108 protein-coding genes, 4 tRNA genes and 1 riboswitch (1 of these 113 cut by a window edge) are annotated in these 111,910 nt (G+C 64.8%); of the genes, 57 read left to right on the top strand and 55 right to left on the bottom strand.

The window, feature by feature from the left end:
* The 4 genes from alkB to MY55_RS00530 all read left to right on the top strand — a co-directional run.
* Positions 1–374: the 3' portion of a DNA oxidative demethylase AlkB gene (gene alkB / locus MY55_RS00545; RefSeq protein WP_047238662.1), read on the top strand. It extends 274 nt beyond the left edge of the window; 374 of the gene's 648 nt are visible here — the last part of the coding sequence; its start codon lies off the left edge, out of view; it ends in the stop codon at positions 372–374.
* Positions 374–1,273: a DNA-3-methyladenine glycosylase family protein gene (locus MY55_RS00540; protein WP_047244582.1), complete on the top strand. Its 900-nt coding sequence runs from the start codon at positions 374–376 to the stop codon at positions 1,271–1,273. Before alkB ends, MY55_RS00540 begins: the two co-directional genes overlap by 1 nt.
* An 83-nt stretch (positions 1,274–1,356) precedes the next feature.
* A complete protein-coding gene (locus tag MY55_RS00535; protein ID WP_043574719.1) occupies positions 1,357–2,496 on the top strand; it encodes a patatin-like phospholipase family protein in 1,140 nt (379 codons plus the stop codon).
* A gap of 102 nt (positions 2,497–2,598) precedes the next feature.
* A complete protein-coding gene (locus MY55_RS00530) occupies positions 2,599–3,081 on the top strand; it encodes a disulfide bond formation protein B (RefSeq protein WP_230623353.1) in 483 nt (160 codons plus the stop codon).
* 67 nt (positions 3,082–3,148) lie between these two features.
* Here the strand turns inward: MY55_RS00530 and MY55_RS00525 are convergent, their stop codons facing one another.
* From MY55_RS00525 to MY55_RS00500, 6 genes are all read right to left on the bottom strand, one after another.
* Positions 3,149–4,792: a CHASE2 domain-containing protein gene (locus tag MY55_RS00525; protein ID WP_081284596.1), complete on the bottom strand. Its 1,644-nt coding sequence runs from the start codon at positions 4,790–4,792 to the stop codon at positions 3,149–3,151.
* 61 nt (positions 4,793–4,853) lie between these two features.
* Complete coding sequence (locus MY55_RS00520) at positions 4,854–6,398, bottom strand: FecR domain-containing protein (protein WP_065201833.1); 1,545 nt, start codon at positions 6,396–6,398, stop codon at positions 4,854–4,856.
* A gap of 161 nt (positions 6,399–6,559) precedes the next feature.
* A tRNA-Asp gene (locus tag MY55_RS00515) sits at positions 6,560–6,636 on the bottom strand.
* Positions 6,637–6,646: 10 nt separating this feature from the next.
* Positions 6,647–6,722 (bottom strand) — tRNA-Val (locus tag MY55_RS00510).
* Positions 6,723–6,747: 25 nt separating this feature from the next.
* Positions 6,748–6,824: transfer RNA gene (locus MY55_RS00505), tRNA-Asp, on the bottom strand.
* Between the two features lie 11 nt (positions 6,825–6,835).
* A tRNA-Val gene (locus tag MY55_RS00500) sits at positions 6,836–6,911 on the bottom strand.
* Between the two features lie 213 nt (positions 6,912–7,124).
* Between MY55_RS00500 and MY55_RS00495 the strand changes: the two genes are divergently transcribed.
* Both MY55_RS00495 and tilS read left to right on the top strand, forming a co-directional pair.
* A complete protein-coding gene (locus MY55_RS00495; RefSeq protein WP_043579170.1) occupies positions 7,125–8,090 on the top strand; it encodes an acetyl-CoA carboxylase carboxyltransferase subunit alpha in 966 nt (321 codons plus the stop codon).
* Entirely contained in the window at positions 8,080–9,414 is a 1,335-nt protein-coding gene (gene tilS, locus MY55_RS00490) for a tRNA lysidine(34) synthetase TilS (RefSeq protein WP_047238584.1), read from the top strand. The genes MY55_RS00495 and tilS overlap by 11 nt, the downstream gene beginning before the upstream one ends.
* On the opposite strand, the gene MY55_RS00485 is transcribed toward tilS, so the two are convergent.
* From MY55_RS00485 to MY55_RS00445, 9 genes are all read right to left on the bottom strand, one after another.
* Positions 9,411–10,484 (bottom strand): toxic anion resistance protein, encoded by a 1,074-nt coding sequence (locus tag MY55_RS00485; protein WP_043579172.1) that lies wholly within the window; start codon positions 10,482–10,484, stop codon positions 9,411–9,413. The two genes, tilS and MY55_RS00485, sit on opposite strands and share 4 nt — an antisense overlap.
* Before the next feature lie 7 nt (positions 10,485–10,491).
* Positions 10,492–11,193 carry a hypothetical protein gene (locus MY55_RS00480; protein WP_047244163.1) on the bottom strand — a complete coding sequence of 234 codons (702 nt, stop codon included), beginning with the start codon at positions 11,191–11,193 and terminating at the stop codon, positions 10,492–10,494.
* Between the two features lies 1 nt (position 11,194).
* The gene (locus MY55_RS00475) at positions 11,195–11,785 is read right to left on the bottom strand and encodes a TerD family protein (RefSeq protein WP_080509600.1); all 591 of its coding nucleotides are present in this window, start codon (positions 11,783–11,785) and stop codon (positions 11,195–11,197) included.
* Positions 11,786–11,821: 36 nt separating this feature from the next.
* Positions 11,822–12,571, bottom strand: a complete 750-nt coding sequence (locus tag MY55_RS00470) for a vWA domain-containing protein (protein ID WP_152681630.1) — start codon at positions 12,569–12,571, stop codon at positions 11,822–11,824.
* Positions 12,572–12,782: 211 nt separating this feature from the next.
* Complete coding sequence (locus MY55_RS00465) at positions 12,783–16,142, bottom strand: S41 family peptidase (RefSeq protein WP_081284595.1); 3,360 nt, start codon at positions 16,140–16,142, stop codon at positions 12,783–12,785.
* 144 nt (positions 16,143–16,286) lie between these two features.
* Complete coding sequence (locus MY55_RS00460; protein WP_047258227.1) at positions 16,287–18,635, bottom strand: TonB-dependent receptor; 2,349 nt, start codon at positions 18,633–18,635, stop codon at positions 16,287–16,289.
* Positions 18,636–19,306: 671 nt separating this feature from the next.
* On the bottom strand, positions 19,307–20,032 hold the full coding sequence (locus MY55_RS00455) for a UDP-2,3-diacylglucosamine diphosphatase (protein WP_065201831.1): 726 nt from the start codon (positions 20,030–20,032) through the stop codon (positions 19,307–19,309).
* Positions 20,033–20,101: 69 nt separating this feature from the next.
* The gene (locus MY55_RS00450; RefSeq protein ID WP_047238525.1) at positions 20,102–20,593 is read right to left on the bottom strand and encodes a peptidylprolyl isomerase; all 492 of its coding nucleotides are present in this window, start codon (positions 20,591–20,593) and stop codon (positions 20,102–20,104) included.
* Between the two features lie 36 nt (positions 20,594–20,629).
* The gene (locus tag MY55_RS00445; RefSeq protein WP_065201830.1) at positions 20,630–21,187 is read right to left on the bottom strand and encodes a peptidylprolyl isomerase; all 558 of its coding nucleotides are present in this window, start codon (positions 21,185–21,187) and stop codon (positions 20,630–20,632) included.
* A 277-nt stretch (positions 21,188–21,464) separates the two neighbouring features.
* On the opposite strand from MY55_RS00445, the gene MY55_RS00440 reads away from it, so the two are divergent.
* On the top strand, positions 21,465–22,787 hold the full coding sequence (locus MY55_RS00440) for an OmpP1/FadL family transporter (RefSeq protein WP_047258226.1): 1,323 nt from the start codon (positions 21,465–21,467) through the stop codon (positions 22,785–22,787).
* A 66-nt stretch (positions 22,788–22,853) separates the two neighbouring features.
* On the opposite strand, the gene MY55_RS00435 is transcribed toward MY55_RS00440, so the two are convergent.
* On the bottom strand, positions 22,854–23,414 hold the full coding sequence (locus MY55_RS00435) for a cysteine dioxygenase (RefSeq protein WP_157889248.1): 561 nt from the start codon (positions 23,412–23,414) through the stop codon (positions 22,854–22,856).
* 186 nt (positions 23,415–23,600) lie between these two features.
* Positions 23,601–24,080, bottom strand: a complete 480-nt coding sequence (locus MY55_RS00430; protein ID WP_043579252.1) for an Lrp/AsnC family transcriptional regulator — start codon at positions 24,078–24,080, stop codon at positions 23,601–23,603.
* Positions 24,081–24,210: 130 nt separating this feature from the next.
* On the opposite strand from MY55_RS00430, the gene phhA reads away from it, so the two are divergent.
* Together phhA and MY55_RS00420 are read left to right on the top strand one after the other, a co-directional pair.
* Positions 24,211–25,104, top strand: a complete 894-nt coding sequence (gene phhA, locus MY55_RS00425) for a phenylalanine 4-monooxygenase (protein ID WP_099049584.1) — start codon at positions 24,211–24,213, stop codon at positions 25,102–25,104.
* A gap of 187 nt (positions 25,105–25,291) precedes the next feature.
* Positions 25,292–26,746 (top strand): mannose-1-phosphate guanylyltransferase/mannose-6-phosphate isomerase, encoded by a 1,455-nt coding sequence (locus MY55_RS00420; RefSeq protein ID WP_047258225.1) that lies wholly within the window; start codon positions 25,292–25,294, stop codon positions 26,744–26,746.
* Between the two features lie 12 nt (positions 26,747–26,758).
* Here MY55_RS00420 and pcp read toward each other — a convergent pair whose 3' ends face one another.
* From pcp to pxpB, 6 genes are all read right to left on the bottom strand, one after another.
* A complete protein-coding gene (gene pcp, locus MY55_RS00415; RefSeq protein WP_043579187.1) occupies positions 26,759–27,391 on the bottom strand; it encodes a pyroglutamyl-peptidase I in 633 nt (210 codons plus the stop codon).
* A 10-nt stretch (positions 27,392–27,401) separates the two neighbouring features.
* Positions 27,402–28,358, bottom strand: a complete 957-nt coding sequence (locus MY55_RS00410) for a DUF979 domain-containing protein (RefSeq protein ID WP_043579188.1) — start codon at positions 28,356–28,358, stop codon at positions 27,402–27,404.
* Positions 28,355–29,071, bottom strand: coding sequence for a DUF969 domain-containing protein (locus tag MY55_RS00405; protein WP_043579189.1), 717 nt, complete (start codon positions 29,069–29,071; stop codon positions 28,355–28,357). Before MY55_RS00405 ends, MY55_RS00410 begins: the two co-directional genes overlap by 4 nt.
* A gap of 63 nt (positions 29,072–29,134) precedes the next feature.
* Positions 29,135–29,872, bottom strand: coding sequence for a 5-oxoprolinase subunit PxpA (gene pxpA, locus MY55_RS00400; RefSeq protein ID WP_047244157.1), 738 nt, complete (start codon positions 29,870–29,872; stop codon positions 29,135–29,137).
* Positions 29,862–30,788 carry a 5-oxoprolinase subunit C family protein gene (locus tag MY55_RS00395; RefSeq protein WP_047244156.1) on the bottom strand — a complete coding sequence of 309 codons (927 nt, stop codon included), beginning with the start codon at positions 30,786–30,788 and terminating at the stop codon, positions 29,862–29,864. The genes pxpA and MY55_RS00395 overlap by 11 nt, the downstream gene beginning before the upstream one ends.
* Positions 30,776–31,453, bottom strand: coding sequence for a 5-oxoprolinase subunit PxpB (gene pxpB, locus MY55_RS00390; RefSeq protein WP_043579192.1), 678 nt, complete (start codon positions 31,451–31,453; stop codon positions 30,776–30,778). Before pxpB ends, MY55_RS00395 begins: the two co-directional genes overlap by 13 nt.
* A 147-nt stretch (positions 31,454–31,600) precedes the next feature.
* On the opposite strand from pxpB, the gene MY55_RS00385 reads away from it, so the two are divergent.
* Positions 31,601–32,113, top strand: coding sequence for a winged helix DNA-binding protein (locus MY55_RS00385; RefSeq protein WP_043579193.1), 513 nt, complete (start codon positions 31,601–31,603; stop codon positions 32,111–32,113).
* Between the two features lie 19 nt (positions 32,114–32,132).
* Here MY55_RS00385 and MY55_RS00380 read toward each other — a convergent pair whose 3' ends face one another.
* Positions 32,133–32,966 carry a hypothetical protein gene (locus MY55_RS00380; protein WP_065201829.1) on the bottom strand — a complete coding sequence of 278 codons (834 nt, stop codon included), beginning with the start codon at positions 32,964–32,966 and terminating at the stop codon, positions 32,133–32,135.
* A 121-nt stretch (positions 32,967–33,087) separates the two neighbouring features.
* On the opposite strand from MY55_RS00380, the gene MY55_RS00375 reads away from it, so the two are divergent.
* Entirely contained in the window at positions 33,088–33,876 is a 789-nt protein-coding gene (locus MY55_RS00375) for a substrate-binding periplasmic protein (RefSeq protein ID WP_157889247.1), read from the top strand.
* Between the two features lie 2 nt (positions 33,877–33,878).
* Here MY55_RS00375 and MY55_RS00370 read toward each other — a convergent pair whose 3' ends face one another.
* Entirely contained in the window at positions 33,879–35,057 is a 1,179-nt protein-coding gene (locus tag MY55_RS00370) for a DUF1501 domain-containing protein (RefSeq protein WP_065201827.1), read from the bottom strand.
* An 11-nt stretch (positions 35,058–35,068) separates the two neighbouring features.
* Positions 35,069–36,514: a DUF1800 domain-containing protein gene (locus MY55_RS00365; RefSeq protein WP_080509595.1), complete on the bottom strand. Its 1,446-nt coding sequence runs from the start codon at positions 36,512–36,514 to the stop codon at positions 35,069–35,071.
* A 177-nt stretch (positions 36,515–36,691) separates the two neighbouring features.
* Here MY55_RS00365 and MY55_RS00360 point away from each other — a divergent pair, with 177 nt between their 5' ends.
* The 5 genes from MY55_RS00360 (at position 36,692) to MY55_RS00340 (ending at position 41,637) form a co-directional block, all read left to right on the top strand.
* Positions 36,692–37,369, top strand: a complete 678-nt coding sequence (locus MY55_RS00360) for a hypothetical protein (protein WP_152681629.1) — start codon at positions 36,692–36,694, stop codon at positions 37,367–37,369.
* A gap of 15 nt (positions 37,370–37,384) precedes the next feature.
* Positions 37,385–37,479, top strand: a riboswitch (TPP riboswitch).
* 50 nt (positions 37,480–37,529) lie between these two features.
* Positions 37,530–38,546 carry a thiamine ABC transporter substrate-binding protein gene (locus tag MY55_RS00355; protein ID WP_043579197.1) on the top strand — a complete coding sequence of 339 codons (1,017 nt, stop codon included), beginning with the start codon at positions 37,530–37,532 and terminating at the stop codon, positions 38,544–38,546.
* 58 nt (positions 38,547–38,604) lie between these two features.
* Entirely contained in the window at positions 38,605–39,153 is a 549-nt protein-coding gene (locus MY55_RS00350; RefSeq protein WP_052878075.1) for a GNAT family N-acetyltransferase, read from the top strand.
* Complete coding sequence (locus MY55_RS00345) at positions 39,150–40,715, top strand: ABC transporter permease (protein ID WP_043579198.1); 1,566 nt, start codon at positions 39,150–39,152, stop codon at positions 40,713–40,715. Before MY55_RS00350 ends, MY55_RS00345 begins: the two co-directional genes overlap by 4 nt.
* Positions 40,690–41,637 carry an ABC transporter ATP-binding protein gene (locus MY55_RS00340; RefSeq protein WP_047236534.1) on the top strand — a complete coding sequence of 316 codons (948 nt, stop codon included), beginning with the start codon at positions 40,690–40,692 and terminating at the stop codon, positions 41,635–41,637. The genes MY55_RS00345 and MY55_RS00340 overlap by 26 nt, the downstream gene beginning before the upstream one ends.
* A 1-nt stretch (position 41,638) precedes the next feature.
* On the opposite strand, the gene MY55_RS00335 is transcribed toward MY55_RS00340, so the two are convergent.
* Positions 41,639–42,157 (bottom strand): MarR family winged helix-turn-helix transcriptional regulator, encoded by a 519-nt coding sequence (locus tag MY55_RS00335; protein ID WP_065201826.1) that lies wholly within the window; start codon positions 42,155–42,157, stop codon positions 41,639–41,641.
* 148 nt (positions 42,158–42,305) lie between these two features.
* Between MY55_RS00335 and MY55_RS00330 the strand changes: the two genes are divergently transcribed.
* Positions 42,306–42,719: a VOC family protein gene (locus tag MY55_RS00330; RefSeq protein ID WP_065201825.1), complete on the top strand. Its 414-nt coding sequence runs from the start codon at positions 42,306–42,308 to the stop codon at positions 42,717–42,719.
* A gap of 73 nt (positions 42,720–42,792) precedes the next feature.
* On the opposite strand, the gene MY55_RS00325 is transcribed toward MY55_RS00330, so the two are convergent.
* From MY55_RS00325 to MY55_RS00310, 4 genes are all read right to left on the bottom strand, one after another.
* On the bottom strand, positions 42,793–43,593 hold the full coding sequence (locus MY55_RS00325) for a helix-turn-helix transcriptional regulator (protein WP_052941694.1): 801 nt from the start codon (positions 43,591–43,593) through the stop codon (positions 42,793–42,795).
* Positions 43,594–43,598: 5 nt separating this feature from the next.
* Positions 43,599–44,144: a kinase inhibitor gene (locus tag MY55_RS00320; RefSeq protein WP_043579201.1), complete on the bottom strand. Its 546-nt coding sequence runs from the start codon at positions 44,142–44,144 to the stop codon at positions 43,599–43,601.
* Positions 44,145–44,272: 128 nt separating this feature from the next.
* On the bottom strand, positions 44,273–44,770 hold the full coding sequence (locus MY55_RS00315) for a GNAT family N-acetyltransferase (RefSeq protein WP_043579202.1): 498 nt from the start codon (positions 44,768–44,770) through the stop codon (positions 44,273–44,275).
* Positions 44,771–44,921: 151 nt separating this feature from the next.
* Complete coding sequence (locus tag MY55_RS00310; protein ID WP_043579203.1) at positions 44,922–45,791, bottom strand: serine hydrolase; 870 nt, start codon at positions 45,789–45,791, stop codon at positions 44,922–44,924.
* Between the two features lie 295 nt (positions 45,792–46,086).
* Between MY55_RS00310 and uvrB the strand changes: the two genes are divergently transcribed.
* The gene (gene uvrB / locus MY55_RS00305; protein WP_043579204.1) at positions 46,087–48,099 is read left to right on the top strand and encodes an excinuclease ABC subunit UvrB; all 2,013 of its coding nucleotides are present in this window, start codon (positions 46,087–46,089) and stop codon (positions 48,097–48,099) included.
* A 28-nt stretch (positions 48,100–48,127) separates the two neighbouring features.
* Here uvrB and MY55_RS00300 read toward each other — a convergent pair whose 3' ends face one another.
* Entirely contained in the window at positions 48,128–49,120 is a 993-nt protein-coding gene (locus MY55_RS00300) for a bile acid:sodium symporter family protein (RefSeq protein ID WP_065201824.1), read from the bottom strand.
* 95 nt (positions 49,121–49,215) lie between these two features.
* Here MY55_RS00300 and MY55_RS00295 point away from each other — a divergent pair, with 95 nt between their 5' ends.
* On the top strand, positions 49,216–50,151 hold the full coding sequence (locus MY55_RS00295) for a LysR family transcriptional regulator (protein WP_065201823.1): 936 nt from the start codon (positions 49,216–49,218) through the stop codon (positions 50,149–50,151).
* On the opposite strand, the gene MY55_RS00290 is transcribed toward MY55_RS00295, so the two are convergent.
* The 3 genes from MY55_RS00290 to MY55_RS00280 all read right to left on the bottom strand — a co-directional run bounded on the left by MY55_RS00290 (position 50,123) and on the right by MY55_RS00280 (position 53,686).
* Positions 50,123–50,968, bottom strand: coding sequence for a lipase family protein (locus MY55_RS00290; protein WP_043579207.1), 846 nt, complete (start codon positions 50,966–50,968; stop codon positions 50,123–50,125). The two genes, MY55_RS00295 and MY55_RS00290, sit on opposite strands and share 29 nt — an antisense overlap.
* A 17-nt stretch (positions 50,969–50,985) precedes the next feature.
* Positions 50,986–52,491 carry an alkaline phosphatase family protein gene (locus MY55_RS00285; RefSeq protein WP_052258292.1) on the bottom strand — a complete coding sequence of 502 codons (1,506 nt, stop codon included), beginning with the start codon at positions 52,489–52,491 and terminating at the stop codon, positions 50,986–50,988.
* 283 nt (positions 52,492–52,774) lie between these two features.
* A complete protein-coding gene (locus MY55_RS00280) occupies positions 52,775–53,686 on the bottom strand; it encodes a SphA family protein (RefSeq protein WP_047244150.1) in 912 nt (303 codons plus the stop codon).
* Positions 53,687–54,067: 381 nt separating this feature from the next.
* Here MY55_RS00280 and MY55_RS00275 point away from each other — a divergent pair, with 381 nt between their 5' ends.
* The 26 genes from MY55_RS00275 (at position 54,068) to MY55_RS00150 (ending at position 75,101) form a co-directional block, all read left to right on the top strand.
* A complete protein-coding gene (locus tag MY55_RS00275; protein WP_043579209.1) occupies positions 54,068–54,316 on the top strand; it encodes a hypothetical protein in 249 nt (82 codons plus the stop codon).
* A 69-nt stretch (positions 54,317–54,385) separates the two neighbouring features.
* On the top strand, positions 54,386–54,868 hold the full coding sequence (locus tag MY55_RS00270) for a low molecular weight protein-tyrosine-phosphatase (RefSeq protein ID WP_043579210.1): 483 nt from the start codon (positions 54,386–54,388) through the stop codon (positions 54,866–54,868).
* Between the two features lie 133 nt (positions 54,869–55,001).
* Entirely contained in the window at positions 55,002–55,697 is a 696-nt protein-coding gene (locus MY55_RS00265; protein ID WP_043579211.1) for a chemotaxis protein CheB, read from the top strand.
* A 17-nt stretch (positions 55,698–55,714) separates the two neighbouring features.
* Positions 55,715–57,091, top strand: a complete 1,377-nt coding sequence (locus MY55_RS00260; protein WP_047258223.1) for a sigma-54-dependent transcriptional regulator — start codon at positions 55,715–55,717, stop codon at positions 57,089–57,091.
* A 2-nt stretch (positions 57,092–57,093) separates the two neighbouring features.
* Positions 57,094–57,417 carry a flagellar hook-basal body complex protein FliE gene (gene fliE, locus MY55_RS00255; protein ID WP_043579213.1) on the top strand — a complete coding sequence of 108 codons (324 nt, stop codon included), beginning with the start codon at positions 57,094–57,096 and terminating at the stop codon, positions 57,415–57,417.
* 100 nt (positions 57,418–57,517) lie between these two features.
* Positions 57,518–59,212, top strand: coding sequence for a flagellar basal-body MS-ring/collar protein FliF (gene fliF / locus MY55_RS00250; RefSeq protein WP_244270639.1), 1,695 nt, complete (start codon positions 57,518–57,520; stop codon positions 59,210–59,212).
* On the top strand, positions 59,205–60,203 hold the full coding sequence (fliG, locus tag MY55_RS00245; RefSeq protein ID WP_043579215.1) for a flagellar motor switch protein FliG: 999 nt from the start codon (positions 59,205–59,207) through the stop codon (positions 60,201–60,203). The genes fliF and fliG overlap by 8 nt, the downstream gene beginning before the upstream one ends.
* The gene (locus tag MY55_RS00240; RefSeq protein ID WP_047250134.1) at positions 60,184–61,047 is read left to right on the top strand and encodes a FliH/SctL family protein; all 864 of its coding nucleotides are present in this window, start codon (positions 60,184–60,186) and stop codon (positions 61,045–61,047) included. Before fliG ends, MY55_RS00240 begins: the two co-directional genes overlap by 20 nt.
* Entirely contained in the window at positions 61,028–62,422 is a 1,395-nt protein-coding gene (gene fliI / locus MY55_RS00235; protein WP_043579217.1) for a flagellar protein export ATPase FliI, read from the top strand. Before MY55_RS00240 ends, fliI begins: the two co-directional genes overlap by 20 nt.
* An 11-nt stretch (positions 62,423–62,433) precedes the next feature.
* A complete protein-coding gene (gene fliJ, locus MY55_RS00230; RefSeq protein ID WP_047236522.1) occupies positions 62,434–62,883 on the top strand; it encodes a flagellar export protein FliJ in 450 nt (149 codons plus the stop codon).
* 53 nt (positions 62,884–62,936) lie between these two features.
* The gene (locus tag MY55_RS00225; protein WP_052258294.1) at positions 62,937–63,884 is read left to right on the top strand and encodes a flagellar hook-length control protein FliK; all 948 of its coding nucleotides are present in this window, start codon (positions 62,937–62,939) and stop codon (positions 63,882–63,884) included.
* A 170-nt stretch (positions 63,885–64,054) separates the two neighbouring features.
* Entirely contained in the window at positions 64,055–64,513 is a 459-nt protein-coding gene (locus MY55_RS00220) for a flagellar basal body-associated FliL family protein (RefSeq protein ID WP_230623420.1), read from the top strand.
* A 5-nt stretch (positions 64,514–64,518) separates the two neighbouring features.
* Positions 64,519–65,523: a flagellar motor switch protein FliM gene (fliM, locus tag MY55_RS00215; protein WP_043579220.1), complete on the top strand. Its 1,005-nt coding sequence runs from the start codon at positions 64,519–64,521 to the stop codon at positions 65,521–65,523.
* Positions 65,520–65,963 (top strand): flagellar motor switch protein FliN, encoded by a 444-nt coding sequence (gene fliN / locus MY55_RS00210; protein WP_043579221.1) that lies wholly within the window; start codon positions 65,520–65,522, stop codon positions 65,961–65,963. The genes fliM and fliN overlap by 4 nt, the downstream gene beginning before the upstream one ends.
* Positions 65,964–66,019: 56 nt before the next feature.
* Positions 66,020–66,436, top strand: coding sequence for a flagellar biosynthetic protein FliO (fliO, locus tag MY55_RS00205; RefSeq protein ID WP_099049590.1), 417 nt, complete (start codon positions 66,020–66,022; stop codon positions 66,434–66,436).
* Positions 66,433–67,185: a flagellar type III secretion system pore protein FliP gene (gene fliP, locus MY55_RS00200; RefSeq protein ID WP_043579222.1), complete on the top strand. Its 753-nt coding sequence runs from the start codon at positions 66,433–66,435 to the stop codon at positions 67,183–67,185. Before fliO ends, fliP begins: the two co-directional genes overlap by 4 nt.
* Positions 67,186–67,190: 5 nt before the next feature.
* Entirely contained in the window at positions 67,191–67,685 is a 495-nt protein-coding gene (locus tag MY55_RS00195; protein ID WP_065201900.1) for a GNAT family N-acetyltransferase, read from the top strand.
* Positions 67,682–67,951 carry a flagellar biosynthesis protein FliQ gene (gene fliQ / locus MY55_RS00190; RefSeq protein ID WP_043579223.1) on the top strand — a complete coding sequence of 90 codons (270 nt, stop codon included), beginning with the start codon at positions 67,682–67,684 and terminating at the stop codon, positions 67,949–67,951. The genes MY55_RS00195 and fliQ overlap by 4 nt, the downstream gene beginning before the upstream one ends.
* Complete coding sequence (fliR, locus tag MY55_RS00185; protein WP_043579224.1) at positions 67,951–68,727, top strand: flagellar biosynthetic protein FliR; 777 nt, start codon at positions 67,951–67,953, stop codon at positions 68,725–68,727. Before fliQ ends, fliR begins: the two co-directional genes overlap by 1 nt.
* Positions 68,728–68,824: 97 nt before the next feature.
* On the top strand, positions 68,825–69,550 hold the full coding sequence (locus MY55_RS00180; protein ID WP_043579225.1) for a YebC/PmpR family DNA-binding transcriptional regulator: 726 nt from the start codon (positions 68,825–68,827) through the stop codon (positions 69,548–69,550).
* Positions 69,551–69,714: 164 nt separating this feature from the next.
* Entirely contained in the window at positions 69,715–71,007 is a 1,293-nt protein-coding gene (locus MY55_RS00175; RefSeq protein WP_065201821.1) for an aminopeptidase P N-terminal domain-containing protein, read from the top strand.
* A gap of 5 nt (positions 71,008–71,012) precedes the next feature.
* Positions 71,013–72,182: an FAD-dependent oxidoreductase gene (locus MY55_RS00170; protein WP_065201820.1), complete on the top strand. Its 1,170-nt coding sequence runs from the start codon at positions 71,013–71,015 to the stop codon at positions 72,180–72,182.
* Positions 72,183–72,186: 4 nt separating this feature from the next.
* Positions 72,187–73,335: a UbiH/UbiF family hydroxylase gene (locus tag MY55_RS00165; RefSeq protein ID WP_065201819.1), complete on the top strand. Its 1,149-nt coding sequence runs from the start codon at positions 72,187–72,189 to the stop codon at positions 73,333–73,335.
* Positions 73,336–73,352: 17 nt separating this feature from the next.
* Positions 73,353–74,087 (top strand): DsbC family protein, encoded by a 735-nt coding sequence (locus MY55_RS00160; protein WP_043579229.1) that lies wholly within the window; start codon positions 73,353–73,355, stop codon positions 74,085–74,087.
* Positions 74,088–74,155: 68 nt separating this feature from the next.
* Complete coding sequence (locus MY55_RS00155; RefSeq protein ID WP_146008342.1) at positions 74,156–74,740, top strand: hypothetical protein; 585 nt, start codon at positions 74,156–74,158, stop codon at positions 74,738–74,740.
* Between the two features lie 100 nt (positions 74,741–74,840).
* Positions 74,841–75,101, top strand: coding sequence for an acyl-CoA-binding protein (locus tag MY55_RS00150; protein ID WP_043579231.1), 261 nt, complete (start codon positions 74,841–74,843; stop codon positions 75,099–75,101).
* A gap of 67 nt (positions 75,102–75,168) precedes the next feature.
* Here MY55_RS00150 and MY55_RS00145 read toward each other — a convergent pair whose 3' ends face one another.
* From MY55_RS00145 to nhaR, 7 genes are all read right to left on the bottom strand, one after another.
* Positions 75,169–75,603 (bottom strand): type IV pilin protein, encoded by a 435-nt coding sequence (locus MY55_RS00145; protein WP_047237301.1) that lies wholly within the window; start codon positions 75,601–75,603, stop codon positions 75,169–75,171.
* 22 nt (positions 75,604–75,625) lie between these two features.
* Complete coding sequence (locus MY55_RS00140; protein WP_065201818.1) at positions 75,626–78,913, bottom strand: pilus assembly protein; 3,288 nt, start codon at positions 78,911–78,913, stop codon at positions 75,626–75,628.
* A gap of 2 nt (positions 78,914–78,915) precedes the next feature.
* Positions 78,916–79,467 carry a pilus assembly PilX family protein gene (locus MY55_RS00135; protein WP_043579232.1) on the bottom strand — a complete coding sequence of 184 codons (552 nt, stop codon included), beginning with the start codon at positions 79,465–79,467 and terminating at the stop codon, positions 78,916–78,918.
* Complete coding sequence (locus tag MY55_RS00130) at positions 79,464–80,147, bottom strand: PilW family protein (RefSeq protein ID WP_043579233.1); 684 nt, start codon at positions 80,145–80,147, stop codon at positions 79,464–79,466. The genes MY55_RS00135 and MY55_RS00130 overlap by 4 nt, the downstream gene beginning before the upstream one ends.
* The gene (pilV, locus tag MY55_RS00125; RefSeq protein WP_065201817.1) at positions 80,144–80,692 is read right to left on the bottom strand and encodes a type IV pilus modification protein PilV; all 549 of its coding nucleotides are present in this window, start codon (positions 80,690–80,692) and stop codon (positions 80,144–80,146) included. The genes MY55_RS00130 and pilV overlap by 4 nt, the downstream gene beginning before the upstream one ends.
* On the bottom strand, positions 80,683–81,264 hold the full coding sequence (locus tag MY55_RS00120) for a GspH/FimT family pseudopilin (protein WP_081284610.1): 582 nt from the start codon (positions 81,262–81,264) through the stop codon (positions 80,683–80,685). The genes pilV and MY55_RS00120 overlap by 10 nt, the downstream gene beginning before the upstream one ends.
* 110 nt (positions 81,265–81,374) lie before the next feature.
* Entirely contained in the window at positions 81,375–82,256 is an 882-nt protein-coding gene (gene nhaR, locus MY55_RS00115; RefSeq protein ID WP_065201815.1) for a transcriptional activator NhaR, read from the bottom strand.
* A 132-nt stretch (positions 82,257–82,388) separates the two neighbouring features.
* On the opposite strand from nhaR, the gene htpX reads away from it, so the two are divergent.
* The 5 genes from htpX to MY55_RS00090 all read left to right on the top strand — a co-directional run bounded on the left by htpX (position 82,389) and on the right by MY55_RS00090 (position 88,096).
* Entirely contained in the window at positions 82,389–83,270 is an 882-nt protein-coding gene (gene htpX, locus MY55_RS00110) for a protease HtpX (RefSeq protein ID WP_043579236.1), read from the top strand.
* A 57-nt stretch (positions 83,271–83,327) separates the two neighbouring features.
* Positions 83,328–84,320, top strand: a complete 993-nt coding sequence (locus tag MY55_RS00105) for a TerC family protein (protein WP_230623421.1) — start codon at positions 83,328–83,330, stop codon at positions 84,318–84,320.
* Between the two features lie 150 nt (positions 84,321–84,470).
* Positions 84,471–85,184: a response regulator gene (locus tag MY55_RS00100; RefSeq protein ID WP_043579237.1), complete on the top strand. Its 714-nt coding sequence runs from the start codon at positions 84,471–84,473 to the stop codon at positions 85,182–85,184.
* Positions 85,181–86,644, top strand: a complete 1,464-nt coding sequence (locus MY55_RS00095) for an ATP-binding protein (RefSeq protein WP_043579238.1) — start codon at positions 85,181–85,183, stop codon at positions 86,642–86,644. The genes MY55_RS00100 and MY55_RS00095 overlap by 4 nt, the downstream gene beginning before the upstream one ends.
* A gap of 363 nt (positions 86,645–87,007) precedes the next feature.
* Complete coding sequence (locus MY55_RS00090) at positions 87,008–88,096, top strand: porin (protein ID WP_047237305.1); 1,089 nt, start codon at positions 87,008–87,010, stop codon at positions 88,094–88,096.
* 134 nt (positions 88,097–88,230) lie between these two features.
* Here the strand turns inward: MY55_RS00090 and MY55_RS00085 are convergent, their stop codons facing one another.
* From MY55_RS00085 to MY55_RS23210, 6 genes are all read right to left on the bottom strand, one after another.
* Entirely contained in the window at positions 88,231–89,829 is a 1,599-nt protein-coding gene (locus MY55_RS00085; protein WP_047258655.1) for a flavin monoamine oxidase family protein, read from the bottom strand.
* Between the two features lie 28 nt (positions 89,830–89,857).
* Positions 89,858–91,765 (bottom strand): thiamine pyrophosphate-binding protein, encoded by a 1,908-nt coding sequence (locus tag MY55_RS00080; protein WP_244270638.1) that lies wholly within the window; start codon positions 91,763–91,765, stop codon positions 89,858–89,860.
* 346 nt (positions 91,766–92,111) lie between these two features.
* Positions 92,112–94,853, bottom strand: a complete 2,742-nt coding sequence (gene mgtA, locus MY55_RS00075; protein ID WP_052258299.1) for a magnesium-translocating P-type ATPase — start codon at positions 94,851–94,853, stop codon at positions 92,112–92,114.
* 236 nt (positions 94,854–95,089) lie between these two features.
* The gene (locus MY55_RS00070) at positions 95,090–95,434 is read right to left on the bottom strand and encodes a hypothetical protein (RefSeq protein ID WP_047237294.1); all 345 of its coding nucleotides are present in this window, start codon (positions 95,432–95,434) and stop codon (positions 95,090–95,092) included.
* Positions 95,435–95,691: 257 nt separating this feature from the next.
* On the bottom strand, positions 95,692–96,069 hold the full coding sequence (locus MY55_RS00065; protein WP_052878140.1) for a hypothetical protein: 378 nt from the start codon (positions 96,067–96,069) through the stop codon (positions 95,692–95,694).
* A 367-nt stretch (positions 96,070–96,436) separates the two neighbouring features.
* Positions 96,437–96,742 (bottom strand): hypothetical protein, encoded by a 306-nt coding sequence (locus MY55_RS23210; protein WP_146008341.1) that lies wholly within the window; start codon positions 96,740–96,742, stop codon positions 96,437–96,439.
* Positions 96,743–97,155: 413 nt separating this feature from the next.
* Here MY55_RS23210 and MY55_RS00060 point away from each other — a divergent pair, with 413 nt between their 5' ends.
* The 5 genes from MY55_RS00060 to MY55_RS24555 all read left to right on the top strand — a co-directional run bounded on the left by MY55_RS00060 (position 97,156) and on the right by MY55_RS24555 (position 102,078).
* A complete protein-coding gene (locus MY55_RS00060; RefSeq protein ID WP_157889246.1) occupies positions 97,156–97,419 on the top strand; it encodes a hypothetical protein in 264 nt (87 codons plus the stop codon).
* A 208-nt stretch (positions 97,420–97,627) separates the two neighbouring features.
* The gene (locus MY55_RS00055) at positions 97,628–98,284 is read left to right on the top strand and encodes a heteromeric transposase endonuclease subunit TnsA (RefSeq protein ID WP_046157801.1); all 657 of its coding nucleotides are present in this window, start codon (positions 97,628–97,630) and stop codon (positions 98,282–98,284) included.
* Positions 98,281–100,158, top strand: a complete 1,878-nt coding sequence (locus MY55_RS00050; RefSeq protein ID WP_065201812.1) for a Mu transposase C-terminal domain-containing protein — start codon at positions 98,281–98,283, stop codon at positions 100,156–100,158. The genes MY55_RS00055 and MY55_RS00050 overlap by 4 nt, the downstream gene beginning before the upstream one ends.
* Positions 100,155–101,042, top strand: coding sequence for a TniB family NTP-binding protein (locus tag MY55_RS00045; protein ID WP_046157799.1), 888 nt, complete (start codon positions 100,155–100,157; stop codon positions 101,040–101,042). Before MY55_RS00050 ends, MY55_RS00045 begins: the two co-directional genes overlap by 4 nt.
* Before the next feature lies 1 nt (position 101,043).
* Positions 101,044–102,078 carry a TniQ family protein gene (locus tag MY55_RS24555; protein ID WP_081284591.1) on the top strand — a complete coding sequence of 345 codons (1,035 nt, stop codon included), beginning with the start codon at positions 101,044–101,046 and terminating at the stop codon, positions 102,076–102,078.
* A 19-nt stretch (positions 102,079–102,097) separates the two neighbouring features.
* On the opposite strand, the gene MY55_RS22385 is transcribed toward MY55_RS24555, so the two are convergent.
* From MY55_RS22385 to MY55_RS00015, 7 genes are all read right to left on the bottom strand, one after another.
* On the bottom strand, positions 102,098–102,958 hold the full coding sequence (locus MY55_RS22385) for a DNA adenine methylase (protein WP_081284590.1): 861 nt from the start codon (positions 102,956–102,958) through the stop codon (positions 102,098–102,100).
* A gap of 42 nt (positions 102,959–103,000) precedes the next feature.
* The gene (locus MY55_RS23205; RefSeq protein WP_157889245.1) at positions 103,001–104,458 is read right to left on the bottom strand and encodes a hypothetical protein; all 1,458 of its coding nucleotides are present in this window, start codon (positions 104,456–104,458) and stop codon (positions 103,001–103,003) included.
* 97 nt (positions 104,459–104,555) lie between these two features.
* Positions 104,556–106,271, bottom strand: a complete 1,716-nt coding sequence (locus MY55_RS00035; protein WP_065201899.1) for a hypothetical protein — start codon at positions 106,269–106,271, stop codon at positions 104,556–104,558.
* Between the two features lie 81 nt (positions 106,272–106,352).
* Positions 106,353–107,300, bottom strand: a complete 948-nt coding sequence (gene lipA, locus MY55_RS00030) for a lipoyl synthase (protein ID WP_043579243.1) — start codon at positions 107,298–107,300, stop codon at positions 106,353–106,355.
* Entirely contained in the window at positions 107,297–107,920 is a 624-nt protein-coding gene (gene lipB / locus MY55_RS00025) for a lipoyl(octanoyl) transferase LipB (RefSeq protein WP_043579244.1), read from the bottom strand. Before lipB ends, lipA begins: the two co-directional genes overlap by 4 nt.
* A gap of 13 nt (positions 107,921–107,933) precedes the next feature.
* Positions 107,934–108,203, bottom strand: a complete 270-nt coding sequence (locus MY55_RS00020) for a YbeD family protein (RefSeq protein ID WP_043579269.1) — start codon at positions 108,201–108,203, stop codon at positions 107,934–107,936.
* 77 nt (positions 108,204–108,280) lie between these two features.
* The gene (locus tag MY55_RS00015; RefSeq protein WP_047244537.1) at positions 108,281–109,426 is read right to left on the bottom strand and encodes a D-alanyl-D-alanine carboxypeptidase family protein; all 1,146 of its coding nucleotides are present in this window, start codon (positions 109,424–109,426) and stop codon (positions 108,281–108,283) included.
* A 199-nt stretch (positions 109,427–109,625) separates the two neighbouring features.
* On the opposite strand from MY55_RS00015, the gene ilvA reads away from it, so the two are divergent.
* Positions 109,626–111,155: a threonine ammonia-lyase, biosynthetic gene (gene ilvA, locus MY55_RS00010; protein WP_047244536.1), complete on the top strand. Its 1,530-nt coding sequence runs from the start codon at positions 109,626–109,628 to the stop codon at positions 111,153–111,155.
* A gap of 44 nt (positions 111,156–111,199) precedes the next feature.
* Positions 111,200–111,847 carry an HAD family hydrolase gene (locus MY55_RS00005; protein WP_065201811.1) on the top strand — a complete coding sequence of 216 codons (648 nt, stop codon included), beginning with the start codon at positions 111,200–111,202 and terminating at the stop codon, positions 111,845–111,847.
* Positions 111,848–111,910: the final 63 nt, after the last annotated feature.

The following is a 111,910-nucleotide window of genomic DNA, read 5'->3' as shown; positions in this document are numbered from 1 at the left end:
CTCGGATGCCGGCGCGTCTGCTGCGGCTGGCGGGCGACGCCGCCGCGGCCGCCGGCTTCCCCGGTTTCGCGCCGGATGCCTGCCTGATCAACTGCTATCAGCCCGGCGCCCGCATGGGCCTGCATCAGGACAAGGACGAGCGCGATTTCTCCGCGCCCATCGTCTCGGTGTCGCTGGGCCTGCCGGCGGTATTCCTGCTGGGCGGCCTGCGCCGCGCCGACCGCGCGTTGAAGATCGCGCTGGAGCATGGCGACGTGCTGGTGTGGGGCGGGGAGGACCGCATGCGCTTTCACGGCGTGCAGCCGGTCAAGCCCGGCGTTCATCCGCTATTGGGCGCGCGCCGCCTCAACCTGACTTTTCGCAAGGCGCGCTGATGCCGCTGCTCCACTGTTCTATCCCCCTGCCGCCGCACTTCCGTCCGCAAGACATCCTGGCTTTTCACCGCCGCGACGGCGAGCGGCTGGCCGAGCAGGTGGATGGCGACGGTCTGCGCAAGGGGCTGTCATGGCGCGGCGCGCCGGCTTGCCTGGCTTTGCGCTTTGCCGGCGGCGAAGCCCGGCTGGAATTGGCGCTGGACGGCGATGGCGATGGCGGCGACGCGCGGCTGCTGGAGCAGACCGGGCGGCGCATGCTGGGCTTGGCGCAGCCGGTGGAGGCGTTCGAGCGGCGCTACCGCGACCATCCGCAACTGGGCCGGCTGATCGCCGCGCGCCCCGGCATGCGGGTGCCGCAGACCGCGACGCCGTTCGAGGCGCTGGCCTGGGCGATCACCGGCCAGCAGATCAGCGTGCAGGCCGCGGTGAGCATACGGCGGCGCCTGCTGCAGCTGTGCGGCCGCCGCCATTCCTCCGGTCTGCTGTGCCATCCGGATGCCGCCGCGCTGGCGGCGCTGGATGCCGACCAGCTGGGGTTGGCCGGGTTTTCCCGCGCCAAAAGCCGCGCCTTGCTGGCGCTGAGCCAGGGCGCGGCGGCGGGGGAGCTGCCGCTGGACGATTGGCTGGCCGACATGCCGGCCGCGGACATTTCGGCGCGCCTGCTGGCGGTGCCGGGCATCGGGCCGTGGACGGTCAGCTACGCGCTGCTGCGCGGCTACGGCTGGCTGGATGGCTCGCTGCACGGCGACGTGGCGGTGCGGCGCGCGCTGCAGATGGTGCTGGCGACGCCCGACAAGGTGTCGGCGCCGGACGCGCAGCGCTGGCTGGAAGGCTTCGCGCCGTGGCGGGCGCTGGTGGCGGCGCACCTGTGGGCGCTGTTGCAGGCTGGCGGATTCTGATTCCGCCGCGGCGAGGCTTGCTGCTGCGCTGCGTTATTGACTATCTCTAATAGAACAAATAAGCCGTTCGCAAAGGGACAGTCATGCGCAGGCCGGGCAGAATCGGTTTGGTATTGTCGGGCGGGGGCGCCCGCGCGGCCTACCAGGTGGGGGTGCTGCTGGGCATCGCCAAGCTGCTGCCGGATCCGGCGCAGAATCCCTTTCCCATCATCTGCGGCACTTCGGCGGGCGCCATCAATGCGGTGGCGCTGGCTTCCGGGGCCGCCAACTACCAGCTGGCGGTGGCGACGCTGGCCAAAGTATGGAAGCAGCTGCACATCCAGGATGTGTACGATGTCAGCACCAGCTATTTCCTGAAAACCTTTCTGCATTTCGGCGTGTCGCTGCTCAGCGCCGGCCATGTCTGGCGCAATCCGCAAAGCTTTCTCGACAACGCGCCGCTGCGCGACACCCTGGGCCGGGCGATGCCATTCGACGCCATCGGCGGCGCCATAGACAGCGGCGCGCTGCAGGCGCTGGCCTTGACGGCATCCTGCTACACCACCGGCATGTCGGTGACGTTTTTCCAAGGCCAGGACAAGCTGGAAGAGTGGACGCGCTACCAGCGCTTGGGAATACGCGAGCGGATCGGGCTGGATCATTTGATGGCCACCGCGGCCATTCCGCTGATCTTCCCCTCGGTGCGCATCGGCGAGAAATTCTACTGCGACGGCGCGGTGCGCCAGCTATCGCCGCTGTCGCCCGCCTTGCATCTGGGCGCGGAAAAGCTGTTTGTGGTGGGCCTGGCCAGCCAGCGGCCCGATACCATAGAGCGGCGCAGCAGTGGTGCTTATCCGATGCCGGCGCAAATCTTCGGCCACCTGCTCAACAGCGTGTTCATCGACAGCATGGCGGTGGACATGGAGCGGCTCAGCCGCATCAACCACACGGTTTCGCTGCTGCAAAGCAGTGAGGAGCTGGCGAGCCGCACGCAATTGAAGAAAGTGGAGATTTTCCAGCTCAATCCCAGCAAGTCGCTGGAAGGCATCGTCTTTCGCCACACCCACCTGTTTCCGCCGTTTTTGCGTTTCATCATGAAGGGCACCGGGGCCACCCGGCAGCGCGGCACGGCGCTGGCCACCTATCTGCTGTTCGAGCCCGAGTATTGCCGGGAACTGATCGCGCTAGGCTACCGTGACACGCTGCAGCAGAAGGAGGAAATCCGCAATTTTCTGGAACTGTAGATTTCCGGAACTTTGCGCCGGCGCCCAAATCTCAGCTTTTCCGTTTACACTGCGTTAACGCAGTGGACATACCAAGAAAGGTTGAGGGGGATGGCTTTGAATATGACGAACAGGCAGGGCTTTCTGCTGGTGGCGGCGGCGTGCGCCGGCGCGATGGCGTTTGCCCTGTATGCGCAATATCAGCTGGGCGAGGAGCCGTGCCCGCTGTGCATCCTGCAGCGGATAGGGGTGATGGCGGCGGGCGCGATCGCGCTGCTGGCGGCGCTGCATAATCCAGGTCGCGCCGGCGCCAAGGTGTGGGGCGGGCTGACGGTGCTGGCGGCGCTGGCCGGCAGCGGCGTGTCGCTGCGCCAGCTGTGGCTGCAGAGCCTGCCGGCGGACCAGGTGCCGCAATGCGGCCCGGGTCTGGAATTCCTGATGGAGTCCTTCCCCTTGTGGCAGGTGCTGTCCAAGGTGCTGAAGGGCAGCGGCGAGTGCGCGACCATCCAGGGCACCTTCCTCGGCATGAGCATGCCGTTCTGGGTGGCGGTGTTCTTCGCCGGGGTGATCGTCTGGACGCTGTGGCTGGTGTTCCGCCGCCGCTGAGCCAGGCGCGCGGAAGCGCGATGCCGCCCATCCTGCGCGGGGAGGGCGGCATTTTCTTTTCCCGTGCCTAGGGAGCCGAGGCTTGCGGCGCGGCTGGGCCGGATTCGGCCTGGCAGACCCGGTTGCGGCCTTCGCTCTTGGCCAGGTACAGCGCCTGGTCGGCGTCCTCGAACAGGCTGCGCGGCGTGTCGTCGGCTGGCGGACGCGCGGCCACGCCTATGCTGCAGGTGACTTTGCCCAGCGGGCTGGCGGCATGAGGCAGTTGCAGGTCTTCCAGATAGCGGCGAAAGCGCTCGGCGGCGGCCAGCGCCTGCTCCGGCCGGCGGTTTGCCAGCAGGATGCCGAACTCCTCTCCGCCCAGCCGCGCCACGGTTTCGTCCTTGCGGCGGAAGCATTTGCGCAGCGCGCCGGCGGTGCGCTGCAACACCTCGTCGCCGGCGTAATGGCCGTAGTGATCGTTGTAGCCCTTGAAATTGTCCAGATCGACGATCAGCAGCGCCAGCGGGCGGCGTTGGCGCTGATGGGCGGCCAGCGTCGCGGCGAAGGCTTCGTCGAAATGGCGGCGGTTGTGGAGTCCGGTCAGGCCGTCGGTCATCGCCAGCGTGTGCAGGCGGGACAGGCTGGCGACGAAGCGCAGCATGCCGGCCAGCAGCAACAGCAGCGCCGTCACGCCGCCGCCGATCCAGAGGCGGCCCAGGTACAGCGCGACGGCGGAAGCCAGCAGCATGGCCAGCGCCGTCAGCGCGTAATGGGCCAGCAGCCGCCGCGGCGAGCGCTGGCGCGATAGCCGCCAGTCGGCCAACAGCAGGATCAGCCCGGCGAGCAAGCCTTTCCAGACGGTGTCCAGTTGGGTGATCTGCAGGTTTTCCAGCAGGGCGTGCACCATGAAGGCATTGATCTCCACGCCGGACAGCCCGCGGTTGTTGGCCGATATCGGTGTCGGGTGGCTGTCGCCCAGGCCGGTGGCGGTGGCGCCGATCAGCACGATGCGGCTGGCGAAGCTGGCCGGCGGCAAGCGATTCAGCGCGTCCGAGTAGGACACCGTCTGATACGGGCGGTTGCCGGAGGAGAAGGGCACCATCACCGCCTGCGCCCGGTGCCAGGCGGCGGCGCCGGCGGGCGCGGCGGCAGGTGTTGCCGGTTTTCCGCCGCTGGCCAGCTGGCACAACGCGCTGGCGAAACTGAGATAACGCGGCCCGCCCAGGCCGGCCTGCAGGTAGACGCGGCGGATGATGCCGTCGTCGTCCTGTTCGTAATCGGTGTGGCCCAGCCCGGCCATCGCCTGGCTCAGCAGCGGCAGCGGGCGGGTCTCCACCAGTCGCCGGCCCTGCATTTCCGGGAATACCGGGCCGATGACCTTGCCGTTGCGGCGGATGGCCGCCGCCAGATGCTGGTCGGCCTCCGGCTGGGCCGAGGGTTCGACGATGGCGATGTCCAGTCCCACGGCCTTGGCTTGCGACAGCTTGTCCAGCAATTGGGCGTGATAGGCGCGCGGCCATGGCCAGCGGCCGAGTTCGGCCAGGCTTTTCTCGTCTACGGCGATGACGGTGATGGCGGCGTGGTCGTCATGGGCGAGGCGGCTGCGGCTGAGGCCATCATACAGCCACAGGTCCAGCCGGTTCAGCAATTGGCTGCCTGTCAGCAGCAAACCCAGGATGGCCAGCAGCAAGGGTGTCAGCCGGCCAGGCCTGGGAGGGGATGGGGCGTGCATTAACTTTTCCGGATTCAGACCCACGCTCGGGGAGTGGACATGGCGGAGGGCGGCGCCGCCCTCATGGCAGGTCGAGCGACGGGTATTTCTCTTCGGCGTGGTAGCCGGTGTTGTCGTCAATATGGATGGTGACGGCAAAACGGCCGCGCGGCAAGTCGCGCAGCGGCCAGAGCGGCTGATCCGAAGTTTGCTGGAACGCCGGCGCGGCGGCTTGGCCCGCGGCGGGGATCAACGACAGGGTATAGCGCAGGCCGGGCAGCGGATAGCGGCGGGTGGCGAGAGCCGGGGCGCGCAGATCCGGCAGGCCCAGCCAGCCGGTCACGTCCAGGATCTGGGCATCGCCATAGGGGCCCAAGGCGCCGTCGGCGGCGATGGAGGCCATGCGCCAGTGCCAGGCGCCCGCGGCCGGCAGTTCCAGGCTTTTCTGCGGCTCGTCCACGCGGCCGTTGAACAGCAATTGCTGGAAGCCGGCGTCGCGCGCCACTTGCAGCCAAGCCGGCTGGGTTGCGCTGGCGCTGCTGCGCAGCGTCATCGTGTGGCCGCGCTGCTGCTGCGGGCCCTGGCTTGCGACTATCAGCGGCGGCAGCGGATAGGCGCGCAGCGCGAAGTCGCGCTGGCTGTCGAAGCCCTGCAGGCCGACGGCGTTGACCGCGCGGATGGTCAGGCGATAAGCGCCGTTTTGCGGCAAGGCGGGATAAAAGCGCGGCGCCGCGCTGTCGCGTTCCTGTAGCAGGCGCGGTTGATCGCCTTGCTGGTGGATGGACAGGTGGTAGCCGTCCTCTCCGGGTGCCGCCTGCCATTGCAGCGGCGGGGGATTGAATGCGGAGCTTGGCGGCAGGCCTGTCAGCGGCGGAGCCGGCGGCAGCGCGACCGGCTGGCCGTCGCCGGATTTGCCGCGGCTGCCGAAGCCGGCGGGCACGTCGACCTCGCCTTGCCGGGCATTGACGTTTACCGTGCCGCGCAGCACTTCGGCGGCGGTGTCGTCGTCGCTTTGGCTGCGCACGCGGAATTCAGTGCCGCGCACGGTGGTGACGGCCGACGGCGTCTGGATGCGATAGCGGCTGGGCATCAGGATATTGGGGATCACCGAGCTGCCGGTGCTGCCATTTTCCAGCTTGTTTTGCGACTGGATGGCGCCGGTGCTGGGGTAGTAGGCCTGGCTTTCCAGCGTCAGCGTGGTGTTGGCGTTGAGCACCAGCATGGAGCCGTCCTGGAATTTCAGCCGCAGCATGGCGTCGTCGCCGGTTGAGAAGCGGGTGCCGCCGGGGTAGTGTTGCCCGCGCACCAGGCTGAGAGTGGCGCCGTTGCGGCCCTGGGCGCCCACCTTGCCGGACATGTCGTCCAGCACCGCGTCGGCGACATCCTGCTTCACCCAGGCGTAGGGAATGTTGAGCAGGCTGCCGGGCGGCAGCTTGTAGGGATTGGCGATATGGTTTTGCGCTTGCAGCTTCGGAACGTAGCTGGGTGAGACCAGGTGCTGGGATGCGACCGACCAGAGGGTATCGCCAGCCTGCACCCGGTATTGCCAGATGGCGGTGTCGGCGGTCGTGCTGGCGATGGCGGGCGGACAGGCCAGGCATGCCGCCAGCAAGATTGCCTTGTTCATTCTATAATCTCTTGATGTTAAATGTATAAAGTTTGCCAGTATTACCGCGGCGGGCGCGTTTGGCAACCCCGCCTTGGGATTTATTTGACATATCGGGCGGGCGAGAGGCGGGGCGAGGCGAGAATGCAAAAAAGCAGCCCTAAGGCTGCTTTTGTGACTATTGGCGGAGTGGACGGGACTCGAACCCGCGACCCCCGGCGTGACAGGCCGGTATTCTAACCAACTGAACTACCACTCCAACCGCAAACTGGTGGGCGTTGACGGAGTCGAACCGCCGACATTCTGCTTGTAAGGCAGACGCTCTACCAACTGAGCTAAACGCCCGTAAACGGGTACTGCTTTGTATTGTTGGCGGAGTGGACGGGACTCGAACCCGCGACCCCCGGCGTGACAGGCCGGTATTCTAACCAACTGAACTACCACTCCAACCGTAAAACTGGTGGGCGTTGACGGAGTCGAACCGCCGACATTCTGCTTGTAAGGCAGACGCTCTACCAACTGAGCTAAACGCCCTGAATTCGTTTCGCTGCTTGCGTTTCAGCGAGGAGGCGAATTAAAGCACAGGGTTTAAGCTTGCGCAAGGGCCTTGCCGTAGTTTTTTTAACAAAGCCGCCCGTTTTGAATATTTGCTCCATTTTTCTGTCGTTTTGCCAGCGTAACGGGTGACGGCGACTTTACGCCTCATGTATCATGCCGCGATTAGGTTTTGACCGGATGATGTGAAGAATGAAGCCGACCTTTCTCGATTTTGAGCAGCCGATCGCCGAGCTTGAGAACAAAATAGAAGAACTGCGTTTTGTTCAGGATGACTCGGTGCTGGACATATCCGAGGAAATCGCCCGCCTGCAGAAGAAGAGCCTGGAGCTCACCAAGACGCTGTATGCCAAGCTGACCCCGTCGCAGATCGCGATGGTGGCGCGCCACCCGCAGCGTCCTTATACCCTGGACTACATCCAGGCCATCTTTACCGACTTTGAAGAGCTGCATGGCGACCGCGCTTTCGCCGACGACGCCGCCATCGTGGGCGGCCTGGCCCGCTTCAATGGCCAATCGGTGATGGTGATCGGCCAGCAGAAGGGCCGCGATACCAAGGAAAAGATCCGCCGCAATTTCGGCATGCCGCACCCGGAAGGCTATCGCAAGGCGCTGCGCCTGATGAAGCTGGCCGAGAAGTTCGGCATCCCGGTGCTGACTTTCGTCGACACCACCGGCGCCTGGCCCGGCATTGGCGCCGAGGAGCGCGGCCAGTCCGAGGCCATCGGCCGCAATCTATATGAGATGACCCGCTTGCGCGTGCCCATCATCGTCACGGTGATAGGCGAGGGCGGTTCCGGCGGCGCGCTGGCGATCGCGGTGGGCGACCACGTCAACATGCTGCAGTACGCCACCTATTCGGTGATTTCGCCGGAAGGCTGCGCCTCCATTCTGTGGAAGACCGCAGAGCGCGCGTCCGACGCCGCCGAGGCGCTGGGCATCACCGCGCCGCGCCTGAAAACCCTGGGTCTGATCGACCGGGTGGTCAACGAGCCGGTGGGCGGCGCCCACCGCGACCACGCGCAAATGATGACTACCATCAAGCGCGTGCTGCAGGACGAATTGAAGGAAGTGCAGTCCAAGCCGCTGGAAGAATTGCTGAAACAGCGCTTCGACCGCCTGATGAGCTATGGCCGCTTCAAGGAAGATGCCGCCTGATCTGATCGGGCGCCTCATCAAGCATTGGCCGGACGAATTGTCCGGCCAATGTTCTTTTGAGGTGGGCCTCTCCGGCGGCCTGGACTCGGTGGCGCTGCTGTCGCTGCTGTGCGGGGTACGCGAGGAGATGCCGGGCCTGCGGTTGTCGGCGGTGCATGTCCACCATGGACTGAGCCCCAATGCCGACGCCTGGGCGCGGCATTGCGAGCAGTTGTGCGCAGCGTTGCAAGTGCCATTGCGCGTCGCGCGCGTGGCGGTGACGGCGGCGGGCGGCGACAGCCTGGAAGCGGCGGCGCGCGATGCGCGCTACGCGGCCTATCGGGAGTCGGCCGCCGGGGTGGTGGTGTTGGCGCACCATCTGGATGATCAGGCGGAGACGGTGCTGCTGCAACTGTTGCGCGGCGGCGGGGCGAAGGCGCTGGCGGCGATGCCGGCGCTGCGGCCGCTGGCGGGCGGCAAGCTGCTATGGCGGCCGTTGCTGGCGCTGACGCGCGCCGAACTGGAAGCCCATGTTCGCCGGCAAAGCCTGGCCTGGGTGGAAGACGAAAGCAACCAGGACACCCGTTACCGCCGCAATCTGTTGCGGCTGGAAGTGCTGCCGCGCATCGAGCGCGGCGTTCCGCATTACCGCCGCCATCTGGCGCGCGCCGCCGCGCTGCAGGCCGACGCCGCCGCCATCTTGCAGGAAGTGGCCGACGCCGATCTGCGCGCCTGCCGCTGCGAGGCGGGTTTGAGCCTCCCAGCGTTGGCGGCGCTGTCGGGGCCGCGCCAGCGCCAATCGGTGCTGGCCTGGATCGAAAGCCTGGGCTGGAGTGCGCCGGAGCCGGGCGCCTTGCTGGAGTTTTTGCGGCAGGCGCATCATGCGGCCGGCTCTCCGCAACTGGCGCTGCCTGCCGGCCATCTGTTGCGTTTTGCCGATACCCTGCAGGCCTGGCCGAAAGTTCAGCTCAGTCACGGGTCAGAAGTGTTGCCAGATTGCCGCGGCGGACGGGCGCTGAGCCTGCCCGCCTGGGGCGGCGAGTTGAGCTGGGAGTGGCGCGAACGCGGCCTGCCAGACGCGGCGCTGGCCGGTTTGTGGCTGGCATTGCGCCGCGGCGGCGAGAAGTTGCCGGCCCAGGTCGGCCGGCGCGAAGTGAAAGACCTGCTGCGCGAAGCGGGCCTGCCGCCGCTGCTGCGCCAGCGCTGGCCGCTGCTGTATGGCGCCGACGGCCAATTGCTGGCACTGCCCGGCATCGCGATTTCCTTCGTCCATTCGACAGGGCCGGGCTGGTGGCCGCGCTGGACGCCGGTCCGCGCCGGCCATGGCGACCCGGCCAGGGCTTAGCTGCCGAGCTGACGCAGCGACTGCTTCAGTTCCTGCTCCATCCGCGCCAGTTCCTCCATGGTTTGCAGACGCTGGCGGTCGCGCTGTTCCGCCAACTGAATCTTTTGCTGGATCATCGCCACCGTCTTGTCCTGCACGTGGCGCAGCGTGGCGACATCCACCGCTTGGCGCTGCAGTGCCTTCTCCGCGCCCAGCACATTGTCGTGGATCTGGTCAGCGGCGCGCTTCATCGACGCCTGGATCTGATCTTTGACCCGGTTGCTGATCTCGATATTGGCCTTCTGGCGCAGGCTGAGCAAACCCATGCCGATCTCGGCGCTCCAGGCGGGGATCGCGTTTTCCAGCAGCGCGCGGAAATCGTCGTGGATGCCGCGGTTGGCGTCCTCCAGCCCCTTGATCTGCATCGCGCGCAGCTTGGACTGGTGGATCTGCAGCGCGATCGCCTCGACGCGGCGGCCCAGCCGGTCCACCCGCTGGCGCTGCTCGGCCATCGGCATCGGCTCGGCGGGGTTCATCGCCGCCAGCTTGGCGGCTTCTTCGTCGCGCACGGCTTCCAGCGCCGGCAGCAGCTGCTCCAGCGCCTGCATGTCGTTGAGGTTGGCGGCATAAGCGCCGTTCAGCCACCGGTTGTCGCCTTCCAGCACCTGCAGCCGCTGGCGCAAATCGGCGCAAATCTTGTCTATCTGGCCCTTGGCGCTGTCGAAGGCCTGCGCCAGGTCCACTTTCGCCAGCTTGAAGGCGCGGCGCACCTTGTCCACCAGGCCGCTCAGGCCGTCCGGGCTGCCGAGCTGGTCGAATTGCACCGAACTCATCAGCCGCAGCACGTCGTTCATGCCGCGGCCGAAGGCGCCGGTGTCGCCGGCGCGGGTCTTGGCCAGCAACTGGTCGGACAAGCCCAGCAGCTGGCGGGTCTGGCTGCCGCCTATCTCTTCGAGCTTGTCGCTGGCGAGCTGGCGCAGCTGACTGATGAGGATGGGGTCGGGCGCGCTTGCGGCTGCGGTGGTGGCGGGGACGGCGCTCTGGGTGGCCGCCGCGGCCGGGCGATCGAACAGGTTTTGGTATTGGGGCATCGGGGTCTCACAAACGTTGCTGGATGTCTATCACCAGCAGGGACAGGAAGTTGGCGCGCCAGTCTTCGATGTCCTGTAATTGGCGTTGCAGTTGTTCTATCAATTGCCGGCTGGACGCGGCCTGCATGGCAAGGATATGGGCCTGGGTGCCGATGCGCTGCCGCAGTTCGGCGTCGGGCGGCAGCAGCGCGCCGGCGTCGGTTTGCAGCGTCGCCGAAAGCCGCTCCAGGTAGCCGGTCTGCCTTTGCAGCTCGTCCATGTCCTTGCTGATGAACACGTCCGGCTTCATTTCGCTGCGCAGAAAACCCTGCAACTGGTCTATCAGTTGGTGGCCGCGCGTCTTGTCCGCCGCCGGCTGGCCCCAGGGCAGGCGCCAGCGCGGCCGCATCAGTTGCTGCAGCTCCCGGGCCTGCCGCTGCGCCTGGCGGAACTGCTGGTCGAGCCGGGTTTCGCGCAGCTTCAGCGATTGCACGAGGTCTATCACCCGGTGGGCCAGGCCTTCGTTCTGCCGCAGCAATTCGTCGTAGCGGCGCTGCAACCCGGTCGGCGTGGCGATACTGGCCGGCGCGGCCGGCGGGCGGGCATCGGCCGCGCCGGGCGCGCCAGGCATGCGGTCGAACAGGGCGCGCGGGTCCGGCCGCGCCGCTTCGGGCGCGGCGGCTTGCGCTCGCGGCGGCTGGGCGTCGAACAGGCCGCGGTAGTCGGACATGTCAGCCCTGGTAGCCGAACAGGTGGAAGAAGTCCGGCAGCTCTTTGCCCGGGTAGCCCTGATTGACGTTTTCCACGCTCCAGGCCTGGCCTTGCTTGCGGATGCTGGCGAACAGGCAGCCGGTGGAGCCGGCGTCCAGCGCGGCCAGGTCGACCTGGCACAGCAATTCGTCGGTTTGCTGGTTGTAGACGCGCATGCTGGCGTCGGCCACTTCGGCGAAGGTCTGGCCGCGGGCGGTCGCCTTGTCTATGGTGGCGACCAGCGCCACCACGTCGCAGTTGGCCGGCAAGGCGTGCAGACGGATCAGGATGGCCTCGTCCGGGCCTTTGGCGTCGCCGGAGCGGGAGTCGCCCAGCAGGTGTTCCATCGACGGGGTTTTTTGCTGGCCCCAGTAGCAGATGTGGCCGACATCAGCGATGGCGCCCATCGGGCCGCCGCCCTGGCTGTTGAGCGGGAAAGCGCTGGTGTCGAGGTCGTAGCTGCCCTTGGCGCTGTGTTGCGGCGGCGACCAGGACAGTTCCAGGCGGATTTCATTCAGCGGCGCGCTGTTCTTGATCAGCGGCAGGCTGCCGCCTTTTTGCATCGGTAACATGGAAAGTCTTTCTGAAGGAGATCGGGAGCGGGACGGTCAGGCGCGGTATTCGGCCGGCAACTGGGCGTGCCAGCGCTTGAATTCCTGGTCGAATATGCGCTCGTAAAGCTGCTGGGTTTTCAGCGCGGCGAGGTCGGTCAAGCGGTGGAAGGTGCAGCCTTCCACCGCTTCGGCGGCTTCGCGCATCCGCTCGAACTGGACTTTTTTGTCGGAATTGGCGCCGATCAGCACGACGAAGGTGCCCATTTCGGCCAGCTGGCGCAGCTGCGACAGGAAATACTGGTGGGAGCCCATGTCCTCGCCGTCGGAGACGAAGAGCGCGAGGTAAGCCTCCTTGCGCGGCGGCGGCGTTTTCTTGCCGAAGCCGAACAGGCCCTTGATCAGCCCGCCCAGCTTGCTGGCCATGCCCTCGCTTTCCAGCAGCGCCTGCAGCGCGCGGCCGTAATCGGTGCTGCCCCACAGGATGGGCTGGGCGCGGCGGAGGAATTCCTGGCGGAGGTTGCCGGCATGGTCCAGCGAGTAGTCGCCGGTATCCAGCGCGCGGTCGGAGAAGCCGATGATCTGGATGTTGCGGTCGGGGTCGATCTCGCCGGCTATCGCCAGTGCGGCGGTGAAGAAGGGGTCCACCACGTAGCCGCCGCCGGGCAGCGGGCTGGTGAATTCGTCGCGGAAGGAGCCGCTGACATCGGCGAACAGCTTGACGTTGATCTTGAAGGCGGGCGGGATGTCTTGTTTTTGCAAGACCAGACGCACCTTTTCCTGCTCTTTGACCATGGGCAGACTCATGTTTGCGCTCCTGTTATTGTCATTTGGCGAAGGTGTGGAACGACATTCCATTTTTGTGCCGGTAAGTATATAGATTTGCCCTTTTGAGGCCAATGTACTGGTATTTTTTGCCAAATGCGCGCTTGGCATCGCGGATGCGAAAACGCGCCGGCGGGCCGGCGCGTTGGCGAGGGAGAAAGGCGGCGCGGCCTGGCAGGCCGCCGCCCGGGCGTCAGAAGCCCTGGTAGCGCGAGCCCTGGGCGCCGCCGGCGGGCGCCTGGGGGCGGCCGGCCGGTTGGGATGGCAGGCCCTGCTTCAGGTAGCGGATGGCGGCCTCAAGCTGGGCGTCCTGGCCCTGGAAGCTGGCCCAGGGCGGATTGTCCACTTCGATGTCCGGCGTCACGCCGCGGCCTTCCACCACCCAGCGGCTGCCGCCGGCGTCGGTCACGAACTGCGGCGAGCTGGCGGCGCGGGCGATGCCCTTGTCCCGGCTCCAGTTGTCGTCGCTCAGCCACATGCCGGCGCCGGCGGTGCGTTCGCCTATCAGGGTGGCGATGCCGAGCCGCTGCAGGCCCAGCGCGAAGGTTTCGCCGTCGGAGTAAGTGTCGCCGTCCACCAGCGCCACCACCCGGCCGCGGAAGGCGTGCGGCGGATTGGGGCTGGCCAGGGTCTGATTGCCGTCCTGCCACCATACCCAGACGCGGCGCAGCAGCTTTTCCAGCAGCCACTGGTCGATATTGCCGCCGTTGTTGTGGCGCAGGTCCAGGATCAGGCCCTCGCGCTCGAACACCGGGTAGTATTCGCGCGCCCAGCGCGCCGCGTCCTCCTTGCCCATCGCCTGCAGGTGCAGGTAGCCGACGCGGCCGCCGGTTTCCCGCTCCACCCGCGCTTTGCGCTGGCTCTCCCAGCCCAGATAGCGCAGATCGCGGTCGCGGCCGAGGCTGACCGGCGTGACGATGACGTCGCGCGGCTTGCCGTCGCCGCGCTGGATGCCGAGCAGCACCTGCTTGCCGACCTGGCCGCGCAGCGCGCTGGCGAGCGCGTATTCGCTCTTCAGCGGCTGGCCGTTGATTTGGCGGATGAGGTCGCCGACGCGGATGCCGGCCTCCGGCTGCGCCAGCGGCGAGCGCTCTTCCAGCAGTTCCGGGTCGCCGTTCCAGATGGCGGCCACCTGCAGGCCGCCGGGCGCGCGGCGGAAGTCGGTGGCCAGCTGGCCGACCTCGGGCTCGCCGCCGCCGCCAGCTTCGCGCAGGCCGACCTGGCTGTGCTGGATGCCGACTTGGGCGATCATCTGGGCGAGGACGTCATTCAGCTCCTGGCGGCTGGTGATCTTGTCCAGCAGCGGTTCGAAGCGGCGGCGCGCCGCCTGCCAGTCCACCGCCCGGATGGTGGCGGCATGCACTTTGTCGCGGTGCATGCGCCAGGTGTCGTTGAAGATCTGCCGCCATTCGGCGCGCGGGTCCAGCGGCAGCGACCACGCGCGCAGGCTGACGGTGTACTTGTCCAGCTCCTTGGGCGCCTGGGCGGCGGCCGGCAGCACCAGCAGGCTGGGTTGCTTGTTGACCTCCTTCACCAGCAGCAGTTGCTTGCGGTCGGCGGACAGGCGGAATTCGCGCACCCCTTCGCTGAAGGTTTCCGGCTTGGGCGGGGTCGGGTTGGGCGCCTCTATCGCCAGCGTGGCTAGTTGCTTGACCTCCGCTTCCGGCGTGTCGGCACGGGTGAAATAGAGCCGCTTGGCGTCCACTTGCAGATTGTCGTAATTGCCCGGTTCCAGCGGCACCTCGTACAGCCGCTGGCCGAGGCCCGGATCTATCTTCACCGGTTTGGCGGCGGCGTCTTTGTCCTTGCCCTTGGCCTCGTCCTGCTCCTTGTCGTCGCCGTCGGCCGCGCGCTTGCCGGCCAGCTCGTCTTTGGGGAGGAAGGGCCAGCGGGCGGAGGCGTCCAGCATCAGGCCGTAGATCTTGGTTTGCCGGTTGAAGTAGGGGCCGGGGTCGCGCTGGCCCCAGGGGCTGGAAACCTGGGAGTCCAGATTGCGGTCGCTGAGGAAGTACAGCGTTTTGCCGTCCGGCGCGAACGCCGGGCTGCGGGCGTGGTAGCGGTCACTGGACAGCGGTTGGCCGCGGCCTTCCTGGCTGTCGTACAGCCACAGCTGGCTGAACTCGTTGGCGGCGTCGGCGCGGTAGGCCAGGTAGCGGCTGTCGGGCGACCATTTGAAATCGCTGAGCTCGCCTTGCTCCAGCTGGCGGATCAGCTTCTTGTCCCGGCTGCCCAGGTTGAGCAGCCACAGCCGCCTGCGGCCGTCGGCATAGGCCAGCTTGCGGCCGTCGGGGGAGGGGGTGGGCTGGTAGATCGGCGAGTCGCTGCCGCGGGTCAATTGCTCGGCGGCATCGCCGCCGCGGGCGGAGACGCGCCAGAATTCCTGCTCGCCGTCCTTGTCGCTGACCAGCAGCAGCGATTTGCCGTCGGCGCTGAAGGCCAGTTCGCGCGCGCGCTGGCCGCTGTCGGCGAGCGCGTCGACGCGGCGGCCGGCGCCGACCGGGAAGATGGAGACATAGCCGCGCGCCTGCACCGCCACCCGGTCGCCGTTGGGCGACAGCGCCAGCGCGGATAGGTAGTTGACCGGGTTGTTGATCATCTTGGCGCGCAGCTGGTCGAAATCGGAATTCAGCGCGATCGACAGAGTCTGGTCCTGGCCGCTGCGCGGATCGAGCACATGGATCTGGCCGGCGCGGGTGAAGACGATGCGGCTGCCGGCGGCGGTGCGGGCCAGGCTGGCGCCGCGCACTTCGAAGTCCTGGTAATGGGTGAGCGGCTGGCTGTCGGCCAGCGCGCCGTCGGCGTCCAGGCGGGCGCGCCACAGATTGAGCCGGCCGCCCTTGTCGCTGATGAAATAGGCCTGGCCGTCATCGCACATCGGCTGGCGGCTGGTGCCGGGGTGGCCGGGGAAGGCCGGCTTGGCCTCGCGGCCGGGCTGCCAGCTCCACAGCTGTTGGCGCTTGCCGCCGACATAGCCGACGACGTTGTCCGATGGCTGCGGCTCGCGGGCGAACAGCGTCGGCAGGCCCTGGGCGTCCAGGCAGGCTTCGGCGGCTTCGGCCAGCGGCAGCGGCGTGCGTTCGCCGCTGTCCGGGTGGATCAGGTAGAGCCGGGTGTCGGGTTTGCCGCTGTAGCGGCTGCTGGAGACCAGCACCCGGCCGTCACGGCTCCAGCCTTCCACCTTGACGCCGCGGTCGCCGTCTATGGTCAGCCGTTTGGTGGCGCCGCCTTGCGCCGGCATCACGTATACCTCGGGCGCGCCGTCGTAGCGGCCGACGAAGGCCAGCCAGCGGCCATCGGCCGACAGGGCGGGGCTGTAGGCGTCGGCCGGGCGGCTGGTCAGGCGCCGCGCCATGCCGCCGCTGTACGGCACGCTCCACAAGTCGCCTTCGGCGACGAACACGATGCTGTCCGGACCAGCCGCGGCCTGGCGGTAATAACCGAGCGCCCGGCTATCCACGGCCTCCGGGCCGGAAGGGAGGGCGGCCAGGGCCGGCAAGGCGAAGGGAAAGGCAAGGGCCAGGATGGCGGGGCGCGCGGGGAAACGGCTGGGCAAGAGGCTCTCCAAATCATGATGAACGGGTAATGTTCGATGATGAGGGAAAGTTCTGGTGATGACAACGGCGTTTGGACGGCATGAAAACCCGGCGGGGCCGGGTTCTGCGCAATGGCCGGGACGGCAGTCCCGGCCGGTGGGGGCTTACAGGTCGACCGACAGCGAGACGGCCACGCTGCGCGGCGCGCCCAGGTAGTAGCGAACGCCGCCGCCGTCGCTGGCGTTGGCCTTCATGCCGGACGGAATGCGGTAGCTGGTGTTGAAGACGTTGCCGACGTTCAGCTTCAGCGTCGGATTCTTGAGCATGGAGGTATTGCCGAAGCGGTAGCCGGCATCCAGGTCCACCAGCGTGTATTCCGGCACCGCCTCGTCGTTGACCAGGGTGGCGTACTGCTTGCCGGTGTGCTTGACGTCGGAGCGGACATACCAGGCGCCCGGCGAGTATTGCAGCGACAGGGCCGCCATCCATTGCGGGGTCATCGGGAAGTCCTTGCCCTGGGTGGCGAGCACGGTGTTTTTCTGCCAGTTGATGTCGTTCTTCATCTCGCTGTGGTTGGTGGTGAACGAGGCGTAGGCGCTCCATCCCTTCACCGGCACCGTGCCCAGCTCGATTTCAGCGCCCCAGGTGTGGACGCTGCCGGCGTTGACGTTGACCGACTTCAGCGTCACCGGGTCGTAGCTATTGGCCTGGCGGTTGCTGTAGTCGACATTGAACAGCGAGCCGCTCAGCGTCACGTAGTCCGACTGCAGGCGGTAGCCCAGGTCGGTGTTGATCGCGGTTTCCGGCACGATCTCGTTCACCAGCTGCACCTGGCCGTTGACCACCTGCACATTGCCGTTGGTGCTGCTGTACACGTAGTTGGGCGGCGCGCGGTAGTTCTTGGTGACGTTGACGAATACCTGCTGCTTGGGCGTCAGGTAATAGCGCGCGCCGAGGCTGGGCAGGGTTTCGCGGTAGGTGCGGTTGATGTTGTAGTTGTACGCCGCCGGACAGTTGGCGGTGGCGCCGCAGCCTTCGTTGGCGTAGTTGGTGAAATCGCGGTTGATCGATGGCGCGCGCACGCCGGCGGTGATGCCCAGCTTGTCTTCCAGGAAGTTGAACGTGCCCATCGCGAACAGCTGGCTGGCGGTGCTGATGGTGTCCCAATCGCGATACTGGTAGCGGCTGCCGTCCGGACGGGTGATGTAGTTGGAGTTCAGCCAGACGCTGCTGGAAGTGCCGTCGTTGTTGACCGGCACGCCGGGGCTGGTCTGCACGTGTTCGGCGCGCTCATACCACAGGCCGGCCTGCAGCAAGTGGTTGCCCAGGCTTTGCTCCATGGTGACCGTCACGCCGGGCCGGCGGGTGCGGGTGACCGAGCTGGAGGCGATCAGAATCTTGTCCAGGGTGTCGCCGTCGCCGTTCAGGTCTTTGGAGGCGGTGTTGCTGTGGGTGGCGGGGTTGAGGAAGCCGCTTTCCGACAGCAGTTGCTGCTGGCTGCCGCCGGTGCCGTAGCCATACCAGTAGTAGGGCTCGATCTTGACGCGGGTGTCGGGACCCAGCTTGAGCACGGCGTCCACTTTGGCGATCACGTTTTGAAACGGGCTCATCGCCAGCTGGTAGTAAGCCGGGCTGGGGCCGGACTCGATCTGGGCCGTGCCGTTTTTCGGCGGCAGGTGGCCGGGGGCGAAGCTGGTCGAATAGTCGTAGTTGTAGCCGTACTTCTGCAGCTCGGCCAACGTCGGGCTGTAGATGGCGTTGGCGAGCTGGCGGTTGTACAGGATGGAGGCGTTGATATAGCTGCCGGAGTCGAAATCGTAGCGGAAGCCGGTGTCGACGTGGTCGCGGGTGACGTCGCCCGAGCCTTTCCATTTGTCCGACTCGGTATGCGAATAGCTGATGAAGGCGCGCGCCTTGTTGTCGGCGAACAGGCCGGTGTCGCCGCGCAGATAGGTGCGGTGCAGATGGTTGTTGCCCATGGTCTGCGACATGCGGAAGCGGCGGGTCTTTTCCGGATCGCAGGTGACGAAGCCCAGGTTGCCGCCGCTGGCGCCGATATGCGGGGAGTCGGTATCGCTGGAGCCTTGGGTGACGAAGGCCTGGCACAGGTTTTCATTGTCGATGAATTCCTGCGGATAGACGGCGTAGCTGCCCGAATCGTTGACCGGCACGCCGTTGATGGTGATGCCCAGCTGGTCGGAGTTGAAGCCGCGTATCGTCAACGCGCCGCCGAACAAGCCGGAAGCGTCCTGGCTGGAGGCGTTGACGCCGGGCAGCATATTGATGCCCTGGTAGATGTTGGACGTCGGGCTTTGCTTTTCCAGCGAGGCCTTGCTGACGTCGCTGCGGGCACGCACGCCTTCCTGCTGCTGCAGCAGGCCGACGCCGAGCTTGTCGCCGACGCCGGTGATGGTGACGGTTTCCAGCTGGGCGCTGTCGGCCAGGGCGGCCGGACTGCCCAGCGCGGCCAGGACGGCCAGCGTCACGGGACGCAGGTAATTTGATGGTTTCATTCTATTTCCTTGTTATACGAGCCAAATATATTGTTTTAATGCCATTGTTGTTTGCCGGGCGCAGCCGATGTCCTGCCTGATGGGTAGGGCAGACTAACGTTCAAGCAAACGGATACTGTCGATCCGGGAGGCGGCGTGGACCGGGGAGGAGCCATGAAGGAGTCGGCAAGGCAAAGTGAGCACCTGGAATGGAAAAGCGGCCACGATTGTGGATTGTTTTCCGAAGAGCGGCTTGTGCGGCGGCGCGAACATATTTTGCCTTGAAAATATCCTGGAAGCGGCAAATCTAGTCGAGCGTCATTTCATTTTCAAGAAACCAACATTGCAAAAAGAATAAACAAATATGTCTTTAAATAAAGAGTTGCTCAATAAAGGCGTGGATTTGTGAATGAATTGACTGAAATTAATATTTCAATATAAATTTCGCAGCGCAATATTCTTTATATTCATCAGGCATTTAAATTGAAGGCGGACGCGCTCGGGGCGGGAGGGCGGAGGGCTGAGCACGGCGTCGGCGCTGGCGCCGGATCGCGCAGGAAAATGCGCGGCGCGAGTGTGGCAATGTCGCCATTCGCGGAGGGCCGGGAGGGGGGCGGGAGGTGCAGGGGATGGAGGCCGCCGCGGGCGTCGCGGACAGGCCTGCCGGGAGGGGCGGGGAAAGCGTGGAGGCTTCAGCGCCCCAGCGGCAGCGCGCGGATGCCGGCGTCGTCCAGCAGCAGGTAGCCGCCGCGCCCGCCATGCCAGTCCTGGATCACCCAGCGGCTGGCGCCGCGCTCGCCCGCCTGATGGCGGTGCCGGGCCGGGCGATGGGTGTGGCCATGGATCAGCGTCGGCCAGTCGTGGGCGGCCAGCAGCGCCTGCACCGCGGCTTCGGTGACGTCGGAAATGGCGGCGAGGCCGGTTTGCTGCTTGTTCATCTCGCTTTGCGCGCGGGCGTGGCGGGCGATGGCGTGGCGTTCCGCCAGCGGTTTGGCCAGCATCGCCTGCTGCCATTGCGGGCTGCGGCTCAGCGCGCGGAATTGCTGGTAGGCGGCGTCGTCGGTGCACAGCGCGTCGCCATGGCACAGCAGGATGCGCTGGCCGTGGACGTCTGTCAGCGTCGGATCATCCAGCAGCTTTGCGCCGCTGCGCGCTTCGAAGCCGGCGCCCAGCAGGAAGTCGCGGTTGCCGCGCATCACGTAGAGCGGCGTCGCGGCGGCGAATTCGCGCATCGCGGCCAGCGGCGCTTCCAGATAGCTGGAGTCGTCGTCGTCGCCCACCCAGTATTCGAACAGGTCGCCCAGGATGTAGAGCGCGTCTATCCGGCCCCGCCATTGCTGCAGCGTGTCCAGGAACAGCTGGTTGAGCGCGGGGGTATCGTCGGCGAGGTGCAGGTCGGAAATGAAGTGGGTGGCCATGGCAGCGGATCGGTATCGGGCAATGAAAAGCCGGGGCGGCGCCCCGGCTGGTGTTTCAGGCTGGGCGGATCAGATGATTTCCGCCTTTTCCAGCACGACCGCGTCCAGCGGCACGTCCTGATGCATGCCGCTGCGGCCGGTGCGCACGGTCTTGATGCGATCGACGATGTCCTGGCCGGCCACGACCTGGCCGAACACGGCGTAGCCCCAGCCCTGGGTGCTTTCCGACTTGAAATCGAGGAAATCGTTGTCGGAGACGTTGATGAAGAACTGGGCCGAAGCGGAGTGCGGGTCAGAAGTGCGGGCCATCGCCACGGTGTAGGTCTTGTTCGACAGGCCGTTGTTGGCCTCGTTCTGGATCGGGTCCTGGGTCGGCTTTTGCTTCATCTGGGCGTCGAAACCGCCGCCCTGGATCATGAAGCCGTTGATCACGCGGTGGAAGATGGTGCCGTCGTAGTGGCCGCTTTTCACGTATTGCTCGAAGTTGGCCGCGGTTTGCGGGGCTTTTTCGTGGAACAGTTCCAGCGTGATTTCGCCGAAGTTGGTCGTCAGTTTGATCATGAGGCTTTCCTTTGCGCTGAGGCCGGTTGCGCGGCCTTAGGGTTTGATGGTGACTTTCTGGATGACGATGGGTTCGAACGGGACGTCATCCATGCCGTTCATGCTGCCGGTGCGGGTCTTGGCGATGCGGTTCACCACATTCATGCCTTTGCTCACCTTGCCGAATACGGCGTAGCCGGCGCCTTGCGGATTGGGGGAAGTGTAATTGAGGGCGTCGTTGTCGCGCACATTGATGAAGAATTGCGCGGTGGCGGAGTTCGGATCGTTGGTGCGCGCCATCGCAATGGTGCCGACATTGTTTTTCAGGCCGTTGCCCGCTTCGTTGACGATGGGCGCGCGGGTGGGTTTCTGGTTCAGCTTGGCGTCGAAGCCGCCGCCCTGGATCATGAAGCCGTCGATCACGCGGTGGAAGACTGTGCCGTTATAGTGGCCGGCCTTGGCGTAGGCGACGAAATTGGCCACGGTCTTCGGCGCCTTGGCCGAATCCAGCGTGATTTCGATATTGCCCTTGTTGGTGACCATCTCCACCACCGGGGCGGCGAAGGCCAGCGCGGGCAGGGCGGCCAGGGCCAGGCTGCAGAACAGTTTCTTCATGATAGCGATGCGTGCCGACAGGGAAGTTGGGGCTGTGATTCTAGCACAGGCGCGGAGGAGGATCGCCAGCCGGCTGTTTGGCGGCGGCGGCGTCTGTTCATACAAGTTCAGGAAGATGTGTTTTTCTCTTGCGATGGGGCGGATTCGAGTTTAGACTCCACGCCCTAAAAAAGATGCAAGCGCTATCTATTTATCATGCGCCTGCTGATTGGATAAGCCCGGGCCGGCACGGCATGGCCACGCGGCGCAAGAAGAACACTTCAGGAACATGAACACAATGCAATCTGCTGTTTCGCCTCGCTCGGCGCGTCTGCTTTCCCTCATCGTCGCCGGCCTGTTCGCCGCTCCCGCGGTCCAGGCCGCCGGCTTTCAACTGACGGAGCAAAGCGTGGCCGGCATGGGCCGCGCCCACGCCGGCGCCGGCATGGCCGGCGACGATCTGTCCGCGGTGTTTTACAACCCGGCCGGCATGACCCTGCTGCAAGGCACCCGGGCGCAGGGCGGCTTCACCTATGCGGAAGTCGATGCGCCGTTTGAGGGCAGCAATACCGTCAGCGGTTCGCCGGACCCGCGGCTGAATCGAACCAGCCAAGCCTCGGACAATGGCCGCGCTCCGGGCGTCGCCATCCCCAATGCCTATTTCACGCATCAGATCAATGATCAGTTGTACGCCGGCGTGGGCCTGACCACCCCGTTCGGTTTGGGCGCGCGCTACAACGACAACTGGGCAGGGCGCGACAGCGGCATCTCCAGCTCCATCATGACGCTGGACATAAATCCCTCGCTGGCCTACAAGCTGGACGAGCGCTGGAGCTTCGGCGCCGGCGTGTCGGCCCAGTACGCGAAGGCTCATCTGAAGAAGGGCGCCTTCCTGCCCGGGGCCACCGGCGAGATCAAGGCCGACAGCTGGGGATTCGGCTACAACCTGGGCGTGATGTATAGCTACAGCGCCGATACCCGCATCGGACTGTCCTACCGTTCCAAGATCGACCACAAGGCCAAGGGCGACTACATCAATTCCGGCTTCGTCGATCTGGCGCCGACCATGCCGCTGTCGCGTCTGAATGGCACCTACGCCGGCTCGGCCGACGTCACCACGCCGGAGTCGCTGCTGCTGAGCGGCTACAGCAAGCTGAACAGCAAGTTCGCCGTCGGCGCCACCGCGCGCTGGACGCGCTGGAGCCGTTTCGACCAGTTGGTGATCAAGGGCAGCCCGCAGTTCGGCGGCATCGATACCACCACCCGCATCGACAACCACTGGAAGAACAGCTGGATGTTCTCGGTGGGTGGCGACTACTTCTTCAACGACGCGCTGACCCTGCGCAGCGGCCTGGGCTATGAAACCACTCCGGTGCCCAACGCCGAGCACCGCAATCCGCTGATTCCGGACGCCGACCGCATCTGGCTGAGCCTGGGCGCCGGCTACAAGATCAGCAAGCAGGCCACGGTGGATGTCAGCTACGCGTATCTGCGTGCGGTGGGCGATCGCAAGATCGACAACGTCTCCAAGAGCCCGTTCGGCACCCAAAGCCACCTGCAAGGCCAATACGGCTCCATTACCGGCCACCTGCTGGGCGTGCAGGCGCAATACCGCTTCTGATGGCTTGAACGCGAAGGAAGAAAGCGCGGCGCGATGCCGCGCTTTTTTTTTTCGCGCAGGGCGGGGTTAGATCTGGTATTCGAGACAGTCGTCCGGCAAGCGGGCGCGGCCATGCTGCGGCTCCAGGCCGAGCAGCCGCATTTGCCGGAGCGGCGGCGAGTACAGATGCAGGGTGACCAGATCGCCATCTTGTTGATTGGCTATCTGGTGGATGTCCTGATCGCCGTTGATCACCAGGCTGCCGGCGGCCAGTTCGCGGGTTTCGCGCGAAGCCAGCAGGCCGGCCGGCGTTTCTTCGAACACGGTTTCGGTGGCCACGCCCTGAAGCACCCGCACGCCGCACAGGCTGCCCCGGTGGTTGTGGATCTGGCTGCGTTGGCCGCTGCGCCAGCACAGCAGCAGCAGTTCGCAGAAATCATCGGCATAGATGCGGTTGCGGCGATATTGGCTGTCGCCGAATAGCCAGAACGGCGCGAAGTCGGCGCGGCCGAGGCGCAGCGAGCGGTGGAAGCCGCGAATGTCTTCCAGGCTCAGGCGGGCCTGAAACTGTTCCAGCCGCTTGAGCGCGGCCAGTAGCCCGGGACTGATCTCGGCTGGGATCGGGGCGCGGGCATTCGGCGTTTCCATCGATTTCTCCTTGCTATCCATATGGTAGCGACGCATTGGGCGGCTTTTTTGCAGGCGATATGATGATGGAATTTCTGGTGGTTCGGCTATGCGTATTTGCGCATAAGGAAATTCCGCCAGCTGGATAGTCCCGGCCGCACGGTTGCGGTATAGCCTTGCGGTCGGGCGGCGTGGATGGCAGAAATGTCAGGGCAGCGACGCCAGCGGCAGCTTCATGGTTTGCTTGATGGCGTTGAGCACGATGGTGGATTTGACACTGCGCACCAGCGACAGCTGCATCAGCTTGTTCATCACGAAGGCCGACAGCGACGGCAGGTCGGGCACCACGATGCGCAGCAGGTAGTCGGCTTCGCCTGCCGCGGCGTAGCATTCCAGCACTTCCGGCAGCGCGTGGATGGATTGGGCGAAATCCAGCAGCGCCGCTTCGTTGTGCCGCTCCAGGCTGACGTTGGCGAAGGCCATCACCGACAGGCCCACTTGCTCCGGGTCCAGCGCCACCTGGTAGCCCTGGATGATGCCGTTTTGCTCCATGCGCTGGATGCGGCGGCCGATTTGCGAGGCGGACAGCGGAATGTCCTGCGCCAGCCGCTGGTGGGTGGCGCGGGCGTCCAGCTGCAATTGCTGCAGGATCTCCAGATCAAAGCGGTCCAGCTCTATTTTGCGCATTTTGTGCACCATATGACATTTGATGCGGCAAGTATGCAAAATTTACTGGATTTCAGCAAATTATGCGGTCTTCCCGCATCTGTGAAGGGCTAAACTAGAGTAAATGACCCAATCCTCCAGGAGTGCCGAAATGAACGACCGCGCCGACTTCGTCGTGCCCGACATCACCACCCGCAAGAATGTCGGACTCAGCCACGACGCCAACGATTACACGCTGCCGCAGCCGCTGGACCGTTACAGCGCGGAAGATCACGCCACCTGGGCCACCTTGTACCAGCGCCAGTGCGCGCTGTTGCCCGGCCGCGCCTGCGATGAATTCCTGCAAGGGCTGGAGCAGCTGGGCGTGGACGCCGACCGGGTGCCGGACTTCGACAAGCTCAATCGCCAGCTGATGGCCGCCACCGGCTGGAAGATCGTCGCGGTGCCGGGCCTGATTCCCGACGACGTGTTCTTCGAACACCTCGCCAACCGCCGCTTCCCGGTGACCTGGTGGCTGCGCGAGCCGCATCAGCTGGACTACCTGCAGGAGCCGGACGTGTTCCACGACCTGTTCGGCCACGTGCCGCTGCTGATCAATCCGGTGTTCGCCGACTACCTGGAGGCATACGGCAAGGGCGGCATGAAGGCCAAGGAACTGGGCGCGTTGCCGATGCTGGCGCGGCTGTACTGGTACACGGTGGAGTTCGGCCTGATCGATACGCCGCAGGGCATGCGCATCTACGGCGCCGGCATCCTGTCCAGCAAGTCGGAGTCCATCTACTGCCTGGACAGCCCCAGTCCCAACCGGGTGGGCTTCGACCTGATGCGCATCATGAATACGCGCTACCGCATCGATACCTTCCAGAAGACCTACTTCGTCATCGACAGCTTCAAGCAATTGTTCGACGCCACCGCTCCCGATTTCACGCCGCTGTACCAGCGCCTGTCGGCGGCGCAGCCGTGGGGCGCGGGCGACATCGCGCCGGACGACCGGGTGCTCAATCGCGGCGACCAGCAAGGCTGGGCGGACAGCGACGACGTCTGAACCGGGAGGTTTGCATGCCGGCAGGCCCGCTTCGCGCGGGCCTTTTTCATGGACAGCGGCTGCCGCGACAGCAGATGGTGGGGTCAACGGCGCGGGCATGGCTATCGTTAGATCTGACAAACTGGATACACTGGAGCAGGCTTCGCCGCCGCCCGCGGCGCCTGACAGGAGGGATGAGACAGCGGCCATGCAAACGAGAGAATTGATTCCCTGTATCATCGCCGGCGGCGCCGGCGCCCGGCTGTGGCCGGTTTCGCGCCAGGCGCTGCCCAAGCCGTTCATCCGCATGGCGGATGGCCAAAGCCTGCTGCAGAAAGCCTTCCTGCGGGCATCGCGCTTGGATGGCGTGAGGCGGGTGATGGTGGTCGCCAATCGGCAGCTGCTGTTCCATGTGCTGGAGGAATGCGGCGCGGTCAATGCGGCGAGGCTGGAGCTGGAGATCCTGCTGGAGCCGGAGGGCCGCAACACGGCGCCGGCCATCGCCGCGGCGGCGCTGGACGCGCTGGCCCGCCGCGACGGGGCGCGCCCCATACTGCTGGTGCTGCCGGCCGACCACCTGATGGCGGACGAGAGCGCTTTCGCCGAAGCGGCGGTCCGCGCTCGCGGCCTGGCCGAGCTGGGCCGCATCGCCGTTTTCGGCCTGAAGCCGGTCCGGCCCGAGACTGGCTTCGGCTATATCGAACCGGGGGAGGCGATTGGACGGCTGGGCTATCGAGTGGCGCGCTTCGTCGAGAAGCCGGACGCGGCCAGCGCCGAACGCTATCTGGCCGATGGCCGCTTTTTGTGGAATGGCGGCATGTTCTGTTTCGACGCCGAAACCCTGCGCGGCGAGCTGGCCAGTCATGCGCCCGCTGTGCTCGCCGGCGTGGCCGCATGCCTGGAGGCCAGCCCGGAGCTGCGCGGCCCGGGCCGCCGGCAGCGGGAGCTGGATCCGCGCAGTTTCGGCCGCTGCCCGGACATCTCCATCGACTACGCGGTGATGGAAAAGTCGGACGCGGCGGCGGTGGTGCCGTGCGAGCTGGGCTGGAGCGATATCGGCAGTTGGGAAAGCCTGGCGGCCGAGTACCCGCATGATGAAAACGGCAACGCCAGCCATGGCGAAGCGCTGCTGCGCGACACCCGCAACACCTTCGTGCAAAGCGGCGGCCGTCTGGTGGCCACGCTGGGGGTGGACAACCTGCTGGTGATCGACACGCCGGACGCCTTGCTGGTGGCCGACCGCCGCCGCAGCCAGGAGGTGAAGGACATCGCCGCCGAACTGAAACGGCGCGGCCATCCGGCCTATCTGTCGCACCGCACCACGCCGCGTCCCTGGGGCCATTACACGGTGCTGGAGGAGGGCGGCAACTACAAGATCAAGCGCATCGTGGTGAAGCCGGGCGCGTCGCTGTCGCTGCAGATGCACCGCCACCGCAGCGAGCACTGGATCGTGGTGAGCGGCGCCGCTCTGGTGGTCAACGGCGCCGAGGAGCGCCGGATCGAGGCCAACCAGTCCACCTTCATTCCCGCCGGCGAAAAGCACCGGCTCGCCAATCCCGGCCGGATCGAGCTGGTGATGATAGAGGTGCAGAGCGGCGATTATCTGGGCGAAGACGACATCGTGCGCTTCTCCGACCACTATGGGCGCGACGTCGTCGGCTGAGCGGCGCCGCGGCTAGTGGGTGGCGCCGCCCGCCAGCGCCAGGTCATGGCGATGCGCCAGCGCCAGCTCCACCGCCAGCCTGAGCGCCGCGACGCAATCGTCCAGCGCCATGCTGGGCGCGCCGGGATGGCCTGCCGCCTGCTCCGGGAGATAGGGAATATGGATGAAGCCGGCGCGCGGCACGCGCCGGTGCAGCAGTCCGTACATCACATGGTTGCAGACGAAGGTGCCGGCGGTTTGCGACACCGAGGCCGGGATGCCTTGCGCGCGCAGGCCGGCGACGATGGCCTTGATCGGCAGCGTGGCGAAATAGGCGGCCGGGCCGTCGGCGGCGATCGGCTGGTCTATCGGCTGCCGGCCGGCGTTGTCGGCGATGCGGGCGTCGTCGACATTGATGGCCACCCGTTCGACGGTGATGTCGGGGCGGCCGCCGGCCTGGCCGACGGCGATGGCCAGCTCCGGCCGCAGCTCGGCCAGATGGCTGTCCAGCGCGGCGAGCGCTGCGCCGAACACGCAGGGCAGCCGGCGCGCGAAAACGCGGGCGCCGCCCAGCTCCGCGCCATCCAGCCGGCGCACCGCCTCCCACGACGGATTGACGGTTTCGCCGCCGAAGGGCTCGAAGCCGGTCAGCAATACGGTTTGCATGTTTTTCTCCTCAGCGGAACATCAGCCAGTTCATCAGCGCGGCGTTGACCGCCAGCAGCGCCAGCGCGGTCGGCACCTGGGCCTTGATCACCGCGTTCTTGTCGTCCAGCTCCAGCAGGGCGGCGGGAACGATGTTGAAATTGGCGGCCATCGGCGTCATCAGCGTGCCGCAGTAGCCGGAGAACATGCCTATCGCCGCCATCACCGCCGCGTCGCCGTGGTGCATGCCGACCAGAAACGGTATGCCGATGCCGGCGGTCATCACCGGGAAGGCGGCGAAGGCGTTGCCCATGATCATCGTGAACAGCGCCATGCCCAGCACATAAGCCAGCACCGCCACCCAGCGCGTGTCCAGCGACAGGTAGGCGGTGGCCACATGCGCCACCGCCTTGCCGGCGCCGGCGTCGGCGAACAGCAGGCCCAGCACCGCCAGCATCTGCGGCAGCAGCACCGCCCAGCCCATGCAGTCCAGCAGGCGGCGGGTTTCGCGGATGCTCTGCGCCGGCCGCTCACGCGTCAGCCCGCAGGCGGCGATGAAGGAAACGAGGCAGGCCACGCCCAGCGCCAGCAGCGTGACATTCTTGGGGTCGAACAGCGGCGCGCCCGCCAGTTTCACGTCCTTGGCCGCCAGGCTGAGCGCCACGGTCAGCAGCGGCACCAGCAGCGAGGGCAGAAACACCTTGCCGCCCAGCCGACGCAGGCTGTCCTGCAGCCGCGCGGCCGACAGCGCGATGTGATGGCCGCTGCCGAGGCGGCCCAGGCCGGCCAGCAGCACCATGGCCAGCACGATGGCGCCGGACAGCTGCGCCGGCAGCCAGTCGCCGGCCAGGAACAGCATGCCGAACAGGCCCCAGAACGCCGCGCTGCCGTAGCGGCGCGGATGGCCGGGGTCGGCCAGCGCGCCGGCCGCCACCAAGAGCAGGACCGCGCCGGCCAGCCAGTACAGGTACTCGACATGCAGGATCATGCGCGCTTCTCCGACAGATGGGCGGCCGGGGCGGCTTGCCGCAGCAGCTGGCGTTCCAGCCGCATCAGGCGGACGGCGTGGATGATGAAGGCGAACAGCGCGGTGGGAATGCCCCACAGCGCGATGTGCAGCGGTTCGCTGGGGATCTGGTTTTCCTGCAGGAAGGTATGCATCAGCATCACCGCTCCGAAGGCGACGAAGATGTCCTCGCCGAAGAACAGGCCGACATTGTCGGTGGCGGCGCACATGGCGCGCAGCTTCTGCCGTTGCTCGGGCGTCGGCTCGCCGTGGCGTTGCTCCCAGGCGCCTTCGGTCATCGGCGCCAGGATGGGCCGCACCATCTGCGGATGGCCGCCCAAGCCGGTCAGGCCCAGCGCGGCCGACAATTCCCGCACCAGCAGGTAGACGATCAGCAGGCGGCCGACGGTGGCGTTGCGGATGCGCCGTATCCAGGCGCGGGCCTGGTCGCGCAAGCCGTGGCGCTCCATCAGCCCCACCACCGGCAGCACCAGCAGCAGGATCAAGGTGATGTTGCGGGTTTTCATGAAGCCCTGGCCGAGCTTGGCCAGGATGGCCAGCGCCGGCATGCCGGCGGCCAGGCCGGTGACGACGCCGGCGGCGCATACCGCCAGCAGCGGATTGAAGCGCAGCAGGAAGCCTGCGATGACCACCGCTATGCCTAGCAGCGGCCACAGATTGACAGCTGGGTCCATGGTTTCTCCTTGGGTGGGGCCGCGCTGCGGTCTGGCCGCCGCCTGGCGCGGTGTCGGGGTGGCTCAGTCGGCGGCGATGCGGATGCCCAGGGCTTCCAGGTGGCCGCGCAGCCTGGCGGCGAAGGCCGCCGCATGGGGGCCGTCGCCGTGCAGGCAGATGGAATCGGCGCGCAGCGGCACGCTTTCGCCGCTGACGGCGATCACGCGCTGGCGCAGCGCCATGTCGCTGACTTGGGCCAGCACCGCTTCGGCGCTGTCCAGCAGCGCGCCGGGCGCGCCGCGCGGCACCAGGCTGCCGTCGGCGCGATAGCCGCGGTCGGCGAAAACCTCCCGCCGCGTGTCCAGGCCCTCGGCGCGGCAGGCGGCGAGAAAGCCGCTGCCAGCCAGGCCGATCACCCGCAGCCTGGGATTGAAGTCGCGGATCGCGCGCGCCAGCGCCGCCGCCAGCGCCGGGTCGCGCGCGGCCTGGTTGTACAACGCGCCATGCGGCTTGACGTGGCGCATCTCGCCGCCTTCGGCGCGGACGATGGCGTCCAGCGCGCCCAGCTGATACAGCACGCCGGCGCGCACCGCGTCCGGCGGCAGCTGCATCTCGCGGCGGCCGAAATTTTCCCGGTCGGGAAAGCTGGGATGGGCGCCGATGGCGACGCCGCGCCGCAGCGCCATGCGCACCACTTGCAGCATGGTGTCCGCGCTGCCGGCATGCCAGCCGCAGGCGATGTTGGCGGAGCTGACGTGTTCCAGCAGCGCGGCGTCGTCGCCGCAGTCCTCGCCCAGGTCGGCGTTGAGGTCAATTTGCATTCAGCAGCCTTTCGATCCGGTGTTGATAGCGTTGCTGCAGCCGCAGCGCCTGGCGGGCGCCGTCGGGGTCGGTCGGGATGAAGTGCAGCTGGCTGCCCAGGCGCGCCTGGCCCAGCTGCCACAAGTCGGCCTCTATCACCATGCCCAGCCGCGGATAGCCGCCGGTGGCCTGGGCATCGGCCATCAGCACGATGGGCTGGCCGTCCGGCGGCAGCTGGATCAGGCCGGGCAGCACGCCGTGGGACAGCATATCCACCGTCTCGCCGCCTGTCAGCGCGGGGCCGGCCAGCCGGTAGCCCATGCGGTTGCTGTTGGGCGTCAATTGCCAGGGTTCGCGCCAGAAACGCTCTTGCGCCTGTTTCGACAGCCGCTTGAGTTCCGGCCCGGGGCAGACGCGGATCTGGCTGCCGGGGCGGGGCAGCCAGACGCCCAGCCGCGGCGCCGGCGGCCGCGCGGGCCCCAGCGCCAGGCGGTCGCCGTCGCGCAGCGCCCGCCCGTCCAGGCCGCCGAAGCCGGCCAGCAGATCGGTGCTGGCGGATCCCATCACGGCCGGCGCCTGGATGCCGCCGTCCAGCGCCAGGTAAGCGCGCATGCCGAAGCGCGGCGCCTGCAGCTGCAGCATTTGCCCGGCGCGGAAGGCAACGCGCCAGCCCGGCCACACCGGCTCGCCATCCAGCAGCGCCTGGCAATCGGCGCCGGCCAGCGCCAACTGGCCGGCGCGCAAGAAGCGGAAGCAGGCCGGCGGCAGCGTGATTTCCAGCGCGGCGGCGTCGGCGGGGTTGCCGACCAGGCGGTTGGCGATGCCCAGCGCCAGGCCGTCCATGGCGCCGGCGCGGCATACGCCCAGATGGCGCGCGCCGAAGCGGCCCAGATCCTGCACCGTGGTTTGCGGTCCGGCCTTGATCACTTCCAGCATGGCGATTCCTTGCTGGCGACGAAGCGGACGATGTCCCCCGGCTGCAGCAGGCAGGCGGGTTCGCGCGCCGGGTCGAACAAGCGGGCCGGACTGCGGCCTATGATCTGCCAGCCGCCGGGAGAGGCCGACGGATAGATGCCGGTCTGGCAGCCGCCTATCGCCACCGCGCCCGCCGGCACCGCGATGCGCGGCGTGGCGCGGCGCGGGGTGGCCAGCCGCGGATCCAGGCCGCCAAGGTAGGCGAAGCCGGGCTGAAAGCCCAGGAAATACACGGTGTAATCGCTCGCGCCATGCCGTTCCACCACCTGGCGCGGACTGAGGCCGCAATGCCGCGCCACGTGGTCCAGGTCCGGGCCGTATTCGCCGCCGTAGCAAACCGGAATCTCCACTCGCCGCTGCGGGATGTCGGCTTGTTCCGCCTGCTGCCACAGCTTGCGCAGCCGGGCCGGCAAGGCCGCGGCCAGCGCCGGATCGTCGCTCAGTTCCAGGGTGAGATTGTTCATGCCGGGCACGATTTCTCGGATGCCGTCGCCGGCTTGCAGCTGTCGGGCCAGCCACCAGATGCGGCGCTGGCAGTCCAGCGTGGCGGGCGGCGGCATTTCCAGCGTCAGGGCCTGGCTGCCCAGCCAATGGATCGCGGGCGAGGTGAGGGGGGCGGAAGGCATCGGGTTTTGACGAAATGCGATTTGAGAATATGATTATGATTATGGGTTAATTGAATGTAATGATGCAATGTTAATAATTTCTCGTCAATTTATGAGAATGAAAGGATGGGAAGGCCTTGAATTTCGAGAGAACGGAGAAGAACGTCCATGACGAATGATTTGCCGAAGATCGTGTCTTCGCAGCATCTGGTGTCGGAGCGCAGCCCCGAGTTGTCGGAGTTCGAATTCAGCCTGACGGTGGTGAACAATGCCTTTCACCGCTGGATGGTGCGCTGCATGGCCGCCGCCGGAGAAAAGGACATGACGCCCACCGAGGTGCTGCTGGTGCATCATGTCAACCACCGCGGCCGGCAGAAGAAACTGGCCGACATCTGCTTCGTGCTGAATATGGAGGACACCCACGTGGTGGCCTACGCGCTGAAGAAGCTGGTGAAGATGGGCTATGTGCGCAGCGAGAAAAGCGGCAAGGAAGTGTTGTTCTCCACCACCGAGAATGGCCGGGCATTGTGCGAGCGTTACCGCCAGGTGCGCGAGCAGTGCCTGCTGCCGACGCTGAGCGACGGCGGCATCGCCAATCCGGCCATAGGCGAGGTGGCCCAACTGATGAGGGCGCTGGCCGGCGTTTACGACCAGGCCGCGCGCGCCGGGGCCTCGTTCTGAATGCCGGCCGGGCGGCGGCTCAGATCACCGCCCACAAACCGATGATGGCCGCCAGCACCAGCACGCCGGTCAGGATCTGCGAGGTGCTTCTTTCTTTCTGCAGCGCGCGCTTGAGGCTGTCGTGCGCGCCCTCCAGCTGGTCTATCCTTTGCTGCAGCGAGGCGCGGGCCTCATCCTGGCCCGCCAGCCGCTTCAGCATGTCCTCGCCGCCGAATTCCTTGATGACATCCTTGTTCCACACCCCCAGCAGCTTGTTCACCTTGTCCTTGAAATACAGCGCGGTGCGCTGGGTCGGATCCTGCCACTCGAACTGGAAGCCTTGGCCGGCGAAAAAGGCGTGGCGTTGCAGCCTTTCTTCTTCGGTGCTGCTTTGCCCGGTATTGACCAGGCCCGGGGTGATCGCATAGTCGGGGCAGACGCCCTTGGCCCAGACGATCACGCTGGCGAACAAAAAGGCGTCCAGTCCGCTGCCCATCAGCGCAGGGCTGCAACTGACGCCGCTTTTGGGGCCGAAGGTGACGGACTTGCTCGGGCGGTCCACCCGCACCCAGGCGACGTTGTACACGGCGTGGAAGCGGCTGTCGTCGCCTTCCAGCATTTGCCAGTGCTGGTTGCTGTCGGCGCGGGCGTAGCCGCGGAATTGCAGGCGGAAGTAGTCGGACTGCGAAGTCATGGCGCGGCTGCGCTGCAAGATGCCGTAGATCGGCGCGCCCTCGATATTGAGGGTGAGGATGGTTTCGCCCAGCGGGATGGCCAGATTGGCCAGATTGAGTTCGTTTTCCGGCGGCGGCAGCGGAATGTCTTCCGTCGCCGCCTGGGGGTGGTCGGTGCTTTTGGTATTGTTCGAAGTCATGTGGCAGTGATTCTGTCGCTGGTGGTGGTTCGACTGCGCCCGCCGGACGCCATCGGCATGGGGATTCTATCCTAACATTGTAGGGGAGCGCGCTTGCGCTTGCCGAGGACGGGAGGTGACGGTGCGGTTCATCGGGAATTTCGTTCTCCTGGCGTGCTGGATTTTGCCGGCGATGGCTGGCGGGGTGTGCGGCAAGCCGATTCAGGTGGGGTGGGAGGAGCGGCCGCCCTATCATTACCAGGGACGGGATGGCCGGCCCGCAGGCTACTCGGTGGAACTGCTGAACCAAGCCGCCGCGCGCCTTGGCTGCCGCCTGGCTTATCGTCAAATGCCCTGGTCGCGCAATCTGCAGGAGTTGCGGCTGGGCACGGTGGATGTCGCGATGCAGGCGTTGAAAACGCCGGAGCGGGAGGCGTACGCCTGTTTTGTGCCGGGCTACAGCTCAGCGCAGGTGCGGCTGTGGGTGCGCGCCGATCGCGCTGCGCGCTGGCCGGTTGCCCAGCTGCAGGACTTGGGCAAGCTGGGCCTGGTCAGGCTGGGCGTGACGCATGGCGACAGTTACGGCGACGCATGGGACCGCTGGCTGAAAGCGCCTCCGGCCACGGTGAGGGTGGACGCCGGGGAAACGCTGGCCGGCAGCTTGCGCAAGCTGCAGCTGGGGCGGATAGACCTGCTGCTGGCGACCATGGACACGCTGCCGAATGAGCTGGCCCGCTTGCCGCAACAGCCGGCCATCGTGGCCCTGCCGCCGGCATGGCGCGCGGGCGGCGCCTTTTATGTTTTCAGCAAACGCAGCGTGCCCGCCGAGCTGTGCCGGGCTTTTGCCGGCGCGCTGCGCGACATGAAGCGCGACGGCGTGGTGGACCGGCTCTACCGCAGCCGCTTCAACATCGCTTATCCCGACCCCTAGCCTCAAACCCGCAGCAGCGGCAGCGGCGCGAAGCGGCCGCCCAGCACATTGCGGCTGTCCTTGCCCCACCAGCTGTCGATCGCGGTGGCGTAGACCTGGCGGAAATCTATCGCATGCGGCAGATTGCCGTCGCTGACGCCGGCCAGTTGCGGCGTTTGGCCGTACAGTCCGCCTTTGACGCGGCCGCCGGCGGCGAAGTGGACGCTGGCGGTGCCGTGGTCGGTGCCGCGGTTGGCGTTCTCGCGCGGACGCCGGCCGAATTCGGCGTAGGTCAGCACCAGCGTGTCGTCCCAGCGGCCCAGCCGCGTCATTTCGCCGCGCAGCTGTGCCAGCCCGTCGGCCAGCTCGGCCAGCAGCCGCGCTTGCGCCGGCTGCTGGTTGCCGTGGGTGTCGAAGCCGGTGAGCGTGATGCGGGCGACGGCGATGTCGACGCCGCGCGCCAGCGTGTCGGTCAGCGTGCGCACCGCGACGCCGAAGCCGCCGTTGGGCTTGGGGCCGGCGGTGGGCGATTCGCTGGGCGCGGTGCGCGGCAGCGGCGCCAGGCTGGCGGCGGCCTGGCGGATGTCGCCTTCCACTTTCAAAATATGCTCCAGCGCCGAGCCGGCGTGGCCGGGCTGCTGGTCGGCCACCAGCTTGGCTTGGCGCGCGAAGTCCTGCGGATTGGCCAGCACCACCGCGCGCGCGCCACCGTCCAGCGGGCCCAGCACCTGGCTGGACAGCACCACGCCGTCGGCGGCGAAGTGCTTCGGCGTCGGCTGCTCGCGGAACAGCCGGGTCAGCCAGCCCTCGCTCAGGTATTGCTGGCTGGCCGAGGCGGTGTCCCAGATCTCGATCGAGCGGAAGTGCGACAGATTGGGCTCGGGATAGCCGACGCCCTGCAGCAGCGCCAGCTGCTGGTCCCGCCACAGCGGCATCAGCGGCGACAACGCCGGATTCAGGCTGATGGCCTCATCCAGTTGCAGCACCTGCTCGCGGGCGATGGCGATGCCGGGGCGCAGCCGGTAATAATCTGCGCTGGCGTAGGGGACGACGGTGTTGAGGCCGTCGTTGCCGCCTTTCAATTCAACCAGCACCAGCAGGCGTTTGTAGCCGGCCGGGGCCAGCGCCCAGGACAGGTTGGGCAGCACGCTCAGCATCAGGCCGGCGCCGGCCGCTTTCAGGAATTCGCGTCGTTTGAACATGGCGGTCTCCTTCACTCCACCTGGTAGGCCGGGTCCAGCAGCAACTGGGCGATGGCCTTGGCGCCGCTTTCTCCCTGCGGCAGCGGATTGGCCGGCGGCACCGCCAGCAACAGGCGCGCGGCGTCAGCCGCGCTGCGGGCGTCGTAGATGGCGGCCCATTCGTCGGGTTGCAGCTTCATCGATGCGACACCCTTGGCGACGAAGCGGTTGATGCGCGCCTCGCGGCCGGCCATCTCGTTCAGGCTGCCATCGGCCTGAGCGAAGGTGTCGCGCGCCGGCGCGGCGTCGTGGGCGATGCGGTCGAGGAACTGCTTGCGGGTGAGCAGGGTGGCGCTGTTGATCCAGGCTTCGCCGCCGGGCCAGCCCTTGACGTTGGGCGGCGCGAACACGTCCTGGCCCAGCTGGCGGTTCAGGCCGGCGATCACGCGCCAGTCGGGCGGCGTCAGGTCGAAGGTCACCAGCGTGCCTACGGTCAGCTCCACCGGCGATTTCACCAGTTGGCCCTGGCTGTGCCAGAACTGCGGCGTCAGCAGCAGCGCGCGCATCAAGGGCTTCAACTGGTAGTGGCCGCGGCGGAAGTCGGCGGCCAGCTTGTTGATGCTGGCCGCGTCCGGCGTCGGCGACACGAAATTGCGCCACAATTTGGTGGTGATGAATACCGAGGTTTGCGGCTGCTGCAGCAACAGGTCGATCACGTCGTCGCCGTCGAAATTGCCGCGCTGGCCGAAGATGGTCTTCTCGCCGGCGTCGCGCAGCCGCGGCCGGACGATGAACTGGTCGTCGTGGTCCAGGCCCCAGCCGGTGAAGGCGCGCGCCGCCTCGCGGATATCCTGTTCGCTGTAGTGGCCTTCGCCCAGCGTGAACAGCTCCATCACCTCGCGGGCGAAGTTCTCGTTCGGTTGTTCCTTGCGGTTATTGGCGGTGTCGAGGTAGCGCATCATCGCCGGGTCGCGCGCCACCGCGTGCAAGAGTTGGCCGAAATCGCCCAGCGCGTAGTGGCGCAGCAGCAAATTCTGCTGGTACATCATCTGCGGCGAACGCACCTTGTCCAGCGCCGACACGAAGTGATTGTGCCAGAACAGGGTCATCTTTTCGGTCAGCGGCGACGGCGTGGCGAGCATCTCGGCCAGCCACCAGCTGCGCAGCTCCACCGCGTGCTGGTTGCGCTCTTGCTGCAGCGCTTTTTTCTGTTCCTCGGTCAGGCCAGGCTGGCCGGGGCGCTCGAAGGGGTCGTTGGCCCAGCCGGGCGGCGGCGTGGCCGGCTGGGTGCGGACGCCGGCCAGGATCTTGTCCACCGCGGCTTCGCGGCTGAGCGGCGCGTAAGCGGCGATCTGCGCCGGATTGGCGCCGAAGCCGGTGCGCAGCAGCAGATGGCGCGCGCCGTCGACGCCGATGTCGGCCAGCGCGCAAAGCGGCAGGCTGAACAGCACGGATGAGAGGATTATTTTTTTGAGCATGGTCGCAGGTTCCCGATGCAGGGTAGCCATGCCAGCTTAGCCGCCTATTTTTAGCAAGGTATGTCGGCTCGGGGGAAACTGTGAGGGAATGTTTATGGCATGCGCTGTGGCGGCTGCCTGAGGGCGGACAGGCCATGCCCGGTGTGCGATGATTGGCCATTTTACCGTGAGGTGGCTATGGCGGAAGCTGCGCCGCAGGCGCCGTGGTGGCGAAGAGCCTGTTCAAACGTCTTGTTCCTGCTTTTTTTCTTCTCCCTTCTGGCGCTGATTTTCTTCCTGACATGGCTGTTTTTTTTCCCGCTGCGGGCATTGGGGGATTGGCTATTCATCCCTTTGCCCCGCGGTCAGTATCTGCACCTGGAGACAAATCAAGTTCTGAACCAGCCGGGTTTCGTGCTGCCGCTGCTGTTTTGGGTGTTGGCTTTGCTGGGCGCGCTTTCCGGTTGGCGCGATGGGTTTCGTAAATTGCCCAAGCGGGACAAGGCCAAGCGGCGACAAAAATTGGCGCAGTTGAATCAGCGGTGTTGCCGTTTGCTGGCGATATGCGCAGGGCTGAGCGTGTTGCTGTCTTTGCCCGCCATGCGCAGCTATACAGTCGTGGCTGGGGATGGCATCCATGATATGGATTTCTATCGTCGGCACGAGACGGTGTATCCATTTTCGCAGCTTGAATGCATTAGAAGGTCGGTGGTGCGCGGGGCTATTTTTTACGATTTCTACTTTGATCGAAAAGAGGATGACTCGTTTACAGCGGCCGGACTCAATCCGCAAGCGTTGGCCTGGGTCGAATGCCAAACCGGGAAAAGCTTCCAGAGCTGGATGGGGGCTTGCGGCGGATGGCGGCGGGGCCGATAGGCCGCTATACTAGCGCCCTGTCACCGGGGGTGCCCGCCATGCGGGCTGAGAGACACCCTGAGAACCTGATCTGGATCATGCCAGCGGAGGGAGCGTGATGAGCGGAACATGATCCGCCCTGCCTGCTTGCTCCGTGGCCGCACCGCACGGAGAGATGTCCATGAAGTTGCTTCCCACCCTTGTCGCCGCCGCTCTGAGTCTGGCCGGCCTGTCCGCCCAGGCGGCCGAACTGCGCGTGCTCGCCCATAGCTCGTTCAGCGTCGACAAGCCGCTGCTGGCGGCGTTCGAAAAGCAATACGGCGCCAAGGTGTCCATCATCAAGGCCGGCGACGCCGGAGAGATGACCAACAAGCTGATCCTGACCAAGGCGAATCCGATCGCCGACGTGGTGTTCGGCCTGGACAACAGTCTGATCGGCAAGGCCGAGCAGGCCGGCGCGCTGGCCCCGTTGCCGGCCGAGCTGGCCCGCGGCGGCAAGGTAAGCCTGCCCGGCGCCGCCGCCATCGACTACGGCTACGTGACGTTGAATTACGACAAGGCCTGGTTCGCCAAGAACAAGCTGCCGCTGCCCAAAACCCTGAACGACCTGGCCCTGCCGGCCTACAAGAACCTGCTGGCGGTGGAAAACCCGGCCACTTCCAGCCCCGGCCTAGCCTTCCTGGCCGCCACCATCCACGCGCTGGGCGAGGAAAAGGCCTTCGCGTTGTGGGGCAAGCTGCGCGACAACGGCGTGAAGGTGAGCAAGGGCTGGACCGAAGCCTATTACACCGACTTCTCCAAGAACGGCGGCGGCCGCCCCATCGTGGTCAGCTACGCCACCAGTCCGGCGGCCGAAGTGTTCTACAGCAAGGAAAAGCTGAGCGACGCGCCCACCGCCAACCTGCTGTTGCCGGGCACGGTGTTCCGCCAGGTGGAGGGCGCGGCGCTGGTCAAGGGCGGCAAGGAGCCCAAGCTCGCCCAGCAGTTCATCGCCTTCCTGCGTTCCGACGCGGTGCAGAAGGATATCCCGACGCGGATGTGGATGTACCCGGCGATGGACGGCGTCGCGCTGGACCCAGTGTACAAGCACGCCGAGCAGCCCGCCGCGCACGATACCCCCGACAGCGCGACGCTGGCCGCCAAGCAGCGGGCCTGGGTCGGCCGCTGGGCGCGGGTGGTGCTGAAGTCTGGCGTCTGAATGGCGCCGACATTAGGCCATAATGTCCAGATCCCATGACCAAACGGCAACACAAGTGATGATCGCAGACATAAGCTCCTCCCGCCTGATCCTGCGCCATATGAGCGCGGATTTCCTGCAGGCCTGCCTGCGCGGCGACATCGACGACGCCGCCGCGTTGCTGGGCAGCCGCCCAGACGCCGGCTGGCTGGCGGAGGCGCAACTGATGGCGATGCGGCTGGACGATATGGCCGAAGACGCCGCCTACGCGCCGTGGTCGGTGCGGGCGATGCTGCGCCGCGACGATCTGGCCATGATCGGCCACATCAATTTCCACACCCGGCCGGGCCATCCGTATTTGCAGGGCCACGGCGACGTCGAGCTAGGCTATGCGGTTTATCCGGCGTTCCGCCGCCAGGGCTACGCCCGCGAGGCGCTGCTGGCGATGGCCGGCTGGGCGGCCGGACAGGGCGCCGGGAGAATGGTGCTGTCGATCGAACCCGGCAACCTGCCGTCGCAAGCGCTGGCGGCGCAGCTGGGCTTCGCCAAGGTGGCCCAGGCGCGCGACGAGGATGGTTGCGAAGATGTGCTGACGGCCGACTGGCCGTTGTCTGGAGCGAATGTTTGACGCAGTCGGGTGTCCGGCGGCTGGCGCTGGCCAGCCTGCCCGTGTTGTTTTTGAGCGCGCTGGCGCTGGCGCCGTTGGCGCGGCTGGTGGCCGAAGGCGGCCTGCAGTTCAGTCCGGGCCTGCTGGCCGATTCTTATCTGCGCTGGCGGCTGCTGTGGTCATTGCTGCAGGCGGCGGCCAGCTGCCTGCTGTGCCTGGCGCTGGGCGCGCCGCTGGCCTGGCTGCTGGCGCGCTACCATTTCCCCGGCCGCGGCCTGCTGCTCAGGCTGCTGATGCTGCCCTTCGTGATGCCCACCCTGGTGGCGGCGATGGGGGTGCTGGCCTTGTTCGGGCCGCAGGGGGCGACCGGACTCCATCTGCAGGACACGCCGTGGCTGCTGCTGTACGGCAATCTGTTCTTCAATCTGCCGCTGGTGGTGCGCGCCGCCTGCGACGGCTTTTCCCAGGTGCCGGCCAGCCGGCTGGCCGCCGCCCGCACGCTGGGCGCCACCCCGTGGCGGGCGTTCTGGCGCGTGGAGTGGCCGGCGGCGCTGCCCTGGATCCTCTCCAGCCTGTGCCTGGTCTTCCTGTATTGCTTCTCCGGCTTCGGCCTGGCGCTGATCCTGGGCGGCCAGCGCTACGCCACGCTGGAAGTCGAAATCTACAGCCTGGTGGCTTATGAGTTGAACCTGGCCGACGCCGGCGCGCTGGCGCTATTGGTGTTGCTGGTGTGCGGCGCCGTCGCCGCCGTCTATGCCGCGCTTATGCGCCGGCTGGCGACGGCGGCCAAGGTCGAGCCGCTGCCGCTGCGGCCGGCGCGCGGCTGGCGGGCGCGGCTGGCCTTGCTGGCCGGTTTGCTGACGTTGCTGCTGTTCGCCGGCCTGCCCTTGCTGGCGGTGCTGTGGCGCGGCCTGGCCGGCGGCGGCGGCTGGCTGGCGCTGTGGGACGAGGATGTCCGGCTGGCCTTGTTCAACAGCGCCCGCTTCACCGCGCTGACGGTGCTGGCCGCCGGCGCGCTGGGCCTGTGCCACGCGCTGGCCGCCGGCCGCAGCCTGGCGTTGCGGGCGCTGATCTTCCTGCCTTTCGTCGCGTCGCCGGTTTGCGTCGCTTTCGGCCTGTTGCTGCTGTATCCGCAGTGGAGCGCAGCGCTGGCCTTGCTGCTGGCGGCCTACGCGCTGCTGGCCTATCCCTTTGTCGCCAAGGCCTTGCTGACGGCGCGCGACGGCCAGCCGCCGCATTGGGAGCAGGCGGCGCGCAGCCTGGGCGCCGGCCCGTGGCGGACATTCCGGCGCCTGCAGTGGCCGCTGCTGCAGCCGGCCTTGCGGCGCGGCCTGGCTTTCGCCGCCGCCACCGCGGTGGGCGAATTCGCGGTCACGCTGTTTTTGTCGCGGCCGGAATGGCTGACGCTGACCACGCTGATCTACCAGCGGCTGGGGCGGCCCGGCGCCGCCAATATGGACGCGGCGATGAAGCTGTCCTGCCTGCTGATGCTGCTGGCGCTGCTGGCGTTCTGGATCATCGAAACCGCCGGCGGCGCCGGCTCATGGGAGGACCGTCGTGCTGACGCTGCGAAACCTGAATAAGCGCTTCGGCGCGCGCGTGGTGGCCGACGCGGTCTCGCTGACCGTCGCCGCCGGCGAGACGCTGGCCTTGTTGGGGCCGTCCGGCTGCGGCAAAAGCACATTGCTGAAGATGATCGCGGGCCTGGAGCGGCCGGACGGCGGCGGCATCCATTTTGACGGCGAGGATCTGTGCCGCCAGCCGCCGGAACGGCGCGGCTTCGCGCTGATGTTCCAGGATTTCGCGCTGTTTCCGCATCTGGACGCGCTGGGGAACGTGATGTTCGGCCTGATCGAGCAAGGCTGCGCCAAGCGGGACGCCGCGGCGCAGGCGCGGGAGATGCTGGCGCGGGTGGGGCTGGCCGAGCATGGCGGCCGCAAGGTATGGACGCTGTCCGGCGGGGAGCAACAGCGGGTGGCGCTGGCGCGGGCGCTGGCGACCCGGCCCAGGCTGCTGTTGCTGGACGAGCCCTTTTCCAGCCTGGACGCCGATCTGCGCCGCCAGTTGCTGCAAACGTTCCGCGCGCTGCTGCGCGAAGCCGGCATCCCGGCCATCATCGTCACCCACGACAGGGACGAGGCCTTCGCGCTGGCTGACCGGGTGGCGGTGCTGAAGGCGGGCCGGCTGTTGCAATGCGACACGCCGGCCCGGCTATTGGCGGCGCCGGCGGACGCCTGGCTGGCGCGTTTCATCGGCTACGACAACGTGCTGGCGGATGCCGCTGTGCCGCCGGGCGCGCTGCTGCTGGGGGACGATCAGCCGCCGGCGCGCATCGTCGAACTGATCTGGCTGCCCGATGGCGCGCGCGTCAAGGTGGTGGCGGCGGCGGGCGAGCTGGTGTTGAATCTGTCGGGACGCGAGGCCGCGCGCTGGCAGGCTTCGCTGTTCGTCGGCGGCGAGATCGGCGTCGGCGTGGCCGAGGCCGGGCTGCTGCGCTTTAACTGATTCAGCTCAGTCCGGCCTGCTGCATCTTGCTCAGCAGGCGCAGCAGCTGGCTTTTCTCTTCGGCGCTCAAGGCGTCGGTCACGCGGGCGCAGGCGCGCCAGAACCCGGGCAGCGCTTCGGCCAGCAGCGTCCTGGCCGCTTCGGTCAGGCGCAGTTGCAGGCTGCGGCGGTCGCTCGGGTGCGGCGCGCGCGCGACCCAGTCCCTTTTTTCCAGCCAATCCAGCAAGCCGGTGGCCGAGGCGCGGGTGATGCCGCAGTAGTCGGCGATGCTGGACGGCGTCGGCGGCGCTTCGCCGAACAAGCCTTGCTCATGTAGCCGGAACAACAGCAGCACCTGCAGCTTGTTTTCCGACAGGCCGTGCCTGGACAGGCTGGCGTTGACCAGTTGCAAGGCATCGTCGCCCAGCCACAGCAGCAGCAGGCCGGCGGCGGCGGCGTCGCGGTCGGTGTCCTGGCTGGCCGTTTCCCGCATCAGTTGCAAGTGGGGGGCGTGATGGGCGGTGGAGTCTGCGGCGTTCATCGCGTGGCGGCGGAGAAGAAAATAGACGGCCGATGCTAGCGTAAAAGCGGCAGCGCGTCGATTTCGCCATTAAATTAGGTTGACTAACTATATGCTTAGCGTATTATTTGGATGGAGTGCCGACATGACATCACACAAGGAGAAAATCATGGCCATTCAAGTATGCGAACTGCACCACGTGGGTTTCGCGGTGCCCAAGCGCCAGGTGGACGCGATGCGGGATTTCTACCAGCAGGTATTCGGCCTGCGTGCCGATCCGTCGCGCTGGAATATCCCGGACGTGCCTGGCTGCTTTCTGGATGTGGAGGACGCGCGGCAACTGCACGTGCTGGGCAGCGACGGCGTGTCGCGCTATGCGCAGGGGCCGGAGCGCGATCCGGTGTCCAATCACGTCGCCTTCACCGTGGCCAGCCTGGAGGCGGCGGCCGAGGAGTTGCGTTCCCGCGGCGTGGATTTTTTCAGCCAGCGCAGCGTGGTGGCGGACCGGCTGACGCAGTTGTTCCTGCGCGATCCGGCGGGCAATCTGCTGGAATTGCGGCAGGCGGCGCCGGCCGCGGATTGACGGCGCGGCGGGGAGGGGCCATCGCGGCTTGCGGCAACGGCTCTTTATCCTGCGGCGGGTCGTTGAGCGTCGGCTACAGCGTCCGCCGCAGTTCGCTTGGCGACAGGCCGTAGCGCTGGCGAAAGCGCGCGGCGAAGCGCGACGGCGACGCGTAGCCGCTGGCGGCGGCGATGTCGGCGATGGGCTTGGCGCCGGTTTGCAGGTTTTGCAGGGCCTGGCCCATGCGCACGTCTTCTAGCAGGCGCTGGAAGCCGCTGTCTTCTTCCGCCAGCCGGCGGCGCAGGGTGGAGGCGCCCAGATTCAGCCTCCGCGCCGCCGTTTCCACGCTCCATGGCGCGGCGGGATCCAGCATCAGCAACTGGCGGATCCGCTGCGCCACCGGCGCGGCCGGCGCTTGCAGCAGCGGCCCGGCCTGGCCGGCCAGCGCCAGGGCCAGCAGCACGCCTTCGGCATGGTGCTCGCGCATTTCCGGCGGCGTATCGCCGCGCAGGCTGTCCATCAGCAGCTGCCAGGCGCGGTGGCCCGGTTCGCCGATGTCGAGGCATAGTTCGTTGCCGGCCCGTTGCCGCAGCAGCAGCGAGCCGTGGCGCTCGCAAAAGCGCGCCAGCAGCGCCGGCGGCAGGCTGACCACATCCGCCAGATAGCCGGCGGGGCCGGGAAGGTTGGCGATGTCCAGTTCGCTGCCGGCCGGCAGCAATACCAGCTGCGCGGGTCCGGCCGACATTTCCCGTTCGCCCAGCCAGATGCGCTTGAGGCCGTGGCGCACCCGGCACAGGGCCGGCAGGAATACCGGCACCCGGCGGATGCGCTGCGGCAGGCGGGCGCGGACTTCGCCGGCTTCGATGCGGCATTCGCGCAGCGCGAGGTCGCTCACGCGGGTCAGCGGCCGTAGGTGGCGGTGAGGCTGGCCTTGGCCAGCGCGTTGGCGTTCAGCATGAAGCCCACCAGCGCGCCGCTGGCGTTGGCGTCAACCGGCAGCTTGTCGGTTTTGAGCGCCCAGACGGTGAATTGGTAGCGGTGCGGCTTGTCGCCAACCGGCGGGCAGGCGCCGCCGAAGCGCGATTCGCCGAAGTCGGTGCGGCCCTGCACCGCGCCCGCCGGCAGTTGGCCGCCGGCGCTGCCTGCGCCTTCCGGCAGCGCATGCACGTTGGCCGGCAGGTTCACCACCGTCCAGTGCCACCAGCCGCTGCCGGTGGGCGCGTCCGGATCGTAAACGGTGACGGCGAAGCTCTTGGTGCCGGCCGGCGCGCCGCGCCAGGACAGCTGCGGCGAGACATTGCCGCCTTCGCAGCCGAAGCCTTGGTAGACCTGGCGCGCCGTCAGCGGCTTGCCGTCGGCGATGGTTTCGCTGCTGAGCTGGAAGCCGGCGGCGTGGGCGGCCAGCGGCAGGGCGAGCAGGCTGGCGATCAACAAGGTGTTGCGCATATCGGTTTTCCTGTGGGTGACATGGCGGATGATAGGCGGCGGCGTTCGTTGCCGCTGTGCCGAAACGCTCGCCGGCGGCGCCGCCGCGCTCGCGTTTGAGCGATGGCGGCTAGACCGTCGGGTCCGGCTCAGGCGTTCACGGCGCTTTCGTCCAAGGCGAAAGCGCGCAGGTCGTCGCCGGCCAACCGGTAGCGCACCCACTCGGCTTGCGGCTTGGCGCCGATGGACTGATAGAAGTCTATCGCCGGCTGGTTCCAGTCCTGCACCACCCATTCGAGGCGGCCGCAGTCGTTTTCGCAGGCCAGTTGCGCCAGGCGGCGCAGCAGCGCCTTGCCGGCGCCGGCGCCCCGCACTTGCGGCGTGACATACAAGTCTTCCAGGTAGATGCCGTTTTTGCCCAGCCAGGTGGAGTAGCTGAAGAAGTACACGGCGAAGCCGGCCAGCCGGCCGTCGACATGGCACAGCAGGGCCTGCGCTTTGGCACCGGGGCCGAACAAGGTCGCCTCGATGTCGGCGGCGCTGGATTCCACTTCGTGTTCGGCGCGTTCGTAAATGGCCAGCTCGGTGATGAAGCGGTGGATGGCGGCCGCGTCCTGCGGCTGAGCGGTATGAATCTGGATGGTCATGCGTTTCCTCGGGTGCGCGGGCCCTGGCCGGCTGCGGCGGGCGATGCCGGATATGATCGCATGCCGGCGCTGGGATGAAAACGGCATGCCGGTCCTGCGTGGACAGGAAAAAGGGCCGGCGAACCGGCCCCGGGGCGTCGCGCGGCGGGGTTCAGCCCGCCAGCCAGCTGCCCGGATGGGCTTCCAGCCAGGTCTTGATGTTTTTGGCGTCGTTGACGCGGGCGGAGCTGGCGCCGGCGTCCAGCAGCACGATGACCAGCGGCTGCGAGCCGACCACCGCCTGCAGCACCATGCAGCGGCCCGCTTCCTGGATATAGCCGGTCTTCTGCACCGCGATGTCCCAGTCGCCCTCGCGCACCAGCGCGTTGCTGTTCTTGTATTGCAGCACGCGGTTGCGCGCCGACAGGATCTGGTGTCTTTCGGTGGTGGTGAACTCCCGGATCAGCGGGTATTTCTGCGCCGCCATCACCATCTTGGCCAGGTCGGCGGCGGTGGAGGTATTGCGCACGTCCAGGCCGGTGGGGTCGTGGAAGATGGTTTCCGTCATGCCCAGGCTGCGAGCCTTGTGGTTCATCCGCTGGACGAAGGCGGCGCTGCCGCCGGGGAGGGCGGTGCGGGCCAGCGTCGCGGCGGCGCGGTTTTCCGACGACATCAGCGCCAGCAGCAGCATTTCCCGGCGGCTGAGGGTGGTGCCCACCGCCAGCCTGGAGGTAGTGTGCTTCAGACGGTCGATCTCGGCGTCGGACACCGTCACCTCGTCATCGAGAGACACCCCGGAATCCAGCAATACCATCGCCGTCATCAGCTTGGTGATGGAGGCGATGGGCATGCGCTGGTGGGTGTTCTTTTCGTAGAGGGTTTCGCCGGTGCTGCCGTTGAGCACCAGCACTGAGTGGGAATTGAGCCTGGGGGCGGTGTAGCCGGACATTTCGCTGGCTACCATCACGCCCTGGGGCGAAGCCGCCAACACCGGCGCGGCCAGGGCCGCCGATATCAGCAAGCTTGCGATTTTCTTGATCATGCGTCACTCCGCAGTACGCTTGAGGTGTGAGGAAAAAGGATGCTATCCATCCGGCATTTGCGGCTAACTGCAGTCAACATGCGGTCATCATGGATGATGCGGCGGGATAGCTCCTGCTTGTATTCTAAACAATGTTCCGCCGCCGCGCGGCACGAAAAAGACGTTTTCGGGCGGCTGAAACAGCCAAGGGGGCGCGTCGCCGCGCCGGCGGATGTCCGCCTGGCGCACGCCGGGGGTGAGATTGGCCGGCAATAGGCGTAAAATCAACGGTTTCGCCACTTCCCGCGCGCCTGCCATGCTGCTCAACTTTCCCGATAGCCCGTTTCAGCTGAACCAGCCGTTCCCGCCGGCCGGCGACCAGCCCGCCGCCATCGAGCAACTGGTGGAAGGCCTGTCCGACGGCCTGTCCTACCAGACGCTGCTGGGCGTGACCGGCTCCGGCAAGACCTACACCATGGCCAACGTCATCGCCCAGACCGGGCGGCCGGCCATCATCATGGCGCACAACAAGACGCTGGCGGCGCAGCTGTACAGCGAAATGCGCGAGTTCTTCCCGCATAACGCGGTGGAGTATTTCGTTTCCTATTACGACTACTACCAGCCGGAAGCCTACGTTCCCAGCCGCGACCTGTTCATCGAGAAAGACTCCAGCATCAACGAGCACATCGAGCAGATGCGCCTGTCGGCGACCAAGTCCATTCTGGAGCGGCCGGACTGCATCATCGTGGCCACGGTGTCGGCGATCTACGGCATCGGCGATCCGTCCGACTACCACCAGATGATCCTGCATCTGAAGGAAGGCGAAACCACGCCGCAGCGCGAGATCATCAGCCGCCTCACCACCATGCAGTACAGCCGCAACGACCTGGACTTCGGCCGCGGCACCTTCCGCGTGCGCGGCGACGTGATCGACATCTACCCGGCGGAAAGCAGCGACACCGCGCTGCGCGTCAGCCTGTTCGACGACGAAGTGGAAACGCTGACCCTGTTCGATCCCTTGACCGGCACGACGAAACAGCGCGTCGGCCGCTTCACCGTATTCCCGTCCAGCCACTACGTGACGCCGCGCGACACCGTGCTGCGCGCCTGCGAGCAGATCAAGGACGAGCTGCGCCACCGCATCGAGTGGTATCAGAAAGAGGGCAAGCTGGTGGAGGCGCAGCGCATCGAGCAGCGCACCCGCTTCGACCTGGAAATGCTGTACGAGATGGGCTTCTGCAAGGGCATCGAAAACTATTCGCGCCATTTCTCCGGCCGCGGACCCGGCGATCCGCCGCCGACCTTGATCGACTACCTGCCCAAAAACGCGCTGATGTTCATCGACGAGAGCCATGTCACCGTGCCGCAGGTGGGCGCGATGTACAAGGGCGACGCCGCGCGCAAGGCGAATCTGGTGGAGTACGGCTTCCGCCTGCCGTCCGCCGCCGACAACCGGCCGCTGAAATTCCACGAGTTCGAGCAACTGATGCCGCAGACCGTGTTCGTCTCCGCCACGCCGGCGGTGTACGAAAAGGACCATGCCGGCCAGGTGGTGGAGCAGGTGGTGCGGCCGACCGGCCTGGTGGACCCGCAGATCGAAATCCGTCCGGTGGCCACCCAGGTGGACGACCTGCTGTCGGAAATCCGCGACCGCATGGCGCGCGGCGAGCGCGTGCTGGTCACCACGCTGACCAAGCGCATGGCCGAACAACTGGCCGACTACTACACCGAGCACGGCATCAAGGTGCGCTATCTGCACAGCGACATCGACACGGTCGAGCGGGTGGAGATCATCCGCGACCTGCGCCTGGGCATGTTCGACGTGCTGATCGGCATCAACCTGCTGCGCGAAGGCCTGGATATTCCCGAAGTGAGCCTGGTGGCGATTCTGGACGCCGATAAAGAGGGCTTCCTGCGCAGCGAGCGCAGCCTGATCCAGACCATAGGCCGCGCCGCGCGGAACCTGAATGGCAGGGCATTGCTGTACGCGGATCGCATCACCGATTCGATGAAAAAGGCGATGGACGAGACCGAGCGCCGCCGCGCCAAGCAGATGGCGTTCAACGCCGAGCACGGCATCGTGCCGCGTGGCGTGGAGAAGAAGATCAAGGACATCATCGACGGCGTCTACAGCGTCGAGGCCGAGCGCAAGAAGCTGGTGGATGAGGCGGCGGTGGCGATGATGGACGAGAAGACGCTGGCCAAGGAAATCAAGCGGCTGGAAAAGGACATGATGGAAGCGGCGCGCAACCTGGAGTTCGAACGCGCGGCGCGCATCCGCGACGAACTGAAGCAGCTGAAGGAAAAGGCCTGGCTCAGCGATCTGTAGCCCGGCCCGTTTCCATTCGCATCCCCGCTCAAGCCAGCGGGGATTTTTCTTGCATGCGGCCGGTGTGCTGGCGCTGCTGGCGGAAGCGCTGCGCCAGCAGCGCGCACACCATCAGCTGGATCTGGTGGAACAGCATCAGCGGCAGCACGATGGCGCCGATGGCGTGGCCGGTGAACAGCACCTTGGCCATCGGCACGCCGCTGGCCAGGCTTTTCTTCGAGCCGCAGAACAAGATGGTGATTTGATCCTCGCGATTGAAGCCCAGCTTGCGGCCCGCCAGCGTGGTGAGGCCCAGCAACAGGCCCAGCAGAATGACGTTGACCAGCAGCAGTCCGGCCAGCGCGGCCGGCGGCGTCTGCCGCCACAGGCCGCCTATCACCGCCGCGCTGAAGGCGGTGTAGACCACCAGCAGGATGGAGCCTTGGTCCACGTACTTCAGCATGGCCTTGTGGCGATCCACCCAGCGGCCTATCCAGCGCCGCGCGATCTGGCCGGCGATGAAGGGCAGCAGCAGCTGGTAGACGATGTCCAGCGCCGATCCCATGCCTTGTCCCACGCCGCCATGGCTGACCACCAGCCAGCCCACCAGCAGCGGCGTGATGAAAATCCCCAGCAGGTTGGACGCGGTGGCGCTGCAGATGGCCGCCGGCACATTGCCCTGCGCCATCGAGGTGAAGGCGATCGACGACTGCACCGTGGACGGCAGCATGCACAGATACAGCACGCCCAGATACAGCTCGGGCGTGACCAGCGGCGTCAGCACCGGCTTGAGCAGCAGTCCCAGGATGGGGAACAGCGCGAAGGTGCAGGCCAGCACGGTCAGGTGCAGCCGCCAGTGGCCGATGCCGGCCAGCACCGCCTCGCGCGACAGTTTGGCGCCATGCAGGAAGAACAGCAGGCCTATCGCCAGATTGGTGATCAGGTTGAAGGCCTGCGCGGCGGCGCCGGAGCAGGGCAGCAGGCTGGCCAGCGCGACGGTGGAGAGCAGGGCCAGGGTGAAGGAGTCCAGCAGTTTTGGCATGTCGGCGATTCTTGTGAGGCGTGGATGCGCCTATTGAATCGCAGTCATATTCAGAATACAAATGTATTTATTTGATCAATTGATGAGTATTTTTTATGAATGTCAGTCTGCGTCAATTGCGGGTATTCCGCGCGGTGGCCGAACAAGCCAGTTTCAGCCGGGCCGGCGACCAGTTGGGCTTGACCCAGCCGGCGGTAAGCCGCGCGGTGAGGGAACTGGAGCAGGCGCTTGAGTTGCGCCTGCTCGACCGCACCACCCGCGAAGTGGTGCTGACCGACGCCGGCCAGCGGCTATTGCCCAAGCTGGCGCGCGTGCTGGACGAACTGGACGAGGTGCTGCTGGCTGCGCGCAAGGAGGGCGGCCAGGCGATGGGCAGCGTGCATGTGGCCAGCAGCCCGACGCTGTCGGCCAGCCTGATGCCGGCCATCATCGCCGCCTGCCGGCAGCGCTATCCGCTGTTGCGGCTGCATCTGCAGGACCAGGTGCAGCGCCTCAACGTGGCGGCGGTGCGCGGCGGCGAGGCGGACTTCGGCCTGGTGGTGGAGCCCGAGCCCGGCGATGACCTGTGGCAGGAGGAAGTGCTGGTGGATGATTTCTGGCTGGTGTGCCGCGGCGATCATCCGCTGGCGGCCGGCGCCTGGGTGTCGTGGCGCCAGCTGGACGGCGAGCCGCTGGTATTGCTGGACGACAGCTCCGGCAGCCGGCCGCTGATAGACCAGCTGCTGCTGCGGCACGGGCTGGATTGCCCGGTGGCGCAGCAACTGGGGCATTCCCATTCGGTGTTCCGCATGGCGGCCGCCGGCATCGGCGTCAGCATCACCCCCGGCCTCGCCATGCCCTTGCCGGCGGGCTGCGGCCTGGTGGCGCGGCCGCTGCTGCCGCGCGCCAGCCGCCGCATCGTGCTGATCCGCCGCCGCAACCGCACCTTGTCGCCGGCGGCGGAAAGCCTGTGGCGGCTGGTGCTGGAAATGCGCCAGCCGTTGCAACGGCTGGCGGAGGAGATCATGGAAAGAGCGCTGTCAGGTAATTGATCGGCGCGTGGTCGGCCAGATCGCGCAGCGGCACCGAGTCTATCTTCCAGGCGCGCTGCAGCAGGTATTCCTCGCGCGCGGCGGCCTGGTCGGCGGCGATATCGAAGCCGGGCGCGTCGTGAATGCCGCCATCCTTGTCGATATAGCGCTCGCCGGGCAGGTGGACGTAAAGCGGGAAGTCGGGCGTTTCCGGCGGCACCCTGGCGACTAGGTCGCAGCAGTCGACATAGCGGCAGATGGCCTGGCCGGCGCAGGCGGCGGCGAAGTCCTGATCGCCCACCCGCGGCGAGCCGATGGTGATCAGTTCGGCCTGGCGATGCGCCGAGGCGAACAGGGTGGCGATGGCGGCGCCCAGGCTGTGGCCGGCCAGGATCAGTTGCGGGGTGGCATGGTTGTCCCACCAGCTGGAAAAGGCCGGCAGCAGCTGGCCGGCGGCGGCGGCGAAGCCCAGATGCACCCTGCCGCCCTGGCTCCAGGGCGTCAGCGATGCCCGCAGGTCGGTGGCGATGTCGGTGATCTGGCTGACTTCGGTGCCGCGGAACGCCACTATCGTCAATGTGGATGGCAGCACCGCGGCGAAGCCGTGCGAGTGGCTGTTGTCGACGCTGAAGGTTTGCGCCAACTGCAGCCCGGCGAGCGACAGCGCCGATGCCAGGCGGTGGCGCTCCGCGTCGCCGTCTTCGAAGCGGATGTAGGCCAGGCGCGCGCATTCGGCCGCCAGTTGCGGGTGGCTGTAGCTGCGGTCGAACTGGAACAGCGTGTCGCTCAGCCCCGGGTTCAGCAGCGCGGCGCTGCTGGCGTCGTAGCGTGGGTTCATGGCGGGTCTCCTTGTCGTCAGTTGCGCGCCTTCCAGGCGCTGATGGCGTCGTGGGCGGCTTGCAGGAAAGCCTTGGCCTTGTCCGGGTCGCCCTGGATGGCGTTGAAGCTGTCCTTGATGGCTTGCTGCTGTTCCGGCGGCGCCACGCTCAGCTGGCGGGCCAGCGCGATTTGGGCGAAGCCGCGCAGCGACGGGGGCGGCGCGCCGCCGGACAGGGTGGCGGCCGCGCCGACCGGACCCGCCGCCGGGGCGGGCAGGGTTTGCGGGGCGTTCTGGCGGCTGGCGGACTGGATCAAGGGCGCGAGGCTGTTGGCGTCGCGGTCGCGATGGGTCAGCGGCCCGCCTAGCTCGAACAGCTCGCACACGGTTTTGACGATGGAGCTGTGATCGTACTGGCGATGGTCGATCAGGTTTTCGCCCACCCAGGGCGAGGCGACGATGCACGGCACCCGCAGGCCCAGCCGGTCGAAGGCGAAGTTGTGCGCATTGTGCTCGCTGCCGGGCTGGGTATCGCCGGGCGGCGTGGCGGCGGGCGGGAAAACATGGTCGAAGAATCCGCCGTGCTCGTCGAACAGCACCAGCAGCATGCTGTTGGTCCAGATGCGCGAGGCCCGCAGCGTTTCGTAGACGGTTTTGACCAGCGCTTCGCCTGCCCTGGCGTCGTTCAGCGGGTGCATGCTGTTGCCGTCCAGATAGTGGTTGTGGACGTCGTAGCGCGGCTCGATGAACAGGTAGGCGGCGTTGAAGTCGTCCGCGTTGATCAGTTCGCCGAAATCGTCGAGGTCGCGGAAATGGCCGTTCAGCGCCGCGTGGGTCATGCCTCGCAGCGAAAACGCCTGGGGAAAGGAGTCGCCCTCTATGATTTTCCAGTCGAGGCCGTGATGGTCCAGCCGGTCGAAAAGCGTGCCGTTGGGCAGGGCGAAGCCGGCCACATAGTAATCGGCGATCTGGCCATCGCTGGGGCTGTCGTCCAGGCCGGCGGATGAAGCGGCGTGCGCGAAATAGCGGTTTGGCCAGGTGGGGCCTGGCAGCGACGAGAACCAGCCATCGCACAGCACGAAGGCCTTCGCCAGCGCGTTCAGCACCGGCAGTTGCTCGGGGGTGAGGCTTTGCATGGCCAGGCCGGGGGCGTTGGCGCCGCCGGCGGCGTAATTGGCGACGAAGCCGCTGTTGGCCTGGCCGGCCGCCGGCACCGGATAGGCCGCGCCGGTCAGCCGGCCATGGGCGTCGGTATTCTGCCGCCAGGCGTCTACGCCGCATAGGCAAGTCAGCGTGTTCTGAAACTCATGGCCGGGGTCGGTGCTCAGCTGGAACGGGGCGTTGCCGGCCGCCGCGGCATAGGGATGGGTTTCGCCGTGGTCGGAGAAAACGTTGACTGGCGGCGGGGTCGGAACGCCTTGCGCGCGGGTGGCGCGCCCGGTTTTGGCGTCGGCGCCGGTGATGTTGGAAAAACCCAGCAGATGATCGAAGGAGCGGTTTTCCAGCATCAGGACGATGATGTGCTGGATGGGGGAGTCGGACATGATGGCCTCCTGATGCGCGCGCGGGCCGGCGCGGCGAGATCCCCTTGGATTTGCGGATGATGGCGCGGCGGCCTTTCTTCGGGAAGGCTCGGACGTGCGGATAAGCTCAGTGATAGCGCATGGCGGGACGATAGTTCGCTGCCGGCTTTCCTGCCTTGGTTTTGTCGAAGCGCGGCAAGCCGCGCCGGATATGGCGGCCGTCGCAATCAGGTCTAATATTTTGCCGTATTTGCGCTTAGCCGGCTTGTTGCGGATTTTGTCTGCTGCACGCGCCGGCTCCAGGCTATTGGAAGGGAAAGCTCAGCCGCAGGTTGAACGAGTTGCCGCCGACGTCGCTGCGGGTGTGGAAGCCGTAGGTGTAGACGCCCATCAGCTTCAAGCTGCCGAACTGATAGCCGAGCAAGGGGCCGATGCCGTAGTTGCTGGCGCGGCAGCCGCCGGTTTGCGCGCAGGCCGCCGCGCCGCTGCCGGAGTCGTCGCCCAGCTGGTTTTCCTGGTAGCCTCCCAGGCCGACGGTCCATTTGCCTATGGTTTTGGCCGCGGTATAGTCTATGGCCAATTGCGGGCCGGAGCGGTAATGGGTGTCGGTATTCTGGAAATTGTACGAATAGGTGGCGTCCATGGTCAGGTTCCAGCCGGCGCGCAGCCAACTGACGGCCAGGCTGGGCTGGAGCGACCAGAAGCCGTTGGCCGATCCCAGGAAGGTGCCACCGGGCAGGCGGCCCGGCGACGAGCTGCCGGTGGGAAGGTAAACCGCCAGCCCGGTTTTGAGGTGGAAGTTTTCCGGCAGCGTCCAGGATAGCTGGCCGGGGATCAAGATGGTGTTGAAGGCGCCCCAGCGGCCATTCGACGGGATGCCGTTACCCTTCAGCGTGGTGTAGTCGATGGGTTGGGCGATGGCCACCGCGTAGTCGGCGCCCCATATCTTGATGCCGGTCGACCATAGCACCTCGGGCAGCTCGATCAGCGCATCCACCTTCAGGCCGGTCTTGTTGCCGTTATGGTCGAACTTGTCCACCGAAGTCCAGTAGTTGTTCAGCACGCCATACAGCCCTTCGGGCGGCAGCGCGCCGGCGGCGAGGCCGATGTTGACGCCGCGCAGATGCGGGTCCCACAGTTCTTGTCCATGCGCTCCGAAGTGAGGCAGCAGCGCCGCGACGGCGGCAGCCCGAGCGATCAGTCTGGATGGTTTCATCTTGTCCGCTTTCTGTCCTGTCGGGCGCTGCGGTTGGCGATGCGCGGGAGATTTGGGCCCGCGGCTGGCAGTTGGCAGGGTGAGTATAGATCGCGTATTCCAAAAGCGTATGCTGATGAGGTTTTTGATGATCGGCTTGTGCCCCTTAGTCTTCGCGCTGGCGGAGCGGCGCCGCATCCGGCGGGAGTCGGTGCCTGGCGGCTAAGCGGCGAAATGTGCCCCAGGCGGTCGGATGATGTCCCGCTGGCATCGTTTGCGGATAAAATCCGCCGCTAATGATTTGCCGTTCGGCCTTGCCGGGCAGGCGGGCGCTTGCCGCGGCATGACCGTCGATGGGCGTGTGAAGATTTCAGTTCAGGAATGCAGTCAAGGAGACGCGAAGTGGAGCAGCAGTTACAGGCTTATCAGGTGGGCGGCAACGATATCGTCGCGGCTTACTCGCAGGAGGGCGCGCTGGCCGTGCTGGAGGAACTGGCAGGCGAGACCGGACTCGCCTTGGAAGATGTCAGTCCGATCGAGGAAGCGGAACTGGATGTGCCGGTGGAAGATGAAGACGGCGCAGCCTGCCCGACCATCCGCCAGATGCTGGCGGAGTTGAGCGAACCGGCTTATCTGTTTGGCTGGGATTGAGCTCGCAGGGAGTGGGTGGACGCTGGCGGCGCTGTAGTTTTGGCTGGACTTTTTGACGAGGTATCGTGGATGTTGGAAGAACAAGCCGTCTCGATTTTATTTGTCTGCCACGGCAATATCTGCCGTTCCCCCACCGCCGAAGCCATTATGCGGCGCTTATCGGAGCGGGCCGGGCTGGCTGAAGCGATCCGGGTGGACTCAGCCGGCACGCATGGTTACCACGCGGGGGAGGCACCGGACGCGCGCAGCGTTCAGGCAGCGGCGCGGCGCGGGTATGATTTGTCCGGCTTGCGGGCCCGCCAAGTGGTGGACGCCGATTTTTCCGGCTTTGATCTGATCCTGGCGGCGGATGCCAGCAATCTGGCGGATTTGCGTCGGCGCTGTCCCAAGACTTTGCAGAACCGCTTGCACCTGATGCTTGAGCCGCTGGGCGGCGAGATGGAGGTGCCCGACCCCTATTACGGCGGCGGCAAAGGCTTTGAAACGGTGCTGGATTTGTTGGAGCAGGCATGCGCCGGCTGGCTGAGCCGATTGCGCCCGGCGGGGGGCTGACAGGATGGCGGGCTGACCTGGCAGGGCAAGTCCTGCTAAGCTATCTAAACAAACCCTATCAGGCCCGAGTAAGGTCCGGCGAGGCGCAACGGCGTCCGCCGGCGCGGGCGGACCATGTCAGCAAGGTAAATCCATGGCCCTGACTTCGCGCGAAAGAGCGAGCAAAACCCCGCTGGAGATAGTTCCCAGCCATAGCGCGGATGTCATTCTGCCGCGCCAGCCGGGCAAGACGCCGCTGGCTAGCCAAACCGTGATCGTCATCGGATCGTCCACCGGCGGAACTGAGGCGCTGCGCACGCTGCTGACCGCGCTGCCGGCCAATATGCCGCCCATTCTGATCGCGCAGCACATGCCGGAAATGTTCACCCAATCCTTCGCGCAGCGGCTGGATTCGCTGTGCCGGCTGCGGGTGAAGGAGGCGGAGGACAATGAAAGGCTGCAGGCCGGCATGGTGTACATCGCGCCAGGCCATTCCCATTTGCTGATCAAGAACGCGCCGACCATAGGCTACAGCACGTCGCTGAACAATGGTCCGGCGGTAAACCGCCACCGGCCCTCGGTGGATGTGCTGTTCCGCTCCGCGGCCAATCTGGTTGGCAAGAACTGCATCGGCGTCATCCTGACCGGCATGGGCCGCGACGGCGCCAGCGGCATGCTGGAGCTGAAGCAGGCCGGCGCCTGGAACATCGCCCAGGACGAAGCCAGCTGCGTGGTGTTCGGAATGCCCAAGGAGGCGATCGCGCTGGGCGCCGCGCACGAGGTGCTGGGGCTGACCGGCATCGCTCAAAGATTGGTGACGCTGGCGCATCAGCGCCAGCCTTCCGCATAAACTAAGCATTGGATTCCATGAAGTTTCTACCGATTCTGGTGGTCGAGGACGACGCAGACCTGCGCGAAGCCATCGTAGACACCTTGTCCCTGTCCGGTTACCCCACGCTGGAGGCCGGCGACGGCACCCAGGCCCTGCAAAGGCTGAGGCAGGAGCCGGTGGGTCTGATCATTTCCGATGCCCAGATGGCGCCGATGGACGGTTACACGCTGTTCGAGGAAGTGAAGAAGCATTACCCGGGCGTGCCGTTCATCCTGATGACCGCCTACGGCGTGATCGAGCGCGCGATCGAGCTGCTGCGCGCCGGCGCCACTCATTACCTGCTCAAGCCGTTCGAGCCGCCCAGCCTGCTGGCCGAGGTGGAAAAGCATATATTGACGATGGCCGGGGACGAAGGCGGCGAGGTGGTGGCGGAATCGGCGGCGATGCGGCAGCTGTTCGCCCTGGCCGGGCGGGTGGCGCAAAGCGACGCCAGCGTGATGGTCAGCGGTCCCAGCGGCACCGGCAAGGAAGTGCTGGCGCGTTACATCCATCGCCACTCCCGCCGAAAAGACGGTCCTTTCGTGGCGGTGAACTGCGCGGCGATACCGGACAATCTGCTGGAGTCGACGCTGTTCGGCCACGAGCGCGGCGCCTTCACCGGCGCGGCCCAGGCGCTGCCCGGCAAGTTCGAGCAGGCGCAGGGCGGCACCATCTTGCTGGACGAAGTGACGGAGATGCCGCTGACGCTGCAGGCCAAGCTGCTGCGCGTGCTGCAGGAGCGAGAGGTGGAGCGCATCGGCAGCACCCGCACCATCAAGCTGGACATCCGGGTGCTGGCCACCTCCAACCGCGATTTGCAGGCCGAGGTGGAGTCCGGGAAATTCCGCGAGGACCTGTTTTTCCGGCTGAACGTCTTTCCCTTGCGCATCCCGGCGCTGGCCGACCGGCCGGACGATATCCTGCCCTTGGCACGATTCCTGCTTAAAAAACATATGGAGGCCGCCGGGCGCGCGTCCCTGGTGTTTTCCAGGGATGCGGAACGTCATTTGACGGCCTATAGTTGGGAGGGTAACATCCGCGAACTGGATAATGTCGTACAGCGGGCGGTGATTCTTGCCGCCGGGGCGGAAATTTCTGCCGCCGATCTGCTGCTGGGCGATATCGCAGGCGTGGGGCAGTTTACCCGGGCAGTGTCTGAATCAGACAGTTCGGTGTCGGATGAAACCGACATGAAAACCCTTGAAAAACGCCATATTCTGGAAACATTGGCAGCCGTCGGCGGCGTGAAGAAGCTGGCGGCCGAAAAACTGGGCATCAGCGAGCGCACTTTGCGCTACAAGCTGCAGCGATACCGTGATGAAGACGCTGCGGATTCTGGCCTGGATGTTTCGGAGGGAAATGGCACGGAGTAGCCATGTCAGTCAATAATATCGACCAATTGCTGGGCGAGCTGAGAAGCGCGGCGGCCCTGGCCGCCGGCAAGCAGGCCCCCGCAGCGCAGCAAACGTCGCAGGTCGACTTTTCCGATGTGCTCAAGTCCACCATTGAGCAGGTGAATTCGGCGCAGCAGACTTCGGAGGAGATGCAAAAGCAGTTCCAGTTGGGTGACAACAAGGAGGTGAACCTGCAGGATGTCATGGTGTCCTTGCAGAAAGCCAGCTTGTCGTTCCAGACCATGGTTCAGGCGCGCAACAAACTGGTGAGCGCCTATCAGGAAATCATGAATACCCAAGTCTAGCGCTGTCGGATTCACAGACGGGCAGCGGTGGACCTAAACCAAAAACCACCGTATGGCTGATCTGGCAGAAGAAAACGCAACGCCTGTTTGGCGGGCTCGATTGAATGAAGCGGGCGATCGCTTCAAGACCCTCCCGAACAACAAAAAAATCCTGTTTCTGACCGCGATCGCGGCCATCTTCGCCGTGGTCGTCGGCGCCGTGGCGCTCAATCGCACCCCTTCCTATAAAGTGTTGTTCTCCAATCTGGCCGACCGCGACGGCGGCCAGGTGACGGCTGCGCTACAGCAGATGAACATCCCCTATCAGCTCACCGACGGCGGCGTGATCTCGGTGCCGTCCGACAAGGTGTACGACGTGCGCCTGAAGCTGGCGGCCCAGGGCCTGCCCAAGGCCAGCGGCATCGGCTTCGAGCTGATGGATAATCAAAAATTCGGCATCAGCCAGTTCGCCGAGCAGGTCAATTACCAGCGCTCCATCGAGGGCGAGCTCGCGCGCACCATAGAATCGGTATCTTCGGTGCAGAGCGCCCGCGTGCACATCGCCACCCCGAAGCAAAGCGTGTTTGTGCGCGACCAGCAGGCGCCCACCGCCTCGGTGATGCTGCAGCTGTATCCGGGCCGGATGCTGGACGGCGGCCAGGTGGCAGGCATCCTGCACCTGGTGTCGAGCTCTGTGCCGAATCTGCCGGTGAAGAACGTCACCATCGTCGACCAGGACGGCAATCTGCTGTCCAAGCAGCTTGGGCCGGACGAGAACTCCGGGCTGGACCAGCGCCAGTTGGGCTTCGTGCGCCAGATCGAAGACGGCTACGTCAAGCGGATCGAGGACATCCTGGAGCCCATCTTCGGCCACGGCAACGCCCGAGCCCAGGTGACGGCCAATGTCGACTTCTCTGAGACCGAGCAGACCTCCGAAACCTATCGCCCCAACTCCAGCCCGAATCCGTCGGCCACCCGCAGCCAGCAGATCAGCGAGAAGCTGGCCAACGGCGCGGCCCAGCCCACCGGCGTGCCGGGCGCGCTGTCCAATCAGCCGCCGTCAGCGGCGTCGGCGCCGATCACGCTGCCGCCGGGCGCCGCGCCAGGCACCGCCAATCTGTCCGGGCAAACCATCAGCCAGAACGGCACGCTGCAGCGCGACATCACCACCAATTACGAGGTGGACAAAACCATTCAGCACACCAAAGTGCCGACCGGCGTGGTGAAGCGGCTGTCGGCGGCGGTAGTGGTCAACTACCGGCGCATGCCCGACAAGAACGGCGAGATGAAGCCGACGCCGCTGTCGGCGCAGGAAGTGCAGCAGATCAACAATCTGGTCAAAGAGGCGATGGGGTACAACGCGCCGCGCGGCGACACGCTGAACGTGGTGAACGCCGCCTTCGCCGATAATGCCCAGCCGGTGACCATGCAAGACCGGGTGGTCGACTACGTGAGCGACAACGGCACCAGCCTGGTCAAGTACGGCTTGCTGGCCATCGCTGTGCTGTATCTGCTGTTCGGCGTGGTGCGCCCGATCATGCGCGACCTGGTCAAGCCGGCGGCCGCGCCCGATCCGGGCGGCGCCGAAGGCGCGGCGGGCGCGGCCGCGGGCGGCAGGTTGCTGGGCGTGGCGGCGGAAGAGGGCGAGATGGGCGCGGCGTTGGCCGCGGGCGGCGCCGGCGGCTCGTCCGACGATCCGCGCGAGGTGCAGAAGCGCCAGTACAGTAGTAATCTGGAAGCAGTGCGCGAACTGGTGAAATCCGACCCGCGCATGGCTGCCCAGATCATCAAGGAATGGATAAGCGCCGATGAGTGAAAACGGAGTGCGCAAGAGCGCGGTGCTGCTGTTCAGCCTCGGCCAGAACGAGGCGGTCGAGGTGTTCAAATACCTCGGCCCCAAGGAAGTGCAGAAGATTTCCCTGGCCATGGCGGCGATCAACAACCTCAGCTACGAGCAGATCGACGACGTGGTGGCCGACTTCCGCAAGGAGTGCAATGCCCGGGCCAGCATCGGCGCGTCCGACGAATACCTGCGCAATGTGCTGATCGAGGCGCTGGGGCCGGACAAGGCGGCCAACCTGCTGGACAAGATCATGCAGGGCAACGACCACAGCGGCATCGAAAGCCTGAAGTGGATGGATCCGTCCTCCGCCGCCGACCTGATCCGCCACGAGCACCCGCAGATCATCGCCACCATCCTGGTGCACCTGGAGCCGGACCTGTCCAGTTCCATCCTGTCCTTCTTCCCCGAGCGGATGCGCAACGAGGTGCTGATCCGCACCGCCACGCTGGAAGGCGTGCAGCCGCAGGCGCTGCGCGAACTGAACGACGTGCTGACCCAGCTGCTGTCGGGCTCCGACCGCATCAAGAAGAGCGCTTCCGGCGGCGTCGGCCTCACCGCGGAAATCCTCAACTTCATGGGTGGCAACGTCGAGGCGTCGGCGCTCAGCTTCATCCGCGAGTACGACCCGGAGCTGGCGCAGCGGATCCAGGACAAGATGTTCGTGTTCGAGAACATCCTCGATATCGACGACCGTTCGATCCAGACCATTCTGCGCGAAGTGCAGTCCGATTCGCTGGTCATCGCGCTGAAGGGCACCAGCACCGAATTGAAGGAAAAAATCTTCCGCAACATGTCGCAGCGCGCGGCGGAAATGCTGCGCGACGATCTGGAATCCAAAGGGCCGGTCAAGCTGTCCGAAGTGGAAGCCGAGCAGAAGGAAATCCTCAAGGTGGTGCGCAAGCTCGCCGACGACGGCCAGATCGTGCTAGGCAGCAAGGGCGGAGATGAAGGCCTCATCGAGTAATAATCCCATCATTCCCGGCGAGGAGCTGGAGGGCTGGACCAGCTGGAGCCCCGAGTCGCTCGACGGCTTCACCCGGGCATTGACCCCGGCGCAACTGGTGTCGATGAGCCAGATGCGCCGTCCCGGCGCCAGTCTGGCCGAAAAAATAGCGCAGGCGGAAGCGGAACCGGCTTCCGAAGTGTCCGCGCCTCAGCCTGAAGCGCCGGAGGCCGACCTTCCTCCCGAAGAGGAGGAGGTGTCCGGCATCGGCTATCCCACCGCCGCCGAACTGGAAGCCATTCATCAGGAAGCCTGGCAGGCCGGCCATGACGCCGGGCTGGATGCCGGCCGCGCCGAAGGTTTCGAGCAGGGCCTGCAGGCCGGCCGCGAGCAGGGCATGGCCGATGTGCGCGCCGAGCAGCTGCCGCGGATGGAAGATGCCTGGCAGGGGCTGTGCCGGATGGGCGGAGCGTTCGCCGACGAGCTGGCGCGGGTGGAGCGCGAGCTGGCGGACGATGTGCTGCAGCTGGCATGGCAGCTGGCGCAAAAGCTGCTGCAGCAGAAGCTGCGGCAGGATGATCAGGCGCTGCTCCCTTTGCTGCAGGCCGCGCTGGCGGAGCTACCGTCCACGCTGGGCAACGCCCGGTTGCGGGTCAATCCGGCCGACCTTTCCGCCGCCAGGGAGTTTCTGCGGCAGGAGACGCCGGAAACCGTTTGGCAATGGATAGAAGACCCGGCCATGGCCCGCGGCGGCTGCGTCATCGACACCGCTTCGGCCAGGCTGGACATGACGCTGCCCACGCGGCTGGCGGCGATGAGCCGCGCGCTGGGGCTGGAGGCGGATGATGGGCAACGGCCTGCTTGAGCGCCAGCGCGGCTGGCTGGCGGCCTGCGCCGAATCGGCCGCCGCCGCCGATCTGTGGCAACCCTGCGGCAGGCTGGTGCGCGTGACCGGCATGGTGATGGAGGCGGTGGGCATCAAGCTGCCGGTGGGCAGCGCCTGCCAGGTGGCGCTGCCGGACCATGGCGCGGTGGAGGCCGAGGTGGTTGGCTTCTCCGGCGACAAGGTATTCCTGATGCCGCTCACCAATGTCCACGGCCTGCAGCCGGGCACGCCGGTGACGCCGGTGCCGGCTTTTCGTCCGCCCAGCTATGGCCGCGACGCCGCGCCCGCGCATGCGAACGGACCCGTTGGCCGCCAAGTGCCGGTGGGCGCCAGCCTGCTCGGCCGGGTGCTGGATTCGCTGGGCCGTCCGCTGGACGGCCTGGGGCCGGTCCATCCCGATGCCTGGTTTCCCCTTTACAGCCAACCGATCAACCCGCTCGAGCGCACGCCGGTGCACGACGTGCTGGATGTGGGCGTGCGCGCGATCAACGGCCTGCTGACGGTGGGGCGCGGCCAGCGCCTGGGCCTGTTCGCCGGCTCCGGCGTCGGCAAGTCGGTGCTGCTGGGCATGATGGCGCGCTTCACCAAGGCCGATGTGGTAGTGGTGGGGTTGATAGGCGAGCGGGGCCGCGAGGTGAAGGACTTCATCGAAAACATTCTGGGCGAGGAAGGCCGCGCGCGCTCGGTGGTGGTGGCCGCGCCGGCCGACATGCCGCCCTTGATGCGTCTGCACGGCGCCGCCTACGCCACCGCGCTGGCCGAATATTTCCGCGCCCAGGGCAAGGATGTGCTGTTGCTGATGGATTCGGTCACCCGCTATGCGATGGCGCAACGCGAGATCGCGCTCGCCATCGGCGAGCCGCCGGTGACCAAGGGTTACCCGCCCTCGGTGTTCGCGCGCCTGCCGCAATTGATCGAGCGCGCCGGCAATGGCGAGGAGGGCGGCGGCTCCATCACCGGCTTCTACACCGTGCTGTCGGAGGGCGACGACCAGCAGGACCCGATCGCCGATTCGGCGCGGGCCATTCTGGACGGCCACTTCGTGCTGTCGCGCGATCTGGCCGAGTCCGGCCATTATCCGGCTATCGATATCGAACAATCGATCAGCCGGGTGATGGTGGACGTGGTGCCGCAGTCGCAGATGGACCTGGCGCGCCATTTCAAGCAGCTTTATTCCCGTTACCAGCGCAATCGCGACCTGATCAGCGTCGGCGCGTATGTCGCCGGCTCAGATCCGGTGCTGGACGACGCGATGCGCCGCCAGCTTCCCATGGTCAGCTTCCTGACCCAGCCCATGCACGAATCGCACGACTACGCGTCCTGCTGCGCGCAGTTGGCTAACGTGCTGGCCTGAGGAGCGGCGGCGTGTCCGGCAAATACCAGCTGCTGATCCACCTGGCCGAAGAGCGCCAGCAGGCGGCGGCGGAGCGGATGAGCCTGGCGCAGAACCGGCTGAGCGAAGCGCGGGCGCGGCTGGAGCAATTGGACGCCTTTCGCGAGGAATACCGCCATCGGCTGGTGGGCGGCGGCGGCAAGGGCATGTCCATCGTCCAGTATCAGGATTTCCATCGTTTCCTTTCCCGCCTGGATGAGGCGATGATCCAGCAGCAGCAGGATCTGGACCGCTGCACTCAGCGCTTCGTGATGGAGCGCCAGGCCTGGCAGATGGAGTACAAGAAGCTCAAGGCTTACGAAAAGCTGTTGCAACGCGAGCAAGAGCGCGAGGCGCGGGAGGAGGCCCGGCGCCAGCAGAAGCAGACCGATGAATTCGCCACCCGGCAGTTCTGGGACCGGACCCACGGCGAAGACGCCTGAGTTGGCACGCTACTTGCTTTTCTAGCGTCGTTACACTCAGCCGAGACCCCATCATGACCATCACGGTAAACACGCCAGTGACCAATGCCGCCTCCGCGGCCACTTCCGCTCCCGGCGGCGCGGCGCCCGGCGCGGCAGGCAACGGCGCGGCCAGCGATCTGTTCGCCAGCCTGCTGGGCATCCAGATGAGCGCGATGGGCTCGACGCTGCCCGGCATCAGCGACCAAGGCGACGCCAAGCCCGCCAGCGACAAGCCGGCGGCCAAGGACGAGTCGGACGGCGGCGATGTGCCGGCCGCCGCGGCGATGCCGCTGCTCGCCGCGCTGCAGGCCAGCCTGCAGGCGCAGCCGCAGCCGGTGGATAGCAAGGCCGCCAATCAGGATCTGCTGGCGCAGCAAGCGGCCAGCAAGCCCGATTTGACGGCCTTGCTGCAGGCGAAGCCGGCATTCAATTGGCAAGGCAACCAGCAAAAATTGCCGGCCGCCGACGCGGATGCGGCGCAATTCTTGCCGCTGCAGCAATTGCAGCCGCAACAGCAGTTGCAAAACGTCCAGGCGCAGACCAATGCCAATATGCCGGTGCTGACCCTGCCGCAAACGCTGAACGACCCGGCCTGGGGCAAGGCGCTGGGCGAGCAGATGCTGAGCATGGTCAACATGAAGGCCGACAAGGCGCAAATCCAGCTGAATCCGCCGCAGATGGGGCCGATTGAAATCACCCTGAAAATGAACGGCAACGACCAGGCGCAGGTATTGTTCACCGCGGCGGTGCCGGCGACGCGCGAGGCGCTGGAAAACAATATGCACCAGCTGCGCTCGATGATGTCGTCCAGCGGCATCCAGCTGACCGATTCCCAGGTGTCCAGCGGGCAATCCGGCCAGCAGCAACAGGCTTACCAGCAGAAAAAAGGCCGCTCCGAACCCGTGGTTGGCGAGGTGGAAGGCGTGGATGCCTTGAGCGCGATCAAGGCCGCGCGCGGCATACTCAGCATTTTTGCCTGACCCGATTTGAGATTGACCCTGTTCAGCCGGCCGAGAAAACTGGAAAATATGGTGAGGAAATCGTTTAAGATTTCACTAGGCACTCCATAAAGAACAGGTCATAACTTATGTCGGATGATAAAAAGGCGGAAAAAGCGGAAAAAAAACCAGGCGGGGGCGGCAACAAACTGATGCTGATAGTCATCGTGTTGTTGATCCTGGTTTTGGCCGCAGTAGGTGGCTTGGCTGCCTATATGTTCACCAATATGGGCAAGGCGCCGGCGGGAGCGCAGGCCGAGCAGGTCAAGGAAAAACCGAAGAAGAAGCATGACGGCCCGCCCATTTTCGAGAAAATGGATACCTTCGTGGTGAATCTGGCCGGCAACGACGGCAGCCTGCTGCAGGTCGACATGCAGGCCGAGCTTGGCGACGAGGAAGCCAAGAAGAAATTCGCCGACTATGGCCCCAAGATCCGCAGCGCCGTCATCCTGCTGCTGTCGTCCAAGAGCGCGGCCGAGGTCAGCACCGCCGAAGGCAAGGTCAAGCTGAAGGCCCAGGTCAAGCAGATCATCAACGAGTCCATGGACGCGGGCGACGAGCCGGTCGTGGACAGCGTGCTCTTCACTTCCTTCATCATTCAGAAGCAATAAGCGCCATGGGCGACGATATCCTGTCCCAGGAAGAGGTAGACGCGCTATTACGGGGCGTCTCCGGGGAGGACGAAGATGATGATGGCAGTCAGGATGCGCAGGGCGTCCGCGGTTATGATATCGGCCGGCAGGAACGCATCGTCCGCGGCCGGATGCCGACCCTCGAAATCATCAACGAGCGTTTCGCGCGCAATCTGCGCATCGGCCTGTTCAACTTCCTGCGCCGCAACGCCGAAATCTCGGTGGGGCCGGTGCGGGTGCAGAAATACAGCGAATTCATCCGCAACCTGGTGGTTCCGACCAACCTCAACCTGGTGCATGTCAAGCCGCTGCGCGGCACCGGCCTGCTGATCTTCGATCCCGATCTGGTTTTTCTGATCGTGGATAATCTGTTCGGCAGCGATGGCCGCTATCATGTGCGGGTGGAGGGGCGCGATTTCACGCCCACCGAGCAGCGCATCATCCACCGTCTGCTGGAGGTGGTGTTCACCGAATGCCAGAAGGCCTGGGAGCCGGTGTATCCGATCGAGTTCGTCTACCTGCGCTCGGAGATGAACACCCAGTTCGCCAACATCGCCACCCCGACCGAAGTGGTGGTGGCGATGACTTTCCACATCGAGCTGGGCGCGGGCGGCGGCGATTTCCACATCTGCCTGCCGTATTCGATGGTGGAGCCGATCCGCGACCTGCTGTCCAGCACCATGCAGGCCGACCGCACCGAAGTGGACAACCGCTGGGTCAACCTGATGACCCACCAGGTGCAGGCGGCCGAAGTGGAGCTGGTGGCCAGCCTGGCGCACACCAAGGTGACGCTGGGGCAGATACTGAATTTGAAGAACGGCGATGTGGTGATGATAGAAATCCCCGAACTGGTGGAGGCCGACGTGTCGGGGATTCCGGTGTTCGAGGCCAGCTATGGCACGGTGCAGGGCCGTTACGCGTTGAAAGTGGAAAAGATACTGGCAGGCGCCAATGAGTTCATGGAGTCGCCGGGGGATAAAGAGCAATGAGCGAAGAAGAACAGCAAGCCGGCGCGGCCGGCGCCGAAGAAGAAGTGTCGATGGACGACTGGGCGGCCGCGATGGCCGAGCAGGAGGTGGCCGAAAGCGCCGCGCCCGCCGCCGACGAGGCGGTGCCGGCGCAGAACCTGTTTCAGGAGATAGGCGCGGGCGCCATCTCCGGCGGGCCGCCCAATCTGGACATGATCCTGGACATCCCGGTGCAGCTGACCGTGGAGTTGGGGCGGACCAAGATCGCCATCCGCAACCTGCTGCAGCTGGCGCAGGGCTCGGTGGTGGAACTGGACGGCATGGCCGGCGAGCCGATGGATGTGCTGGTCAACGGCTGCCTGATCGCCCAGGGCGAGGTGGTGGTGGTCAACGACAAGTTCGGCATCCGCCTGACCGACATCATCACCCCGGCCGAGCGCATTCGCCGTTTGCAGAAATAATGGACATGGCAAAAACATCGAAAGTGCGCCTGGCGCTGCGGGGCGCATTTTGCTTTATGGCGGCGGCCCCCGCGCTGGCCGCGCCGCAGCTGGCTCCGGCCGCGGCGGCGGCCCCGTCGCCGCTGGCCAGCCTGGTGCAGGTGATACTGGGCCTGGCGGTGGTGCTGGGCGCCATCGTCGGCGTCGCCTGGCTGTTCCGCCGGCTGTCCGGCGGCATGATGGGTGCCGCCGGGCGCTTGCGCGTGGTGGGCGGCGCCATGGTGGGGCAGAAGGAGCGGGTGGTCATCGTCGAACTGGAAGGCGAATGGTTGGTGCTGGGCGTGACCGCCAGCCAGGTGAACCTGCTGAGCAAGATGCCGCGGCCGGAAGGCGCGGACCAGGCCCCGCCTGAGCCCGCCGAACCATTCGCCCGCTGGCTGAAGGCGGCGCTGGACAAGAGCCGCCCGCCCAAGGGGCCGCAGGACAAGCAATGAAAAAGAATATCGTGATCGCCCTGCTGTCCGGCGGGGCCTTGCTGCTGCCCCTGCTTGCCGACGCGGCGGGCGGCTTGCCGCTGATGACCAGCACTCCGGGACCGGGCGGCGGGCAGAACTATTCGCTCAGCCTGCAGATGCTGCTGTTCATGACCTCGCTGACTTTCATCCCGGCCATGCTGCTGATGATGACGGCGTTTACCCGCATCGTGATCGTGCTGTCGCTGCTCAGGCAGGCGCTGGGCACCACCCAGTCGCCGCCTAACCAGGTGATAGTCGGCTTGGCGCTGTTTTTGACCCTGTTCGTGATGGGGCCCACGTTCGATCAGGTGTACAGCAAGGCCTGGGTGCCGTTTTCCGACGACAAGATCAACATCACCCAGGCGCTGGACGAGGCCAGCAAGCCGATGAAGGCCTTCATGCTGCGCCAGACCCGCGAGAAAGACCTGGCCTTCTTCATCGAGATTTCGCAGTCGGCCAAGCCGCAGACCAAGGAAGACGTGTCGATGAAGACGCTGATTCCCGCCTTCGCCATCAGCGAACTGAAAACCGCGTTCCAGATCGGCTTCATGGTGTTCATCCCCTTCATGATCATCGACCTGGTGGTGGCCAGCATTCTGATGGCGATGGGCATGATGATGGTGTCGCCGGTGACCATTTCGCTGCCGTTCAAGATGATGCTGTTCGTGCTGGTGGATGGCTGGACGCTGCTGATGGGCTCGCTGGTGCAGAGCTTCTACACCGGATGACGGCGATGCGGCTGGAGGATTTGTCTGCGGCGGATCTGCCCGCCTGCCACGCCTTGTTCCAGGCCAGCGTGCAGGCGCTGGCTGGCGGCGTCTACACCGCCGAGCAATGCCAGGCCTGGGCGCCGGAGCGGGCGTGGGATGCGGAGATCGACCCGCACTGGCGCGCCAGGCTCGCAGCGTCCTGGGGCTGCAAGGCGATGGCCGGCGACGGCCGCCTGGCCGGTTTCGCCTGGCTCAAGCGCGGCGGCGAGTTCGACATGCTGTTCGTCGCTCCCTGGGCCGGACGGCAGGGGCTGGCGGGGCGGATGCTGGGCGAGCTGGAAGCGCGTGCTGCGCGGGAGGGCGTATCGGCGCTGCACGCCTGGGCCAGCCATGCGGCGCGGCCGGTGTTCGAGCGGGCGGGATATCTTTTGCTGCGCGCCAACCGCCTGCAGCGCAACGGCGTGGCGCTGGATAATTGGCTGCTGGCCAAGGGCGGCTGGCGGGAGGAGGAGGCATGAGTCCGGAACTCATCATCAGCATCGTGCAGAACGCGCTGTACATCCTGATCATCGTGTCGGCGCCGGTGCTGCTGACCTCGCTGCTGGTGGGCTTGCTGGTCAGCATCCTGCAGGCGGCCACCCAGATCAACGAAATGACGCTCACCTTCATTCCCAAGCTGCTGGCGATGTTCCTGGTGCTGGTGCTGGCGGGGCCGTGGATGCTCAATACGCTGATCGAATACACCACGCGCCTGTTTCAGAGCATACCCAACGTGATCGGCTGATGCTGACGATAAGCGACGTACAGATCAATGCGCTGGTCGGGGCCTTCGTCTGGCCCTTCGCCCGCATCGTCGGGCTGTTCCTGGCCGAACCCATCTTCGCCTACCGCGGCGTGCCGCGCAGCTTCAAGGCGGGCTTCGCGCTGTTTCTCACCGTGATGCTGGCGCCGCTGCTGCCGCCGCTGCCGGCGGTGCCGCTGATTTCGGCGGGCGGGGTCGCCATATTGCTGCAGCAGCTGCTGATAGGCCTGGCGATGGGCTTCGTGATGCGCATCGTGATCACCGCGGTGGAGTTGACCGGCTTCATCATCGGCGCGCAGACCGGCCTGGGCTTCGCGATGTTCTTCGACCCGATCCACGCCGCCCAGGTGCCGGTGCTGTCGCAGATGCTGTCGCTGTTCACCTTTTTCCTGTTCCTGTCCTTCGACGGCCACCACGTGGTGCTGTACACGCTGGTGGAAAGCTTCCGGGTGCTGCCGATAGGCATGCCGATGCCGGAGCAGGGCATCAAGGCGCTGGCCTTGTGGGGCCGCCATCTGGTGGAATGGGGCGTGTGGCTGGCGATGCCGGTGATCGGCGCCTTGCTGGTCGTCAACCTGGCCATCGGCGTGATGACGCGCGCGGCGCCGCAGTTCAACATCTTCACTTTCGGCTTCCCGCTCACCATCATGGTGGGTTTCGGCACCCTGTACCTGACGCTGCCGATGATGGTGCCGGTGATAGAGCAGATGTACCATGCCGGTTTCGAAATGATGCTGAAGATGCTGCAGGCGAAGTAGCGCGGCGAGACTCGTAGCGGCGGCCGGCTTTCTGCTAAAATAGCGCGATTTTTTGACGATTGGGTTCGTCGGAACCAGATAACAGACAGAGGCAAATATGGCAGGTCACAGTAAATGGGCTAACATCCAGCACCGCAAGGGTCGCCAGGATGCCAAACGTGGCAAGATCTTCACCCGCCTGATCAAGGAAATCACCGTCGCCGCCAAGATGGGCGGGGGCGATGTCAACATGAACCCGCGCCTGCGCCTGGCGGTGGAAAAGGCCAAGGCCGAGTCCATGCCCAAGGACAACATCGAAAACGCGGTCAAGCGCGGCACCGGCCAGCTGGAAGGCGTCGACTATGTCGAATGCCGCTACGAAGGCTACGGCATCGCCGGCGCGGCGGTGATGGTGGATTGCCTGACCGACAACAAGACCCGCACCGTGGCAGACGTGCGCCACGCTTTCTCCAAGTACGGCGGCAATATGGGCACCGACGGCTGCGTGTCCTTCCAGTTCAAGCACTGCGGCTACCTGGTATTCGCCCCGGGCGTGGACGAGGACGCGCTGATGGACGCGGCGCTGGAAGCCGGCGCCGATGACGTGGTGAGTAACGACGACGGCTCCATCGAGGTCATCACCGGCCCGTACGAGTTCACCGACATCAAGGAAGCGCTGGAAGCCAAGGGCTTCAAGGCCGAGATGGGCGAAGTGACCATGCGCGCCGAGAACGACACCGAGCTGAGCGGCGAAGACGCCGCCCGCATGCAGAAGCTGCTTGACGCGCTGGAAGACCTGGACGACGTGCAGGAAGTCTACACTTCCGCCGTGCTGGACGAATAAGCGCGCTCGCCGCCGCCAGGCGGGGCGGACCCGAAACCCGGCATCGCCGGGTTTTTTCATGCCGGCGTCGTCGCGGGCGGCAGCGGCAGGCTTGGGCGCTTGCCGGCCAGGGTGTAAACTGGCGTTTTTGCCATGGCCGCGCCCACGCCGCGGAGAAGCCGAACATGTATCAGCCGCACGCAACTCGCCGCAACCGCCTGTTGTCGACCCTCGGCGACGGCGTCGCCCTGTTGGCCACCGCGCCGGAAGCGACGCGCAACGCCGACTGCCTCTATCCTTACCGCGCCGACAGCTATTTTCTTTACCTGACCGGCTTTGCCGAGCCGGAGGCGGTGCTGCTGCTGGATGGCCGCAGCGGCAAGTCCATCCTGTTCTGCCGCGCGAAGAATCCGGAAATGGAGATTTGGGACGGCTTCCGTTACGGACCGGAGGGCGCGAAAGAAGCTTTCGGCTTCGATGAAGCCTATGCGCTGGACGAAATGGCGCAGCGCATTCCGGACCTGCTGGCCGATTGCCGCCAACTGTGGTGGCCGCTGGGGCATGACGAGGCCTTCGACCGCCGCGTCAACGGCTGGCTGGACGGCGTGCGCCGCGCCCGCGTCGGCACGCATGCGCCGGCGCATTACGGCGACCTGCGCGCGCTGCTGGACGAGATGCGGATGGTCAAGGACGAGGCCGAAATCGCGCTGTTGCGCCGCGCCGGCGAGATTTCCGCCGCCGGCCACGTCGCCGCGATGCGGACGGTCCGGCCCGGCCAGTACGAATACGAGGCCGAGGCGGAGCTGCTGCGCGCTTTCGTCCGCCGCGGCGCGCGCTATCCGGCCTACGAGAGCATAGTCGCCGGCGGCGGCAACGCCTGCGTGCTGCATTACTCGGCCAATAACGCCCGCCTGCAAGACGGCGAACTGCTGCTGATAGACGCCGGCTGCGAACTGGACGGCTACGCCGGCGACATCACCCGCACCTTCCCGGTGAACGGCCGCTTCAGCGCGGCGCAGCGCGACGTGTACGAGGTGGTGCTGGAGGCCGAGCTGGCCGGCATCGCCGCGGTGCGGCCGGGCGCGCCATGGAACGCGCCGGCCGACGCCGCGCTCCGGGTGCTGGCGCAGGGCATGCTGGACCTGGGCCTGTTGGCGGGCAGCGTGGACGGAGTGATTGAATCCGGCGACTACCGCCGCTTCTACATGCACGGCATCGGCCACATGATAGGGCTGGACGTGCACGACGTCGGCCAGCGCAAGCAGAATGGCCAGTGGCGCAACTACCAGCCGGGAATGTGCACCACGGTGGAGCCGGGCCTGTACATCCGGCCGGCGCCGGATGTGCCGGAGGCCTTCCACAACATCGGCATCCGCATCGAGGACGATGTGCTGGTGACGGCGGACGGCAATGAGGTGTATACCGCCGCCGCGCCCAAGCGGGTGGACGAGATCGAGGCGCTGATGCGCGGAGAGTGAAGAATATGCGAGCAAGAACGAGCGAGCACGCCGATGTGCTGATCGTCGGCGGCGGCCCGGTGGGCGCGCTGGCGGCGCTGCGGCTGGCGCGGCAGGGTCGCAGCGTGCTGCTGGTCGAGGCGCGCGGCCGCGACGACGCGGTGCGCGACGCCCGCGCGCTGGCGCTGTCCTGGCACAGCCGGGAGCTGCTGGCCGAAGCCGGCGCCTGGCCGGACAGCCTGCCGGCGACGGCGATAGACACCGTGCACGTGTCGCAGCAGGGCAGCTGCGGCCGCGCCCGGCTGGACAAGGACGACTTGCAGTTGCCGCACCTGGGCGTGGTGGTGGATTACCCGGCGCTGGTGGCCAACCTGGCCGAGGTGTTGAGCCAGGCCGGCGTGCAGGTGCTGTGGCGCAGCCGGGTGCGGTCGGTGAGCAGCCTGCGCGAATACGCCTGCGCCGAAGTGGAAACCCCCGACGGCGAACGGCTGCTGACCGCCCGCTTGCTGGTGTTGGCCGAGGGCGGCGCGCTGGCCGGCGCGCTGCCGGGCGTGCGCCGGCTGGAGCACGATTACCATCAATGCGCGGTGTTGGCCGAAGTGGAAACCGAATGGCCGGCCGACGGCGTCGCCTACGAACGCTTCGCCGCCAGCGGCCCGTTCGCGCTATTGCCGCACGGCGACCGCTACATGCTGGTCTGGACGCGCAGCCACGCCGACGCCGAGCGGCTGTCGCGCGGCGACGAGGCCGAATTGCGCGCCGAGCTGCAGCAGGCCTTCGGCGAGCGCCAGGGCCGCATCCTGTCCATCGGCCCGCGCGCCAGCTTCCCGCTGGCGCTGCGCCAGGCCAACAAGGTGGTCAGCGGCCGGGTGGTGCTGATCGGCAACGCCGCCCAGACCATGCATCCGGTGGCGGCCCAGGGGCTGAACCTGGGTCTGCGTGACGCCGTCGGCCTGGCGCAGGCGCTGGCAGGCGAGGCCGATCCGGGCGACCCGCGGGCGCTGCGGCGCTATGCCGCGGCGCGCAAGCTGGACAGCCACGCGGTGGTGGGCTTCACCCACGGGCTGATCAAGCTGTTCGACGGCCACCATCCATTGATGAACACTCTGCGCGGCATGGGCATGACCGCGCTGGACGCGCTGCCGCCGCTGCGGCGCAAATTCGCCGGCCACCTGGTGTTCGGCGTGCGAGGATAAGCGGATGCGAGACAGTCAATACCACGCGATTATCGTCGGCGGCGGCCTGGTGGGCGCCAGCCTGGCGCTGGCGCTGGCGCGCGCCGGCAAGCGGGTGGCCCTGCTGGAGGCCCGCCCGCCGTCCTTCGACGGGCTGGATTCCGGCTGGGACGCGCGCATCTACGCGGTGAGTCCGGCCAATCGCCGCTTCCTGGAAAGCCTGGGCGCCTGGCCCGGCATGGAGCGGATAAGCGCCATCGCCGCGATGGACGTTTGCGGCGATGCCGGCGGGCGCATCCAGTTTTCCGCGCGCGACGCCGATGCCGACGCCTTGGCCTGGATCGCGGAAAACCGCTGGCTGCTGGCGGCGCTGTGGCGGCAGCTGGCCGATAGCGATGTCGACTGCCTCCATGGCGGCGCGCAATCGCTCGCCACCACCGCGAGCGAGGCGCGGCTGGCGCTGGATGACGGCCGGCAGCTGAGCGCCGAGCTATTGGTTGGCGCCGACGGCGCCAATTCCTGGGTGCGCAGCCAACTGGGCCTCGCCGCCAGCGTCAAACCGTACGGCCAGAGCGGCGTGGTGGCCAACTTCGCCTGCGAAAAGCCGCACCAGGGCGTGGCGCGGCAGTGGTTCACCGGCGACAGCATCCTGGCCTGGCTGCCGATGGCGGGGAACCGAATCTCCATGGTCTGGTCCACTCCTGACCCGCAGTCTTTGCTGATCTTGTCGCCGGAGGCGCTGGCGGAGAAAGTCGCCGCCGCTGGCGGCCGTCAACTGGGCGCGTTTTCCACCCTGACCGCCGCGGCGGCCTTCCCCTTGCGGCTGATCCAGCCGGAGGCGGTGGTGTCGGAGCGGGTGGCGTTGATCGGCGACGCCGCGCACACCGTGCACCCGCTGGCCGGCCAGGGCGTCAACCTGGGCTTCCAGGACGCGGCGCAGCTGGCAGACCTGCTGCGGGCCGCGCCCGACTGCGGCGACTGGATGCTGCTGCGCCGCTACCAGCGCCAGCGCCGCGAAGCGGTCACCACGATGCAACTCGGCTGTGACAGCCTGTACCGGCTGTTCCATGCCAAAATGCCCGGCCTGTCATGGCTGCGCAATACCGGCCTGTCCCTGACCAACTGCTGCGCGCCATTGAAGCGGCAGTTCGCCAGGCAGGCGATTGGATACTGATCCTCAAAGGACACTTGATGAAGACAAGATTGAAGTCGCTGGCGCTGGCCAGCGGGATGCTGATGTCGCTGGCCGCCTGCTCTCAGGCCGCCGGCGGCAATCTCGACGCGGTGAAGAAGGCCTTCGCCGAGCATTTCCCGGACAAGGAAGTGAAGAGCGTCAGCGCCACGCCGGTCAAGGGCATCTATGAGTTGGTGGTGGGCGGCAAGCAGGTGGTGTACACCAATAGCGACGCCAGCTACCTGTTCGTCGGCGACTTGATCGACACCAAGACCAAGGAAAGCCTCACCGAGAAGAAGATGGCCGAACTGTCCAAGGTCGACTTCAACTCGCTGCCGTTCCAGTACGCGTTCAAGGACGTGCGCGGCAAGGGCGAACGCAAGATGGCGGTTTTCACCGACCCGGACTGCCCGTACTGCAAGAAGCTGGAGCGCGAAAGCCTGAAGGATGTCGACAACGTTACCATCTACACCTTCCTGTACCCGCTGACCCAGCTGCACCCGGACGCGATGCGCAAGTCCAAGCAAATCTGGTGCGCCAGCGACAAGCCGGCGGTGTGGACCGCCTTCATGCGCGATGGCAAGCCGCTGACCGGCCCGGACAATTGCGATACCAGCGCGCTGGACAAGATCCAGGCGCTGGGCGAGAAGCTGGGCGTCACCGGCACGCCGGCGCTGGTGTTCGCCAACGGCCGGCTGGTGCCGGGCGCGATAGACGGCAGCGACATCGAACAGCTGCTGAACGCCAAGTAAGCGGAAAACGGGTCAGGCGAATGCCAGGCCCGTTTTTTTTGGCGCCGGCGGCCGAAAGGGATAGCCTGATGAAATTTCGTCCCTGGAGCCTGGCCGAGCGCGGGTTGCTGGCGCTGTGGCTGTCGCTGCTGCTGCACGCCGCGCTGTTGTGGCTGCCGGCGCGGCTGGGCCAGCCGGCGGCGCATGCAGGCCTCCTTGTGCGGCTGGCGATGCCGGCGGCGGCCCCGGCGCGGCCTGCCGCGCTCCCAGGCGCGAGGCCGGCCTCTGCCGCCGGCGGCGAAGCATCGGCCCCGGCCGGCGCCGCGCCGCGCGAGGCGGACGGCAGGCTGCGGCTGGGGGCGGACATCTACTACCCGGCCCGCGAACTGGACCAACTGGCGCAGGAGCAGGGCGCGATCACGCTGCCTGACGTCGAACTGGATGGCCAGGCGCCGCCGGCGCTGACCGTGCTGGTGTTCATCAGCGAAACCGGACGGGTGGACGGCGTGCGCTTCGAAGGCGCGGCGCCGGCCCGGCTGGCCGACGCCATTTCCCCGGTCTTCGGCGCGGCCAGTTATCAGCCGGCGCTGAAGGACGGCGTGCCGGTGAAAAGCTACAAGCGGATCCGGATCGAGCCGCAGCCGGCCGCGGCCTTGCCGCCACTGTCGCATTGAGGGCGCTTCGTGATAAATTGGCGCAGGTTCCGGCGCATGCCGGAGGGCTAACACCATCAGGGATGGACAACCATCCCGGCTTACAACAAAGGATACAGTCATGTCTGATCTGCAGACGCTTTTCACCCAGGCCCAGGCCGACGTCAAAACCCTGTCCGAACGTCCGGACAACCAGACCCTGCTGCAGCTGTACGCGCTGTTCAAGCAGGCGACCGAAGGCGACGCCACCGGCGAGCGCCCGGGCATGATGGACTTCATCAACCGCGCCAAGTTCGATGCCTGGGAAAAGCTGAAAGGCCAATCCGCCGACGACGCGAAGCAAGGCTATGTCGACGTGGTGAAACGCCTGCTGGCGGAGTAAGCTCGCAACGGCCGCCTGGCGGCCGACTGCAGAAAAAGCGCCCATCGGGCGCTTTTTCCGTTTCCGGCTACCAGCAGCCGCTGACGCTGAGCGAGGCGCCGTTGGCGGCGAGGTTGCTCTGGTTGCCCAGATTGTCCAGCTGGTAGGTCTGGCAGCTGTCCTGCGCCTGCTGGCCCTGCGGGACGGCGGTCAGCGCGAAGCTGCTGGCGGTGGCGCTGCCTATGGTCAGCGCGTAATAGTTGTTGCCGTTGCCGGGCACGTAGACGGTGTTGCTGGCGTAGCCCAGCGTGGCGAGCTGGCTGGCGTAGGTGTTCTGCAGCGAGTAATAGCTTTCCTCGCGGGTGGCCAGGTCCTGCAGCGCGGTTTTGGCCGAGGTGCGGTTGGATTGCAGGATGAAGGCGCGGTACGACGGCAGGGCGATGGCCACCAGGATGGACAGCACCGCCAGCGCGATGACCAGTTCCAGCATGGTGAAGCCCTGTCGGGCGCGGCGGCTAGGCATGGCGATGTTTCCCTCTGTGTGTTCAGCGCAATTCTATCCAGTTCAAGCGGGTATGCAGATCGAAGGCCGCCGGGTTGATCTGCGGCGGGGTGGCGATCGGGCCGCCGTTGGTGCTGCTGCCGATTGCGAAAAAGTTGTTCTGGTAGCTGACCACATTCGGGCTGCCGGCCATATTGATGGCGATGCCGTTGATCACGCTGCCGCTGATGCCGTTGAAATTGCCCTGGTCGTTGGCGTAGAAGGACAGCCGGGTGGCGCCGCCGGTTTTCATATTGAGCGACATCGAGAAGCTGGTGGCCGAGGCCACGGTGCAGGACGAGGCGTTGTTGTTGGGCGGGATGGTGGTGTTGACGGTGAAGGTGCCCAGCTCGTTGACCGGGTTGTACACCACCTGCTCGCCGCTGGAGGGCAGGCTGAGCTTCCAGCCGTAGCTGGTATTGGTGTTGACCGCGCAGGCGCTGTTGCCTTGCCAGCAGACGGTGTTGCTGGACAGCGAGCGGTAGCCTTGCACGCTGCTCAGGGTGGAGTTGTACGAGGCGGTGACGGTCTGGGCGGTGAGGTTGGCGGGGCGCAGCGCGCTGGCGGGAATGGCGGCCGCGGCGGCGGGGTAATAGGCCGACTGTCCCGCCAGCGTGTTCCAGCCGGACATGTCCCAGTCCCAGACGCCGTACAGGCTTTGCGTGCCGCCGGCGTAGATGTCGGCGGCCGAAGTGGTGAAGGGGATTTTCTGGCCGGTGCCGAAGGCCACCAGCACGCGCGGGCTGGAATTGCCGGTGGGAATGGCCGATACCAGCAGCTTGCTGCTGATCGGCTGCAGGCTGCGGGTGCAGCTGCCGTTGGCGGCCTGAGTGGCGTTGCAATAGGTGTACTGGCTGGTGAACAGCGGCGCGGCGGCGCCGGTGCCGTACTGGGAGACGGCCCAGCTGCCGGGGCTGTTGCTGGTGAGGTCGAAGCGCCAGACATTGCCGAACAGGTCGCCGGCATAGACGTAGTCGGTGGTGCCGTCGCCGTCAAGATCGACCGCGGTGGCGTAGTAAATGCCGTTTTTGTTGCCGCCGCCGGAGGGGTCGTTGGCGCTGCCGCTGCCGGTGTCCAGCTCGTAGAAGCTGGGGACGCCGCTGCCGTTCACCAGCATGACGAAGATCGCCGCGTGGCCGTTGCCGCTGTTGTAGCCGTTGCCGAACACCGCGCCCCACTGGCCGTTGTGGAAGCGCGTGATCACCGGCGTGCCGAAGGTGTAGCCCAGGTCGCTGCCGCAGCTGCTTTTGTTGACGCAGCTGAGGGTGGCGCTGCTGATCTCCTTGACCACCAGGCTGGCGGCGTTGCTTTCCGCGAAGTTGGCAGGGTTGGTGACGTCCAGCAGGTAGAGCGCCTGGCCGCCGGCGCCCATGCCGCCCATCAGCCAGGTATGCCAGTTGCTGTTGTAGAACAGGTCGTCGGCGGCCGGCGTGGCGTCGACGAAATACTGGTGGGCATAGGTGGGATTGCTGTACTGAACGGTGTTGGCCTGGGCGGCGGCGGGCAGGTAGGCGATGACTTCCTGGCCGTCGTTGGGCGTGGCCGCGGTGGAGTAGTTGCCGCTGGCGTCGTTGGCGCCGCTGCGGTAGCCGTGCAGCATGCCATCGTTGCTGCCGTTGTAGATGATGTTGGCCCGGGTCTGGTTGCTGGACTTGAAATTGCTGTAGGCCTGCGCGCCGGTGGCGTTTTCGGCAACAGAGGCTGAGGGGTAGAGCTTGTCCTTCCAGGCGTCGGCATAGCTGTTCTGCGGCGCCCCCACCCAGATCGGGCTGCTGTTGACCACGTCGCCCAGCACGCTGTCGCGGTCGCGGAACAGGCCGGCGCCCAGTGTGGTGACTTCGTTGCCGCGCGCGCCGCGCAGGTAGGAGACCCGCGCCGAGCCGTTGCCGTCGGGGCTGAGCGCGGTTTGCTGGGCGGAGGACAGGCTGGTCCACTGGAAGGGGATGCCCTGGCTGCCGTTCCAACTGAGGATGGCGCGGCTGCTCTGCGCGCTCATATTGCTGGCGCCGGTGGCGCTGCAGTTGCCGCCGGTGAGCACGCAGGAGGCGTCCCAGGTGGCGGTGGAGGACACGGTCACTTGGCCGGTGCCGCTATTGCCCAGCAGCGCGTAGGACGCCACCTCACCCCACCAGTTGTCGGAGTGGTAGCTGGCGACGTATTGCTGAGTGCCGGTCTTGATCAGGCTGGTTTGCTGGCTGTTCAGGCCGCTGGAGCTGGCCGACTGGGTGGATGGCTGCACCTGGAAGCAGGTCAGCTCGTGCACATTGCGGCTGCCGCCGGTGGAGCCGGCGAAGCCGAAGGTGATCTGGCTGGGCAGCGGGCCGCTGACCGCGGTGTTGTTGATGTCGTAGTTGTTGATCACCGGCACGTAGGCGCCGTTGTTGTAGCTGTACCAGAGGCTGAGCAGGTTGCCGGTGGTGATTTTCAGCTTGTAGCTGATCGGCACTGCCTGGCCGCGGGTGGCGGCCGATTCCGCCGCCATCGGCTGGGAGCCCGGCAACTGGTAGACGCCGCCGCTGGCGCCGGGGATGTTGATGAACGGGTAGTTCATCACGCTGTGGCCGGCGTAGCTGCCGTTGCGGCACACGTTTTGCACCGCCGACGCGCTGAAGCTGCCGCCGAACTGGCTGGCCAGCGCGCTGGCGGCCACCGAACCGGCGCCGCGCAGCGAGATGTTCTGCGGCTTGGCGCCGGGGCCGGACGAGGTGTTGTCGTTGTTGTAGCCGCCGTTGGGGAAATTGCCGTACTCGTCCAGCCCCAGGCCGAGATAGCCGCCGATGATGCCGTTGTACGGAGAGTTGACGTTGGAGCAGCTGTAACCCAGGCTGCCGCCGAAGGAGCCGACGGCGCTGGGGATGGCTGTGAGCAGGAAAAAGCTCATGCCGTCGGCGCCGTCGCCCGCCGAGCCGCCCGAGTCGCCGGCGTAGGTGTAGCTGGTGAAGGTGGCCTGCAGGCCGCTATTGGATGGAAACAGGCTGTTGTAGACGATGGCGCCGGACTGGCTGCCGGCGCTGTTGGTCAGCCGCAGCGCGCCGTTGCCGTTGCTGTCCGGCAGCGAGCCGGCGTAGCCGCCCACTTGGGTGTTGCCGCTGGGGTCCTTGCTGCCGCAGGCGGGAATGCTGCCGCTGCCGTTGCCGGCAGTCATGCAGGCGCCGCCGAATACCAGCCAATTCAATTGGGCGCTGGCGCCGGTGAAGTTGTCGCCGACTGTGACGGCGCCGCAGGCGGCGGGCCACAGCGCCGCGGCCAGCAGGCAGGCAAGGGGCAGGGAGGGGCGCGGCAGAGGGCTCATGGTCATTTCCCCAGGTTGGTGACGCCGGAGTACAGCGTGAACGTGCTTTGCAGCACCACGATGGAATAGGCGTTGCCGCCGTAGCCCAGCGCGGTCAGCTGGTACAGGGCGCCGTTGCCGGCGGCGTTCAGGCCCAGGTATTGGAGATAAAGCTGCGGCGGCTGGTAGAAGGTTTGGCTGCCGCCGGCCGCGCCGTTGGCCGGCACGCTCAGGTAGGGCGGCGAATAGGTGTAGCTGGTGGCCCACGACGACAGCGTGGTCGGCGTCGCCAGCGCGTTGCTGCAGATCTGCAGCGAACTCAAGGCGCCGCTGCAGCTGACGGCGGCGCCGCCGGCGTTGCTGCCCTGGGTCAGCCACCATTCGGCGTATTGCAGCGCCGATTGCGCGGCTTCGAAGGCGCGGCCCTTCTCGCGCATATTGCCGGCCATCCGCTCTTGCAGGCCGACGCTGCGCATCATGGCCAGGCCGATGATGGTGATGACGATCAGGATCATCAGCGCGGCGATCAGCGTGAAGCCAGACTGGCGGGCGGGGCGGAGGGCGGCGGCGTTCATAGCTGGTTCATCAGGCCTATCAGCCAGGACATGGTCACGCTGGCCGGCTGGCCCGGTTTGGCGGCCAGAGGATTGGCCATGGTCAGCGTCACCTGGATCGAGCGCACGGCGGCGCCGGCGGGCAGGTTGGCGGCGCTGTAGTAGTGGTTGACCGAGCCGCTGCCGCTGCCGTCCACGCCATACAGCACGGTCATATTGCTGACGCCGTCCACCAGCACTTGGGCGCTACCGCCGTTGACCGAGCAGGTCAGCTGGTTGGCGGCGTTGACGGCGAACTGATTGATGTAGACGGCGTTGGCGCTGCCGGTGTTGCCGTTGCCGTTGCAATTGAGCACGCCGTCGTTGGGCGCGGCGGCGAAGCGCACGCTCAGCGTGTCAGGCGGACCGCTGACGCCCAGAATGGACTGGCCCGCGCCGAAGCCGCCCGCCGCGGGCAGCGCGGCGGCGGCGGTCTGCGATTGCGGGCTGGGGTAGTAGCCGGCCGACTGGACGATGGCGTTGATCATCGTCATCGCCGTACGCTGGTTGTCTTGCAGTTGGGCCAGGCCGTTTTCGTTGCTTTCCGTCAATTCGGTGGAGGTGAAGATCATGATCAGCATGCTCAGCAGGAACAGGCCGATGGTGATGGCCACCATGACTTCTATCAGGCCGCTGCCGCCTTGCCCGGCGCGGCGGCTCATGGCTCCACCACCATTTGATAGCTCTGGATGGCGACCCCGGAGGCGACCGAGGCGGCGTTGACCGCGCTTTTCTTCTCCAGCCAGGAAACCGTGATCGTGCACGCGGTGGGCGAGGACGCGCTGGCGGCGGCGCAGGCGATCTGGCCGCTGCCGCCGGGCAGGGTGGCCAGCGAGCCGCCGTTGCCGCCCCACTGGGTGACGTCGTAGGCGGCGATGTTGGCGGCGCTGCAGGCGGTGCCCGAGGCCGAGCAGTCCACGGTCTGGCTCAGGCTGGGGGTGCCGGTCACGCCGCTGGCGTTGACCGACCAGGTGTTGCTGGCGGCGGCGGACAAGTTGCCCCAGTAGGCGGTGTTGGCATGCATGGCGGCGGCCATGCTTTCGGCGGCGATCGAGCCCAGGCTGCGGGTGCGCGCGATGGCGGTGTTGTTGATGGCGGCGGCCTGCATGCCGGCGATGCCGAGCAGGCCCAGCGAGATCACTACCAGCGCGACCAGCACTTCCAGCATGCTGAAGCCGGCATGGGCGGCGGCGCGGTTCACGGACATGCGTATTGTCCCGTGGTGTCGGTCTGGCCGCTGGACAGGATCTGCGGATGGCCGACCGCCGCCAGCGCCACGCAGCGGCGGTCGGCCGCGAGGCCGGACGAGGTGTTGAAGGTGACCATGCCGACATTGGCCGCCGGCGCGTAGCCCATGCGGTTGAAGCACAGCGCGGGATTGGCGCTGTTGCTGTAGTTGGCGGTGTCGCCGCTGGTGAAGGCTTTTTGCTGGCGCAGCAGGGTGCCGGTGCTGTCGGCGCAGCTGCCGGTGGCCGCCACCAGCACCAGCCAGCCCGAAGCCCAGTTGGCGCCGCCGGCGCTGGCGGCATTGCAGCTGCTGCCGTTGCTGGACGGGCACAGCAGCACCACCTGGCCGCGCTTGATCGCCTCGTTGCGGGCGAACAGGATGTCGCCGTAGAGATTGTTGCTTTCCGACAGGATGGCGTTGACGGCGATGGTGCTCTGATAAGCCGGCACCGCCAGCGCCAGCACCACCGCCAGCAGGGCCATGACGACCAGCAGCTCCAGCAGGGTGAAGCCGTTGTCGGGGTGCATCGGGCGGGATCGCTTGCCTGGCATGGAGGACGCCTGCGCTACGGGACTCGTTGCTTATTATCGATCAAGTCAAAACCATAGTGTATTGCCGATTGCTCCGCTGGTCCGGCGCGAGCCGCCGTTTGTCGTCCGGCTCAGCCCCAGGCCTGCAGGATGGCCTGCAGCGCCGGGTGCTGCAGCTTGCGGCGGCTGGCCACCGCATAATAGTGCTCCCACACGCCGTCCAGGCAGCCCACCAGTTCCAGCCCCGACAGATCCTGCGCCGCGTCCGGCAGCGCCGGCGACGGCAGCAGGCCCAGGCCCTGGCGGGCGAAGGTTTCCATCAGCGCGCCGTCGTCGAACTCGCCGGCCACCTCCACCCTCAATCCTTGCGATTCCAGCCAGTGGTCCAGCTGCCGGCGCAGCACGTTGTCGCGGCTGGGCAGCAGCAGCGGCGCTTGCTCCAGGCTGGCTGGAAACTCCGGGCGGTAGCGCCGGCACAGTTCGGGCGCGGCGTACAGCAGCACCGGGCAGCGCAGCAGCAGCCAGGATTGGAATTGCTGCTGCTCGCTGCTGGCTATCGGTCGGTCGGCCAGGATCAGGTCCAGCCGATGCCGGCCCAGGTCGCCCAGCAGCTCGTCGAAGTCGCCCTCGCTGCAGCTTAGCCGCAGCTTGCGGCCCATTTGCAGCGCCGGCCGCAGCAAATGGCTGGCGATGCGTTTGGGCAGCACGTCGGACACGCCGGCGGCAAGCCGCACCGCCTGATCCAGCCGCGCGTCGGCCAGCGCTTCGCCCAGCGCCTCGCCCAGCATGAAGATCTGGTCGGCGTAGCCCTGCGCGGTGCGCCCGGCCTCGGTCAGCGCCAGGCCGCGTCCCTGCTGGCGGAACAGCGCGCAGCCGAGCTGCTGCTCCAGCTTGGCCACCTGGCCGCTGATGGTCTGCATGCTGATGCCCAGCTGCTCCGCCGCCTGGGTGACGCTGCCGGTGCGCGCCACCGCCCAGAAATAGTACAGATGCTTGTAGTTGAGCTTTTCCACGTATTTATTCGAAAAAATCGTAGTAATGATCAGAGTTTAATTTATTTTTTCGATGCGTGTCCTTGCATACACTGCAGTGTGGCCCGCGCTGCGTCGCGGCCGCCTGAATAAACGACTATCGGGAGAGGAATGATGAAACGGGTGATCTTGCTGATTGCCACCAACATCGCGGTGATGCTGGTGTTGAGCGTGAGCGTGCGCCTATTGGGACTGGACCGCTTTATCACCGCCGGCGGGCTGAATCTGGGCATGCTGTTGATGTTTTCCGCGGTGCTGGGCTTCGGCGGCGCCTTCATTTCGCTGGCCTTGTCCAAGACCATGGCCAAGTGGAGCACCGGCGCGCGGGTGATTACCCAGCCCAAAGGCCAGACCGAGGCCTGGCTGTTGGCCACCGTGCGCCGGCTGGCCGACCGCGCCGGCCTGCCCATGCCTGAGGTGGCGATCTATGAGGGCGAGCCCAATGCCTTCGCCACCGGCCCCAGCCGCGCCAATTCGCTGGTGGCGGTGTCCACCGGCCTGCTGTCGGGCATGACCGAGGAAGAGGTGGAGGCGGTGCTGGCGCACGAGATCGCCCACATCCGCAACGGCGACATGGTGACGCTGACGCTGATCCAGGGCGTGGTCAACACCTTCGTCTACTTCCTGGCGCGGGTGGTCGGCTACCTGGTGGACAGCTGGCTCAAGCGCGATGAGGAAAACGCCGCGGCCGGCACCGGCATCGGCTATTTCATCACCGTGATCGTCTGCGAGATCGCGTTCGGCATCCTGGCCTCGGTGGTGGTGATGTACTTCTCGCGCCAGCGCGAGTTTCGCGCCGACGCCGGCGCCGCCGAACTGCTGGGCTCCACCCGGCCGATGGCCGACGCGCTGCGCCGCCTGGGCGGCATCGAGGCCGACGGCCTGCCGCAAAGCCTGGCCGCGTCCGGCATCGCGGGCGGCCGCGGCCTGTTGGGGCTGTTCGCCACCCACCCGAGCCTGGAAGAGCGCATCGCCAGGCTGGAAGGCCGCGCCTGACGCGGAGGCGGCGGCCCAAGCCGTCGCCGACAACACTGATGAAAATGGAGCGATGAAGTGATCGAGTTTTTGCTTTCCCCGGCGCTGGGCTACCCGCTGTGGGTGTGGCTGATGTTCCTGGCGGGCGTGCTGGCGCTGCTGGCTTTCGACCTGGGCGTGCTGCAGAAGGACGGCCGCGAAATCGGCGTCAAGGCCAGCCTGAAGTTGTCGGCTTTTTACATCGGCATCGGCCTGTTGTTCGGCTGCTGGGTGTGGTGGTATCGCGGCGCGGACGCCGGCGTGCAGTACTTTACCGGCTATGTGCTGGAGAAGTCGCTGTCGCTGGACAATGTGTTCGTGATCTCGTTGATCTTCTCCAGCATGGCGGTGCCGCGCGCCTATCAGCATAGGGTGCTGTTCTGGGGGATATTGGGCGCCATCGCGATGCGCGCGCTGATGATAGGCGCCGGCGCGGCGCTGGTGGCCGAATTCCAGTGGGTGCTGCTGCTGTTCGGCGCCTTCCTGCTGTGGGCCGGCCTGAAAATGCTGTTTAGCGGCGACGACGCGGCCACGCCGCTTGCCGAGCAGAAGTTTTACCAGTGGCTGCGCCGCCATATGCGCCTGACGCCCGGGCTGCACGGCAACGCCTTCCTGCTGCGCGGCGAAAAGCACGGCATGGCGCGCGGCTGGTGGGCGACGCCGCTGCTGCTGACGCTGATCCTGGTGGAGTCGGCCGACCTGGTGTTCGCGGTGGACAGCATCCCGGCCATCTTCGCGGTGACGCAGGATCCGTTTCTGGTCTACACCTCCAACATCTTCGCCATCCTGGGCCTGCGCGCGCTGTATTTCGCGCTGGCGGCGATGGTGCATCGCTTCCACTACCTGAAGTACGCGCTGGCGCTGGTGCTGGTGCTGATAGGCGTGAAGGTGGGGCTGGTGTATCTGCACGACGTCGGCCTGGTGGCGTTCAAGCTGCCCACGCTGCTGTCGCTGTTGTTGACCGTGCTGCTGCTGGCTGGCGGCATCGGCTATTCCTGGCATAAAACCCGGCGCGATCCGGCGCAGTCCTGACGGGAAGAGGGCGGCGAGGGAACCAATCGCCGCCCACGGCCCTCAAACCTGGCGAGGCGTCTGCCGTCCGCGCGCGGGCAGGACGCCGCCGCCGCCGGTTTCGCCGACGGCGCGCTTATCTTTCAATCCAAAATTCTAGGAATAGTTCCGATGTCCCAAGCGTCCCGTTTGCTTATCGTTGATGACGATCCCGATCTGCGCGATCTGCTGAGCGATTATCTGAGCCGCCAGGGCATGGTCGTGGCCGCGGTGGGGGATGGCGACGCGATGAACCGCATCCTGGCCGAACAATCCTTCGACATCCTGATCCTGGACCTGATGCTGCCCGGCACCGACGGCCTGACCCTGTGCCGCGACCTGCGCTCGCGTTCCAGCATTCCCATCCTGATGCTGACCGCGCGCGGCGACGAGCTGGACCGCATCATCGGCCTGGAGATGGGCGCCGACGACTACCTGCCCAAGCCCTTCAACCCGCGCGAGTTGCTGGCGCGAGTGCGCAGCATCCTGCGCCGGGTGGAGGAGAAGCGCAGCAACAGCGCCTTGCGCAGCCTGCAGTTCGCCGAGTGGCGGCTGGAGCTGGGCGCGCAGCACCTGGTGGACAGCGGCGGCGTGGTGACGCCCCTGTCCGGCGGCGAATTCAAGCTGATGCAGGCGCTGGCGGAAAATCCGCAGCGGGTGATGTCGCGCGACCAGTTGATGGAAGCGATGAACGGCAAGGAAGCCGGGCCGTTCGACCGCACCGTCGACGTAATGATAGGCCGGCTGCGCCGCCGCCTGGGCGACGACGCCCGCGAGCCGCTGCTGATCAAGACCATACGCAGCGGCGGCTACATGCTGGCATGCGAGGTGGTATCGGTGCGATGAGGCGCCTGCCTCGCACCCTGTACGGCCAGTTGCTGCTGACGCTGCTGACCAGCGTGCTGCTGGCCAACGTGATAGGCATAGGGCTGGTGCTGACCGACCGCGAGCGCCTGACCCGCACTTTGCGCGCGGAGTACGTCGCCCAGCACCTGGCCGACATGATCAATCTGTTGGACGAAACTTCGGCGTCCAACCGCCCCAAGCTGGCCAGCGCGCTCACTTCTCCGTCCGCCCAGGTGCTGCTGGACCACCCCTGGGTGGAAAACCGCCAGTCCGATCTGCCTGAAGCCAGCAAGCTGTGCCAGCTGATCCGCACCGATCTCAATTTCCCCTACCGCATGCAAGTGCTGTCCTTCCGCGAGGACACGCCCGACGCGGCCGAGGACCTGCTGCGGCCTTTCCTGGAGCCCGGCCAGCACGTGTTCACCGCCGGCAAGCAGTTTTGGGTGCGTGCCTTGCCCAGCAAGCGGGAGGATGGCGAGGAGGAGCTGAAAATCCAGATGGCCACCGTGCAGGTGAAGCTCCGCGACGGCGCGGTGGCGACCTTCCGCATCGGCCAGATCGCCTCGGCGGTGGAGACGCCATGGCGGGTGACCGCCTGGCTGCTGCTGGTGGCGCTGGTGGTGGCGGGCGTATCGGCCTGGGCGGTGCGCCGGCTGACCCGCCCGCTGGCGGTATTCTCGCAGGCGGCTTCCGGCCTGGCGGCCAATCTGGACCAGCCGCCGTTGCCGGAAACCGGCACCCTGGAGGTGGTGAACTCCACCCGTGCCTTCAACCGCATGCAGAAGGAATTGCAGCGCTATCTGCAGACCCGCAGCCAGATGCTGGCCGGCGTGTCGCACGACCTGCGGCTGCCCATCACCCGCATCCGGCTGCGGCTGGAGCAACTGGATGAGTCGCCGGCTCGCCAGGCGATAGAGCGCGATCTGGAAGACATGGACCAACTGATAGGCGACACGCTGGCCTATCTGCGCATGGGGCAGCGCAGCGAGACCTGCGTGCTGCTCAATGTGGACGGGATGCTGCAAGGGGTGATCGAGGATGTCGAAGCGCTGGGCGCGGAGGTGGTTTACCGCCCCGAGCCGGTGAAGCCGCTGTGCGCCAGGCCGCAAGCCCTGCGGCGCTGCATCGCCAATCTGTTGGAGAACGCCCGCCGCTATGGCAGCGGGCCGATCGAGGTGCGTTTGCGCGAGCGGGAGGGCCGGCTGGCGATCCAGGTGCGAGATCACGGCCCGGGCATCGCCGATAAAGACCTGGAACGGGTGTTCGAGCCCTACGTCAGGCTGGAGGACTCCCGGGCGCGCCACACCGGCGGGAGCGGACTGGGCCTGGCGATCGCCCGCGCCATCGCGCGCGAGCACCATGGCGACATCCAATTGTCCAATCATCCCGAGGGCGGTTTGTGCGCCGAGCTCAGCTTTCCGGCGGAGCGCAGCCAGTGCGTGCCGCTTAACACTATTTGACAAAGCTAGGGGTGGAAGACATTGACCTTAAGATTGCAAGCAAATACACTCTAATTGTGAGTTTATTGAACTGAGCTTCGGCAGGTTCAACAGATCTCCGGTCAAGTCTATCCTTGTAAGGCCCACGTGAATGTGGGCCTTTTTTTTCGGAAATTATTTATTTTCCGGCTTAACAGCTTTGTAAATTTTCGTTAAGCAACAAAATCACATAAAGTTGTTATCGTAAGACATAATTTTCTGGTGTTGTATTTATGCACACTGTGTGTCTTTTTCACTACACAAAAAAGAGCGTATGCTTGCGTATGTTGTCTTGAGAAATTAGTATTTGATCGCTTTCTAAGACAACCTAACAGGATGTACGAAATGAAAAAGACTCTGATCGCCCTGGCGGTAGCCACCCTGCCGGCAGCTGCTTTTGCTGATGTGACCATCTACGGCCAAATCAAGGCTGGCGTTGAAAATGTTGATGCCGGCGGCATGAACAAAACCAATATCGACGACCTGGGCTCCCGCATCGGTTTCAAGGGCAGCGAAGATCTGGGCAACGGCCTGAAAGCCATCTGGCAGGTTGAAAGCGGCCTGGATATCGACGGCTCCAACCGCCAAGGCTACGGCAGCTTCGCCAGCCGCGAATCCTTCATCGGTCTGGATACCGGTTTCGGCAAGGTGCGTCTGGGTAACATCTCCACCTTCAGCGACTCCAACATGAGCGTCGTGAACCCGTGGGAAAGCTCCAGCAACGCGCTGCAACTGAACGCCTTCACCCGCGACGACATCCGCGTGAAGAACGCCATCCGCTTCGACACCGCCAACTACGGCGGCTTCCAGGGCGCCCTGCTGTACGGCACCAAGGAAGTGAAGAACGGCACCTTCGCCAATGCGAACACCGACTCCGCTCAGCGCGAGACCTACAACCTGGGTCTGTCGTACGAGAACAGCGGCTTCTTCGGCAAGTACCAGTACATCCATGAGACCCCGGTTGTGGTGACCGTGGCTGGTGCCGGCGTGAAGACCCAGGCCAACGACAGCCACCGTCTGGAAGCCGGCTACAACGCCAACAACCTGCTGCTGGCCGTTGGCTATCGCAACGACCGCGGCGACAGCACCATCAGCCCGCTGAGCTTCCTGAAGGACGCGAACGTTCCGACCAACGGCAGCAAGTACAAGTCGCAGGAATACGCGCTGACCGCCGCCTACACCCTGGGCGCCTTCACGCCGAAGTTCTCCTACGCTCAAGGCCAGGACGTCAAGATCGACGGCGCCTCCTCCCCGGATAGCGGCTACAAGCAATTCCTGGTGGGCGTTGACTACCAGATGTCCAAGCGCACCGTGGTTGGTCTGCAATACGGCGAAGTCAAGGCTGACCAGGCCATCTTCTCCAACGCAGCCGATGGCTCCAGCGCCGGCAACAAGCTGCGTGGTCTGGGCCTGAACATGGTTCACTCCTTCTAATACCGGCAACGGTTAGGAATGGCTGCCGGGCCGATGGGCTGACGTCGGCCCCGGATGTCAAAACCGCCGCTCTCCGCAAGGAGGCGGCGGTTTTGTCTTGCCCGCGGCGCGGAGCTTGAAGCGGGCGGCGCGGCCTAGTGGAATGGCAGCACGCCGAACTTTTCCAGCAGATAGCCGGCAGTTTGCAGCGCGCCTTCCACCCAGCCTTGGGCGTCGGAATACGCTTCGCCGCAGATGTACAGCGGCAGATCGGTCGGCTGCACGATGCGGTGCTTCACTTCCCAGCTCTTCACGCCGATGTTCCAGCTGTTCCAGCCGCCGCCGTACGGATCGTCGCCCCAGTCGCGGTAGGCGGCGTTGCGCACCTTGGGCGTGTAGCTGAGGCTGTGCATCACGGTGAGCTGGCGGGTGACTTCTTCAGTCATCAGGCGCGGCGCCTTGTACTGGTGCCAGGTCAGCTCGTCGTTGCGCACATTGTCGTCTTCGCCGATGAAGGGGTCGGCCAGCGGCGCCACGTCCAGGCCGACGGCGCGCGGCTGGCGGCGCCTGGCGCGCAGGCCGTCCCAGAAGCCGGTGTTGTCGCCGTCGTCGTAGCTGGCCAGCAGCATGGCGTGGCCCTGGGTGGCCGGCTCGCCGTTGCTCTTCGGCCAGTAATAGGTTTGCCGCACCGGAAGGTCGGTGACCGAGCGGCCTGCCTGCACCGGCACATAGCTGCCGTCGGGAGCGGAGTAGCCGGTATTGAGCCACCACGGGCTGTTGTAGGTGGTGAACAGCTTGAACAGCGGGCGCGCCGTCACGCTGGCGATCAGCGGCTGGATTTCCTGCAGCACCGGGCTGGTGGCGGACAGCAGCTCCAGCGAGCGGCGCGGCATCGCCAGGATCAGCGATTTGGCGGCGATGGTGCGGCCCTTGACCTGGAACTCGAAGCCTTCGCCCTTGCTGACGATATTGGAAACGCTGGACTCCAGCCGCACTTCGCCGCCCAGCTGCTGGAAGAATTGCGCCAGCGTCAGCGGCACCTGCTGGAAGCCGTTGCAGAAGCCCTTGTATTCCGGGCTGACGCCGAAGTCGGACAGATACCAGGGAATGGCGTCGGCGGCGTTCCAGTTGCACAGCGTGGAGTCATAGCCGCCGACATCTTCGGCGTAGTGGTAGGCTTCGCCGGTGATCACGCGCAGCAGCACGTTCCAGAAGCCCTGCTTGTACAGCGGTATGCCGCCGAATTCGGCCTGCTGCGCCATTTCGCGGCGCTGCGCCTCGTTGAGGTTCGGGTTGGTGATGCCGGGCACGATCTGTTCGATCGCGTTGACGATCAGGCTGCCGGCGCTTTCGCCGTGGTCCAGGAAATTCAGCTGGTAGGGCACCTTGTCCGGCGCGTGGGTCAAATCGGCCAGCCGCAGGTAGACGCCGCGCAGGAAGGCGATGTTCTGCGGTTCATCCACCGGGAAGTTGTACAGCGTGATCTGCTGATCGGCCGGCAATTCGCGGTTGAGGTCGGCGATCAGCCGGGTGATCAGCGGCTGCACCGCCGGCAGGATGCGCATGCCGCCCAGTTCGGCCACCATGTCCGGAATGTCCGGCGGCCGCACCGACAACAGCCGGCCGCCGATGTGGTTGCTGGCTTCGAACACCGCGATCTTGTCGTTCGGCCGCTCCTGTTTCAGCCGCCAGGCGCTGTAAACGCCGGATACGCCGCCGCCGACGATGGCGATGTCCAGATTTTCGTCTGCCATGATGCTGTTTCTCCTTGAGGGTGGGCGATCAGAAGATCACCGGCACATTGCCCGGCTGGCCGGCCGACGCCGCGCGCAGGCCGTCTTCGCTGCTGAAGTGGACGCAGTCCAGCCGCGGCTGTTTCTCATAGCGGGCGTTGGAGGGCTGCAGGTCGGGCGTGGGCTGGTCCAGGCCCACGGTATGCATGTCCAGCACATAGGCCTGGCCGCTGAGCACATGGTCTATGCCGCGCCGCACCGCCGCGCGCACGTCTTCCGGATGGCGGACGATTTCGCCCTCCATGCCGCCGAACGACTTGGCCAGCGTGACGAAGTCCGGTTTGGGGCGATGGATGCGCAGGTATTCCGGGTCCTGGGTCTTCGCCGTCCACTCATAGCCGGGCGCTTCGCCGTAGATGCTTTCCACCTGGGTCAGCCCCATCTGCAGCGTGTGGTATTCGTGGTTGTTGGTGATGATGTAGAGCACGCCCAGCTTGCGGTGCTGCGCGGTCCACCAGGTTTGCGGATAGAACAGTGAGGAGCCGTCGCCGGTGGCGGCCACCACGAAGCGGGTGTCTATGCCCTGGTAGCCGTCCTGCTCCAGCTTGATGCCCAGCGTGGCCGGCATCGACCAGCCGAGCGAGCCGCCGCCGACGCAGTAGTAGCTGATCGGCTGCGCCGCCTGGTCGGTGAACGGCAGCAGGAACTGGAACGGCGCCGGGTCGGACACCGCTTCATGCACGTAGACGAATTGCTTCTCCAGTTTGCGTTCGCCGATTTCCTTGCGCAGCGCGTCGGCGATCACCACCGCCCAGATTTCGTTCTGATGCATCGCTTCGCGCAGGTAAACCTCCCAATCCGCGGCGCGCTTGACGGCGAATTCCCGCAGTTGCTGATTGCGCGCGGCGGCGGCGGCCGAGGGCTGGCTGCCTATCAACTGGTTGATCAACGGCAGCGTGGCTTTCAGGTCGCCGAACAATGCCGCTTCGCCGTAGTAGTTCTTGCCTATGTCCCAGGTGTTGTTGCTGAGATAGACCTGGGTGACGTGCGGCGGAATCAGCGGGCCGTCGCTGTACTTGTAGACGGTGATTTGCGCCTGGTTGCTGAAGCCGCACAGGAAGGCGACATCGTGGTCCTTGAACACTTGCTGCACGCCGGCCTGGCTGCCGGGCAATTCGCCTTGCCAGTGGTAATCGTTGTTGGGGAAGTTGGCCAGGCTGCTGAAGGTTTGCTGCAGCACCGGCGCGCCCAGCAGTTCGGCCATCCGCTGCAGTTCGGGCCAGGCCTGGGCGTAGCCGGCGGCGTCGCCAGCGACGATGATGGGGTTCTTGGCTTCGCGCAGCAGTTTGGCGGCCTGTTCTATCGCCTGCGGGTCGGCGGTGAAGTGCGGCGAAATCTTGGTCACGCCCTTGATGCGGTCGTCGCCTCCGATGCGGCGCATGGTGAATTCCCACGGTATGGCGACGAACACCGGGCCGTTGGGCGGCGCCATCGCCTCCTTGAACGCCCGTTGCAACACCATCGGGAACTCCTGCTCGGTGCGCACTTCGTGCGCCCACTTGGTGTATTGGCGCGCCAGGTCCACCAGGTTGGACGCCAGCAGCGGTTCCTGGGTGACCAGTTCGTTCTGCTGCTGGCAGCACAGGATGACCAGCGGCGCTTGCGAACGCCAGGCATTGAACAGGTTGCCTATGCTGTGGGCGATGCCGGGGGTGACGTGCACCACCAGCACGCCGGGCTTGCCGGTCATCCGCGCCGAGCCCATCGCCGCGCCGATGGCGATGTTCTCATGCAGGCATTCGATGTACTCCACCCGGTTTTCCGGGTAGGAGGTGCCGTCGATGATGGGAATTTCGTTGGTGCCCGGCACGCCGAAAATCCGGTGTATGCCCAGCTGGCTCAGGATGTCGAACACATAGTCCCGGGCCCAGCGTTTCTGGCCGCTTGTCTCATCCATGCTCATGCTTTTCCTCCCGCGTGAAAGTGCGAAACCGATATGTGAGTGGTAATGCAGCCGGATGCGGATAGAAACGAACAAGGCCTTGTCGGATAAATGCCAACAGCGGTGTTTTGGGTGGGCGTGGCTATTTTAATTTGATGATTTCAAATGAAATCTTGTGGGTGGGCCTGGGGTGGCTAGGTGTGAATACGATTAGGCATTAAGGACAGTCTTAACCGGATATGCCGGCTGACGAGCTTGATATTGGCTTTTGCTGGACTAACGGCGGGTTGGCAAGACGACAAAGAGGCTGGCCTGGGGGCCAGCCTCGTTTGCGCGCGCCAAGCGTCGGCGCGTTAGTGGCTTAGAACCACTGGCCGTAACGCTTGATGTAGATGGTCTTCACCGTCTGCGTCAGCGCCAGGTAGCCGGCCATGGTCAGCAGCAGCCACCAGAAGTAGCTGGCGTCCAGCTGGATGAAGCCCAGCGAGGCGGCGATGGGCGAGAACGGCAGATAGCAGGCGATGGCGATGGCCACGCTGGTGGACAGCAGCACCGGCAGCGACGCCGTGCTTTGCAGGAACGGAATCTTGCGGGTGCGCAGCATGTGCACCACCAGCGTCTGCGAGATCAGCCCTTCCATGAACCAACCGGTGTTCATGATCAGCTGGCCGCCGTCGCCGCCGTGCAGATGGTAGGCCGCGCCGGCGCCGAACACCGTCCACAGCAGGATGTAGGTGGTGATGTCGAACACCGAAGAGGTGGGGCCGAGCCACAGCATGAAGCGCTTGATGTTGCCGGCTTCCCATTTGCGCGGTTTTTTCAGGAATTCCGGGTCCATCTTGTCCCATGGCAGGAACATCTGCGACAGATCGTAGATCAGGTTCTGCAGCAACAGCTGCATCGCCAGCATAGGCTCCCATGGCAGCCAGGCCGAAGCCACCAGCACCGAGAACACATTGCCGAAGTTGGAGCTGGCGGTCATGTTCAGGTATTTGAGGATGTTGCCGAAGGTTTCGCGGCCCTTGATCACGCCTTCTTCCAGCACCATCAGGCTCTTTTCCAAGAGGATGATGTCGGCGGTTTCCTTGGCGATGTCGGCGCCGCTGTCCACCGAGATGCCGACGTCGGCGTCGCGCAGCGCCGGCGCGTCGTTGATGCCGTCGCCGAGGAAGCCGACGGTGTGGCCGTTGGCTTGCAGCGCCTTCACCACCCGCGATTTTTGCAGCGGCGTCAGCTTGGCGAAGATGGTGGTGTGCTTGACCGCGGTGCACAGCGCCACGTCGTCCATCGCCTCGATTTCCTTGCCGATCAGCGGCAGGCCGGGGCTGAGGCCGACATCGCGGCACACCTTGGCGGTGACGATGGGGTTGTCGCCGGTCAGCACCTTCACCGCCACGCCGTATTCCTTCAGCGCGCGGATGGCCGGCGCGGCGGAGTCCTTCGGCGGATCGAAGAAGGTGAGGAAGCCGCGCACCACCAGGCCCTGTTCGTCGGCGGTGCGGTAGCTGCGTTTTTGCTCGGCGGCGGGAATGTCGCGGGTGGCCACCACCAGCACGCGGTAGCCTTCGGCATTGTATTCCTCGCTGCGGCGCAGCAGGGCGGCGCGTTCTTCGGCATTCAGCGCGCGGGTTTCGCCGCCATCGCGGATATGGCTGCAGACAGCCAGCATTTCCTCCACCGCGCCTTTGGATACCATCAATTGCTGTCCGCCGTCTTCCACGATCACCGACAGGCGGCGACGCTCGAAATCGAACGGCAGCTCGTCCACTTTGGCGTACTGCCGCAGCTTGATGCGGTCGCCCAGCTCGTCGGCATGCTCCACTACGGCGATGTCCATCAGGTTTTTCATGCCGCTCTGGTGGAAGCTGTTGAGCCAGGCCAGTTGCAGGATGCTTTCATCCTTGCGGCCATGGATGTCGTAATGGTGCTCCAGGATGATCTTGTCCTGGGTCAGCGTGCCGGTCTTGTCGGTGCACAGCACGTCCATCGCGCCGAAGTTCTGCACCGCGTTCAGCCGCTTCACCACCACCTTGCGCCGCGCCATCGCCACCGCGCCCTTGGCCAGGTTGGCGGAGACTATCATCGGCAGCATTTCCGGAGTCAGGCCCACGGCCACCGCCAGCGCGAAGGTGAGGGCGGACATCCAGTCGCCTTTGGTGACGCCGTTGATCATGAACACGATGGGCACCATCACCAGCATGAAGCGGATCAGCAGCCAGGACACGCTGTTGACGCCCTTGTCGAAGCTGGTTTCGATGCGCTTGTGGCTGACCACATTGCGCGCCAGCGAGCCGAAATAGGTATCGGCCCCGGTGGCGACCACCAGCGCGCGGGCGGTGCCGGACACCACATTGGTGCCCATGAAGCAGGCATTGGGCAGGTCCAGCAGGTCGTCGGCGTGGCTGGCGTCCCGCTCGGCCGACTTGGCGGCCACCGCCCCCAGCGTGTCGTACTTCTCCACCGGCAGCGCTTCGCCGGTGAGCACGGCCTGGCTGATGAACAGGTCGCGCGATTCCAGCAAGCGGATATCGGCCGGAATCATGTCGCCAGCCTGCAGATGGATGACGTCGCCCACCACCAGTTCCGACATCGGCACCTCCAGACGCAGCGGCGGATTGGGGCCGGCGGGGCGGCGCTGCACGGTGGCGGTGTTGCGCACCAGCGACTTGAGCTTTTCCGCCGCCTTGGCCGAGCGGAATTCCTGCCAGAAGCGCAGCAGGCCGCTGATGGCGATCATGGCGGACAGGATGATGACCTTGGTCCAATCCTGGTCGTCCGGCGGCGCCATGGCGATGTCCATCACGTAGCTGATGACGCCCAGCACGATCAGCACCATCACGAAAGGATTCTTGAACGCGAGGAATAGCTGAACCAGCGGGTGCGGCGGCTTGTCGTGCGCCACTTCATTGCGGCCGTATTGCTGCAGCCGCTGCGCGGCCTCCATCGCGGAGAGGCCGTCCGGCTGGCTGCGCACCCGCTTGAAGGTGTCTTCCAGCGGCAGCCGGGCTTCGTCGGCCAAGCGGAAGGCGACTTTGTCCTGCCGTTTTCCCGGGGTGGCGATGAAGCCGCGGTTCTTGCTGCGTTGGGTGTTGTGTTTGGTCATGGGTATCTCCTGGCGCTGACAACGGGCGTGACCATCCCTGCCGTGAGGCATCAGCGCCGACAATGTGTCGACTCGAAATCGAGAGAACATTGCCGCCCGTTGGGGGGCTCTATGCGAACGCCCCAGCGGATGGCATCTCAATCAGCGTGTTGCGTGTCTATGGCATGCCTTCTCCTGCGGATGATGGTCTTGCCGCGGCCGGCATGGCGGCCGGCATGGCGGCCGGGCGGGGAGGATCAGGCGCTGGCTGGACGCCGCATGCCGCTTGGCGGCAGCGACAGGCAATCCAGCTTGACCCGGGTAAGCGGCATGGTGGCCAGCCGCTGGGCGATGCCCTGCAGGAAATGCATGCAGGCCTCGGAGCCGCAGCGGAAATCGGCGCAGATCAGCCAGGGCGTCAGCGTATGGCGGCTTTCCCGCGCGGCCGGCTGCGGCTGCTCCTGCCATTGCTGAATGCGCAAGCCGTGTTTTTGCGCCAGGGTGCGGATTTCGCGTCTGGCGGCGCCCAGCGACATCGATGGGCAGATGATGGACAGCTGATACAGCTGCTGATTGCGGGGGGTGGTGAACAGGTTTTGCATCGTAAGCTCCTGTGGAATGGCGCGTGTGGTTTCACATGGCGACAGGCAGCCGTCTTCCGCGGCGATAGCCGGGAAGCGGCATGATGGACGGCGCGGCGGCGGCGCTGTCCATCGCTTACGGGAAGGGGTGGATCAGTGCGGTGCCGGCGGCGAAGACCTGGCTGTCTGCGGTTCGGGTTCTTCGGGCATGGCTGGGGCCTTGTGGTGCGGCGGTTTGGCCGGCGGTCTTTGCGGACGCCGGCGCGACGGGTTCGGCGTTAGGCGGCGATGCGCGGACGGCTGCCGAACAACGAGCGGTGATGTGGCTGCGCGCTATGCAGGCGGCGGCCCCAGTGCACGCGGCGGATTTCCGGCAGCTGGCTCAGGCGCAGCGCCATGTCGTCCAGGTCCTGGCGTTGCGTCAGCGGGCAGTTGAGCACCACCGACAGCTTGCACTGGTTGTCATGGCTGTCGGGGCCGATGGTGACTTGCGAGGCGCGCAGGCCGAGGTCGTGCATTTCCCAGAACAGGCGTTTGCGCAGCGTGGTGATGACGGCTTTGTCGCAAACGATATTCAGGCGGAAGTCGGCAACTTGAGCGGAAGTATTGCCGCGGGTAAAGAATTTCAGCAGTTGGGACAGTTTCAGGGCTCGCATATTGAATCCCCCTATTTTTATAGCAGCAGAGAATAAGCACCCCTTTCCGGTTTGAATAACCGTATGCGGGAATGCGGTCCGATATTGAATGAGCGGAGTATGGCGCGGCTGCCGAGCCGGTTATTTCCGCCCAATAGCGGAATTAGCCTGACGCGCAGCTACGCGGCGCATACGTTCGCGGTTCTGGTTCTTCCGGCATGGAATCTCCTTTGGCGCACGCAGCTAGCGTAAACAATTCGGTCGGTTTGCTGAGTCGGTCTGATGCTGGGGGATGCTGGCAAGCCATTCGGGACGCAGAAGCGCAGCGCGGACTGGAAGCCGCGGCATAAGGCGATGCTGTGTGACTGAGTGGATTGCGTTTGGCGCGTCAGCCTGTTTTCAGGCCGGAACGGATGCCACATCCTGGCTTTGCAGGATGAGGCAGAAGGAAGGAATTCGGTCTGCTTAAATCCTGCAAGGCGATACTGCGATCGAAGATCGACTGGAACCGTCGTTGTCCACGGTTTGCCTTTGCAAAATTAATAACAATCCGACTATAAGCGAAACTGCCTATTAAATCAAACCAAATTGCTGTTTTCGCGGCAAGCGTGGCGGATTCGTCTTTTTTATATTGATTTGCAATATATGGATAGCGCGGCATTCCAGCCGCATGCGTTCGCTTTGCGCTTGACATGCATGGATTTGTCTATGCTGGACAAGTAGTGGCGGTTTCGCCGCGGGACATGGTTTGGGCGGGTTGCGCAATGACGAAGTCAAGGGTTTTGGTGGCGGATGGGGAAGGCGCGCCAGAGTATCTGCTGACTTGCGCTGTCGCGAGGGAATTGGCCGAGGTGGATGACGATTGTCATGTCGCGTCTGAGGCCAATGTGCGGGAGCCGCTGGGTTGCGCGAACGTAAGCTTGAGAGGGCGCCCGCGATCCAGCCTGAGAGGGGATGGCCGTGCGGATATCGTGTGGTGGGTGGCGCCCGAGGCCGGCGGGCATGGCGTGCCGAAGTCGATCATCGAGGTAAAGAATTACCTGGCGGAGCCTGGGGGGGCGGCTGGAACAAGACGTGGGCCGCTTGCGCGATAGTCTGGCGCTGAGCATGAAGAGCAATGGCGAGCTGGAGTTCTGCTGCCTAGCGTTCTGGTTGGGCGTGGGCGAGCCCAGGCGAAAGATTCATGATTCGCCTGTGGCTTGGCTGAAGTTCAAGTCTGACAGATTGCTCAGCGCGGCGCAGAGTTCGGTGGCGAGGGATAGCCTGGTTGCTAGGCTTGCGCAACCCAAATTCTATCAGGGCGAATATGCCGGCGGCGCCAGCTATGCCTGGGCTCCCGGCGTGCTGGTGATCGAGAAGCCGGCCGTTTGAGCGGCGGCCGCATGAAAATACGGCATCCGGGTTGAAGCTCGGATGCCGTTTTTGCTGGATGGCGAGTGTTTATGTGGCTTCCAACGCTCGACTGTACTGGTTGACGATTTTTCAGCAACGTCCACATAGCTCTTCGCTACTGGCTGACGTCGCTTTCTTGTACCCACCGGAGTTCTACAGTGCTATCGTGTACTGAGTGAGGTACATCATGCCCGTGCGCAAGATCCCCAAGAACTACCGTAACGTCACCGGCATCGCCGCGCACCGCAAGGCGAACGGGCCGGCCATGTTCGAGTCCACACTGGAGCGTGACTTTATCACGTTGCTGGAATTCGACCCGGTTGTCGAAACCTTCGAGGTCCAACCGCTTACGCTCGAGTGGACCGATTCCGACGGCAAAATCCGCCGCTACACGCCCGACGCGCTCGCCACTTTCAAGCTACCTCATGGGCAGCAAAGCAAGACACTTTACGAGGTCAAGTACCGAGATGAACTGCGTAGGGATTGGCAAGAACTGCGTCCGAAGCTCCGCGCAGCCGTGCATTTCGCCCGCATCGAAGGCTGGCGTTTCAAGATCGTCACAGAGGTAGAGATCCGTTCCCAGTATCTCGACAACGCCAAGTTCCTGCTGCCGTTCGTTCGACAGGGGCCGGCAGAAGAAGCTCACATGGACCTACTCGACGATCAGCTGCGTCTGATCCGCCACGCCACGCCGGCAGAGCTGCTGTCCGCAGTGTTTCAGGACCAGTGGAATCAGGCGCGCCTGCTTCCCTCCCTTTGGTACTTGGTCGGAACAGGGCAGGTTGGCGTCGATCTTACCAAGAAGCTGACGATGACCAGTCCGATCTGGAGCCTTCATAAATGAGTACGCCCACCACTCTATTGCAGCTCCAACCAGGCACAGCGGTGGTCTATCAAAATCGACTCCATCGCATCACCCATGTGCTGGATCTCGACGAGGTGCTGCTGGCCGACGACGAAACCAACCAGGTCAGCCACGCCAAGGTGGGAGACTTGGAAGCGGTGGTCGGCAATTCGCAGCCGTCGGCACGGCCGGACTTATTGCAAGTGCTGGACAAGGATTGGGAGGAGGCAAAACGGCGTTACGAGATCATCCGCCCGCTGCTCGACAAAGCAGACCGCAGCCGGCAAGACGTCACCGACCGAGGCAAAGCTTTCGGCCACCATGCGAATACGCTCTACGAGTGGCTACGCCGCTACGAAGACAATCATTTACTGACCTCGCTGCTGCCTCGTACTCGGAGCGACAAGGGCGCCACCAAGCTCACGCCGGAAATCGAAGCGATCATCCAGGTGGTAGTAGAAAGCGAATACCTGACCAAGCAGCGAAAATCGCAGCAGAAAGTCTGCGACGAGGTGCGCAAGCGCTGTTTGAATGCCGGCATAGAACCGCCGCACGACAACACCGTACGTAACCGCCTGAAACTGCTGGCCGGCGAGTATGTTATGGCCAAGCGCAGAGGCCGCAAAGCAGCTGACCAAGCCTATTCGCCAATCGAAGGCAGCTTCCCTGGCGCGGATTGGCCGCTCGCCGTTGTGCAGATCGACCACACCCCGCTGGACATCATCCTGGTGGACGACATCGACCGTCGGCCAGTGGGCAAGCCATGGATCACCATGGCGATCGACGTATTCAGTCGAATGGCGGTCGGATTCTACGTATCGTTCGATCCGCCCGGCGCTCTATCGGCCGGCCAGTGTCTGGCCAATGCGATTCTTCCCAAGGAGGGCTGGCTGGCCAAGCATGGCGTCAAGGGGGAATGGCCCTGCTGGGGCATTCCGGCAAAGCTGCACATGGATAATGCCCGGGAGTTTCGCGGCAATATGCTGAAGCGGGCCTGCGACCAATACGGCATAGACATCGAATGGCGGCCAGTTGCTCGACCACATTTCGGTGGACACATCGAACGCCTGCTGGGCACTTTCGCCAATGAAATCCATACCCTACCGGGCACTACATTTTCCAATGTTCAGGAGCGAGGCGGTTATGACTCGGAGGGCAGGGCAGCGCTATCGCTCACCGAATTAGAAGAGTGGCTGGTGACCTTCATCGTCAACGTATATCACCAGCGCGTGCATTCCGGCCTCCGGATGCCGCCGATAGAGAAATACCGCCAGGGGATCTTCGGCACCAAGGACATGCCAGGCCGCGGCTTACCTGCGCGGATCACTGACGTGGATCGTTTGCGGCTCGATCTCATGCCGTACGAGGAGCGCACGGTCCAGGACTACGGTGTGGTGATCGACGAGATCCACTACTACCATGATGTGCTACGCCGCTGGATCAATGCCCCTGACCCGGTAGCGCCCAAGTACAAGCGCAAGTTCATGTTTCGCCGCGATCCGCGTGACATCAGCACGATCTGGTTCTACGACCCCGAGGTCGATCTCTACTACCCGATCCCCTACCGGGATACATCCCACCCTCCTATCAGCATCTGGGAAATGCGCGAGGCAAAGCGTCGAGCCGAGGCCGATGGACGACGACATGTCGATGAGCGTGCACTTTTCGCCGCCTATGACCGTATGCGGGAGATCGAACAAAACGCCCAAGCCAAAACGATGTCGGCGCGGCGCGCAACTCAGCGGCGCAAAGACCATCAGGAGGTGGTCCGTCAACCTACTCCGCCAGTGGCGCAAATGGTAGAGCACACCACGCCGCAGCCGCAAACTGTGCCGGCGATCCTGCCTTTTGATGAAATGGATGACTTGGCATGAGCCACTTGAACGACTCGACCCTCAAGCTGCTCGAGCTAAGCGATCCAGAACGGATAGAGAGGATCAGGGCGCCGCGTTGGATTGGCTATCCGCAGGCGAAAGCGATCCTGGCTAAGCTCGATGATCTGTTGACCTACCCGAAATCGCACCGCATGCCGAACCTGCTGGTGGTGGGTGACACCAACAACGGCAAGACCATGCTGGTACAGCGGTTCTGCTCCCAACACCCAGCCGACGACAACCCCTCCGGCGAAGGCATTCGAGTACCGGTGCTTTGCATGCAAGCGCCACCGGTTCCCGATGAAGGCCGCTTCTACAATGCCATCCTCGAACTGCTGTTTGCGCCGTATAAGCCGAATGACCGGGTGGATAAGAAGCAATTCCAGGTCATCAAGCTGCTGAAATACGTCGGACTGCGCATGCTGATCATCGATGAGATCCACCATGTTCTGGCCGGAAATCTGAACCGACAGCGCGCCTTCTTGAATGTGCTCAAATACTTGGGCAACGAGCTGCAAGTTCCGATCGTGGCCGTCGGCACCCGAGATGCCTTCCGCGCCCTGCAAACTGACCCACAGTTGGCCAACCGTTTCGAACCGGCGCTGCTGCCCCGCTGGGAATTCGATACCGACTTTCTCCGCCTGTTGGCCAGCTTCGAACGGATGCTGCCGCTTCGAGAGCCATCGGCTCTGCACAGCACTACCCTGGCCGCAAAGCTGTTTTCGATGAGCGAAGGCTACATCGGAGAGCTCTCACGGTTACTGGCCAATGCCGCCGAGCATGCAATCAAAACAGGGCGGGAGCAGATCGATGCACGCGCTCTCGACGGAGTCGGTTGGATATCACCATCTGATCGAAAGCGGCAAGCTCAACTGAGCAACTGACATGCTTTGGCCCGCTCATCCTCATCCATACAGAGATGAGTTGCTATCATCTTGGCTTGTCCGCGTGGCCCATGCGAATGGGCTGAAAGTGCAATCATTTTGTCGGCTGACATTTGGAAATGAACGGCAGGTGTGGAACCGAGACATCGATAGGCTTGCCCCCCTGTGGCTGATTGAGGCTATGGCAACAAGAACCGGGACGACAATTGAGCGCGTCTGGCAAACTACACTGATGGCCTACCGAGGCAAACTATTCGAGCAAGAGAAGGCATCCGGCCAACTAAAATGGATGCTTTCGCTTCAAATGTATCACCGCAAGCGACTTGGGCATGGCATGCAATTCTGTCCAATTTGCTTGAGCGAGGACGTAGAGCCCTACTTCCGCCGAGCATGGCGTGTCGCACTCTACACCTTCTGCCCCAAGCATAATTGCATGTTGCTAGATCGATGCCCACAGTGTGGGCAAGGCGTGGCCTATCACCGGATTGAACTGGGACACCCCCGAGAAATGAGCATGGAGCCGCTCTGTATCTGCTGGGCGTGCAGCTTTGATTATCGCCAATCGAAAATCGAACCAGTCCACAAATGGAACGGGCGTACTTTCCAGTCCTGGGAGAAAGTGTTACGCATAATCGATAGCGGAACGCCTTCATCTAGCAGGTTTGATTACGACATGCTGGCGGTGTTGCACCAAATGGCCAAGTTGCTATCTAGCAATGGCGCGAAACAAAAACTGGCGGAATATGTCACGACAAGGACTGGACTTGCTCATCCCAGAATGGTGACTGGAAAGCTATCAATCGAGAGCCGGGAGCTAATCGATCGACACTACATTATGGGCTTGGCTTGGTGGTTGATAGGGAGGTGGCCAAGCCGACTTTGGGTAGCCTGGACCCAACGCGCGCTTAAGTACAACTGGCTAATGCGTGACTTCAGCCACGCCCCATCATGGTATAGAAACGCTGCAGATAAACTGCACCAGCAATTAAGCTTGAAAAAAATAGGAACAAGGACACAAAAACGAAAGGGACCTTGATCCGCTATGACTATTTTTACTAGGCCGCCTCAATAATCGGACTCACCAAACCATCAGGGGCACGTAGCTGCGGAGAAAGCACCAACAGCTCATTTGCCTTCCGCTTAACTTGCGCATAATACACAAGGCTCTTTCGATAGACTGGAAGACCTGCATATAGCTCTTCGATCTGAGGTACATCATCATATGTCAGCATCCACGGACACCGTAGCTTACGAATTACAGCAGCAAGACTGGCGTGATCCGAAGGCGTATAGAAATTGATATACAACTCTTGACCCTTTGCAAAATAAGGTGGGTCAATATTTATAAGCGATCGCGGGGGAAGTTGTTCTGACCATTGAGTAATGCACTCGGCCGCATCAAGCCGAGTTAGTCGAACCACATCACGATGGCGTGCGATTCGTTGAATTTTCCGAACCAACTCATTGCGATTAAAACGGCAATCTAATTTATATGCACCCTCTTGAGATTTTCCGCCAATCACACCACCAAGCAAGATGCCTGAACGATTCGTTCTATTCATGAACAGTGTTGAAAACGCACGATCCAGCGTTGGTGCATTGCTATCCAAAAATACGCTACGCTGATGATGCCATTCATCTAGCGTTATTGGTGTTTCAGTAATTAGCTCACACAACGCCCCTGGCTGATTGAGTACAGCATCCCACAGGGCATAAACACAGGGATCAATATCGTTAAGCCATACCTCGCCTACCTGGCCTGACAGCAGCAGTCTCCAGGCGAGTCCAGCTCCTCCAGCGAATGGCTCTGCATACACGCCTTGCTGGAGGTCGTTTACACGTAGAAGATCGCTCACAAATGGCGTTAGTTGTGTCTTCCCGCCTGGGTATCTCAATGGGGATTCAGTCGTAGGCATGGCGGTACGATAGCAAAAATGACCCCGGCTGGCCAGACATTTTTACATACGAGAAAGCATTATTTTTAGAGCCTTCTCCCAGTTATCCCACGCCCCCACCAGGCTCTTTCGAGTTGCGACAAGGCTTGTGTGAACAGCAGTACCCAAGGTATGCAAGCTATGCGCCGAGTTTTCGTCAGACATTGCAACCCTCATCAATTTCAGATCGTTATCTGGCACGCCTTCTTTGCCCAGTTCCTCTACACAAACTTGCACCAATTTCTGATCTGCCATCTTTGACCTATGTACCCCTCGGTGCTTGGCATAGAGAACCAACACCCGCTCGATAAAGGCTCTCAGCAGATAATTTACTGCGAACTCATGATCATCGATTGGCGTGCTGCGAAATTCACCGCGCAAACGACGCAGTGACTTATCACTATGAGTGAAAGTAAAGTCCGTTGGCATGAGGTACATGCGATCATCCGGATGTTGTTTCCCACGTGGAGGTCTTGGTTGAGCGGGCTTGCCTGGATCAGGGGCGGGTGGTAAAGGATCCGGTTCAGGTTGCGGAGGAGTAATGCCAGGGTCAAGGGGTTCTGGCCCAGGATCTACACCATGAATTGGAGCGGGTTCGACTACGTCGGGAGATAGGTCATCCTGCCAACCAGGTTCAGGAGGCTGACTTGGAAATGGCAACAAGCTCCGAGGAGTGATCCCTCGCACGGCAAGCTCTCTGGCATATGCTTCTCGTTCCAACTTTCTAGACCGAGAATGAACACGTGGCACACCTCCGTCATGCACAGGAGCCGCGTCAGCAAGAAACTGACGTAGCGCGGCCTCTACTTCAGAAGCATCATGGGTATATAACAGCTCTCGATGGTTTCCAAGCCCAAGTGCGGCACGTACCAGTGGGCTACTAAGATATCGCGTGAGGGTAGTAATTGCCAGTTGCTCACGCATATCGGCATCTATCCAGCCGGATTTCTCCGCGTGGTCCAGCAGCGCCAATGCTAACTGATTGGGCGATTCTGTTTCAGCATACCGGGACTTTTGTGCAGCATCCCAAGTGCGAGTTCCCGCCCCTTCCTGAGCCCCCAAGTGACGCAAACCAATCCATGGGCGAGCAGCATTGCGATCTGTAAATACAACGACAGAAAACGAGGAGGGTACTTCAAACCTTTTTGACAAAGCTTCAAATGTAGCACGAACTTCTGGAGTAGGAGCTTTCTGCGGGTCATGCAACAGCTTGAGTGCACACGTTCGGCGATTTCCCTCCACGACGATGTAGTGACCAGGATTGTCGTCCATTTCAATCACTCCAGGGCGGTCAAGAGGACTCAACGTTCCTTTGGCAACAATATCCTTTGCAAGATTCAGAACCTGTTCGTCTTTGTAGAGCTGAGCGATGATCTCATCTTCATCTTCAAGTGGGTCATGTCTTGGGTTCTGGGTGTCAAGGTGAAGCCTGTTTAGAGAAACCTCGTCTTGATTCCTGAACCCTGGATTTACCATTTCCATATTCCTCTCGCTTAAATAACTTAAATAGCATGTATTATGTCAAAATTCACCCTACTACAACACAGCTACATTGGTTAGCAAAACAAAAAAGTAATTCTTAATTTGAAAATGTGCTTACTCTTGCCAAAATTGCCTGGGCATATGCGTCAACGGAAGGCCATGTGTGCTTGAAGGTGATAAGCTTGGCATTCCAGGGTAATGGCTTAGTGCTTCCCCAGCGACCTTCCTTTTTAGCCAACATTCTGAGCAGTAAGTGCAATTGCTCATCGCTCAGCCTGGCGCCTCCAGATAACGACACCATTGCGAGCTTAAACGATTCCTCTTCTCGCCACTGAAACTCAACTAAGCTGTACACGCAGCAATCATGCGTAATGTCTGCAATTACAACTGCACGTCTTTGCCGTGTTCCCGAATCCAAGTAACTCCACTGCCAAGCCCGGTGTGGTTTCGTCAGCGGGATGTGCATTGTGGCATCAGATCTGGGGCGAATCTTTGCTTGGTACCCAGGCAAACCATCCAGATGTCGCACCATCGCCTCGAAGTTTGCAAAACTCGCGGGCAACGCCTCTTGGCGCTCATGCTTAACCTCAATTGACGTTTGCGTCATGATACCACCAGAATAATTGCCATCGCTCGTGCCAAGTACATCAGAGGGGAGCTCGAGCGGGTGAGCACTCCCCGCGTTGAAATAGTGGCAAATATTCTTCTCGGGCTTCTCCAATTCCATATTCGCCAGCGCGCCAAACCGCCCTTCAGGTAGATCAATAACAGCCGACTGGATCTCCTTGGAGGCATCCTCATTGCTCTGCAATTCGCCATCGGTAACATCCTTCCCCGATTGCTGCTTGCGAGGATATGCAGGGGCCTTCAATTCATCCGGCTGATCATGCCCTTCCTCTGGGCGCAGGTTGCTGTTATCACGGTCGCAGGTAATAGCACTGAATGGAAATGGTCCCGTGCAGTGTTCCAACGCAAAAACGATGAAACGCCAGCGTTTCTCATCTGGCGACCTCATCGCTTTCATCCGCACCCGTAGGTTGGTTTCCCCGACAAAAGGAAACGCAGCTTCTGGATACAGGCGGGACTTACTCTGTACGGCTTGCTTGATCATCGAGTCATGCACTAGGACGGCACCATTGAACGCTTCATGGCTATTCAGTATGCGTCCAATAGTCCAGGCATCCGCATCGGCAAACTCCTTACGCAACTTGAGGATGCAGCGATTTTCCTGCTTGATGTAACCGCACTGAGTTGGATTCACGATTGAACCCAGTTCATGTCGAAAATCGCCAGCAAAAATGGCCTTGGCGAGATCTGTTGACGTGGCATAGTAAAAACGAATGACCTCGGCTGTCGGGATGATGATGCCGTATGGGTCTCCCTGCCATTCGATAGCCAAGCAGTTTGCAGCAAGCCCTGCGCCGATCTGGTGGTACTTTTTACGGACGAGTGGCTGCCCGCCTACTAGAGCGTCCGATTTTACCAAGAGGGCCGTCTTAGGCGAGATGACGAGATTTTCGAAGACCTTGGTTTTGCCGGCACTTTCGATCAAGCAATGCCGGTTTTGCCAAAGCGAACCGATGGTAATGAGGGGAAGCTGACCAATGCCGATGCTGATTGAGCTACGTTCTTCGTGATTGACGGAGTTGCTGGCAGCGTAATCGATGGCGCCATCCACCACCGGGCTGATGATGAGTTGGATTTTAGGTTCGGAGGGAATCTGAGGATTGCGCTCTACACCGCCAAACCAATCTACCCTCCAGATGCGGCCGTCGTCTGGAAACTCCTTGATCTTTGGAATTGCCTTTCGCACACCCGCCCTCCTCAGTAGCATTTAGCGATGTAGAGTACAAATTAGCGTTGTTTAGTCGCCATTAGCGTTGGACGTGTCAGTTTACACGCCAGCCTCATGCGCCTGCACGTCGGCGTGGTAGCTGGAGCGCACCATCGCGCCTACCGCGGCGTGGACGAAGCCCATTTCGTAGGCTTTTTCCTCGAACATCTTGAACACATCCGGGTGCACGTAGCGCAGCACCGGCAGGTGGCCGTCCGACGGCTGCAGATACTGGCCTATGGTCAGCATGTCCACGTCGTGAGCGCGCAGATCGCGCATCACTTCCAGGATTTCCTCGTCGGTCTCGCCCAGGCCCACCATCAGGCCGGACTTGGTGCGCACGTCCGGGTTCTTCGCCTTGTAGTCTTTCAGCAACTGCAGCGAGTGGGCGTAGTCGGCGCCGGGGCGGGCTTGCTTGTACAGGCGCGGCACGGTTTCCAGGTTATGGTTCATCACGTCCGGCGCGGTGCCGCTGAGGATGTCGATGGCGATGTCCAGGCGGCCGCGGAAGTCGGGCACCAGGGTTTCGATCTGGGTACCCGGCGAGGCGGCGCGCACCGCGTTGATGCAGTCGGCGAAGTGCTGGGCGCCGCCGTCGCGCAGGTCATCGCGGTCCACCGAGGTGACCACCACGTACTTCAGCCGCATCGCCGCCACGCTCTCGGCCAGATGCTTGGGCTCGTTCTCGTCCAGCGGGTTGGGGCGGCCGTGGCCGACGTCGCAGAACGGGCAGCGGCGGGTGCAGATGTCGCCCATGATCATGAAGGTGGCGGTGCCCTTGCTGAAGCATTCGCCGATATTGGGGCAGGAGGCTTCTTCGCACACGGTGTGCAGCTTCTGATCGCGCAGGATCTGCTTGATTTCGTGGAAGCGCTGGCTGTTGGGCAGCTTGGCGCGGATCCACTCCGGCTTTCTCAGCTTTTCGTCCAGCGGCACGATCTTGATCGGGATGCGGGCGGTCTTGGCCGCGCCCTTGTGCTTCACCCCGGCCTGGTTGTCCGGCTTCATGCGGTCTCCTTGCTTGTGCTCAGGTGGCGTTCCAGGTGCGGCAGCAGCTTGTCGGCGGCTTCGGCGACCGTGAGGTTCACGCCCAGATTCTTCAATTGTGTCACCTTGAGGTTGGCGTAGCCGCAAGGGTTGATCCAGCCAAACGGGCTCAGGTCCATGTCCACGTTCAGGCTCAGGCCGTGGTAGGTGGCGCCGTTCTTGATGCGCAGGCCCAGCGAGGCGATCTTGGCGCCGTCGACATAGACGCCGGGCGCGTCGACATCGCCGTTGGCGGCGATGCCCTGTTCGGCCAACATGTCGATGATGGCCTGCTCGATGTGGCGCACTAGTTCGCGCACGCCGATGCGCATGCGCTTGAAATCAATCAGCAGGTAGATCACCAGTTGGCCGGGACCGTGGTAGGTGATCTGGCCGCCGCGGTCGGTCTTCACCACCGGGATGTCGTTTTGCTGCAGCAGGTGTTCCGGCTTGCCGGCCAGTCCCTGGGTGAACACCGGCGGGTGTTCGACCACCCACAGTTCGTCCCGGGTGTCGTCGTCGCGCTGGTCGGTGAGCGCCTGCATGGCGCGCCAGGTCGGCTCGTAGTCGGCCAGGCCCAAATGTTTGATGATGCGTTGCACCTGAGCTCCCGGGTCAGAGGACCATTTTCACCATGGGGTGGCCGGTCAGCGACAGGTAGATGTTGTCCAGCTGTTGGCGCGAGGTGGCGGTGACGGTGACGGTCAGCGCGTAGAAGCGGCCGCCGGAGCTTTCGCGCAGCACAATGTCGACCTCGGCGAGGTCGGGGGCGTTGATGCGCACCACTTCGGTGATGGTGGCGACGAATTCGTCGTGCCGCTCGCCCATGATCTTGAGCGGGAAGCGACAGGGGAACTCCATCAGTTCCTGTTTTTCATCAGACATGTCAGATCTACTCTTGCCAATTGCGAAACCGGCGGCGCCGCAGCCAGGCCGGGGCGCCGCCAAAACCGCTGCCGCGGTTACTTCCAGCCCAGCATCAGCTTCAGGCTGTCCCACAGGCGGCTGAAGAAGTTGCCTTCCTCCACCGCTTTCAATGCTACCACCGGACGCTCCAAGAGCGGCTTGCCGTCGAGCGAAACCGTCAGCTTGCCGACCACCTGGCCGGCCTTGATCGGCGCGATCAAGGGCTGCATGGTGGTCAGGTCGGCCTTCAGCTTGGCGGCCTGGCCCTTGGCCACGGTGGCGTAAACATCGCTGCCGAAGCCTACCGCCACCATCTTGTCGCTGCCCTTGTAGACGGCCACGTCGGAGACGCGGGTGTTCGCTGCATAAAGTTTGGGCGTGTCGAAGAATTGCAAGCCGTAGTTCAACAGCTTGGAGCTTTCCACCGCGCGGGCTTCCGGGCTGGCGGTGCCGACGACGACGGAGATCACGCGGCGGCCGTCGCGGTGGCTGGACGTTACCATATTGTAGCCGGCGCTGTCGGTGTAGCCGGTCTTCATGCCGTCGACGTTGGGGTCGCGGTACAACAGCAGGTTGCGGTTAGGCTGCTTGATGTTGTTGTAGGTGAACGACTTCATCGAGTAGATCGGATAGAACTCGGGGTAGTCGCGGATCAACGCGGCGGCGAGGATGCCCAGGTCGTGCACGGTGGTGTAGTGGTCGGCGTGCGGCAGGCCGGTGGCGTTCCTGAACTGGGTGTTCTTCATGCCGAGCTTCTGCGCCTGCTGGGTCATCATCTGCGCGAATACGTCTTCGCTGCCGGCGATGGCTTCGGCCAGCGTCACGCAAGCGTCGTTGCCGGACTGCACGATCATGCCGCGGATCAGGTCCTCCACCTTGGCCGGGACTTTCGGATCCAGGAACATCCGCGAGCCTTCGGTTTTCCAGCCTTTTTGCGATACGGTCAGCGTCTGCTCCAGCGTCAGATGCTTTTCCTTCAGCGCCTTGAAGGTCAGATAGGCGGTCATCAGCTTGGTCAGCGAGGCCGGCTCGACGCGGGAGTCGGGGTCGCGTTCGGCTAGCACCTGGGTGCTGTTGTAGTCCAGCAGGTAGTAGGCCTTGCCGGCGATGTCCGGCGCCGGCGGGGTGAAGGCGGTATTGGCAAAGCCAAGGGACGGCAGCGCCAGGGCGGCGGCCACCAGGGCAGTGGTGAGTTTTTTCATTTTGGAGAGGACTTGCTTAGGGGTCACAAACAGTAGCCGCTGATTATACACGCTGTGGCCACCACCGTTGCCGGAAAAACCCGAACCGGCGTTGATATTGCAATGCAGCAGACAGTGCGCGGCGGGCCTCCCGTTCGTTTGGAGTTCCTGATACTCTGACAGTTCAAATACAAGAAACTACAGGGACGAAGGCATCGCTATGAGCAATACGCAAGACTATCTGGAACGCATCCTGACATCGAGGGTTTACGACGTCGCGGTGGAGACGCCGCTGGAGCTGGCGCCGAATCTGTCGCGGCGCTACGGCAACAAGATACTGCTCAAGCGCGAAGACCTGCAGCCGGTGTTCTCGTTCAAGCTGCGCGGCGCCTACAACAAGATGGCCAAGCTGAGCGCCGAGCAGCGCGCGCGCGGCGTCATCACCGCCAGCGCCGGCAACCATGCGCAGGGGGTGGCGCTGTCAGCCAGCAAGCTGGGCTGTGAAGCGGTGATCGTGATGCCGGTGACCACGCCGCAGATCAAGATCGACGCGGTGAAGCAGCGCGGCGGCCAGGTGGTGTTGTCGGGCGATTCCTTCAATGAGGCCTATCTGCACGCGGTGAAGCTGGCGGAAGAGAGCGGCCGCACCTATATCCCGCCGTTCGACGATCCGGACGTGATCGCCGGCCAGGGCACGGTGGGCATGGAGATCCTGCGCCAGCATCCGGACGACCTGGACGCGGTATTCGTCGCCATCGGCGGCGGCGGCCTGGCTGCCGGCGTGGCCAGCTTCATCAAGCGGCTGAAGCCGGAGGTGAAGGTGATCGGCGTGCAGCCGGTGGACTCCGACGCGATGCGCCAGTCGATAGAGAAGGGCGAGCGGGTGGAGCTGAAAGACGTCGGCCTGTTCGCCGACGGCGTGGCGGTCAAGCTGGTGGGGGAGGAAACCTTCCGCATCTGCCGCGAATTGTTGGATGAGATCATCCTGGTCGATTCCGACGCCATCTGCGCGGCGATCAAGGATATTTTCGAGGACACCCGCTCCATCGTCGAGCCTGCCGGCGCGCTGGCGGTGGCCGGCGCCAAGGCATACATCGAGCGCGAAGGCTGCGCCGGGCAGTCGCTGGTGGCGATCTCCTGCGGCGCCAACATGAATTTCGACCGCCTGCGCCACGTGTCGGAGCGTTCCGAACTGGGCGAACGGCGCGAGGCCATCATCGCCGTCACCATCCCGGAAAAGCCGGGCAGCTTCAAGCGCTTCTGTTCGGTGATCGGCGGCCGCAACATCACCGAGTTCAACTACCGCTTCGCCGACCCCAGCGTCGCCCACGTGTTCGTCGGCGTGCAGATCGCCGGCAAGGAAGATGTGGAGCGCTTGTTGACGGACTTGCGCGCGGCGGAGTTGGACGGCATCGACCTGACCGATAACGAATTGGCCAAGCTGCACATCCGCCATCTGGTGGGCGGTCATGCGCCGCAGCTGAAAGACGAGCGGGTGCTGCGCTTTGAATTTCCCGACCGCCCCGGCGCGTTGATGCGTTTTCTGGAGGCGATGCGCACAGACTGGAACATCAGTCTGTTCCACTACCGCAACCACGGCGCCGACTATGGCCGGGTGCTGGTCGGCATCCAGGTGCCCCCGGGCGACGCGCAGGCCTTCCAGCAGTTTCTGGAAACGCTGGGATACCCTTATATAGAGGAAACCGATAATCCGGCCTATCGGCTGTTTCTTGGCAAGACCATCCGTTGATGGTGCAATGTCGGCCTTATTTCCAATCTGGTGAAGCAGGAATCATGATCAAGGCAGTATTGTTCGATTTGGACGGCACGCTGGCGGATACCGCCCGCGACCTGGGCGCGGCGCTGAATCGCCTGCTGAAGGAAGAGGGCCTGCCGCCGCAGCCATACGAGGCGATCCGGCCGATGGCCAGCCATGGCGCGCGCGGCCTGGTGCGGCTGGGCTTCGGTGCCGGACTCGATGCCGAGCGGATGGAGTCGCTGCGGGTGCGCTTCATGGATCTGTACGACGCCAACCTCGCCGAGGAGACGACGCTGTTCGACGGCGTCAACGAGCTGATCGCCGAATTGGACAAGCGCGGCCTGGCCTGGGGCATCATCACCAACAAGTCGATGCGCTTCACCGACCGCCTGGTGCCGTGGCTGCCGTTCGCCATTCCGCCAGCTGTCATCGTCAGCGGCGATACCGTGGGCGTGGCAAAGCCCGACCCGCGTCCGATGCTGCACGCCACCGAACAGATCGGCATCGCGCCCGAGCATTGCATGTATGTCGGCGATGCCGAGCGCGACATCCAGGCGGGCCGCAATGTCGGCATGAAGACGGTGCTGGTCAACTGGGGCTATTTCTCGGCGGACGACAAGCCGGAGCAGTGGGGGGCGGATGCCGATATCGATCACCCGCTGCAGCTGCTTGATCATCTATAAGGCCTGATGAGAGGGGTTGAAGCAGGCCGGCGGGTGCGCCGGCCTGTTTGTTTTCGGGGTTTC

The organism is Chromobacterium subtsugae (assembly GCF_001676875.1).
GTDB lineage: Bacteria > Pseudomonadota > Gammaproteobacteria > Burkholderiales > Chromobacteriaceae > Chromobacterium > Chromobacterium subtsugae.
Note: the sequence above shows the minus strand (reverse complement) of the source record. Positions and strands in the feature narration are given on the sequence as shown.

Bases quoted from the DNA above. Each gene is read 5' to 3' on its own strand.
- MY55_RS00540 (WP_047244582.1), top strand. From the start codon at position 374: ATGCCGCTGCTCCACTGTTCTATCCCCCTGCCGCCGCACTTCCGTCCG.
- MY55_RS00535 (WP_043574719.1), top strand. From the start codon at position 1,357: ATGCGCAGGCCGGGCAGAATCGGTTTGGTATTGTCGGGCGGGGGCGCC.
- MY55_RS00530 (WP_230623353.1), top strand. From the start codon at position 2,599: ATGACGAACAGGCAGGGCTTTCTGCTGGTGGCGGCGGCGTGCGCCGGC.
- MY55_RS00525 (WP_081284596.1), bottom strand. From the start codon at position 4,792: ATGCACGCCCCATCCCCTCCCAGGCCTGGCCGGCTGACACCCTTGCTG.
- MY55_RS00520 (WP_065201833.1), bottom strand. From the start codon at position 6,398: ATGAACAAGGCAATCTTGCTGGCGGCATGCCTGGCCTGTCCGCCCGCC.
- MY55_RS00495 (WP_043579170.1), top strand. From the start codon at position 7,125: ATGAAGCCGACCTTTCTCGATTTTGAGCAGCCGATCGCCGAGCTTGAG.
- tilS (WP_047238584.1), top strand. From the start codon at position 8,080: ATGCCGCCTGATCTGATCGGGCGCCTCATCAAGCATTGGCCGGACGAA.
- MY55_RS00485 (WP_043579172.1), bottom strand. From the start codon at position 10,484: ATGCCCCAATACCAAAACCTGTTCGATCGCCCGGCCGCGGCGGCCACC.
- MY55_RS00480 (WP_047244163.1), bottom strand. From the start codon at position 11,193: ATGTCCGACTACCGCGGCCTGTTCGACGCCCAGCCGCCGCGAGCGCAA.
- MY55_RS00475 (WP_080509600.1), bottom strand. From the start codon at position 11,785: ATGTTACCGATGCAAAAAGGCGGCAGCCTGCCGCTGATCAAGAACAGC.
- MY55_RS00470 (WP_152681630.1), bottom strand. From the start codon at position 12,571: ATGAGTCTGCCCATGGTCAAAGAGCAGGAAAAGGTGCGTCTGGTCTTG.
- MY55_RS00460 (WP_047258227.1), bottom strand. From the start codon at position 18,635: ATGAAACCATCAAATTACCTGCGTCCCGTGACGCTGGCCGTCCTGGCC.
- MY55_RS00455 (WP_065201831.1), bottom strand. From the start codon at position 20,032: ATGGCCACCCACTTCATTTCCGACCTGCACCTCGCCGACGATACCCCC.
- MY55_RS00450 (WP_047238525.1), bottom strand. From the start codon at position 20,593: ATGATCAAACTGACGACCAACTTCGGCGAAATCACGCTGGAACTGTTC.
- MY55_RS00445 (WP_065201830.1), bottom strand. From the start codon at position 21,187: ATGAAGAAACTGTTCTGCAGCCTGGCCCTGGCCGCCCTGCCCGCGCTG.
- MY55_RS00440 (WP_047258226.1), top strand. From the start codon at position 21,465: ATGCAATCTGCTGTTTCGCCTCGCTCGGCGCGTCTGCTTTCCCTCATC.
- MY55_RS00435 (WP_157889248.1), bottom strand. From the start codon at position 23,414: ATGGAAACGCCGAATGCCCGCGCCCCGATCCCAGCCGAGATCAGTCCC.
- MY55_RS00430 (WP_043579252.1), bottom strand. From the start codon at position 24,080: ATGCGCAAAATAGAGCTGGACCGCTTTGATCTGGAGATCCTGCAGCAA.
- phhA (WP_099049584.1), top strand. From the start codon at position 24,211: ATGAACGACCGCGCCGACTTCGTCGTGCCCGACATCACCACCCGCAAG.
- MY55_RS00420 (WP_047258225.1), top strand. From the start codon at position 25,292: ATGCAAACGAGAGAATTGATTCCCTGTATCATCGCCGGCGGCGCCGGC.
- pcp (WP_043579187.1), bottom strand. From the start codon at position 27,391: ATGCAAACCGTATTGCTGACCGGCTTCGAGCCCTTCGGCGGCGAAACC.
- MY55_RS00410 (WP_043579188.1), bottom strand. From the start codon at position 28,358: ATGATCCTGCATGTCGAGTACCTGTACTGGCTGGCCGGCGCGGTCCTG.
- MY55_RS00405 (WP_043579189.1), bottom strand. From the start codon at position 29,071: ATGGACCCAGCTGTCAATCTGTGGCCGCTGCTAGGCATAGCGGTGGTC.
- pxpA (WP_047244157.1), bottom strand. From the start codon at position 29,872: ATGCAAATTGACCTCAACGCCGACCTGGGCGAGGACTGCGGCGACGAC.
- MY55_RS00395 (WP_047244156.1), bottom strand. From the start codon at position 30,788: ATGCTGGAAGTGATCAAGGCCGGACCGCAAACCACGGTGCAGGATCTG.
- pxpB (WP_043579192.1), bottom strand. From the start codon at position 31,453: ATGCCTTCCGCCCCCCTCACCTCGCCCGCGATCCATTGGCTGGGCAGC.
- MY55_RS00385 (WP_043579193.1), top strand. From the start codon at position 31,601: ATGACGAATGATTTGCCGAAGATCGTGTCTTCGCAGCATCTGGTGTCG.
- MY55_RS00380 (WP_065201829.1), bottom strand. From the start codon at position 32,966: ATGACTTCGAACAATACCAAAAGCACCGACCACCCCCAGGCGGCGACG.
- MY55_RS00370 (WP_065201827.1), bottom strand. From the start codon at position 35,057: ATGTTCAAACGACGCGAATTCCTGAAAGCGGCCGGCGCCGGCCTGATG.
- MY55_RS00365 (WP_080509595.1), bottom strand. From the start codon at position 36,514: ATGCTCAAAAAAATAATCCTCTCATCCGTGCTGTTCAGCCTGCCGCTT.
- MY55_RS00360 (WP_152681629.1), top strand. From the start codon at position 36,692: ATGGCGGAAGCTGCGCCGCAGGCGCCGTGGTGGCGAAGAGCCTGTTCA.
- MY55_RS00355 (WP_043579197.1), top strand. From the start codon at position 37,530: ATGAAGTTGCTTCCCACCCTTGTCGCCGCCGCTCTGAGTCTGGCCGGC.
- MY55_RS00350 (WP_052878075.1), top strand. From the start codon at position 38,605: ATGATCGCAGACATAAGCTCCTCCCGCCTGATCCTGCGCCATATGAGC.
- MY55_RS00335 (WP_065201826.1), bottom strand. From the start codon at position 42,157: ATGAACGCCGCAGACTCCACCGCCCATCACGCCCCCCACTTGCAACTG.
- MY55_RS00330 (WP_065201825.1), top strand. From the start codon at position 42,306: ATGGCCATTCAAGTATGCGAACTGCACCACGTGGGTTTCGCGGTGCCC.
- MY55_RS00320 (WP_043579201.1), bottom strand. From the start codon at position 44,144: ATGCGCAACACCTTGTTGATCGCCAGCCTGCTCGCCCTGCCGCTGGCC.
- MY55_RS00315 (WP_043579202.1), bottom strand. From the start codon at position 44,770: ATGACCATCCAGATTCATACCGCTCAGCCGCAGGACGCGGCCGCCATC.
- MY55_RS00310 (WP_043579203.1), bottom strand. From the start codon at position 45,791: ATGATCAAGAAAATCGCAAGCTTGCTGATATCGGCGGCCCTGGCCGCG.
- uvrB (WP_043579204.1), top strand. From the start codon at position 46,087: ATGCTGCTCAACTTTCCCGATAGCCCGTTTCAGCTGAACCAGCCGTTC.
- MY55_RS00300 (WP_065201824.1), bottom strand. From the start codon at position 49,120: ATGCCAAAACTGCTGGACTCCTTCACCCTGGCCCTGCTCTCCACCGTC.
- MY55_RS00295 (WP_065201823.1), top strand. From the start codon at position 49,216: ATGAATGTCAGTCTGCGTCAATTGCGGGTATTCCGCGCGGTGGCCGAA.
- MY55_RS00290 (WP_043579207.1), bottom strand. From the start codon at position 50,968: ATGAACCCACGCTACGACGCCAGCAGCGCCGCGCTGCTGAACCCGGGG.
- MY55_RS00285 (WP_052258292.1), bottom strand. From the start codon at position 52,491: ATGTCCGACTCCCCCATCCAGCACATCATCGTCCTGATGCTGGAAAAC.
- MY55_RS00280 (WP_047244150.1), bottom strand. From the start codon at position 53,686: ATGAAACCATCCAGACTGATCGCTCGGGCTGCCGCCGTCGCGGCGCTG.
- MY55_RS00270 (WP_043579210.1), top strand. From the start codon at position 54,386: ATGTTGGAAGAACAAGCCGTCTCGATTTTATTTGTCTGCCACGGCAAT.
- MY55_RS00265 (WP_043579211.1), top strand. From the start codon at position 55,002: ATGGCCCTGACTTCGCGCGAAAGAGCGAGCAAAACCCCGCTGGAGATA.
- MY55_RS00260 (WP_047258223.1), top strand. From the start codon at position 55,715: ATGAAGTTTCTACCGATTCTGGTGGTCGAGGACGACGCAGACCTGCGC.
- fliE (WP_043579213.1), top strand. From the start codon at position 57,094: ATGTCAGTCAATAATATCGACCAATTGCTGGGCGAGCTGAGAAGCGCG.
- fliG (WP_043579215.1), top strand. From the start codon at position 59,205: ATGAGTGAAAACGGAGTGCGCAAGAGCGCGGTGCTGCTGTTCAGCCTC.
- MY55_RS00240 (WP_047250134.1), top strand. From the start codon at position 60,184: ATGAAGGCCTCATCGAGTAATAATCCCATCATTCCCGGCGAGGAGCTG.
- fliI (WP_043579217.1), top strand. From the start codon at position 61,028: ATGGGCAACGGCCTGCTTGAGCGCCAGCGCGGCTGGCTGGCGGCCTGC.
- MY55_RS00225 (WP_052258294.1), top strand. From the start codon at position 62,937: ATGACCATCACGGTAAACACGCCAGTGACCAATGCCGCCTCCGCGGCC.
- MY55_RS00220 (WP_230623420.1), top strand. From the start codon at position 64,055: ATGCTGATAGTCATCGTGTTGTTGATCCTGGTTTTGGCCGCAGTAGGT.
- fliM (WP_043579220.1), top strand. From the start codon at position 64,519: ATGGGCGACGATATCCTGTCCCAGGAAGAGGTAGACGCGCTATTACGG.
- fliN (WP_043579221.1), top strand. From the start codon at position 65,520: ATGAGCGAAGAAGAACAGCAAGCCGGCGCGGCCGGCGCCGAAGAAGAA.
- fliO (WP_099049590.1), top strand. From the start codon at position 66,020: ATGGCGGCGGCCCCCGCGCTGGCCGCGCCGCAGCTGGCTCCGGCCGCG.
- fliP (WP_043579222.1), top strand. From the start codon at position 66,433: ATGAAAAAGAATATCGTGATCGCCCTGCTGTCCGGCGGGGCCTTGCTG.
- MY55_RS00195 (WP_065201900.1), top strand. From the start codon at position 67,191: ATGCGGCTGGAGGATTTGTCTGCGGCGGATCTGCCCGCCTGCCACGCC.
- fliQ (WP_043579223.1), top strand. From the start codon at position 67,682: ATGAGTCCGGAACTCATCATCAGCATCGTGCAGAACGCGCTGTACATC.
- fliR (WP_043579224.1), top strand. From the start codon at position 67,951: ATGCTGACGATAAGCGACGTACAGATCAATGCGCTGGTCGGGGCCTTC.
- MY55_RS00180 (WP_043579225.1), top strand. From the start codon at position 68,825: ATGGCAGGTCACAGTAAATGGGCTAACATCCAGCACCGCAAGGGTCGC.
- MY55_RS00175 (WP_065201821.1), top strand. From the start codon at position 69,715: ATGTATCAGCCGCACGCAACTCGCCGCAACCGCCTGTTGTCGACCCTC.
- MY55_RS00170 (WP_065201820.1), top strand. From the start codon at position 71,013: ATGCGAGCAAGAACGAGCGAGCACGCCGATGTGCTGATCGTCGGCGGC.
- MY55_RS00165 (WP_065201819.1), top strand. From the start codon at position 72,187: ATGCGAGACAGTCAATACCACGCGATTATCGTCGGCGGCGGCCTGGTG.
- MY55_RS00160 (WP_043579229.1), top strand. From the start codon at position 73,353: ATGAAGACAAGATTGAAGTCGCTGGCGCTGGCCAGCGGGATGCTGATG.
- MY55_RS00155 (WP_146008342.1), top strand. From the start codon at position 74,156: ATGAAATTTCGTCCCTGGAGCCTGGCCGAGCGCGGGTTGCTGGCGCTG.
- MY55_RS00150 (WP_043579231.1), top strand. From the start codon at position 74,841: ATGTCTGATCTGCAGACGCTTTTCACCCAGGCCCAGGCCGACGTCAAA.
- MY55_RS00145 (WP_047237301.1), bottom strand. From the start codon at position 75,603: ATGCCTAGCCGCCGCGCCCGACAGGGCTTCACCATGCTGGAACTGGTC.
- MY55_RS00140 (WP_065201818.1), bottom strand. From the start codon at position 78,913: ATGAGCCCTCTGCCGCGCCCCTCCCTGCCCCTTGCCTGCCTGCTGGCC.
- MY55_RS00135 (WP_043579232.1), bottom strand. From the start codon at position 79,467: ATGAACGCCGCCGCCCTCCGCCCCGCCCGCCAGTCTGGCTTCACGCTG.
- MY55_RS00130 (WP_043579233.1), bottom strand. From the start codon at position 80,147: ATGAGCCGCCGCGCCGGGCAAGGCGGCAGCGGCCTGATAGAAGTCATG.
- pilV (WP_065201817.1), bottom strand. From the start codon at position 80,692: ATGTCCGTGAACCGCGCCGCCGCCCATGCCGGCTTCAGCATGCTGGAA.
- MY55_RS00120 (WP_081284610.1), bottom strand. From the start codon at position 81,264: ATGCCAGGCAAGCGATCCCGCCCGATGCACCCCGACAACGGCTTCACC.
- htpX (WP_043579236.1), top strand. From the start codon at position 82,389: ATGAAACGGGTGATCTTGCTGATTGCCACCAACATCGCGGTGATGCTG.
- MY55_RS00100 (WP_043579237.1), top strand. From the start codon at position 84,471: ATGTCCCAAGCGTCCCGTTTGCTTATCGTTGATGACGATCCCGATCTG.
- MY55_RS00095 (WP_043579238.1), top strand. From the start codon at position 85,181: ATGAGGCGCCTGCCTCGCACCCTGTACGGCCAGTTGCTGCTGACGCTG.
- MY55_RS00090 (WP_047237305.1), top strand. From the start codon at position 87,008: ATGAAAAAGACTCTGATCGCCCTGGCGGTAGCCACCCTGCCGGCAGCT.
- MY55_RS00085 (WP_047258655.1), bottom strand. From the start codon at position 89,829: ATGGCAGACGAAAATCTGGACATCGCCATCGTCGGCGGCGGCGTATCC.
- MY55_RS00080 (WP_244270638.1), bottom strand. From the start codon at position 91,765: ATGGATGAGACAAGCGGCCAGAAACGCTGGGCCCGGGACTATGTGTTC.
- mgtA (WP_052258299.1), bottom strand. From the start codon at position 94,853: ATGACCAAACACAACACCCAACGCAGCAAGAACCGCGGCTTCATCGCC.
- MY55_RS00070 (WP_047237294.1), bottom strand. From the start codon at position 95,434: ATGCAAAACCTGTTCACCACCCCCCGCAATCAGCAGCTGTATCAGCTG.
- MY55_RS00065 (WP_052878140.1), bottom strand. From the start codon at position 96,069: ATGCGAGCCCTGAAACTGTCCCAACTGCTGAAATTCTTTACCCGCGGC.
- MY55_RS23210 (WP_146008341.1), bottom strand. From the start codon at position 96,742: ATGTCAAGCGCAAAGCGAACGCATGCGGCTGGAATGCCGCGCTATCCA.
- MY55_RS00060 (WP_157889246.1), top strand. From the start codon at position 97,156: ATGAAGAGCAATGGCGAGCTGGAGTTCTGCTGCCTAGCGTTCTGGTTG.
- MY55_RS00055 (WP_046157801.1), top strand. From the start codon at position 97,628: ATGCCCGTGCGCAAGATCCCCAAGAACTACCGTAACGTCACCGGCATC.
- MY55_RS00050 (WP_065201812.1), top strand. From the start codon at position 98,281: ATGAGTACGCCCACCACTCTATTGCAGCTCCAACCAGGCACAGCGGTG.
- MY55_RS00045 (WP_046157799.1), top strand. From the start codon at position 100,155: ATGAGCCACTTGAACGACTCGACCCTCAAGCTGCTCGAGCTAAGCGAT.
- MY55_RS24555 (WP_081284591.1), top strand. From the start codon at position 101,044: ATGCTTTGGCCCGCTCATCCTCATCCATACAGAGATGAGTTGCTATCA.
- MY55_RS22385 (WP_081284590.1), bottom strand. From the start codon at position 102,958: ATGCCTACGACTGAATCCCCATTGAGATACCCAGGCGGGAAGACACAA.
- MY55_RS23205 (WP_157889245.1), bottom strand. From the start codon at position 104,458: ATGGAAATGGTAAATCCAGGGTTCAGGAATCAAGACGAGGTTTCTCTA.
- lipA (WP_043579243.1), bottom strand. From the start codon at position 107,300: ATGAAGCCGGACAACCAGGCCGGGGTGAAGCACAAGGGCGCGGCCAAG.
- MY55_RS00020 (WP_043579269.1), bottom strand. From the start codon at position 108,203: ATGTCTGATGAAAAACAGGAACTGATGGAGTTCCCCTGTCGCTTCCCG.
- MY55_RS00015 (WP_047244537.1), bottom strand. From the start codon at position 109,426: ATGAAAAAACTCACCACTGCCCTGGTGGCCGCCGCCCTGGCGCTGCCG.
- ilvA (WP_047244536.1), top strand. From the start codon at position 109,626: ATGAGCAATACGCAAGACTATCTGGAACGCATCCTGACATCGAGGGTT.
- MY55_RS00005 (WP_065201811.1), top strand. From the start codon at position 111,200: ATGATCAAGGCAGTATTGTTCGATTTGGACGGCACGCTGGCGGATACC.